Genomic DNA, 110,164 nt, shown 5'->3' with positions numbered 1-110,164 from the left:
ATGCGGCGTTGCTCGCTTAGCAAAGGCTCCAGCCTTTGCGTCAGCTCGCGCCTTGCCTGACGCGCTTTTGACCGGCAACGCAGCGACGTTCTAATGGGTGACAGGCCCTAGCTCCGCCCACACCGGCCGGACTTCGATGGTCGCGACCCGCGCCATCGGATGCTCGGCTACTGCCGCGAGCGCTTCCTCCTGGCTGGCGCAGTCGAGCAGCTCGTAGGCGCACATCTGCTCGCGGCTGTCGCTGAACGGACCCGGAGTGATCTGCAACCGGCCCTCGCGGACACGCACGGTGACTGCCTCCGAAGGCGGCCGCAGTGGCGCGCCGTGGCGGCGGATGCCGCGCGCCTGCATGCGGTCGATCCAGGCCAGGATGTCGGCGACCAGCGCCTCGCTGGACGCGAAGCGGGCGTCGTGGCTGATGATGAGCAGGAATTGCATGGGGCTCCTCCGGTGGCGCTGGCTCAGCTGAACAGCCAGCGTTTGATGAGTTTGGTGTAGCGCGGCATCACCACATAGACCATCAGAAACACCACGGTGGCGGTCACCGCCAGCGTGCTCAGCCAGCGCTGCTCCGGCAGCCCCAGCGCCTGCATCAGCGGCGCGATCAGCAGCGGCACGCCCATCACCAGCGGATAGATCGCCGACCAGGTGACTAGGTATTGCTTCCAGCGCACCGGCACCTTGGCCTGGGCGCCGGCGGGTGTGAACCAGAAATCCAGCCCGCTGCTCACGAAGAAGTCGTCGCCCTTGACGAACAGCGGCAGCACCTTGGCGATCAGTCGGGTGCGCGCCGGCGACTCCATCCACTGCCGCAGGTTGGCGGCGGTATCAAAGCGGATGATCACCGTATAGGTCTCGGTGAGCCCGGCGATGGGGCGGACGATGTGCCAGTCCAGATGACCGGGCGCGGCCTTGCAGAGCGGCGCGATCTCCTGCAGCCAGGCCTCGTACTCGGCATGCTTGTCCGCGCGCACGCGGTGGGTGATGACAACGGTCGCGCCCTGGTCTGCTGCGGGTTCCATGAAAACGGTCCTGTACTGCAACGGGGGTCGGATGGCGCTATCGCCTGTGGCGCGAGTGACCGTAGCGCGTTTTATGGGGGCTTTCCAAGCGGTGTCATCGGGCCAGAAACGACGAAGCCGCCGCGAGTTGCGGCGGCCGTCGTTGCCGCTGTTGCCGCTGGCCAGTGGCTGACTGGCCAGCGGCGAGTCGCGGGTCAGCGCTTGATGCGGCTGATCTTGGTGCCTTCGATGCTGAAGCTCGCCATCAGACCCTGCTGGTCAAAGATGAAGGCATAGGCATCGTCCTTGAGCGTCGAGGTGGAAAGATTCTTCGCCACGCCCTCATTGACCACCACCACGCTGGGGCCTACGCCCAGTTCCCAGCCTTCCGACTTGTCGAGGTAGTTGATGGCCTTGTCGTTCATCAGAAACACCACATAGCCGTAGGACTGAGCGCCCGCCTGCAAGCCCCAGGAGGCCGAGACCGAGTTGTAATAGCCGGCGGGGTTGGCGCCCTTCAAGAGCACGCCTTCACCATACGAGCCGCCAAACACCAGGCCGGCCTTGATGATGTTGGGGAACACCAGGCGCGCCTTCGACTGTTTGGAAACCGCCAGCGCCACCGGGTTGGACTTGTAGAGGCTTTGCAGCGCCTGGTCGGCGTCTTTGTTCAACTCTTCGGCGGTGGCCGCCGCCTGGGCCAGGCCGGTGAACACCGACAGGGCGATGGCCGCCGCAGCGGCAAGGAAAATCCGGGTTCGGCTGGGGTTGTTGTTGTTGGGTTTCATGTGCTGGCACTCCATCTAACTAACTAGGCTCTCGGCATGACCGGGGCTCGGTGAGCCCGGCAACACAGTGAACTTCGCGGCGGCGCTGATCTGTGCGATGGCGCACCCAGTGGCTAATTGGGGTGTTGGGGTTTTTCTACAGCTTCAACGCCTTCTGGTTCAGCCGCGCATTTGTTCCTAGCGAAGCGAAGGCAAATCCTTCGGCAGGAAGTCAGTTAGAGCGCACTACGCCGCCTCTGTGATGAATTTCAGAAAGTCATCTCCGAGACCTGTTGTTCGTTTCTGTGCCAAGCCACTTCCGCTCATGGTCGTATGCATGCCGTCGGTATTGACTAACCCTCGGATATAGAGGTCTTTCCAGAATTGATCATAGAGATCGCGTCTTCCGCGAAGTTGCGGCATGTTGTGCTCCAGTACGGAGCTAAGTCCGCCCATGCTCATGTTCGGAGGAGGCGTAGGTCTTTGAAACAATCGAAGAATTCGTAGGTGAAGCTCTGAAAGGCTGTCTATGAACGAAAGGAACATGTGTTGAACAGCTTCATCCGGCAGCTGTCCCTTCGCAATATTTACAACGGCGTTTTTCAGCGCTTTGAGCTTTTCCTTTTGATGCGTTCGCAATGCGATTTGTGACGCCTGCATGACCGCGGAAATGAAGCTCTCGTCGCCTTGGAGCTTCTCAATCGTAAGTCCGCTGTCCTCGAGTTCTCGTAGCTTCTCTCCTACGTCGGCCATCCACTGAACCCTCCGCTTTTCTAGTGGAGGCTGGACTACATTCTGAAATAGCTCGGCAGCAGGGCCACCAATAACTGGTATGGCAGATAGGCCCGCCTTGGCGATGGCGTGAGCAGCGTCGCCTTTCGATGGTTTAGGTACGTCAAGCTTGTCGTTACTCACTCTTCCCCCTGCGCTAATTAGGCCGACAAATATTGTCCAGATGAGCTTTGTGCCGGTTCCCGCCGGCGGCGCCCTAAATGCCGTGCAACGCGGTCAGCCTGCGAGCCGGCTGTGGGCTTGTCAATCGGCCCTGGTGAGCGCGCACGCGGGATGGCCCGCGCGTCGAAAACGACTGCAAGGACGCTAGCCAAACGGTGGCCTAAATCGCTACCCGGTTTCGCCCCTGCGCCTTGGCTTCGTACATCTTCTGGTCGGCGCGCTTGAGCATGTCGTCGAAGGACTCCTCGCCAGCGCGGTAGATGGCGATGCCGGCGCTCAAGGTCACCTGGAACTCCGCCTTGCGGTGGCTGAAGTGCAGCTTGGCGGTTTCGGCGCGGATGCGCTCCGCTGTCTGCAACACCGCGGCCTCGTTGTCGAAGAAGCCGATGAGGACGAATTCCTCGCCGCCGAAGCGGATGCAGAAATCATCGCCACGGGTCATGCCGGTCAGCACATGGGCGACGCGCTCCAGCACCTGATCGCCGCAGTCGTGGCCGTAGTTGTCGTTGACCGCCTTGAAGTGGTCGACGTCGATGAAGATGGCGGCCAGCAGGCGGTGCCCCTCGCGCCGGTATTTGCTCAAGATGGAGGGGATGACCTCGCGCAGAAAGCGCATGGTGTGCAGATGGGTGAGCGAGTCGCGGACGGCGATGTCTTCCAGCCGACGCAGGAAGTAGTGCGCGGCTGCCACCAGGGCGATGACGAAGCCGCCGAACACGACCAGCAAGATGCCCGAGGCCTGGAACACCGTCTGGGTGACCTGGGCCTGGCTGTCGTCGAGGTAGACGCCGGTGCCCAGCACCCAGTCCCAGGGCGCGAAGTACACCACGTAGGAAACCTTGGGGTATTGCTCCTGCATATGCGGCTTGGGCCAGTAGTAAGACACCCAACCGCCGCCGCCCTTGGCAGTGGCGACGAACTCGCGGACGATGTGCTTGCCCTTGATGTCGGTCCAGCCGCTGAGGTTGGTGCCGACGCGCTCGGGGGTGTAGGGCTGCACCAGGAGCGTCCCTGCGCTGTCGACGATCCAGAAGTAGCCGCTGTCGCTGTAAATGGCCGAGGCCAGCGCGCTCTTTGCCTGTTGCTGCGCCTGCGCGGGCGTCAGCTGGCCGGATTCCGCAAGCTGGTGAAAGTGTTCGAGCAGGTGCAGCCCGACTTCCGACAGATACCGGGTCTGGGTCTCCTTCTCGTGCCGCAGGCTGCTGGAAAACGAGTGGTAGAAGAACAGCAGAAACACCAGGATGCCCGCGCCCATCAGCACCGACAGGGCAATCAGCCGGTTGTGGATGTGCAGCCGGGTGAGCTGGGTTGTTGGGGCTTTGTGCATGGGGCTGGCTGTGGCCCTTGGGGCAGGGAGGTCGGCGGGTGGTCCGCTAGCCTTATGTCCTCAGGTTAGCCTGTGGCCCGGTTCAGGCGTAGCCCCGGCCGATGCGCGGTTTCTGCGGAGGTTTGGGCGTTCTTGCACCACTGCTGGCGCGCAGCGCGGCCGCCGCCTAGGGACTGCCGGGCCGCTGGGGCTTGCCTAGGCGGCAGGCCCTGCGGGAGGCGGTGATAACTACTTCTGCTCGGCCAGAAAGGCCAGCAGGTCGGCGCGCTCCTTGGCGTCGCCGAGGCCATCGAACTTCATCTTGCCTTCCGGCACCACTTTCTTCGGCGCGGTGATGTAGGTGTCGAGCTTGTCGGCGGTCCAGACGATGCCGGAGGCCTTGAGCGCGGGTGAGTAGTCGTAGCCGGCCACTGCGCCGGCCACGCGGCCCCAGGCGCCGTAGAGGCTGGGGCCCTTCTTGTTCTTCAGGGTTTTGGCGACGCTGTGGCACTCGGCGCAGTTGGCGTCGAACGAGTCGGCGCCGCGGCCAGCATCGCCCGCCGCTTGCGCGGCGAGCGGGCCAGTCAGCGCCAGCGCGAGGACGGCGGTGAGGCGGTGGCGGCGCATCAGAAGGCGCTCCACAGATAGACGAACAGGGTGTTGTTGTCGCTGGCCTTGGCGCCGGCGCCGTTGTAGTCGCTGCTCGCGCCTTCGAACTTGCTGAAGGCGGTGTATTGCAAGGCCAGGCGGTAGTTGAGCCAGGATGGACCCTGGTAGCTCTCCTTGCCGGTTGGCGTCCAGTCGAGTTGCAGCACGGTACCGGCGGTATCCGGGCGGTTCAGGCGGCTGTCGGGATAGAGCGTGGCGTCGCCGCTGCCGTGGCTGTTGAAGGCGCCGAGGCTAAGACCATAGGTGTTGCGGTAATAGTAGGCGGCGTTGAGATTGAGGTTGTACTGCGTCTGGCTGCCGTTGTCGGCGCCACCGCCCGCCACCGTGTAGTCCAGCGACTGCTGCTCGCGCAGGAACGACGCATTGACGGTGCCGATGTGCTTGCGGGTGCCGAGAAACTGGTAGCTGGCGTCGATGCCCAGGTCGTGGAAGCGGTCCTTGAGACCGCCGCCGTCGGCCGGACGCACGCTGCCGTCCAGGCCGATCAGGCCCAGGGAATAGGCTTGGTGCTTGTACTGGCCGGTATAGGCCAGGCGCCAGTAGGGGCTGATGCCACTGAGGTCGAGCTGCGAGTCGCGGCCGGCGCCCAGACGGCTGAGGGTGGCGCCTTGCAGTTTCTGATAGCCGCCCACCTCCAGATACAGCGCGTCGGCGAGATAGGCGTAGGCGGTGAGGCCCAGCACGTTCTGGCCCAGGCCATAGAGCTGGTTTTCGCCCGACAGCAGGGCGCTGGACGCCGGGCCGAAGCCGAGGTCGGAGGCGGTGTAGGGAAAGCTCCAGACACCGAAGGTGTTGAACGGGTCCTGCACGGTCGGCGCGTTGTTGAGCGAGACGCCGAGCACCGCGTCGTGTCCGCCGATCTGCAACTCGCGGGCGTAGCGCACGTCGACATTGTCCCAGCCGACGCGCTGCTCGATGCCACTGTAGGTGATCTGCGTGAAGGTACCGACGTGCTCGCCGAGCTTGCCGCCGATGAAGCCGGAGACTTCCTGCAAGGCGAGGTTGTCATTGCTGCGGAAGGATTTGAACTCGTCCGGCAGGTCGGGTTGGTCGGCGCCGGTGTGGGTGGCGCCGGCGATCAGGTGCGCGGAGACCGGGATGCCCCAGTCGGCGAACTTGCCATCGGTGTAGCCGCCGATCTTGAACTTCTGTCCATACGGGGTGAGCTGCGGGCCAAAGGCGCCGACGTGGCAGGCGGCGCATTCCTGGCCAGTCTGGCGGGCATAGCTGGGCAGAGCCTGGGCGCTCAGGCTGCCGAGGGCCAGCGCGGCGCCAACGGCGAGACGCAGCCAGCGGCTGGGTAGCAGTTTCAGCATGGACAACTCCGGTACGGTCAGGGTGTGGTGGGGGATGAGGGTTTGCCTAGGGCGGGCAGCATCGAGCGCAGTACACCGTCGCGGCGACCGTAGTGGTGCCAGAGCGCGGCGGCGGCGTGCAGGCTGACCAGCGCGATCAGCGCCCAGGCCAGGTTGCCGTGCCAGGCCTCCAGGCTTTCGGCGAGGTCGCGATCACGTCCCAGGAGCGCCGGCAGCGGCAGCCAGCCGAACAGGCTCACCGTCTGGCCGCGCGCGCTGCTCAAGGCCCAGCCCAGCATCGGGATGGCGGCGAGGCTGAGGTAGAGCAGCCCGTGGCCCAGCTTGGCGGCCAGGTGCAGCGGCGGCGGCAGACCGGCATTGATGCGGTGCGCCGCCAGCGGCCAGCGGCTGAACAGGCGCAGGCTGGTGACCAGCAGCACCAGTAGCCCGGCATTGCGGTGCAGCTCCAGCAACAGCAAGCGCAGGTCGCGGTCTTCCACCAGCTCGCGCAGCAACACGCAGGTCACGCCGGCGAGCACCAGCAGCAGGGTCAGCCAGTGCAGCGAGATGGTCAGCGGGTGGTGGCGGTCGGACATGGCGGGCAGGCGGTAAACGTGCGCAAGCTAGGGGCGATGGCTTAAGGTTTTCTTAAGTCCCACCCGGTTGTTCTGGTCTTTGCCGCCATGCGTGTGCTGCTCATCGAAGACGATCCCCTGCTCGGTGAGGCGGTGCGCGGCGGTTTGCAGCAGGCGGGTTATGCGGTCGACTGGGTGAGCGACGGCCGCTCCGGCCGCACCGCGCTGCGCAGCCACGACTACCAGGCGCTGCTGCTCGATCTCGGCCTGCCCGATGGCGATGGCACCGCCCTGATCGCCGAGCTGCGCGCGGCCGGCGAGTCGCTGCCGATCCTGGTGCTCTCGGCGCGCGACCGCATCACCGATCGGGTGCGCGGCCTGGATCTCGGTGCCGACGACTACCTGGTCAAACCCTTTGATCTCGACGAGCTGACTGCGCGCCTGCGGGTGGCGGTGCGTCGTCACGCCGGTCGCAGTCAGCCGACCCTGATCATCGGCGAGCTGTGCATCGACCCGGTCGGGCGGCGGGTGCGGCGCGGCGCGGCCGAGCTGACGCTCTCCGCCCGCGAGTACGCGGTGTTGCTGACGCTAGCCGAAAACCGCGGCCGCGTGCAGAGCCGCGAGCGGCTGGAAGAAGCCTTGTACGGCTGGGGTGAGGAGATCGAAAGCAATGCGCTGGAAGTGCATGTGCACCACCTGCGGCGCAAGCTCGGCCCGGGGCTGGTGGAGACGGTGCGGGGCGTCGGCTATGTCATCCGTTGAAGGCCGCGGCTGGTCGCTGCGCCGGCATCTGCTGCTGCGGGTGCTGCTGGCCCTGCTGGGGTTCTGGGTGCTCAGCGCCGCCTTGGTGATCTACGCCGCCCGTACCGAAGTAACCGAGGATCTCGATGACAGCCTGAGCCGCACCGCGACCCTGCTGCTCGGCTTTGCCGAACACGAATACGCGGAGACCGCTGGCAGCAGCCTCGACGGCGTGGCAGCGGCCGAGGAATTGCCGCGTGGCGGCCTGCTATACCAGATCTGGGCCGCCAATGGCCGCCTGCTGCTGCGCTCCGCCGGTGCGCCCCTGCAGCCGCTGGCGCCGGCGCAGCTCGGCTATCAGGACTTGCAGTACCAGGGTGAAAGCTGGCGGCTGCTGACGGTCTGGAACGAGGCGCACAACCTGCGCCTGCAACTGGCCGAGCCGCAGTGGCACCGCCGCGCGATCGCCGGTGATCTGAGTCTGGCGCTGCTCTTGCCGCTGATGCTGGCGGCGCCGGTGCTGGCGATCCTGGTCTGGCTGGCCCTGAGTCGGGGGCTGGCGCCCGCGCGGGATGCCGCCGCCGCAGTGGCGGCGCGCGCGCCGGATGATTTCAGCGCGCTGGCTGATCGCCGGCTGCCCGATGAGCTGCGACCCCTGGTCGGCGCCTTCAATGCGCTGTTGCAGCGGTTGTCGCGCTCGCTGGAGAACGAGCGCCGGGTCACCGAGGACATTGCCCACGAACTGCGCACGCCGCTGGCGGCGATCCGCCTGCAAGCCCAGATCGCCGGCCGCGCCGCCAACCCGGCGGCGGCGCAGACCGCGCTGGACCGCCTGCTGGCCGGGGTTGATCGCGCCACCCGGGTGATCGATCAGCTGCTGACGCTGGCGCGGCTGGACCCGCGCCATGCTGCCGATCTCGACACCGAGAACTTCGCGCTGGCGCGGGTGGTGGAAGAAACCGTCCACGAGTTCGAAGGCGCGGCGCGCGCCCGCGAGCAGAAGTTTGACTGCGTGGTGGGTGACGAACTGGTGCATAGCAGTCCGCAGGCGGTTTATGTGGTGCTACGCAATCTGATCGACAACGCCCTGCGGCACACGCCGCCGGGCGGGCGCGTGCGCCTGCTTGCGGCGGTGGTCGACGAGCGGCTGTGTCTGGAAGTGCAGGACCAGGGGCCGGGCATCCCAGCCGCCGAGCGCGACCGGGTGCTGGAGCGCTTCGTGCACCTGCAGCCGGGCAGCAGTGGCCTGGGCCTGTTCATCGTCCGCCGCATCGCCCTGGCGCTGGGCGGCGAGGTGGAAGTCGGCGATGCCGAGCCGGCGCCGGGCGCGCGCCTGCGGGTATCCTGGCCGCTATCGACTTCGACCCGGACCGGCGGTGGCCGATGAGGCAGGGCTTGGCTAGCTACGACGCACTGATACTCGGCGGCGGCCACAACGGTCTGGTCTGCGCCTGCTATCTCGCCAGGGCCGGCTGGAAGGTGCGGGTGCTGGAGCGGCGCGCGGTGCTGGGCGGGGCGGCGGTGACCGAGGAATTCGCGCCCGGCTTTCGCAACTCCACCGCCAGCTACACGGTGAGCCTGCTCCACCCCAAGATCATCCGCGAGCTGCGGCTGGCCGAGGCGCATGGGTTGAGGATCGTCGAGCGCCCGTACTCCAATTTTTTGCCGTTGGGCGAGGAGCCGGGCGAGTGCATCCGCCTGGGCGGCGGGCTGGCGGCGACCCAGGCCGAGGTGGCGCGCTATTCGCCGCGCGACGCCGAGCGGCTGCCCAACTACTACGCGCTGCTGGAGCGGGTGGCCGAGGTGCTGCGCGCGATGCTGCTGCAAACCCCGCCCAATGTCGGCGGCGGCATCGCCGAGCTGTTCAGCGCCTGGAAGACGGCGCGGGTATTCAAGGAGCTGCCGCTCGCCACCCAGCGCGATGTGCTGGATCTGTTCGCGCTCAGTGCCGGCGAGTTGCTCGACCGCTGGTTCGAATCGACACCGCTCAAGGCCTGCTTCGGCTTTGACAGCATCGTCGGCAACTTTGCCTCGCCCTACGCGCCGGGCAGCGCCTACGTGCTGCTGCATCACGTGTTCGGCGAGGTCAACGGCAAGTCCGGCGTCTGGGGTCATGCCCTGGGCGGTATGGGCGCGATCACCCAGGCCCTGGCGGCGGAGGCGCGGGTTCTGGGGGTGGAGCTTTCCACCGAGGCAGTGGTGCACCGGGTGCAGGCGCTTGGTTGCCGGCAGATCCGGGTCGATCTGGAGAACGGCGAGGTGCTGACCGCGCGGCGGGTGGCAAGCAATCTGCACCCCAAGTTGTTGTTCACCCAGTTGCTGGACGCCAGCCAGCGCGAGCCGGAGCTGACGCGGCGCTTCGCCGATCACCAGAACGAGTCGGCGACCCTGCGCATGAACGTGGCGCTCTCCGAGCTGCCGGATTTTCTATGCGCGCCGGGCACCGTGCTAGCGCCGCATCACCAGAGCGGCATCATCCTCGCGCCCTCGCTGGCCTACATGGAGCGCGCCTATATCGATGCCCGCGAGCAGGGCTGGGCGCGCCAGCCCATCGTCGAAATGCTGATCCCCTCGACGGTGGACCCCTCGCTGGCGCCGCCGGGCCGGCAGGTCGCCAGCCTGTTCTGCCAGCACTTCCGCTACACGCTGCCGGAGGGCCGCCGCTGGGATGACGAACGCGAGGCGGCGGCGGACGCGGTGATCGAGACCGTCAACCGCGCCGCGCCCAACTTCAAGGCCAGCGTCATCGCCCGGCAGATCCACACGCCGCTGGATCTGGAGCGCAAGTTCGGGCTGGTGGGCGGCGACATCTTCCATGGCAAGCTGACGCTCAACCAGCTGTTCAGCGCACGGCCGCTGCTGGGCCTGGGCAATTACCGCACGCCCATCCCCGGCCTCTATCTCTGCGGCTCGGGCGCGCATCCGGGTGGCGGTGTCACCGGCATCCCTGGTCACAACGCTGCGCGGGAGATGCTGCGCGACTGAGGCACCTGCTCACGGCAGCGCTTTTCGGGGCGCGGTTCGGCGGAGGTTCAGCCGGGGCTGGTCAGACTGGGCGACACCCAGCGCAGGAGCAACGCCGATGAGATCCCACCTCAGGCCCAGCCCTTACAACAAGCGCTCGCAGCGCAAGGCGGCAATGGCGAAGCAGCGTCCCGCCGTGCCCACGCGGGACGAACAGCGGCAGGACAGCGACCCCGATCCGGCCCTGGAGGCTACGCCGCTCAAGAACCGCCGCGAATGACTCAGAGGATGGTCGGGTTCGGCGCGTCGCCGTAAACCTCTTTGGGGTCGAACATCTTCTCGCTCTCCTCGAACTTCAGTTCGTGGACTTCACCGTTGCCCGTCGGCACCGAGCGGTAGAAGCAGGAGCGGTAGCCGACGTGGCAGGAAGCGTCGCCGGGAATCTCCACCCGCAGCCAGACCGCGTCCTGGTCGTCGTCGATGCGCATCTCGACCACCTTCTGCACCAGGCCGCTGGTGGCGCCCTTGTGCCAGAGCACCTTGCGGCTGCGCGACCAGTAGTGCGCCTCGCCGGTGAGGATGGTCTGCTTCAGCGCCTCGGCGTTCATGTAGCCGAGCATCAGCACCTCGCCGCTATGGGCGGCGGTGGTCACGCAGGCGATCAGACCGTGTTCGTCGAACTTGGGCGCCAGCTCCTGGCCTTCCTCGACCTGCTCGATGGACACCCGCTGGAAGAAACGCACGTCTTCGCTCATACCGACCTCGCTGCTGCTCTGCCCCCGGAAAAACCCCGGCGGGGGCGGAAAAAGGGGCGCAAGGATACCACTCAGCGCCGGGCCAGCGCGCCCTTCATGACCCCCTCGTAGGCGCGTACTTCCACCCGCCGGCCGGGGTGCTCGGCGGCGACGCGGCCGGCCAGATGCTCGGCGATTTCCTCCACCGTGCTATCGGTGTCCTGCCCGAGCAGGTAGCTGCGGCTGCGCGGCAGTTCCAGCTCGAACAGGCCTTCCGGCGCGGTATAGGCCAGGCCCAGGCGCTCGCCGTCGTCGCGCTGCACATGCCGGCCGGTGAGCAGGTAGATGTCGCGGAAGCGCTCGGCCCAGGCGGCCTCCAGGCCGGCGTCGCGGACGCCGTCGAGGAAGATCGCCAGCCGCGAGCGGTGGCCGTGGGCGATGCGCTGGCAGGCGCCCCGGTGCTTCGACAGCCCGTGGCTGTAGTGGTAGCTGGCGCCGTCGATGTGCTCGTGGCGCAGGCTCAGGCGGATGCCGGCGACATTGGCCGGGACGATACCCGCCAGCTGCGGCGTGAGGTGCGCGACCAGGGCTTCGGCGCTGACTTCCGGCGCCTCCAAGAGGGTCAGCGCGCAGGCCGGGGCGCGGTGCGCATAGCCGCCGGCCTGGGACATGAACAGGGTCTGCAGGCGGCCGTCGGCTAGCGTGGTGGTCTGCTGGCCGGGGTAGTGCAGGGGCACGATCAGCGTGTGGTCGGGGCCGTCGTCGATGGCGCGCTTGAGCTGCTTCTTGACGCTGCCAAAGTCCAGCACCATGGCCTGCTCGTCGAGCGTGCCGTCCAGCTCCAGGTCGACGATCCAGCTCTCGCCGACCAGGCCGCGCCGGGGGCAGAGGTAGCTGGCGTCGATGACGGTGAGCTGTTCGACGAAGAGGGTGGTCATGGGCCGCGGTGCCGCAAAGGGGCGCGCATTTTACTGCCCGGCCCGGGTTGGCCGCCTGTCCGCCGGCCCGGGGACGGCCGCCGGCGCTGGTAAACTGCGCGCCCCTAGCTCGCCGCTTCACCACGCGCATGTCCGTCGTCACCCGCTTCGCCCCTTCGCCGACCGGCTTCCTGCACATCGGCGGCGCCCGCACCGCGCTGTTCTCCTACCTCTACGCCAAGCGCTTCGGGGGCAAGTTCCTGCTGCGCATCGAGGACACCGACCGCGAGCGCAGCACCCAGGCGGCGGTGGATGCGATCTTCGAGGGCATGGCCTGGCTGGGCCTGAAGAGCGACTTCGAGGAGATCTACCAGACCCAGCGGTTCGACCGCTATGCCGAGGTGATTCACCAGATGCTCGCCGCCGGCACGGCCTACCACTGCTACTGCTCCAAGGAGGAGCTGGAGCAGATGCGCGCCGAACAGCAGGCGCGCAAGGAAAAGCCCCGCTATGACGGCCGCTGGCGCCCGGAGCCGGGCAAGGTTCTGCCGGAGCCGCCGGCCGGGGTGAAGCCGGTGGTGCGGTTCAAGAATCCGCAGGACGGCGAAGTGGTGCTCGACGACCTGATCAAGGGCCGTATCGTGTTCGCCAGCGAGGAGCTCGATGACCTCATCATCGCCCGCGGCGACGGCGTGCCCACCTACAACTTCTGCGTGGTGGTGGACGACATGGACATGGGCATCACCCATGTGATCCGCGGCGACGACCACGTCAACAACACCCCGCGCCAGATCCAGATGATCCGCGCCCTGGGCGGCACGCCGCCTCAGTACGCGCATGTATCTATGATCCTCGGTGGCGACGGCGCCAAGCTCAGCAAGCGCCACGGCGCGCTGGGAGTGATGGAGTACCGCGCCATGGGCTTCATGCCCGACGCCATCCTCAACTACCTGGTGCGCCTGGGCTGGAGCCACGGCGACCAGGAGCTGTTCACCCGCGAGGAGATGATCGAGAAATTCGACTTCGACCACGTCAGCTCCGCGCCCGCGCGCTTCGACATGGAGAAGGCCTACTGGGTCAGCCACCAGTACCTCAAGATCACCGACCCGGCGGTCATCGCGCCGGAGTTCGACTGGCACCTGCGTCGCCTCGGCGTCGATCCGGCCAACGGCCCGGCGCTGGCAGACGTGATCCTCCAGCAACGCGAGCGCTGCCGTACCCTGCTGGAGATGGCCGAGAAATCGAAGTTCTTCTACACCGAAGTCGGCAGCTACAACGAGAAGGACGCCGCCAAGCATCTGTCCGCCAAGGCGGCGCCGGTGCTCAATGCCCTCACCGATGGCCTGATCGGCCTCGCCCACTGGCAGCCCGCCGACATCCACGGCGTGGTGCACGCGGTGGCCGAGCAGCTGGGCCTGAAGCTGGGCGATGTCGCCCAGCCGATCCGTGTGGCGGTCTCCGGCGCGGCGGTGTCGCCGCCGATCGACCAGACCTTGTTCCTGCTGGGCCGTACGGCCACTTTGGCGCGGCTTGCCGCCGCCGCTGCCTACGCCGCCAAAGCCGCGCCCGCCGCCTGAGCCGGGCGCTCACCAAGAGCAACAACGAGGTTGGTCACCATGTCCATCGAAATCACCTTTCCCGACGGCGCGAAGAAGTCCTTCGACGCCGGCATCACCGCCCTGGCCATCGCCCAGGGCATTTCCCCCGGCCTCGCCAAGAAGTGCGTGGTCGCCAAGATCAACGGCCAGCTCTGGGATCTGAGCCGGCCGATCACCGCCGACGCGAAGCTCGAACTGGTCACCCGCGACAAGCCGGAAGCGCTGGAAGTCATCCGCCACGACGGCGCCCATGTGCTGGCGCAGGCGGTGCAGGAGCTGTTCCCCGGCACCCAGATCACCTTCGGGCCTTCCACCGACTCGGGCTTCTACTACGACTTCGCGCGCGCCGAGTCCTTCAGCGACGCCGACTTGGAAAAGATCGAGCAGAAGATGCGCGAGATCGTGAAGCGCGACCTGCCGATCACCCGCGAGGTCTGGCCGCACGACAAGGCCATCGCCTACTTCGAATCTACCGGCGAGAAGTTCAAGGCCGAGTGGATCCGTGAGGGCATCGCCGCCGACGCCGAGATCAGCATCTACCGCCAGGGCGAGAGCTGGCTGGACATGTGCGTGGGTCCGCACATGCCCTCCACCGGCAAGCTCGGCACCGCCTTCAAGCTGACCAAGGTGTCCGGCGCCTACTGGCGCGGCGACGCCAACAACGCGCAGTTGCAGCGCATCTACGGGGTCTGCTTCGCCAGCGACGACGACCTCAAGACCTATCTGAAGCAGGTGGAGGAAGCCGAGAAGCGCGACCACCGCAAGCTGGCGCGCCAGCTCGATCTCTTCCATCAGCAGGAAGAGGCGCCGGGCATGGTGTTCTGGCACCCCAAGGGCTGGGCGATCTGGCAGGCGGTGGAGCAGTACGTGCGCGGCGTCTATAGGAAGAGCGGCTACCGCGAGGTGCGCGGCCCGCAGATCATGGACGTCAGCCTGTGGAAGAAGTCCGGCCACTGGGACAACTACAAGGACAACATGTTCTTCACCGAGTCCGAGAAGCGGACCTACGCGGTGAAGCCGATGAACTGCCCCGGCCATGTGCAGATCTTCAACGCCGGCCTGCGCAGCTACCGCGATCTGCCGATCCGCTACGCCGAGTTCGGCGGCTGCCATCGCAACGAGCCCTCGGGCGCGCTGCACGGCATCATGCGGGTGCGTGCCTTCACCCAGGACGACGGCCACATCTTCTGCACGCCCGAGCAGGTCGAGGGCGAGGTCACTGCTTTTCACAGGCAGGCGATGCAGGTCTACACCGACTTCGGCTTTTCCAACATCGACATCAAGCTGGCCCTGCGCCCCGACAAGCGCCTGGGCACCGACGAGGTTTGGGATAAGGCCGAGGACGCGCTGCGCGCGGCGCTGCGTGCCGCCGGGGTGGAGTGGACCGAGTTGCCGGGCGAGGGCGCCTTCTACGGCCCGAAGATCGAGTACCACCTGAAGGATTCCATCGGCCGCGCCTGGCAGGTCGGCACCATGCAGTTCGACCCGATGATGCCGGAGCGGCTGGGTGCAAGCTATGTCGACGAGCACAGCAACCGCGTCATGCCGATCATGCTGCACCGGGCCATCGTCGGCTCGATGGAGCGCTTCATCGGCATCCTCATCGAGCACCATGCCGGCGCCATGCCCTACTGGCTCTCGCCGGTGCAGGTGGTGGTGGCGCCCATCGTCAGCGATGCCGACGGCTACGCGACCGAGGTGCGTGATGCCTTGCGCGAGGCCGGCGTGCGCGCCGAGGCTGATCTCTCCAACGAGAAGATCACCTACAAGATCCGCGAGCACTCGCTGCAGAAGGTGCCGGTGATCGCCGTGGTCGGCCGCAAGGAGGCGGAGCAGCGGACCGTCACCCTGCGCCGTCTGGGCAGCGAGGCGCAGGAAAGCCTGAGCCTGGCCGAGGCGGTCGCCAAGCTCGCCAGCCAGCAGGGCTGATGCGGCGCGGACTCGCGGTCCTGTTGCTGGCGCTGCTCTCGGGCGGCGCCCGCAGCCAGGGAGCGACCCCGCCGCTGAGCCTGCAAGGCGAGTGGCGCCAGGGCAGCCTGCTGTTCGGGCAGACCGCGCCCGAGGCCGTAGTGGCGTTCAACGGCCGCCGCCTGCGGCTGAGCCCCGAGGGCCGCTTCGTGTTTGGCCTGGACCGTGACGAGCCGGCCGAGGCCAGCCTGAGCATCCGCCTGCCCGGCGCGCCGGAGTGGCTGACGCGCTACCCGGTCGCCAAGCGCGAATACCGCATCCAGCGCCTCAATGGCCTGCCCGACAAGCAAGTGAATCCCGAGCCGGCGATGCAGGCGCGCATCGCCGCCGAGGCCGCGCAGAACCGCCATGCCCGCGCCCGCGACAGCGCCCTGGCGGCGGTGTTCGAACGCTTTCTGTGGCCGGCCCGAGGCGCCATCACCGGCGTGTTCGGCAGCCAGCGCATCTTGAACGGTGAGCCCAAGCAGCCGCACTACGGCGTCGACGTCGCCGGCCCGGTCGGCGCGCCAGTGGTCGCTCCCGCCGATGGCGTGGTGAGCCTGGCCAACCCCGACATGTTCTTCTCCGGCGGCACGCTCTATCTCGATCACGGCTACGGCGTGTCCAGTGCCTTCCTGCACCTGTCGAAGATCCTCGTGAAGGAAGGCCAGCGCGTGCGTCAGGGCGAGAAGATCGCCCTGATCGGCAAGACCGGCCGCGTCACCGGCGCCCATCTCGACTGGCGGGTGAACTGGTTCGAGTCGCGGGTGGATGCGCAGCGGCTGGTGCCGGAGCAGCAGGGAAAACCCTGACTCAAAACAGCTCCGGCTGCGGCAGCTCCTCCGGTTCGCGGAAATTGCTCAGGCCCACGCCCACCAGCCGGTAGCGCTGGCCGCGGTCTTCGACACGCTCGCGCAAAGCCAGCGCGGTGGCGGTCAGTTGCTCGCAGGAGGCGGGCGGGGCGGCGCCGGTCTGGCTGCGCGTCAGCAGTTGGAACTGCGCGGTCTTGAGCTTCAAGACCACGGTGCGCGCCACCCGGGTTTCGCGGCGGGAGGCAGCCCAGACTTTTTCCGCCAGGCGGCGGATGGTCTCCTCGGTCTCAGCCAACGTCACGTCGGTGGCATAGGTGTCTTCGGCGGAGATCGACTGCGTCGGCCGGTCCGGCTGCACCGGGTGCTCGTCGATGCCGCGCGCCAGTTCGTACAGGCGCTGGCCGTAGCGGCCGAAACGCTCCAGCAGGGCCGCCGCCGGCCATTGCCGCAGATCGCCGACGGTAGCGATGCCCAGCTCCTGGAGCCGTTGCTCCATCACCTTGCCGACCCCGGGGATGCGCGCCACCGGCAGCGGCTCCAGAAAGCGTTCGACCTGTTCGGGGCGGATCACGAACAGGCCGTCGGGCTTGCGCCAGTCGCTGGCGATCTTGGCCAGAAATTTGTTGGGCGCGACACCGGCGGAGGCGGTGAGCTGCAGCTCCTCGCGGATCGCCGCGCGCATCGTCTGGGCGACTTCGGTGGCGGTGGCCAGGCCGAGCTTGTTGGTGCTGACGTCGACATAGGCCTCGTCCAGCGACAGCGGCTCGATCAGCTCGCTGTGGCGGGCGAGGATTTCCCGCACCGCGCGCGACACAGCGCGGTAACGCACGAAGTCCGGCGGCACGAACACCGCCTCCGGGCACAGCCGCTCGGCGCGCACCGCCGGCATCGCCGAGCGCACGCCATAGCGGCGCGCCTCGTAGGAGGCGGCGCAGACCACCGAGCGCGCGCCGCGCCAGGCCACCACCACCGGTCGGCCGCGCAGCGCCGGGTCGTCGCGCTGCTCGACCGAGGCGTAGTAGGCGTCCATGTCCAGATGGATGATCTTGCGCGGCGGCGACATGCGCGGGTGGCCCGGGGTTCGCTGTTGGTCTTGGGGGACGCGGCCGGCCAGCGGACGGCGGCACGGCCATGGTAGGGCAGGTCGCCGGCCGTCGGGCGGCGCCGGCAGCCAGCCAGCCGGGCTGTGGGCCCAAGTGCCTGGCATGCCAGACTCGACGCCACCACCCGACTTTCCGCCCGCGGCCGCCATGACCGAAGTCGACCCCCAGTGGTATCGCGACCTGCTCGAATCCGCTCCGGACGCGGCCATCCTGATCGACAGTGAGGGCTTGATTCTGCTGGTCAACGCGCAGACCGAGCACCTGTTCGGCTACGAGCGCGCCGAGCTCCTGGGCCAATCCATCGAGATGCTGGTGCCGGAACGCTACCGGGGTCGCCATTCCATGCTGCGCGACGGCTATTTCGCCGAGCCCAAGTTGCGTGGCATGGGTGCCGGCACCGAGCTGGCCGGGCGCCGCAAGGATGGCAGCGAGTTTCCGGTGGAGATCAGCCTGAGTCCGCTGCGCACCGAGCGCGGCCTGTTCGCCACCGCCGCCATCCGCGACGCCAGCGAGCGGCGCAAGGCCAACGAGAAGTTCCGCGCGCTGCTGGAGTCGGCGCCGGACGCGATGGTCATCATCGACCGGCGTGGCGACATCCGGCTGGTCAACGCCCAGGCCGAGCGCCTGTTCGGCTACCAGCGCGCCGCCCTGGTGGGCAAGCCCATCGAAGTGCTGATGCCGGAGCGCTACCGCGCCAAGCATGGCGACCACCGGCGCGGTTATTTCTCCGCACCCAAGCTGCGCGAGATGGGCAGCGGTCTGGAACTCTGGGGGCGTCGCAAGGACGGCAGCGAGTTCCCCATCGAGATCAGCCTGAGCCCGCTGGAGACCGAGGACGGTCTCTGGGGTACCGCCGCGGTGCGCGACATGACCGAGCGCAAGAAGGCCGAGCAGCGCTTCCGGGCGCTGCTGGAAACCGCGCCGGACGCCATGGTCATCATCGACCAGACCGGTCAGATCCGCCTGGTCAACGCCCAGACCGAGCGCATTTTCGGTTGCCGCCGCGAGGAGCTGATCGGCCAGCCGGTGGAGGTGCTGATTCCCGAGCGCCTGCGCGGCCAGCACATCGGTCATCGCTCCGGCTATTTCCACGCGCCCAAGGTGCGCGAGATGGGCGCCGGGCTGGAGCTCTCGGGGCGGCGCTCGGATGGCAGCGAGTTTCCCATCGAGATCAGCCTGAGTCCGCTGGAAACCGAGCAGGGCACCTGGGTGACGGCGGCCATCCGCGACATCACCCAGGCCAAGCGTGAGCGCGACGCGGCGGTACGGCTGGCGGCCATCGTCGAGTCCTCCAACGACTCCATCCTCGGCAAGGACACCCAGGGCCGGATCACCGCCTGGAACAAGGCGGCGGAAGCCAGCTATGGCTACAGCGCCGAGGAGATCATTGGCCGGGACGTGCGCATCCTGTTCCCGCCGGAGAAGCAGCACGAGGAGGAACAATTGCTGGCGCGGGTGCGGCAGGGCGAACAGGTGCAGCACTTCGAGACCCAGCGCCTGGCCAAAGACGGCCGGCGCATCGACATGTCGCTGACCATCTCGCCGATCCGTGACGCCCAGGGCCATGTGGTGGGCGCCTCCACCATCGGCCGCGACATCGGCGAGCGCAAGCGCGCCGAGCAACGCTTCCGCGCCCTGCTGGAAACCGCGCCGGATGCCATGGTCATCATCGATCGCGACGGCCGGATCGCCCTGGTCAATGCCCAGACCGAGCGGCTGTTCGGCTATCCGCGCGAGCAGCTGATCGGCCAGCCGGTGGAGATGCTGATGCCGGCGCCGCTGCGCGAGCGCCATGCCGGCCATCGTCAGGGCTACTTCCACGATCCGCGGGTGCGGCCGATGGGCGTGGGTCTGGAGTTGATGGGGCGGCGCAGCGACGGCAGCGAGTTCGCCATCGAGATCAGCCTGAGTCCGATGGAATCCGGCGGCGGCGAATACGCCACCGCCGCGGTGCGCGACATCAGCGAGCGCAAGGCGGTTGAAAATCGCCTGGCGCAGTACGCCGAGGAACTCTCACGCAGCAACCAGGAGCTGCGCCAGTTTGCCTACGTCGCCTCGCACGACCTGCGCGCGCCATTGCGCGGCGTGGTCGGCTTCGCGCAACTCTTGAAGAAGCGCTATAGCGGCCAGCTCGACGGCGAGGCCGACGAATACCTCGACTATCTGGTCGACAGCTCCATGCACATGCAGGCGCTGATCGACGGCCTGCTGGCGTTCTCGAAAGTCGGGCAGGACAGCGGTTTTACCCGGGTCGATTGCGAGCGCCTGCTCAAGCAGGTCGAGACCCAGCTGCGCGCCGCCATCGAGGAGCGCGGCGCGCTCATCACGCACGATGCACTGCCGGTGGTGCGTGGTTCCGAGCTGGAGCTCAACCAGTTGCTGCAGAACCTGATCGGCAACGGTCTGAAGTTCCAGCCCGGATCACAACCCAAGGTGCATCTCAGCGCCCAGCACACGGCGGAAGGCTGGTGCTTCTCGGTGCGCGACCAGGGCATCGGCATTGCGCCCGAGCACCGCGAGCGCATCTTCGAGATCTTCCAGCGCCTGCACAGCAGCGAGGACTACGAGGGCACCGGCATCGGCCTGGCGCTGTGCCAGAAGATCGTGCGCCACCACGGCGGCCGCATCTGGGTGGAGTCCGAACCCGGGCAGGGTTCGAGCTTTTTCTTCACCTTGAAGGACTAGATAGCGCCGAGCTCCCTCCCCCGCATGCGGGGGAGGGCCGGGGTGGGGGCGGTGCTCGGCAGCCGGCCTAAGCTGGCCTCGGCTTCAGGCCGGCGGCCACTTCAGCGGACGGCCGCCGATCAGATGCAGATGCAGGTGCGACACGCTCATCCCCGCCGCCGCGCCATTGTTGATGACCAGTCGATAGGCCTCGCCCAGGCCTTCCAGCGCCGCCACCTTGGTAGCGGTGAGCAGTAGATGGCCGAGCAGGGCCTGGTCTTCCGGCGTCGCGTGGCTGAGTTGCAGGATCGTCTTCTTCGGCACCAGCAGCACATGCATGGGCGCGCAGGGATGGATGTCCTTGAAGGCCAGGCAGAGTTCGTCTTCGTAGACGATGGTGGCGGGCAGCTCGCGGTCGATGATTTTCTCGAACAGGGTCTTGCTGACGGCGGGCGTGGTCACGGCGGGCTCCGGTGGGGCGACTAGGGCAGGGGCAGATGATAGGCCAGGGCCAGGGAACAGCGGCGCCCCTGATACCATGCGCCCCTTGTTTCCAGCCTGTCGCTCAGTGAACGCACCCGCCACACCCGCCTTTCAATCCTGGCCGGTCTACCGCCGGCTGATGCGCTATGCCGCGCCGCACTGGCGCATGTTCGTGCTGGCGCTGGGCTCGATGCTGCTGTTCGCCGCCTCCGAGGTCTCGGTGGCGCGTCTCATCAAACCGCTCACCGACGGCAGCTTCATCGACCGCGATCCGGTGGTGATCCGCTGGATGCCCTGGGCGATCCTGGGCCTGTTCCTGCTGCGCGGCGTGGTCGGCTTCCTGTCGTCCTACGCCATGGCCTCGGTGGGGCAGGCGGTGGTGTCCAAGCTGCGCCGGCAGGTGTTCGCGCACATGCTCAGCCTGCCGGTGGCGCATCACGACCGCAGCCGCACCGCCGACCTGCAGGCCAAGCTCACCTACCACACCGGCCAGATCGCCGAGACCGCCAGCCAGGTGTTCGCCGACGGCATCCGCGGCTTTCTCACCGCTGTCGGCCTGATCGGACTGATGCTCTACACCAGTTGGAAGCTGACCCTGTTCGTGCTGTTCATCGCGCCGCCGGTGTCGTTCTCGGTGAACTGGGTCAACCGCCGCTTCCGCACTGTTTCCGCGCGCATCCAGACCTCGGTGGGCGGCATCACCCACGCCGCCGACGAGGCGATCTCGGGCCGCCGCGTGCTCAAGGTCTACGGTGGCGAGCGGCTGGCGATGGGCGCCTTCGCCAAGCTCGACGACTACCTGCGCCGCAACAGCCTGAAGATGACCGCCACCGCCGCCGCCAGCAATGGCTCGCTGGAGCTGATCGCGGCGGTCGGCGTCTCCCTGCTGGTCTGGCTGGCGACCCAGCCGGCGATGCTGGAGACGATGACACCCGGCACCTTCGTGTCCTTCATCGGCGCCATGCTGATGCTGCGCCAGCCGCTGTCGGCGATGACCGGCCTGTCGGAGAAGCTGCAGCGCGGCCTGGTCGCCGGCGCCGACCTGTTCGCCTTTCTCGACACCCCGGCGGAGAACGACCAGGGCCGGCGCCCGCTCGCCCACGCCCGTGGCGATCTACGCTTCGAGGACGTGCGCTTCGCCTACAGCGCCGAAGCGCGGCCGGCGCTGAACGGCGTCAGCCTGGACATCCCCGCCGGTCGCACCGTGGCCTTCGTCGGCAAGTCAGGCAGCGGCAAGAGCACCCTGCTGTCGCTGATCCCGCGCTTCTACGATCCGGCCAGCGGCTCGGTGCGGCTCGACGGCCATGACCTGCGCGACTACCCGCTGCTCGACCTGCGCCGGCAGATTGCGCTGGTGGACCAGAACGTGGTGCTGTTCAACGCCACCGTTGGCGAGAACATCGCCTACGGCGCGCCCGAGGTCAGCCGCGAGGCCATCGAGACCGCCGCCCGCCGCGCCTATGCCTGGGACTTCATATCCACCCTGCCGCAGGGTCTGGATACGCCGATCGGCCAGGATGGCGCCATGCTCTCCGGCGGCCAGCGCCAGCGCCTGGCCATCGCCCGCGCCCTGCTCAAGGACGCGCCCATCCTCATCCTCGACGAAGCTACCTCGGCGCTGGACAGCGAGTCCGAGCGCGCCATCCAGCAGGCGCTGGAAGAGCTGGTCAAGGGCCGCACCACCCTGGTGATCGCGCACCGGCTGTCGACCATCCAGAACGCCGACCTGATCGTGGTGATGCACGAGGGACGCATCGTCGAGCAGGGCAGCCATGCCGAGCTGCTGGCGCGTGGCGGCGCCTATGCGGCGCTGCACCGACTGCAGTTCCGCGAGGACGACTCGGCGGCATGAAGGAAGCCTTGCAGGCGCTCTGGTGGCGCCCGCAGGCGCCGCCGCTGGCCCTGCGGCCACTGGCTGCGCTCTACGGCGCGGTCGCCGATGCCCTGGCCAAGCGCCAGCGTGCCCGGGCCGAGCGCCTGCCGGTGCCGGTGATCGTGGTCGGCAACATCGCCGTCGGCGGCACCGGCAAGACCCCGCTGACCCTGGCCCTGGTCGAGCAGTTGCGCGCTCTGGGGTGCAAGCCGGGCGTGATCTCGCGCGGCTATGGCGGGCGCGGTCCGTTTCCGCAGCTGGTCAGCGCCGATAGCGATCCGGCGGCGGTGGGCGACGAACCCCTGCTGATCGTGCTGCGCAGCGGCGTGCCGCTGGCGGTGGCGCCGCGTCGCGCCGAGGCCGGGCGGGCGCTGCTGGCCGCGCATCCGGAAGTCGACGTGCTGGTCTGCGACGACGGCCTGCAGCACTACCGGCTGGCGCGCGACCTGGAGCTGTGCGTGATCGACGGCGCGCGCGGCCACGGCAATGGCTGGCGGCTGCCGGCCGGCCCTCTGCGCGAGCCGCCGGCGCGCGCTGCGCGCTGCGCCCTGCTGCTGGTGAACGGTGGCGCGCCGGCAGCCTTTGGCGCCGATGCGCTGCGTTTCGATCTGCTGCCCGGCGCGGCCTGGCCCCTGGCGGGAGGCGCGTCGCGACCGCTGGCCAGCTTCGCCGGCGCGCCGGTGCATGCGGTGGCCGGCATCGGCAATCCGCAGCGCTACTTCGCGAGCCTGCAACAGCAGGGGCTTAGCCTCATCCCCCATGCCTACCCCGACCACCACGCCTACTGCGCCCAGGACCTCGCCTTCGGCGACGACCGGCCGGTGCTGATGACCGAGAAGGACGCGGTGAAATGCCGCACCTTTGCCGACGCCCGACTGTGGGCGGTGCCGGTGACCGCCGCCTTCGCGCCGGGTGCCGAAGACCGTATGAGACAATCCCTGCGAGCCGCGCTGTCGAAGTCGTGGCCAACCTCCCCGACATGAGCGACCTGCCGATCAAACTCCCGGAGCTGCCTCCGCCCGCGCCCAAGCTGACGTTCTGGCGCCGCGTCTACGTCTGGCTGAACGCGATCTTCTACGATCACGCCTTCTTCCGGGTGTTCTACAACCTGCGCAAGCAGGTGGTGCCGGGTCTGTATCGCTCGGCGCATCCCATGCCCTATCAGTTGCGCGCCGCCGCGCGCGCCGGGGTGAAGACCGTGCTCAACCTGCGTGGCAGCGAGGCGCACATCGGCTCCAATGTGCTGGAGTGGGAAGCCTGCGAGCAGGCTGGCCTGAAGCTGCTGCACTTCCCGCTGCGCTCGCGCGACGCGCCGACCCGCGAGGAGATCCTCGGCCTGGACGCGCTCTTCGCCAGCCAGCCGCAGCCGATCCTGATCCACTGCAAGTCGGGTGCTGACCGCGCCGGCCTCGCCAGCGCGCTCTACCTGCTGCTGCGCCAGAACGCGCCGCTGGAGGTCGCACTCAAGCAGATGGAGTTCTGGCAGCACGGCCATGTGCGCCAAGCCAAGACCGGCGTGCTCGACCACTTCTTCGAGGTCTACCGCGACTACCATGCCGCGCATGGCACGCCGTTCCGCGAGTGGGTGGAAACGGTCTACGACCGTGACGCCGTGAACGCCTCCTTCCACGCCAGCTGGTGGGCCAACCAGGTGGTCGACAAGATTCTGCGCCGAGAATGACGATGGACAAACGCCTGCTGGAAATTCTGGTCTGCCCGGTCACCCAGGCGCCGCTGGTTTACAAGCCCGAGCACAACGAACTCTGGTGCCGCGCCTCGCGGCTGGCTTATCCGGTGCGCGATGGCGTGCCGGTGATGCTGGAAGAAGAGGCCCGCGCCCTGAGCGAGGCCGAAGCGGAGCTGCTGAAGTGACGCCGTTCAAGGTGGTGATCCCGGCGCGGCTGGGCTCCACCCGTCTGCCGCGCAAGGTGCTGCGCGAACTCGGCGGCAAGCCGGTGGTGCGTTGGGTTTGGGAAGCCGCGCTGCAGGCCGGCGCCGAGGAAGTGCTGATCGCCACCGACGCCGAGGAGGTGTACGCGGCCTGTCGTGGCTTCGGCGCCGAGGTGCGGATGACCGACGCCCGCCACCAGTCCGGCACCGACCGCATCAACGAGGTGGCGCGCGCCGCCGGCTGGGCGCAGGAGGTGATCGTGGTCAACGTGCAGGGCGACGAGCCGCTGATGCCGCCGGCCCTGGTGCGCCAGGCCGCGCAGCTCTTGGCCGAGGACCCCGAGGCGCACATCGCCACGCTCGCGCACGGCCTGCACGAGGCCGCCGACTTCGCCAATCCCAATGTCGTGAAGGTGGTCAGCGACCGTCGCGGCTACGCGCTGTATTTCTCGCGCGCGCCGATTCCCTGGCAGCGCGAGGGCTCCGCCGCCGGCGCGCCGCGCCTGCCCGAGGGCCTGGCGTTCCGCCACATCGGCCTCTATGCCTACCGGGTCGGCGCGCTCGCCGAGTTCAGCGGCCTGCCGCCGGCGCCGCTGGAAGAGTGCGAGGCTCTGGAGCAGCTGCGCGCGCTCTACCACGGCTTCCGCATCAAGCTCGGCACCACCGACAAGCCGCCGCCGCGCGGCGTCGACACCGAGGAAGACCTGGCTCTGCTCGCCGCCCAGTTCGCGGTGCGCCGCTGACGGCGCGCTTCAAGGCTGACGGCCCGACGCGCGCGCCGCTACTCTGCGCGTAAACCACGAGGAGGAGCCCGCCTTGGCCTGCTGCCACTACCACGCCCTGATGATTCCGGGCGGCGATACCGCCTTCACCGTCGATGCCTCGCGAGTCACCTTTGGCCGCGGCTGCCTGAAGGAAGTCGGCGACCGCGCCCTGGCCCTGGGCCTGAAGCGGGTCGCGCTGTTCACCGATCCCCGGTTGGCGGCCTTGCCGCACTTCGCCACCGTCAAGGCTGCGCTGCTGGCCGCCGGGCTGGACGTGGTGGTCTACGACCAGTGTCGCGTCGAGCCCACCGACCAGTCGTTCCGCGAAGCGGCGGCGTTCGCCGCCGAGGCCAAGGTCGATGGCTATGTCTCGCTCGGCGGCGGCTCGGTGATGGATACCTGCAAGGGCGCCAACCTCTACGCCACGCATCCGGCCGACTTTCTCGCCTACGTCAACGCGCCGATCGGCGAGGGCCGGGCGGTGCCGGGGCCGCTCAAGCCGCACATCGCCTGCCCGACCACCTGCGGCACCGGCAGCGAGGTGACCGGCATCGCCATCTTCGACCTGCTGGAGCGCGGGGTGAAGACCGGCATCGCCTCCATCGCCCTGCGCCCGACCGAGGCGCTGGTGGACCCGGACTGCACCGACAGCCTGCCCGCCGAGGTGGTCGCGGCCAGCGGCTTCGACGTGCTCAGCCATGCGCTGGAGAGCTACACCGCGCGACCCTATGTGCGCCGGCCGGCGCCAGCACGGCCGACGGCGCGGCCGCTCAGCCAGGGCGCGAATCCCTGGAGCGATCTCGGCTGCCGCGAGGCGCTGCGCCTGATGGGTCTCTACCTGGAGCGGGCGGTGGCCGACGCCAGTGACACCGAGGCGCGCGAGCAGGTGATGTGGGCCGCGACCCTGGCGGGCATCGCCTTCGGCAACGCCGGCGTGCATGCGCCGCATGCGATGAGCTATGCCGTCGCCGGCCTGGTGCGCGACTACCGCGCGCCGGGCTATCCGCAGCTGCCGGGCGAAGAGCCGGAAGCCTTGGTGCCGCATGGCATGTCGGTGATCCTCAATGCGCCGGCGGTGTTCCGGCTCACCTGCAGCGCTTGCCCGGAGCAGCACCTGGAAGCCGCCATCTGCCTGGGCGCCGATACGCGCGGCGCCAGCGCTGCCGATGCTGGTGAGATTCTGGCCGGCAAGCTGCTGCAACTGATGAAGGCGGTACGCATTCCCAACGGCCTGGCCGGCGTTGGTTATGGCGAGGCCGATCTCGACGCCCTCGCCGACGGCGCCTATCCCCAGCAGCGGCTGTTGCAGAACGCGCCGCTGGAGATGAGCAGGCCGGTGCTGCGGGAGTTGTTTCGCGGCGCCCTGCGATATTGGTGAACCCATGAGCGAAACCAAGCCCCGCCCGCCCCTGGCCAGCGACTACCCGTATTTCGTGCCGATCGGCACCCGCTGGATGGACAACGACGTCTACGGCCACGTCAACAACGTCACTTACTACAGCTACTTCGACACCGCCGCCAACCACTACCTGATCTGCGAAGGCGGCCTGGACATCCACCAGGGGCCGGTGATCGGCCTGGTGGTGGAGTCGAACTGCCGCTATTTCGCGCCTCTGGAATATCCCGAGGCCCTGCGGGTGGGCTTGCGGGTGGACCGGCTCGGCAATCGCTCGGTGACCTATGGTCTGGCGATCTTCCGCGAGGGCGAGACGCAGGCGGCCGCGCAGGGTCAGTTCGTGCACGTCTTCGTCGACCGCCAGACCCGGCGGCCGGCGCCGCCGCCGGAGGCGCTGCGCGCCGCGCTGGCGCGCATCGCCGTGCCGGTTACTGCACCGTGATGCTGATCTTCTCGCTCTGCACCGCCGGGTTGTGCGGCTGGTGCTTCCAGTCGGCGAGCAGCAGTTGCAGGGTGTGCTTGCCGGGCTTGAGGCTCAGCTCCATCTCGGTCTGACCGCCGCCGAAGTGCTTGATCTGGTCGGTCATCGGCAGCGAGGTGGTGTAGTCCACCACCGGGCTGTCGATCAGCAGATGGTGATGGCCGGTGTTTTCCTTCTGCAAGCCGGCGGCGGTGACGCCCATGCCCTTGAGGCCGAACTGCACCACGAAGGGGCTCTTCACTGTGTCGCCGTCCTTCAGGTTGATGAAATAGACCTTGGCGCCGGCCGGCGATGGCTGAGGCAGGCCCAGGCTGGTTTCCGCCTGGGTCTGGGCCTGCTGCTTGGCGGCGGCCTTGAGGTCTTCCTTCCAGTCGGCCTGGACGGCGGTGGCGGCGGCGAGGCCGGCGATCAGCAGGGTCAGGGCAATGCGCATGAGGTGCTCCGTAAAGGGTTCTAGTGGGTGGCCACAAGGACCACATCCGGGCGGCCGGCGTTCCCGCCGCCGTGAAAACTTCAATCGCCGCCGAGGCGGCGCACGCCCTGCGGGCCGCCGATCAGCAGCACGTCGGCCTTGCGGCGGGCGAACAGGCCGACGGTGACCACGCCGGGGATCTGGTTGATGGTTGCTTCCAGGCCGACCGGATCGACGATCTGCAGGCCGTGCACGTCGAGGATGACATTGCCGTTGTCGGTGACCACGCCCTCTCGCCAGCGCGGGTCGCCGCCCAGCGCTGCGAGCTTGCGGGCCACCAGGGAGCGCGCCATCGGGATCACTTCCACCGGCAGCGGAAACTTGCCCAGCACCGGCACCAGCTTGGACTCGTCGACGATGCAGACGAAGCTGCGCGCCGCCTCGGCGACGATCTTCTCGCGGGTGAGCGCGGCGCCGCCGCCCTTGATCAGGCGCAGGTGTTGGTCGGCTTCGTCGGCGCCATCGACGTAGATCGACAGCGGGCCGGCACTGTTGGCGTCCAGCACCGGGATGCCGATGGCCTTGAGCCGGGCGCTGCTGGCCTCGGAGGAGGACACCGCCCCGGCGATGTCGGCCTTGCGGCTGGCGAGGGCATCGATGAAGTAGTTGACGGTGGAGCCGGTGCCCACGCCCAGGATCTCGCCCGGGACGAGGTAGGCGAGGGCGGCTTCGGCGACGGCTTTCTTGGCTTGGTTCTGGTCCATGGGGCTAGTTTCCGGTTTTGCTGAGGGTCTTGCCAGCGCGGGCGCCAAACAGGGCACTGCCGATCCGGATCAGGGTCGCTCCCTCGGCGATGGCGGCCTCGAAGTCGTCGGACATGCCCATCGACAGGGTATCCAGCGCCAGGCCGGCGGCGCGTGCCTGCTCAAAGAGCTGGTGCAACTGACGGAACGGCGCGCGCGGGTTGGTATTGGCGGTCGTAGGCGCGGGCAGGGCCATCAGGCCGCGCAGCCGCAGGCCTGGCAGTGCCGCCACCGCCAGGCACAGCGCCAGCGCCTCCTGCGGCTCGCAGCCGGACTTGCTGGCCTCGCCGGAGATGTTCACCTGCACGCAGACCTGCAACGGCGGTCGTCCGGCAGGGCGCTGGTCCGACAGCCGCTGGGCGATCTTCAGCCGATCAACGCCGTGCGCCCAGTCGAAATGGGCGGCGATCTCGGCGGTCTTGTTGGACTGGATGGGGCCGATGTGATGCCACTCCAGCGTCTCGCTGGCGAGTGCGGCGATCTTGTCCAGGGCTTCCTGCACGTAGTTTTCGCCAAACGCGCGCTGGCCTGCGGCGATGGCCTCGCGCAGGCGCTCCACCGGCATGGTCTTGCTCACCGCCAGCAGGCGCACCGACTCCGGCGGCCGGCCGGCGGCCTGGCAGGCGCTGGCGATGCGGGTCCGAAGGCTGGCGAGATTCTCGGCAAATGACATGGGGCTGGCGACGGGTGTTTGCGGCTTGCTTGCTGGCGCTCCGGGAAGTGGCTAACGTCCAAGGGCAACCGCCCACCAGAATACGACCACACGGCTCCGCCATGGCGATGGACATTTCCCAGCTGCTGACCTTCAGCGTGCAGCAGAAGGCTTCCGACCTTCACCTTTCCGCCGGCATCGAGCCGATGATCCGCGTTGATGGCGACGTCAAGCGCATCAATCTGCCGCCGATGGATCACAAGACCGTGCACGACATGGTCTACGACATCATGAACGACAAGCAGCGCAAGGCCTGGGACGAGTTCCTGGAGACCGACTTCTCGTTCGAGATTCCCGGCCTGGCGCGCTTTCGCGTCAATGCCTTCAACCACAGCCGCGGCGCCGGTGCGGTATTCCGCACCATTCCCAGCAAGATTTTGTCGCTGGACGATCTGAAGGCGCCTTCCATCTTCAAGGACATCGCCAACACCCCGCGCGGCATCGTGCTGGTGACCGGGCCTACCGGCTCCGGCAAGTCCACTACGCTGGCCGCCATCGTCAACCACATCAACGAGAACGAGTACGGCCACATCCTCACCATCGAGGATCCGATCGAATTCGTCCACCCGGCGAAGAAGTGCCTGATCAACCAGCGCGAAGTGCACCGCGACACCCTGGGCTTCAACGAGGCGCTGCGCTCGGCGCTGCGTGAAGACCCCGACGTGATCCTGGTCGGCGAAATGCGCGATCTGGAAACCATCCGCCTGGCCTTGTCGGCGGCGGAAACCGGTCACCTGGTGTTCGGCACCTTGCACACCTCCAGCGCCGCCAAGACCATCGACCGCATCGTCGACGTGTTCCCGGCCGCCGAGAAGGACATGGTGCGCACCATGCTCTCGGAGTCGCTGCGGGCGGTGATCTCGCAGAGCCTGCTGAAGAAGAAGGGCGGTGGCCGCGTCGCTGCGCACGAGATCATGATCGGCACGCCTGCGATCCGTAACCTGATCCGCGAGAACAAGGTGGCGCAGATGTATTCGGCGATCCAGACCGGCCAGAAGGACGGCATGCAGACGCTCGATCAGTGCCTGAAGGATCTGGTCAAGCGCGGCACCGTCGAGCTGAACGAGGCGCGCATGAAGTCCGCCGATCCGCGCACCTTCGCCGTCGCCTAAGGGAGTCGCCATGGAACGCGAAGCCGCAGTCAAACTGATCCAGCAGCTGCTTACCCTGATGAAGCAGCGCGGGGGCTCTGACCTTTTTCTGTCCTGCGGCTTTCCGCCGGCGATCAAGCTCGATGGCCAGCTGACGCCGGTGATGGAGAAGCCGCTGTCGCCGGAAAACTCGGCGATGCTGATCCGGGCGCTGATGAACGACCGGCAGGTGAAGGAATTCGAAGCCACCAACGAGTGCAATTTCGCGATCTCGCCGCCCGGCATCGGCCGCTTCCGCGTCAATGCCTTCGTGCAGCAGAGCCGGGTGGGCGGCGTGCTGCGCACCATCGAGACCACCATCCCCGACTTCGACAAGCTCGGCCTGCCGCCGGTGCTCAAGGAAGTGGTGATGACCAAGCGCGGCTTGGTGCTGATGGTGGGCGGCACCGGCTCCGGTAAGAGCACCTCGCTGGCGGCGATGATCGGTTACCGCAACCAGAATTCGAAGGGCCACATCATCACCATCGAAGATCCGGTGGAGTACGTGCATCCGCACATCGGCTGCCTGATCACCCAGCGCGAGGTCGGCTCCGATACCCAGAGCTGGGAGGCGGCGCTGAAGAACACCCTGCGCCAGGCGCCGGACGTGATCCTGATCGGCGAGATTCGCACCCGTGAGTCGATGGAGTACGCGGTCAACTTCGCGGAAACCGGCCACCTCGTGCTCGCCACCCTGCACGCCAACAGCGCCAACCAGGCTCTGGACCGCATCATCAACTTCTTTCCCGAGGAGAAGCGCGAGCAGTTGCTGATGGACCTCTCGCTCAACCTCAAGGCGATCGTCTCCCAGCGTCTGGTGCGCAAGGAGGGTGGTGGCCGCTGCGCCGCCATCGAGATCATGCTCAACTCGCCGCTGGTGGCTGACCTGATCTTCAAGGGCCAGGTGCATGAGCTGAAGAGCGTGATGGCGCGCAGCAACGAAATCGGCATGGTCACCTTCGACCAGGCGCTGTTCAAGCTGTTCGAAGAAGGGCAGATCAGCTTCGACGAGGCGATACGCAATGCCGACAGCCAGAACGAGCTGCGTCTGAGGGTGAAGCTGGAGTCCAAGCGCGCCCGCACCAATCTGCACGACGATGCTGGCGTGAAGAGCCTGGCCATGCAGCAGGAGGACAAGTCGACGCTGCTGCGGCGCTAGGGCCGGTGGTGGATCGTCCCTGCCCGGCGGTGTCGTGGCCCTGCCGGAACCCCTGGTTGCCGATGTATTGCTGATGAACAAGCGAGCCTGCCCATGCTGAAGATCCTGCCCTATCTGAAACTCGCCGTAGAAAAGAACGCCTCCGATCTGTACTTCACCTCGAACGCCCCGGCGATGCTGAGGATCGAAGGCGAGATGCTGGCGGTGGGCAAGACCCTGATGACCACCGAGCTGATCCGCGAACTGGCCACCGCCTTTCTCACCGAAGATCAGCGCAAGTATCTCGACGACCACCTGGAGATCGACCTCGCCACCGACGCCGGCGGTCTGGGGCGCTTTCGCATCAACATCTTCACCCAGCGCAACAGCATCGCCATGGTGCTGCGCTATGTGAAGGCGGAGATTCCGACGCTGGAAAAGCTCGGCGTGCCGGAGGTCTTGAAGGATCTGATCATGCTCAAGCGCGGCATGATCCTGATGGTGGGCGCCACCGGCTCGGGCAAGTCCACCACGCTTGCCGGCATGCTCAATCACCGCAACGAGAACGCCGCCGGGCACATCCTCACCATCGAAGACCCCATCGAGTACGTGCATCCCAACAAGCGCAGCATCGTCAACCAGCGCGAGGTGGGCACCGATACGGTGAGCTACGAGCGGGCGCTGAAGTCCTCGCTGCGCGAGGCGCCGGACGTGATACTGATCGGCGAGGTGCGGGTGCGCGAGACCATGGACGCGGTGATCCAGTTGGCCAATACCGGCCATCTGGCGATCTCCACCCTGCATGCCAACAACGCCAACCAGGCGCTGCAGCGCATCGTCAACCTCTACCCCGACGAACTGCGTGACCAGCTCTACATGGACTTGTCGATGACTCTGCGGGCCATCGTTTCCCAGCGCCTGGTGCGGCGCAAGGATGGCCGCCGTTGCGCTGCGGTAGAGGTGATGGTCAACACACCCTACATCCAGGATCTGATCCTCAACCGGCGCATCGACGAGATCAAGGAGGCGATGGACAGCAGCTCCGACCGCGGCATGCTTACCTTCGATACCTCGCTCTACCGCCTCTACAAGGACGGCCTGATCGACCTCGACGAGGCGCTCAGCAATGCCGATTCGCGGACCAATCTGGAAGCCAAGATCAATTTCGGGGCCTGAGCGCCGGGGTGGGGGGGGCTGGTGCGGCCGCTGTCCGCGTCGCGGGCTTGCAATGCGTGGGTCACGTCGCTATGCTTCGCGACCTTTCGAGGTGGCTTGTGGTTTGGCCACTGAACTAAAACCAGCCCGCAGCCGCATCCAGCAGGGCCTAACGGAGTACCAGAGACCATGTCCACGGTCTTTTTTAACGACCAGACCGCCAAGCGCGACTGGTATCTGATTGACGCCGACGGCAAGACCCTCGGCCGTCTCGCCACCGAAGTGGCCAAGCGCCTGCGTGGCAAGCACAAGGCCGAATTCACCCCGAACATGGACGTGGGCGACTACATCGTCGTCATCAACGCCGCCAAGGTTCACACCACCGGCAACAAGCTGGCGGACAAGATCTATTGGCGCCACAGCGAACACCCGGGCGGCATCAAGTCGACCACCCTGGGCAAGCTGCTCGCCGAGCACCCGGAGCGGGTGATCGAAAAGGCTGTCAAGGGCATGCTGCCCAAGGGTCCGCTGGGCTATGCCCAGTTCCGCAAGCTCAAGGTCTACCCGGGCGCGGAGCATCCGCACACCGCCCAGCAGCCCAAGACGTTCACGCTGTAACGAATCACTGACAGGCGCCCAGACATGGCCACCAGCAAGAAACCCTCTGTTCAGCAGAACTACGGCACCGGCCGCCGCAAGACCGCCTCCGCGCGCGTCTTCCTCAAGCCCGGTTCCGGCGAAATTTCCATCAACGACAAGACCGTCGAGCAGTACTTCGGTCGTGAAACCTCCCGCATGCTGGTCCGCCAGCCGCTGGAAGTGACCGATTCGGTCGGCCGTTTCGACTTCAAGATCACCGTTGCTGGCGGCGGTCCCTCCGGCCAGGCCGGTGCCGTGCGTCACGGCATCACCCGCGCTCTGATGGACTACGACGAGAACCTGCGTCCCGCCCTGCGCGCCGCCGGTCTGGTTACCCGCGATGCCCGTGAGGTCGAGCGCAAGAAGGTCGGCTTCCACAAGGCCCGCCGCGGTACGCAGTACTCCAAGCGTTAATCGTGAGGCACCACCGCGGCTTGAAGTCGCGGTGGTGGCCCTTACAATTGCAGTCATTGGGAGATCGTCTAATGGCAGGACAGCAGACTCTGACTCTGCTTATCTAGGTTCGAGTCCTAGTCTCCCAGCCAAAAACAGGAAGGGCCTGCAGCGATGCAGGCCCTTTTTGTTTGTTGTCGCGCCGACTCTTCTACGCGACCGGGTCAGGAGGTAGTCGGCTCCTGCACACGGAAGCGATGCATCTCGTCCTTGTAGAGACTCAGGAAGTCCTCGATCTCGCTCGGCGCCAGCCGCTGTAGAGGGACGGGCAGGGTGCTGACCTTCAAGGCGCGCAGGTTGCCATTGAGGCCGAGGTTGATGGCGCCCTGGCGGGTGCCACGGTGCAGATAGACCGCGTCGATCTCCAACTCCAGCTGATCGGCGATGGCGCAGGCGGCATCGTAGTAATACATCTCGTTGACGCCGTGGACCCGGTCCTCGTCGAGATGGGGGCGCCCGACCACCGCTTCGATGAAGCTCAGCAACTGGTCGAACGTTTCTAACCGGGCGATGGTTTCCAGTCGCGACACTAGGCGGGCGCAGCATTCCTCCAGGGCGGTTTGGGGGATGCGGCGCAGGTGTTCGTGCTTGCGGCCATCGGAGCGCAGGCCAAGAGCGGCCATGGTCACCGCTGACTTCAAATCCATGCTCCGGAAACCCTCGTGTTCGGAGTCGGCGCGGGTGCGCCGGGTCTCTACGTAGCTGTCTACGAGGTAGTCCAAGGCTTGCCCGATGAGAGGCCCGGCAGTGCCGGCGCCAGCTGTTGTTTGATCCATAAGCTCCTCCAGCGCGGTCTGGGTAGGTTTAGCCTACTCCGATGCGGCCTGCTGCCAAGAGGGTGGCGTGGTTCAGCCGTCTGAGGGCGGCCCAAAAGAAAACGGCCCCTCCGGAGAGGGGCCGTTGATACATCTCAACCGGGGCAACCGAGGGGTTGCAGCCCGGCCTTACCTCAGCCGGGCCTTAGGGGGCGGCGACGAAGGTGCCGTCGGTGCACAGCTCATGCACGCGCATGGCGTCGCCGACGTTCACCGAGAGCAGCTGCGGATTGAGGGTCACCGTCACCTTGTTGTAAGGCTTGGTCACCTTCATGCCGACGAAGCGATACGGATCGGTCAGGCTGACCTGGCCCAGCAGGTCGAGGGTTGTGGCATCGGTGGTGGCGCTTTCCTGCGCGGTGTCGTTCAGGTAGGTGTCGATCTCGATGTTCTGTAGCAGGGAAAGCTCCAGCGTCGCGGTCGGGAAGCTGAGCGCGAACACCGCGTACTTGCCTGCGGGCACCGAACTGTTCGGCTGGATGGCGAAGTCGATGGAACTGATCAGGCCGCCGAGCAGGCCCAGGGTGAGGGAGTAGGTGGCGGCAGTATCCAGGTTGCCGTCCACCGCGAGAGACTGATCCTTCACGCTGTTCAGCAACTGGGTCAGAGTGTCGCCGCCCAGCAGCGCCAGCAACTGGGTGATGGCGCCGCCGACCAAGCCATTGGCAGTGACCGAGGTCACCGGCGAGGGGCCATAGGCCTTGGCGCTAGCGGTGCAGATGAAGTTGCCGCTGATCGCGGTGCCGCCCTCAGTAACCGTGGTGGGCGTGCTGCCGTCATTGGGGACGCCAGTGCCGCCGCCGGAGGTGCCGCCGGAGCTGCTGACGCCACCGCTGGAGCTGCCGCCGATGATGCCGCCGGCTTCGCTGGGGTCGCCTTCGGCTTCACAAGCGGCGAGCTGCACGCTGCCCACCGCCACCATGGCAGCCAGCAGGCTGCGCTTGAAAATAATGTTGCTGTTCTTCATGGGAAATTCCGTTTTCTGGATTTAGGTGATCAGTTGAGGATGCGCAGCTCGACGCGGCGGTTGTGCTCGCGGCCATCTTCGGTGGCGTTGTCTGCCACCGGCTCGGCCTCGCCGTAGCCCTTCGAGGTCAGCTGCGTTTCCGGCACGCCCTTGCTCACGAAGTACTCGCGCACCGCGGCGGCGCGGCCGTCGGAGAGCTTCAGGTTGTAGGCTTCGCTACCCATGCTGTCGGTATGACCGGCGACTTCCACCTGCATGTCGGGATACTTCTTGAGGATCTCGGTGGCGCCGTCGAGGATGGTTTCGGCGTCGGGACGCAGGCGGGTCTTGTCGAACTCGAAAGTCACGCCATTGAGCGCCATCACCTTCGGCAGCGGGCAGCCGTTGCCGTCGACGCGGGTGCCGGCCGGGGTATCCGGGCACTGGTCCTTCTCGTCGATCACGCCGTCGCCATCGGTATCCAGCAGACCGGTGGGGACTTCCACCACCTTCACCTGCTCTTCGGTGGCAGGGGGCGGTGCGGCGGCTTCGGCCGCGGCGGTGAACAGCGGCAGTTCAAAGCCCACGCCCAGGCGGATGTCGCCGTAGCCGTCTTCGAAGTCGTCATAGATGTAGCGCACTTCGCTGCGCAGGCGCAGGCCGCCCAGCGATTCGACACCGCCGGTCACGAAGCCGGCGCCGACATTGGCGAACCAGGTGGTCTTGTCCTCGCCCGGGAAGACGTCGTCGTAATTGCCACCGACGCCGGCCAGCACGAACGGAGTGAAATGGCTGCGATCACCCCAGGAGTAGGTCAGGTCGGCATTCAGGCCGTAGCGATACCAATCGGTGCGGAGCACGTCACCGGTTTCGAAGGTTTCGCCGAAACCCTGGATTTCATAGCCCCACCGGTTGGCGTACTGCTTGCCGAACAGGGCGCTGACGCCCATGGCGTAGTCGATATCTGCGCCGCGGTTGTTGCGGCCGTCGTCCGGGCGGCTGATGGTGCCCAGCACGCCGACGTAGTGAATGGGTTCGGTGACCGCCGGCGTGGCGGCTTCGCCACCGGTGGCCTCATCGACCGGGACCGGCTCCTGCGCGTAAGCCGCGGCAACGCTGAGCGTGGTGGCGAGGCTGCAGATGGCAGCTTTTTTGGTGAGGTTACGCATGCGACTCCCTTCTCATATGCCTAGTGGTAAATAACTACTAATCAGCGGCTCATTTTAAGGTGAGCCTAGCTGGCAGTGTAAGTGGGAAGTCACATTTACTGATGATTTGATCGCGATTTGGGGCTAGTTTATTTGAAGTATTTGCCGAAAATTATGAATTATTGGCAATTGTCGAACATGAATCAGGTATCTTGTTTTAAGTAACTCTTGGAATGCGTCAGCTAGTTGGCAGAATGCGGGCGCCGGCGACGAAGTGGCGACGCCATTGCGGCCTGGAAATGGAAGTTATCTCTACAGCGCGGGCGCTTGGCGAGGCGTGGACTGCCAGGTCATTGCCCAGATAGATCATCACGTGCAGGCTGCTGTGCCGACGACTACCCCAGTCGTACAGCAGCAGGTCGCCGGGATGGGCGTCCTGATAGCTGATGCGTTCGCCAACCCGCAGCATCTCGCGCGCCGTGCGTGGCAGGGGCTGGCCGACCGCCTGATAGGCGGTCTGCACCAGACCGCTGCAGTCGAACTTGCCGTGGCCATTCGCTCCCAGCTGATAGCGGGCGCCAACATGGCTGATCGCTGCCCGCAGCAATTGCGCGCGTAGCGGAGACAGATTTTGTTCAGCCAATTCCCCATCTGCCTTGGCACCCGATGTCAGACCCAGACAGAGTCCGGCGATGGCGGTGACCCTGCGCAGCCTGCGCCATACGGCGCTTGATGAATCAAGCACTTGCGTCCCTCACCTAAAGTTGTAGGTGAGTTATGACAGATCGTTCACATCGGTTGCATCGTAAAAACTGGCGGAGAGCCGATTCTCGGGGACGCGTGGCCTTAGTTAGCTACTGCACTACGGCCGCTTTGCGGCGAAAAACCGAAAGAACATTGCCGATGCTGGAGCTGTTCTCGCCGAGCAGGCCTTTCTCGGTCACCAGCAGATCGGTTTCGGCGAATAACGGCGGCTGGCCGAGGCGCACCTGGGAGGGGCTCTGGAAGCTGCCGAAGTCGGTCCGTGCCAGGAGCTGGCCATCCGGCGCGAATAGGCCGATACGACCGTCGGTGAAGTAGGCGGCGAGCAGCGCCTCGCCGACCAGGCTGAAGTCGTCGGGCAGGCTGACACCCAGGCTGGCCAGGGTTTCCGTTGCGCCGGGCTCGCCATCGCTGGCGATGGCGAGCTTGCGGATGCGACCCAGCGCAGTGGCCGTGCTCTCGCTGAAATACAGCGTGCGACCACGCACCTGGAGTCCGTTCGGGAAGGAAGTCCCCGGCGCGAAAGTCAGCCAGTCGCTCTGTTCCAGCACCTGGAAGGGATCGGCCGGGTCCAGCCGCAGGCGGACGATCTTGGGTGCCAAGGCCGCTGGGCCGTTGACCACATAAAGCTCGCCGTCCGGACCGGCCGCCAATCCGTTGGCGGAGCTCAGGCCGAGGTCATGGATGGCCCGCAGGCTGGGCTGGGCATTCAACTTCGCGGCGTAGAGCGTGCCGGAAAAGCCATTGGCGTAGAGCACGTCGCCGCGCAGGGCGAGGCCGGTGAAGTTGTCGCTGCCGTCGAGCAGGGGGCTGGCCTGGTAGCGGTCCCCGTTCCGGCTGATCTCGTAGACGTTCTGCCCGCCGCTGACGAACAGCCGGCCTCCGGGGGTGAACAGCAGATTCTCGGCATCGGGAACGCTGAGCAGCGCAGTCTTTTCGCCGCAGGTGGAGTCCACGCAGAGGCTGTTCAGGTCAATCGGCGGCGTCGGAGTAGTTGTTCCCTGGTCGCAGGCGGCCAAAAAAAACGCCGCGAGCAGGCTGCTCGCGGCGTTGGTGACCCAGGCCTGGTGGCGAGGCTTCACAGCATCTCCACCGCCAGCGCCACCGCCTCGCCGCCGCCGATGCAGAGCGTCGCGACGCCCTTCTTGCCACCGGTCTTCTTCAGTGCGCCGAGCAGGCTGGCGAGGATGCGCGCGCCGCTGGCGCCGATCGGGTGGCCCAGGGCGCAGGCGCCGCCGTGGATGTTGACCTTGGCGTGATCCAGGCCGTGCTCCTTCATCGCCGCCATGGTCACCACCGCGAAGGCCTCGTTGATCTCCCAAAGGTCGACTTCGTCCTTCTTCCAGCCGGCCTTCTCCAGCACCGAGCTGATCGCCTGCACCGGCGCGATGGTGAACTCCGCCGGCAGGCGGGCGTGAGTGGCGTGGGCGACGATCTTCGCCAGCGGCTTCAGGCCGCGCTTGGCGGCTTCCGAGGCGGTGCTCAGCACCACGGCGGCGGCGCCGTCGTTGATCGAGCTGGCATTGGCGGCGGTGATGGTGCCGTCCTTCTTGAAGGCCGGCTTGAGCGAGGGAATCTTCTCCGGCATCGCCTTGTACGGGCCTTCATCCTTGCTGATCAGCTCGGGGCCCTTGCGACCGGCGACTTCCACCGGCGCCACTTCGAACTCGAAGCTGCCGTCCTCGTTGGCCAGCTTGGCGCGGCGCAGCGATTCCAGCGCGAAGGCATCCTGCTGCTCGCGGGTGAAGCCGTACTTCTCGACGGTGGCTTCGGCGAACACGCCCATCGGCGTGCGCCGCTGGTAGGCGTCCTCCAGGCCGTCCACCGCCATGTGGTCGAGCACCTCGCCGTGGCCGTACTTGATGCCACTGCGCTGCTTCATCAGCAGGTGCGGGGCATTGGTCATGCTCTCCATGCCGCCGGCCACCATCACCGTGTTGGTGCCGGCTTTGAGCAGATCGTTGGCCAGCATCACCGCCTTCAGGCCGGAGCCACACATCTTGTTGATGGTGGTGGCGCCGACGGCATCGGGCAGCCCGGCGCCGCGCAGCGCCTGACGCGCCGGGGCCTGGCCCTGGCCGGCGCCCAGCACGTTGCCGAAAATCACTTCCTGCACGTCGGCCGGCTGCAGGCCGGAGCGCTCCACTGCCGCCTTGATCGCGACCGCGCCGAGCTGGGCGGCGGTCTGGCCAGAGAACATGCCCAGCAGGGCGCCCAGCGGCGTGCGGGTGGCGGAAAGGATGACGACGGGGTCCTGCGACATGGGCTCTGCTCCGGAGGCGCTTTAGAAGGCGCGCATTATCGAAGCCCGGCGCCGGGATTGGAAATACCGGGCCTGGAGCAGGCCGCTTACTTCTCTTTTTCGATGCTCACCACCTTGCCGCCCTCGAAGCTCACCCGCATGCGCTCCTTGGTTTCCTGCACCGGCGCGCCGTAGTAGCCGGCAAAGCAGTAGCTGGGCAGGCCGTAGCGGAAGAAGGCGCCATAGCAGGGGCCGGTGGGGTAGGTGTAAACGTCAACGTACTGCCAGATTTCCGACTCGCCGGCGGCGGTGGTCTTCTGCAGGATGCGGTCCGGCTCGCCCAGTGCCAGCCGGGTCGCGTTGGCGTCGAAGCCGATGGCAATCTGGCCAGCGCGTACTTTCTCCTGCTGCTCCGGCGTCAGTTGGGCGAAGGCGGACGGATTCTTCTCGATACGCGAGGCCGGGGTGCTGGCACAGGCGGCGAGCAGCAGGGCCAGCAGGGCGGCGGTGGCGGGCTTCAGCTTGGGCATGGGGAGTCTCCTGGCGATTGCGCATTGTGACCACAAGGCGGCCCGGCCGGTTCGCGTTGCCCGGCCGCCGATCATGGTCCGCCGATGCCACACTACGCGCCCTCATGAGTCCGACGCCAACCGACGAACCGATGAACGCAGCTGCCAGCGCAGGCTGGCTGTCGAAGCTGGCGGCCGGCCTGGAGCGCCACCCCTGGCTGCTGCCGCTGGCGAGCTTCATCGTCGGCTGGGCCGGCTATTGGCTGATCGAACGCGGCCCGCAGCTGGCGCGCTGGATCGCCGTGCTGGCCCTCCTGAGCTGGCCCTGGCTGCTGCTGGAGAGCCTGTTTGGCCGCTGGCTGCAGGCCTGGTCCAAGGGCCGGCTGTCGCCCAGGCTGACTGCCTTCGTCACCCAGTCGGTGCAGCAAGAGATGCTGTTCTTCGCGCTGCCCTTCGTGTTTGGTGCGCTGCGCCTGAGTCTGGGCCAACTGCTGTTCGGGCTGCTGCTGGCCGCCGCCGCGCTGTTCAGTACCCTCGATCCGCTCTACCACCGCTGGGCCGGGCATGGCGGCAGCGGTTTCGGCCTGGCTTTCCAGGCCTACTGCACCTTCATCACCGCCCTGGTGGTGTTGCCGCTGGCGCTGCACCTGCCGGTGGAGCTTGCAGTGGCGGCGGCGGTGCTGATCGCCCTGCTGGCCATGGTCAGCGGCCTGCCCGGCCTGCTGCGTGGCGGCCGGCCACGGGAGCTGATCGCGGTCGCGGCGATGGCGATGCTGCTGGCGCTGGGCCTGCCGCTGCGTGCCTGGATACCCCCGGCCGGGCTCAAGCTCACCGAGGCCCGCATCAGCCAGTCGATCACGGGCTTGGAGCCGGGGCCGGAAGTGCGCAGGCTGCGCGCCGCAGAGCTGTCGCAGGGCGTGGTCGCCTATGTCGCGGTGCATGCGCCGGCGGGCCTAAGCCAGCCGCTGCGCTTCGACTGGTATCTGGAAGGCCAGCGCCTGGACAGCATCCCGGCGCGCATCGAGGGCGCGCCCGGCCGTGGCTGGCGCACCTACACCCGCAAGCAGCAGTTCCCCGAGCCGGCGCTGGGCCGCTGGCGGGTGGACTTGCGCACGCCCGGCGATCAGCTGATCGGCCGCCTCTACTTCGAGGTGGTTCCCTAGGCTGTGTTCACTGGCGCGGTCGCGCCGCCTGCGTTAGCTTCTGGCCCGGTGAACAAGGAGTGGTAGATGCATTGGAACGGATTGCGCGCGCTGGCCCTGCTGGCGGCATTGCTCGGAGCCCCGGCCTGGGCGCTAGAGCCGGAAGAGGAGCCGCTCAAACCCTGGGACAGCGGCATGTACGCCCCGGCCTTCAGCCTGAAGGCGCCGGACGGCAAGACTCTGAGCTTCCCCGAACTGGCCGCCGGCAAGCCGGTGGTGCTGATGTTCTGGCCGGCCTGGGACCCCTACAGCCGCGCTCTGCAGCCCTATCTGCACAGCATCCGCGAGGACTACCGCGCCGCCGGGGTCGAGGTCTGGATGATCAGCGTGCGGGCGATGGAAGGGGTGGACCCGGTGCAGGTGCTCAAGCAGCGCCGCTACCGCTTTCCTCTGTTGCTGGACGGCGACGCTGCGCTGCCGCTGTATCGGGTCGAGTACACGCCCTGGGTGGTGGTGATCGATGGCAAGCGCAACATCGTCTACACCCGGCCGCCCAAGCCGCCGAGCCCGGCCAGCGTCGCCGAAGACATCCGCAAGACCCTCAACGAGCTGCTGGGCGCCCAGAAGGCGGTGGCCCTGCCGAAGAGCTACCCGCCGCCGCTGCCGCTGCCGGTGGAACTGGGCGGCGAGGGCTACAGCAGCCCGCTACCGCCGCTGCCGCAGGAAGAATGGCAGCCCTGGCTGGAGCAATACCTGGCGGGTGTGCCGGCCAGCGAGTTTGTTGCCGGGGTGCCGCGCCGTGGCGTGGTGGCCAGCGGCAAAGCCGCCATCGCCATCGCCCGCGAACTCTGGACCCAGGCCTATGGCGAGGCCGAGGTGCTGACCCAGGCGCCCTACCGCGCCTACCGGCTCAACAACCAGTGGGTGGTGCTGGGCTCCGCCGCCAGCGGCAAGCTGGGCGACGGGCTGATTCTGGTGATCGAGCAGGACAGCGGCCGCGTGCAGCGCCTGGAGCGCGGCAACTAGCGCCGGCTCCCGCGGACGCGACGGCGATAACCGCCACCCTCGCGCCCGCGACCTGCACTAGAGGCCGATCGGACGCCGCAGGTCCAGGGTCAGCGGGTAGTCGGCGTTGGGCTTTTCCTCCGCCGGCCAGTAGTTGCCCGGCGTATGGCCAAAGGGCGCGAAGCGCGCCAGCCGCCGCGATTCCGCCTCGTAGGAATTGACCGGGAAGTTGTCGTAGTTGCGGCCGGCCGGGTGCATGACGTGGTAGGTGCAGCCCGCCACCGCGCGCTGGCTCCAGCGGTCGTAGAGATCGAACACCAGCGGCGTGTGCACGCCGATGGTCGGGTGCAGGCAGCTGGCCGGCTGCCAGGCGCGGTAGCGCAGGCCGGCAACGTATTCGCCCTGGGTGCCGGTCGGCGTGAGCGGCAGGCGCCGGCCGCCGACGGTGAGGAAGTGCCGGCCCGGCGTCAGTCCGCTGACCTTCACCTGCATGCGCTCCACCGAGCTGTCGACATAGCGCGCGGTGCCGCCGCCACCAGGTTCCTCGCCGAGCGTGTTCCAGCATTCCAGCGCGTGGCGCAGCTCGATCTCGACCTCCTCGTAGCGCACCGTGCCGTGACTGGGGAAGCGGAACTCGAAGTGCGGTTCGAACCAGGCGTCCTGGAAGGCAAAGCCGGCACGGCGCAGGTCGGCGAGCACGCTCTTGAGGTCGGCCCAGAGGAAGTGCGGCAGCAGGAAGCGGTCGTGCAGGCTGGTGCCCCAGCGCACCAGCTCGCCCTCGTAGGGCTGCTCCCAGAAATGCGCGATCAAGGCCCGCAGCAGCAGCTGCTGGGCGAGGTTCATGCGCAGGTGCGGCGGCATCTCGAAGCCGCGGAACTCGACCAGGCCCAGGCGGCCGGTGGCGGAGTCCGGCGAGTACAGCTTGTCGATGCAGATCTCGCTGCGGTGGGTGTTGCCGGTGAGGTCGGTGAGCAAGTGGCGGAGGATGCGGTCGACCATCCACAGCGGCACGTTGGCGCCCTTCTTGGGCAGTTGCGAGAGCGCGATCTCCAGCTCGTAGAGATTGGCGTCGCGCGCCTCGTCGACGCGCGGGTGCTGGGAGGTGGGGCCGATGAACAGGCCGCTGAAGAAGTAGCTGAGCGCCGGATGGTTCTGCCAGTAGCGCACCAGGCTGCCGAGCATGTCCGGCCGGCGCAGGAAGGGTGAATCGGCGGCGGTGGCGCCGCCGACCACGATGTGGGCACCACCGCCGGAGCCGACGCTGCGGCCGTCGACCAGGAACTTCTCCGCAGTGAGCCGCGCCAGTCGCGCTTGTTCGTAGACGGTGTTGACGATGTGGTTCAGCTCGCGCCAGGAGCCGGCCGGCTGCACGTTGACCTCGATCACGCCCGGGTCGGGAGTGATCTTGAGGATCTCCAGGCGCGGGTCGTTGGGCGGCGGATAGCCCTCGATGCGCACCGGCAGCTGCAGCTCGGCGGCGGTGTCTTCGACCACCGCGATCAGCTCCAGATAGTCGTCGGCATTGGCGGTAGGCGGCATGAACACGTAGAGGTGATCGCCGCGCGGCTCCACCGCCATCGCGGTGCGCACCGTGCCTTCCAGGTACTCGCTCTCGCGCTTGGCCGCCAGCAGCTCGTCGGTGAGCAGACGCTGCTTGCTGCGGCGCTGCTCCTGCTCCACCTGCGGCAGTTGCAGGAAGGGCTGGTTGAAGCGGCGCGGCAGCGCGTTGCGGATCGCGAAGGGATCGGCCTCGTGCAGGTAGGGGTAATCCTGGGCCGGAATGTGCGGCAGCGATTCCAGCGGCAGGCGGAAGCCCACCGGCGAGTCGCCGGGCATCAGTTGCAGGCGGCCGGTGCGCGGCTTCCACTGCTCGCTGACCCAGGCGCGCGACTGCCAGCGCTGCACCGGCAGCACATAGCCACGCGGCACTTCCAGGCCGCGCTCGAACACCAGTGCCAGGCGGGCGCGCTCCTCTTCATCCTTGAGCTTGCTGTCGAGCGTGCTGACATTGGGCGGCAGCTGGCGCTCGCGGTGCAGGTAGTAGAAGGCGTCCTCGTAGGCGGGCAGGGCGTTGTCGGGGTTGACGTTGATCCGCGCGGCGATGCCCCGCATCAACAGACCGGCGCTCTTCACCCGGTCGGCGTGGGTCTTGCTGGTGTCGGTGGTCGGCGTCGGCATCTCGTAGGCCTCGACCGTGCCCTCGATCACCCCGGCGCGCAGAATCGGCTCGCCGTCCTTGCGCCAGTACATCGCATAGGCCCAGCGCGGCAGTTGCTCGCCGGGATACCACTTGCCCTGGCCGTGGGTGAGCAGGGCGCCGGGCGCGAACTGGTCGCGCAGCCGCAGCAGCAGGTCATTGGCCAGCTTCTGCTTGGTGGGCCCGACCGCGGCGGTGTTCCATTCCGCGGCCTGGAAGTCGTCGATGCTGATGAAGGTGGGCTCGCCGCCCATGGTCAGGCGCACGTCGCCGGCGTTGAGGCGGGCATCGACCAGGTGGCCGAGCTGCTGGATCTCGCGCCAAGCTTCCTCGGTGTAGGGCTTGGTGATGCGCGGGGTCTCGCGCAGCCGCGACACCTTCATCTCGTGGTGGAACTCGTCCTTGATCTTGCCGACCGCACTCATGGTGCCGGTGATCGGCGCCGCCGAGCTGGGCTCCGGGGTGGCGCAGAGCGGGATGTGGCCCTCGCCGGCGAACAGGCCGGAGGTGGGGTCGAGGCCGATCCAGCCGGCGCCCGGCAGGTAGACCTCGCACCAGGCGTGCAGGTCGGTGAAGTCGACCTCGGTGCCACTGGGGCCGTCCAGCGACTTCACGTCCGGCGTGAGCTGGATCAGATAGCCCGAGACGAAACGCGCCGCATAGCCCAGGTGGCGCAGCAGCTGCACCAGCAGCCAGGCCGAGTCGCGGCAGGAGCCGCTGGCCTTGGTGAGGGTTTCCTCCGGCGTCTGCACGCCCGGTTCCATGCGGATCAGATAGCCGATGTCGTGCTGCAAGCGGCCGTTCAGGGCGACCAGGAAGTCGACCATGCGCATCTTCTCGCACGGGATCGCCGCCAGCAGCGCCGCGAACTTCGGCCCGCCCTCGTCCTTGCGCAGGTAGGGGCGCAGGTCGTCCAGCAGCTCCGGCTTGTAGCTGAACGGATAGTGCTCGGCGTAGTCCTCGATGAAGAAATCGAAGGGGTTGTAGACCGCCAGGTCGGCGACGCAGTCGACCGTCACCTTGAACTCGCGCACCGCCTCTGGGAACACCACCCGCGCCAGCCAGTTGCCGAAGGCGTCCTGCTGCCAGTTGAGGAAGTGCGGATCGGGCTCGATCTTCAGCGCATAGCTCAGCACCGGCGTGCGCGAATGCGGCGCCGGCCGCAGGCGGATCACCTGCGGCGACAGCGTGACCGGCTTGTCGTAGCGGTAGTGGGTGACGTGATGGATCGCGGCGTGGATGGACATGGCGGTCTGGTGGGTGAACGTCTACGGCTCCGGCGCCGATTGTGAGGCAAGAACCGAACCGTGCTACCCCGGTCCGGTCCGGTGTTCCTCGGTTTCCGCCTTTGGCAGGCGCAGGCCGACCTCGGCGATGCGGCCTTCCTCCAGCCGCCGCACGGTCAGCTCGACGCCGGCCAGACGGACCCGGTCGCCCTCCACCGGCTGTGGCAGCAGGCGGCGCAGGGTCTGCTTCAGCGTTTCCTGCTCGACGCCGGCCGGCGGCTGTGCGCCATAGGCCAGCAGCACCTCGGCGGTTGCGGCGTCCGGCGAGAGGTGGAACAGGCCCAGGTAGGCGTCGCGCAGCTTCAGATCGGCACTCTTGGCGCGCTCGAACAGGGCGTCGAGGGCCGGCAGCTCGTCCGGCCGGGCCAGCAGCGAGATGCGGTCGCCCGCGGTCAGCCGCCCCCATTGCGCATAGGGCAGCAGCCGGCCATCACGGATCAGGCAGACCACCCGCGAGGAATCCGGCAGGCCCAGCTGCTTGACCGTGCGGCCGACCGGCTGGCTGCCCTTGGCGACGCGGTAGCTGAGGATCTCCCAGCCGCTCTGGCCGGGCAGGTCGAACTCGGCGCGGTGCACGCGGGTGCGCACCTGCGGCATCAAGAGGTGCAGCCGGCGCGCCGCCCAGCCCACCGTCGAGCCCTGCAGCAGCAGCGACATCAGCACCAGGAAGAAGGCGACATCGAAGATCACCCGCGCCGCCGGCAGTTCCGCCAGCAGCGGGTAGGTGGCGAGCACGATCGGCACGCCGCCACGCAGGCCGACCCAGGCGATGAAGGTCTGCTCGCGCCAGGGGAAGCGCAGCGGCCACAGGCACAGCGCCACCGCTAGCGGCCGGGCGACGAAGATCAGCGCCAGGCCGATGCCCAGCGCCGGCCAGAGCAGGGCCGGCAATTCGTGCGGCGTCGCCAGCAGGCCGAGAATCAGGAACAAGCCCACCTGCGCCATCCAGGCGATACCGTCGTGGAAGCGCAGCACATCACGCATCGCCGGCGGCCGCTGGCGGGCCAGGGTGATGCCGGCCAGGTAGGTGGCGAGAAAGCCGCTGGCCTCGACGCTCGCTGCCAGGCCGAAGATCAGCAGGGCGCCGAAGAAGGCCAGCAGCGGGTACAGCGGGTCGGGCAGACGCAGCCGGCTGAGCGTCCAGTTGAGCAGGCGGCCGCCGCTCCAGCCGATCAGCGCGCCGCCGCCCAGCTGCACCACGAAGAACAGCAGGGCGTGGCCGCCGCTCATGCCGCCCTCGGCGGAGAGCGCCTCGACCAGGCCGATGGTCAGCAGCACCGCCATCGGGTCGTTGGCGCCGGACTCGATCTCCAGCACCGAGCGCAGGCGGTGGTTGAGGCCGATGCGCTGCGAATGCAGGGTGCCGAACACCGCCGCCGCGTCGGTGGAGCTGACCACCGCGCCGAGCAGAAAGGCCTCGGTCCAGCTCAGCGGCAGCAGCCAATGGCCGACCAGGGCGACGATGCTGGCGGTGACCAGCACCCCGACCGTCGCCAGCAGGCCGGCCGGCTTCAGGCCGATCTGGAAGTCGCCGGCATCGGTCTTCAGGCCGCCGTCGAACAGGATCACCGCCAGCGCCATCGAGCCCGCGAAGTTGGCGAACCAGAAGTTGCTGAAATGGATGCCGCCCGGGCCGTCCTCGCCGGCCAGCATGCCCACCGCCAGGAACACGAACAGGATCGGCACCCCCAGGCGCGGCGCGACGATGGTGGCGACGATGCCCAGGGCTCCCAGAAAGCCGATGGCCAGGATCAATGCATTGATGGTTTCCATGCCCCGAGCCTATAGGGGCGCTGGTGGGCAAGGCCAGCGAACGGCGCGGATTTATCGAGATTCCCTGCCTTTCAACCGCGAACAGGCTGCTTGTCGGAGCTCAACCCGGCGCCAGCAAGCGGTAACCGACCCCGGCCTCGGTGAGCAGCCAGTGCGGCGCCTCGGCGGTGTCGCCCAGGCGCTGGCGCAGCTGGCGCACGTAGACCCGCAGATACTGGGCGTCGGCCTCGCCGCCCTCGGGCCAGAGCTGCTCCAGCAGGTAGCGGTGGGTCAGCACCTTGCCGGCGTGGCGGGCCAGGAGTTCCAGCAGCCGGTACTCCTTGGGCGAAAGATGCAGGGCCTCGCCGCGCAGGCTGACCTGCCGGCGCAGCACGTCCACCACCAGGCCGTCGCACTCGTAGCGCGCCGCCTCGCCGCCGCTGCGCAGGCGGTGGCGCAGGGCCACCCGCAGGCGCGCCATCAGCTCGTCCGCGCCGAAGGGCTTGGTCACGTAGTCGTCGGCGCCGATATCGAGTGCGGCGACCTTGGCGGCCTCGCTGTCGCGGGCGGAGAGCACCAGCACCGGCAGCTCGCTCTCGGCGCGCAGCTCGCGCAGCAGCTCCAGGCCGTCGCGGTCGGGCAGGCCGAGATCGAGGATCAGGACATCGGGTTTTTCACTGCGTGCCAGCGTCAGGCCGGCATGGGCGGTGGCCGCCTCCAGCACCTCGTAGCCGTTGGCGGCGAGCGTGGCGCGCAGGAAGCGGCGGATCGCCGGCTCGTCCTCGACGATCAGCGCCAGCCGGGTCGGGGTGGTCATGCCTTGGGGGGGCAGTTCATGGGCCGACCACGTCCTCGGCACTGCGCTCGACGATCAGCTGCGAGGGAAAGTCCACCTCGAACACCGCCCCGCCGTCCTCGCGGTTGCGGGCGCGCACCTCGGCGCCCATGGCCTGCGCGAAGCCGCGCGAGATCGCCAGCCCCAGGCCGGTGCCGGCGCGGTTGCGGTCGCCCTGGCGCACCCGGTGGAACAGGTCGAAGATCTTGCCCAGCTCGTCCTCGGGGATGCCCGGCCCGCGGTCGCGCACCTGCAGGCTGATGCTGAAGCGGTGCCGCTCGGCCACCACCTCGATCTCGCTGCCCTCGGGCGTGTACTTGGCGGCATTGTCGAGCAGGTTGCTGAGCACGTGTTCGAGCAGCGAGGGGTCCAGGCGCAGTGCCGGCAGGCTGTCGGAGACCTTCACCGTCAGCCGGTGCTTGGACAGCGCCGACTGCATCTGCCGCAGCACCTCGCGCACCGCCTCGGCGAGTAGTACCGGCTCGGTGCGTGGCGTCAGCGCGCCGGCGTCCAGGCGAGTGAGGTCAAGCAGATTGCCGACGAAGCGCGACAGCCGCCGGGTTTCGTCCTCGGCGCCGGCCAGCAGGGCCTCGCGCTCGCCGGGCGGCATCTTGTCGCCATAGGCGCGCACGCTGGACAGGGCGCCAAGGATGCCGGCCAGCGGCGTGCGCAGATCGTGGCTGACCGCGGTGAGCATCGCCGAGCGTAGGCGCTCGGTTTCGGCCTGGCTCTTGGCCTGGTCGACGTCCTTGGCCAGGCGCACGCGCTCGACGCCGATGGCGGCGAGATCGCAGATCGACTCCAGCAAGCGCCGCTGCGGTGGCGCCAGCACGAAGTCCGGCTCGTCGCCGCTGACGCCGGCTACCGCCACCACGCCATTGGGCGTGCGCACCGGCACGAACAGCCGGCGCGCACCGGGCAGCGTGTCGGAGCCGCGGCCGGTGACCTGGTTCTTCTCGAAGGCCCATTGGGCGGCGGCGAGATCGGCTTCGTTGAGGCTGGCGCCGCTGGGCGCGGCGGCGCGCAACTGCAGCCGGCTCTGCTCGTCCGGGCTCAGCAGCACCACCTGCACCCGCAGCAGATTGCGCAGCTGCAGGGCGGTATTGCCGAGCAGTTCATCGAGCTTGCGCATGCCGGCCATGCGCCGGGCAAAGGCGAGCAGCGAGGCGGTGGCGTCGGCCTGCTCGCGGGCCAGCAGGGTCTGCTCGCGCAGGCGCACGGTGAGCCGGCTGGCGATCACCGCGATGGCGCCGAAAAAGCCCAGCGCGACCACGTTCTCCGGACTGGCGACGTGGAAGGTGAACACCGGCTCGGTGAAGCTGAAGTTGTAGGCCAGCGTCGACAGCAGGGCGGTAATCAGCGCGGGAGTCAGGCCGTAGCGGGTGGCGGTGAGCAGGATCACCGGCAGATAGACCAGCGAGATATTGGGGATGTCGATCAGCTGGTCGGCGAAGTAGCCGGCCAGAGTCACCAGCAGCAGCGCGCTCAGGCTGTAGGCATAGGCGCGGCTGGGCCCCAGCTCGAAGGGCAGCGAGATCAGCGGCTCCTTGGGTGTCGCGGACTCGCTCTCGGTCATCACCTGCACGGTGAGGCCGCGCGCCTCGCGCACCAGCCGGTCCACCACCGAGCCGTGCCGCCACTCGAAAAAGCGCGAGCGCCGCGACTTGCCGACCATCAGCTGGGTGAAGTTGTGCTCCCGCGCATAGGCCAGCAGGTCGTCGGCGAGGTCGAAGCGCGCCGGCAGCATGCGGGTTTCGGCACCCAGCTCCTCGGCCAGGCGCAGGCTGGCGGCGACCCGGTCGCGGGCTTTCTCGCCGAGCCGGCGGCTGCGCTCGGTTTCCAGATAGAGCACCGTCCAGGGCGCGTTGTAGCGGTCGGCGAGGCGGCGGCCGGCGCGCACCAGCGATTCCGCGAACGGCGACTCGCTGATGCACACCAGCACGTTCTCGCCGGCCGCCCAGATGTCGCGCACGCCCTGGCGCAGGCGGTGCTGCTGGAGCTGGTCCTCGACCCGCTCGGCGGTGCGGCGCAGCGACAGTTCGCGCAGCGCGGTGAGGTTGGCGGGGGTGAAATAACCGGCGAGCGCGCGCTCGCCGGCGTCGCCGGCGTAGACCTTGCCCTCGCGCAAGCGCTCGATCAGTGCCGCCGGAGTGAGGTCCATCAACTCGATCTCGTCGGCGGAGTCGAGCACCGCATCCGGCACCGTCTCGCGCACCCGCACGCGGGTGATCTGCGCGACCACGTCGTTGAGACTCTCGACGTGTTGAACATTGAGCGCGCTGTAGACGTCGATGCCGGCGTTGAGCAGCTCCTCGACGTCCTGCCAGCGCTTGGGGTGGCGCGAGCCCGGCGCATTGCTGTGCGCGAGCTCGTCGATGATGGCGATCTGCGGATGCCGGCGCAGCATGGCGTCGAGATCGAATTCCTCCAGCACCCGGCCCTGGTGCGGCTGCTGGCGGCGGGGCAGCAGCTCCAGCCCGGCGGTCAGTGCCTCGGTCTCCTTGCGGCCGTGGGTTTCCACCACGCCGACCACCACGTCGACCCCATCGGCCTGCTTCTTGCGGCCGGCGCTGAGCATCTCGTAGGTCTTGCCGACGCCGGGCGCCATCCCGAGAAAGATCTTCAACCTGCCGCGCGTCTCCTTCTGCACCTCGGCAAGCAGGGCGTCGGGGTTGGGACGTGCGTCTTCGTTCATGCGGGTGGCCAGGGATACCGGGTTGAATCTTCGCAGAACCGGCCGTATGCCGTAGGCGCTTGCTGGAACCTGGTGATGGTTTCGGTACGGTGCCTGGCCAGCCAGACTTGTCCAAAGCCTGGTTGCCCTGAAAGCCCCGACACAGCGCCCGGCGGCGGTCGGGGCTGCTGAGAGGGGATTACGGCGTGTTGGCGGGGACTGCGGCCGTTGGTGTCGCGGGCAGCGGGGCCTGGGCGTCGAGCGCGTAGTTCAGGGCCAGCACGTTCACGCCCGGCTCGCCGAGCACGCCGAGCAAGCGGTACTGCGTGTACTGAGCGACCAGCTGCTCCAGGGCTTCGGCCGTGAGGCCGCGGGCGGCGGCGACACGCGGAATCTGGAAGCGTGCCGCCTCCGGCGAAATCTGCGGGTCGAGGCCGGAGCCGGAGGCGTAGACCAGATCGGCGGGGATGGCCGCGTTCGGGTTTTCCGCCTTCAGCGTCGCCACCGTCGTGGCGATGCGGTCTTGCAGCGCCTTGCTGGTGGGGCCGAGGTTGGAGCCGGAGGAGGCGCTGGCGTCATAGCCGTTGGCGCCGGCGGCGGACGGCCGGCCGTGGAAGTAGCCGGGCTGACTGAAGCTCTGGCCGACCAGCCAGGAGCCGACCAGTTTGCCGTCCTTGCTGGCGAGGCTACCGGCGGACTGCTTGGGGAAGGCCAGCTGCGCCAGGCCAGTGACCGCCAGCGGATAGACGACACCGCAAAGCAGGCTGAACAGGACGATGAGGCTGAACGCGGGGCGTAGATGTTCGCGCATGGGAGTTTCCTCTAGACCAGACCAACAAGATTGACCAGCAGGTCGATGAGCTTGATGCCGACGAAGGGCGCCACGAGCCCCCCCAGCCCGTAGACCAGCAGGTTGCGGCGCAGCAGGCCGGCGGCCGGGCCGGGGCGGTAGGCGACACCGCGCAGGGCCAGCGGGATCAGGGCGATGATGATGAGCGCGTTGAAGATGATCGCCGAGAGGATCGCCGACTGCGGCGAGGCGAGGCCCATCACATTGAGCGCGTTCAGCTGCGGGTAGATGGCGATGAACAGCGCCGGGATGATCGCGAAATACTTGGCGACGTCGTTGGCGATCGAGAAGGTGGTCAGGGCGCCACGGGTCATCAGCATCTGCTTGCCGATGCCCACCACCTCGATCAGCTTGGTGGGGTCGGAGTCGAGATCGACCATGTTGCCGGCCTCGCGTGCCGCCTGGGTGCCGGTCTGCATGGCGACACCGACATCGGCCTGCGCCAGCGCCGGCGCATCGTTGGTGCCGTCGCCGCACATCGCCACCAGCTTGCCCTTGGCCTGTTCCTCGCGGATCAGCTTGAGCTTGGCCTCGGGCGTGGCCTGGGCGAGAAAGTCATCGACACCGGCCTCGGCGGCGATGGCGGCGGCGGTCATGGCGTTGTCGCCGGTGATCATCACCGTGCGGATGCCCATGGTGCGCAGCTCGGCGAAACGCTCGCGGATGCCGCCCTTGACGATGTCTTTGAGCTGCACCAGGCCCAGCACCCGGCCATCGCGCGCCACCGCCAGCGGCGTGGCGCCGGACTTGGCGATCTTCTCGGTTTCCACCGCCAGCTCGGGCGGGACGTCCTGGCCGCCCTGGCGGACCAGATCGATCACCGCATCCACCGCGCCCTTGCGGATCACATGACCGTCGATATCGACGCCGGACATGCGGGTCTGGGCACTGAAGGCGATGAAGTTGGCGTGAGCACTCGCCATGTCGCGGCCACGCAGGCCGAAACGGGTCTTGGCCAGCACCACGATGCTGCGGCCTTCCGGCGTTTCATCGGACAGCGAGGACAGCTGCGCCGCCTCGGCCAGCTCCTGCTCGCTGACGCCCGGCATCGGGACGAAGGCCACCGCCTGGCGATTGCCCAGGGTGATGGTGCCGGTCTTGTCGAGCAGCAGGGTGTCGACATCGCCGGCCGCCTCCACTGCGCGGCCGGACATCGCCAGCACGTTGAAGCTGACCAGGCGGTTCATGCCGGCAATGCCGATCGCCGAGAGCAGGGCGCCGATGGTGGTCGGAATCAGCGTCACGAACAGCGCCACCAGCACGATCAGCGAGATCGAGCCGCCCGCATACGCCGTAAACGCCGGGATGGTCGCCACCGCCAGCACGAAGATCAGCGACATGCCGGCCAGCAGCACGTTGAGCGCCAGCTCGTTGGGCGTCTTCTGGCGCGAAGCACCTTCGACCAGGGCGATCATGCGGTCGAGAAAGCTGGAGCCAGCGGTGGTGCTGATGCGGATCACCAGGGTGTCGGACAGCACCCGGGTGCCGCCGGTGACCGCACTGCGGTCGCCGCCGGACTCGCGCACCACCGGTGCCGATTCGCCGGTGATCGCCGACTCATCGACGGTGGCGACGCCGGCGACGATGCTGCCGTCGCCGGGGATCACGTCGCCGGCCTCGACTTTCACGTAGTCACCGACCTTGAGCTGGTTGGCCGGCACCTCGGTCACCGTCACCGCGTCGGCGCTGGCCAGACGCTTGGCGACGGTCTGCGAGCGGGTCTTGCGCAGCGAGTCGGCCTGCGCCTTGCCGCGGCCTTCGGCAATCGCCTCGGCGAAGTTGGCGAACAGCACGGTGAACCACAGCCAGGCCACCACCTGGCCGGAAAAGGCCAGGGCCGGCGCGCCGATGCCGATGTCGCGCAGCAGTAGCACGGTGGCGAGCGCGGCGACCAGGGCGGTGATGAAGATCACCGGGTTCTTCGCCAGCGAAGTGGGGTTGAGCTTGCGGAAGGAGTCGACGATGGCCGGGACCATCAGCTTCTTGTCGAACAAGGATTGTTTCTGAGCTTTCATGGAATCTCTCTCGATGTGCCCCTTCCCCCGCTTGCGGGGGAAGGTCGGGATGGGGACGGTGGTCCTCACGCGAGGCCGCAACGCCCCCACCCCGGCCCTCCCCCGTTGCACGGGGGAGGGGGGCTTAATAGGACTGGCCGGCGAGCAGCGACAGCTGCTCGACGATGGGCCCCAGCGCCAGCGCCGGGAAATAGGTGAGGCCGCCGACGATCAGCAGCACACCGATCAGGAGACCCACGAACAGGCCGTTGTTGGTCGGGAAGGTGCCCGCCGAGGGCGCCACCGCCGGCTTGGCGGCCAGGCCGCCAGCCACCGCCAGCAGCGGCACGATCATCGCGAAGCGGCCGACCAGCATGGTGATGCCCAGAAAGCTGTCCCAGAGCGGCGCGTTGGCGGTGAGCCCGGCGAAGGCCGAACCGTTGTTGCCGGAGGCGCTGGTGAAGGCGTAGAGAATCTCGGAGAAGCCATGCGGGCCGGCGTTGGCGAGACCTTTCAGCATGGTCGGCGAGACGCTGGCATAGGCGCTGAAACCGAGCAGCACCAGCGGCAGGCAGAGCACCGCCAGCATGGTCAGCTTCACCTCGCGCGCCTCGATCTTCTTGCCGAGGTACTCGGGCGTGCGGCCAACCATCAGGCCGGCGATGAACACTGCCAGGATGGCGTACACCAGCATGCCGTAGAGACCGGCACCGACACCGCCGAAGATCGCCTCGCCGAGCTGCATGTTGACCATCGCCACCAGCCCGCCGATCGGCGTATAGCTGTCGTGCATGGAGTTCACCGAGCCATTGGAGGCGGCGGTGGTGGCGCTGGACCAGATCACCGACTGGGCGATGCCGAAGCGGGTTTCCTTGCCTTCCAGATTCGGGCCCGCAACGCCCATCGTCGCGACCGCCGGGTTGCCCTGGGATTCCGCCCAGTAGCTGATGCCGATGCCGGCGGCGAGCAGGATGCCCATGGCGCCGAACAGCGCCCAGCCCTGGCGTTCGTCCTTCACCATCCGCCCGAAGGTGTTGGTGAGCGCGGCGGCGATCAGGATCAGGTACAGCGACTCCAGAAAGTTGGAGAGCGCGTTGGGGTTTTCCAGGGGGTGGGCGGAATTGACGTTGAAGAAGCCGCCGCCGTTAGAGCCCAGCTGCTTGATCGCCAGCTGCGAGGCCACCGGCCCCTGGGCGATCAGCTGCTGCGTGCCTTCCAGCGTGGTCGCCTCGGTGTAGTGCGCGAAATTCTGCGGCACGCCCAAGGCCACCAGCGCCAGCGCGCTGATGAGGGCCAGCGGCAGCAGCACGTAGAGCGTGGCGCGGGTGAGGTCCACCCAGAAATTGCCCAGGCTCTTGGAGTTGCGACGTACGAAGCCGCGTACCACCGCCAGCGCTACCGCGATGCCGGTCGCGGCGGAAACGAAGTTCTGGGTGGTCAGGCCGAGCATCTGGCTCAGGTAGGAGAGCGTGCTCTCGCCACCGTAGGACTGCCAGTTGGTATTGGTGACGAAGCTGATCGCGGTGTTGAACGCCAGATGCGGCGAGACCCCGGGCAGGCCCTGCGGGTTGAGCGGCAGCACCCCTTGCAGTCGCAGCAGCCCGTACAGAAAGAGAAAGCCGAGCAGATTGAACAGCAGCATCGCCAGGGTATAGCTGAGCCAGCCCTGTTCGCGGCTGGAATCGACCCCGGTCAGCCGGTAGATGCCACGCTCCACCGGCCCAAGGACGGGCGAGAGCAGGGTCTTCTGGCCCTCGAAGACGCGGTACAGGAAGCCGCCCAGCGGCCGTGTCAGCACCAGCAGCGCCAGGCCGTAGATCAGAATTTGCAGCCAGCCATTGGTAGTCATTTCAGAAGCGCTCCGGCTTGACCAGGGCGTAGGTGAGATAGCCCAGGAGGAAGGCGACGGTCAGGCCGCCGAGGACGAGATCGAGCAGGGACATGGGGCTTAGCTCCGGTCGCAGTAGTGGACGTAGGCGACAAGGGCGGCAAAGCCGGCCAGGCCCAGGCCTAGAAAGAGCACATCGTTCATTGGCAACTCCTGGCCGCGGGGGCGGCGGTGAAGGATGCCGCGTAGTAGGCGCCTATCGGGGATAAGGCTTAAAGAGCGGAGTCGGGGCCGCCGCATAAAGAAGCCATAAAGGGAAAGTCGCGGGCGCGGCGTGGCATTTCGCTATGCGGTGGGTGGGCGCATCGACTAGGCGATGGCACACTCGACGCATGGTTCACCCACAAAAACTTGCGCGCGGCCTCTACGCCGCGCTGGCCGGCCTGTTGCTGCTGGCGCCCTTCGCCTGGATGCTGGTGGGCAGCCTGCGCACGCCGGGCGCGGCGATTCCCCTGTCGCCGCTCTCCTGGCCGCAGGCGCCGAGCCTGGAGGCCTACCAGCGGGTGTTTGAATGGGTGCCGATGGCCAGCGGCCTGGTCAACTCCGCGCTCCTGACCCTGCTGGGCGTGCTGCTGAGCGTCACCAGCGCCTCGTTCACCGGCTTTGCCATGACCCGCCTGAGCGCCGAGCACCAGCTGCGCGCGGTGGCGCTGCTGGTGGTGGCGGCGAGCATTCCGCTGACCGCGATCTGGGTGCCGCGCTTCGTCTTGTTCGAATGGCTGGGCCTGTCGCGCAGCGCCCTGCCGCTGCTGGCGCCGGCGCTCTACGGCGCCAGCCCCTTGTTCGTGCTGCTCTACTTCGTCGCCATGCGCCGGCTCGGCAGCGAGCAGTTCGACGCCGCCCGGCTCGATGGCCTGGGCCTGCCGGCGCAGTGGTGGCGCATCGCCCTGCCGCAGCTGCGGCCGACCACGCTGGCGGTGGCCACGCTCGCCGCCATGCAGTTCTGGGGCGGCTTTCTGGAGCCGCTGCTGTACCTGGAAAGCGAGCACGAACTGACCGCGCCGCTGCTGCTGCACGCGCTGGATCTGCTCGGACCCACCCAATGGGCGGTGCTGATGGCCGGCGCCGCCCTGCTGACCCTGCCGGTGCTGCTGGTGTTCGTCGCCTCGCAGAGTCTGTTCCGCAGCCTCGATCAACGACCGGAGAATTGAAGTGTCCGCCTCCCGCCTTTACCCCGCCGCGCTGCTGCTGGCCTTCGCGCTCGCCGCCTGTGGCGGTGGCGCGCCCGGCGCACCCGAGGTCGCGAAAGGCCGCCCGGTGAAGCTGCAGGTGTTCGGCGACACCGCCGAGCTGAAGAGCTATCGCGAGCTGATCGCCGCCTACCAGGCGGCCAATCCCGGCGAGAAGGTCGAACTGCTGCCGGTGGGCAAGCAGGCCGATCACATGGCCAAGCTGTCCACCGCCTTCGCCGCCGGCAATCCGCCGGATCTGTTCATCCTCAACTTCCGCCGCTTCGGCCAGTTCGCCGCCAAGGATGTGCTGCTGCCGCTGGGTCCGGCGATGAGCGCCAGCGGGCAGTTCAAGGAGGAGGATTTCTACGCCCCGGCGGTAGAGGCCTTCCGCTACCGCGAGCAGCTGATGTGCCTGCCGCAGAACGTCTCCAGCCTGGTGGTCTACTACAACCGGGCGCTGTTCAAGCAGTACGGCGTGCCCGAGCCGCAGGCCGGCTGGAGCTATTTCAAGGACTTCATCCCCGCTGCCCGCCTGCTCACCCGCGATCTCGATGGCGACCAGCGCAAGGACATCTACGGCGTCGGCCTGGACCCGACCCTGATCCGCCTCGCGCCCTTCGTCTGGGGCATGGGCGGCGAGCTGGTCGATGATCTGCAGGCGCCGACCACGCTGACGCTGGACCGAGGTCCGGCGCTGCTCGGCCTCAACGCGGTGAAGCTGTTGATCAGCCGCTACCGGGTCACGCCCAGGCTGATCGAATACCAGGCCGAGGGCAATGACGCCCGCTTCGCCCGCGGTGCCTTGGCCATGCTGTTCCAGAGCCGCCGCTACACCGCGACCCTGCGCGAGCTGGAAGGGCAGGGCAAGGGCCTGGATTGGGACGTCGCCCCCCTGCCGCGTCTGCAGCAGGAAGTCGGCGTGCTGCACGCCGACGCCTACTGCATGGCGCGCGCCTCCGCGCAGCCGCAGGCGGCGCAGCGGTTCGTCGCCTATGCGCTGTCGGAAGATGGCCAGCGCATCCTCGCCAGGAGTGGCCGCACGGTGCCTTCGCGCAAGAGCGTGGCGAACTCGCCGGCCTTTCTCGATCCGGCGCAGAAGCCGGCGCGCGCGCAGGTCTTCCTCGACGCCATCCCCACGCTGCGGCGCACGCCCAACATCGCGGTCTGGCACGAGATCGAGAGCAAGGCCGATGTCCTGCTGGAGGAATGGTTCTACGAGCCGCCGCTGCCCGGCGAGGCCGAGCTGGAGGGCAGCGACAGCGTGCTGGTCACGCGCCAGATCCGCGACGCCGCGCGATCGCTGCTGGCCGAGGACCTGGCGCGCGAGCGGGCGGCCAGGGCGGCTGCCCAAGCGGTGGCCGGGGAGGCGCGCTGATGCTGGAGCTGCAAGAGGTCTGCGTTGAACTCGACCACCGGCCGGTGCTGCGCTCGCTGTCGCTGAGTGTGGCGCCCGGCGAGCGGGTGGTGATCGCCGGGCCGTCCGGCTCCGGCAAGTCCACGCTGCTGCGCGCGGTGGCCGGCCTGGCACCAGTGCGCAGCGGCGAGATCCGCCTCGATGGCCGGCCGGTGCAAGCCCTGCCGCCGGGGCAGCGCGACGTGGCGATGATGTTCCAGAGCTATGCGCTGTTCCCGCACCTGAGCGTGCTGGAGAACCTCTGCTTCGGCCTGCGCGCGCGCGGCATGGCGCGCCGCGACGCCGAGGACCGCGCCCGTGCCGCCGCCCACACCCTAGACCTCACGCCGCTGTTGGCGCGTCGGCCGCGCGAGCTGTCGGGTGGCGAGCGCCAGCGCGTCGCCCTGACCCGCGCCCTGCTGCGCGAGCCCAAGGCGCTGCTGCTCGACGAGCCGATGTCCAGCCTCGATACCCAGCTGCGGGTGCGTGCCCGCGCGGAGATCCTCAAGGCCCATGCCGGCAGCCGCGCGGCGCTGCTGCTGGTCACCCACGACCAGTCCGAGGCGATGGCCCTGGCCGACCGTCTGGGCGTGCTGCACGAGGGCCGGCTGCTGCAGCTGGCGCCGCCGCGCACGATCTACGCCGAGCCGGCCAACCTGTTCGTGGCGCGCTTTCTCGGGCAGCCGGCGATGAACACCCTGGAGGTGCAGCTGGCGCTGGACGGCGGGCTCTGGTGGGGCGAGACTCTGCTCAGCCGCCGCCTGCCGACTCCGCCCGCCGCGCCGGGCCGGCGCCTGGTGCTGGGCCTGCGGCCCGAGCATCTGAGCCTGCCCGGCTCGCGCTGGGGCCTGGGCGACGCGCCGGGTGCCGAATTGCAGGCGACGGTGGAACTGGTCGAGCCCCTGGGCGAGCAGCAGATCGTCTGGCTCAATGCCGGCGGCCAGCGTCTGGCGGCGCGCGCCGAGCCGGAGCTGAGGGTCGGGCGCGGCGTCAGCCTGCCGCTGCGGCTGGCGCTGGAGCGGGCCTGCTGGTTCGACCCCGAGACCGGCGACGCGCTACCGCCGCCGGCTGGCGCTGCTGCTGCGATGCGCGCATGAACCGTCTGCGCGCCTTCCTGCGCGACTGGCACTGGACGCTGCCTGGCTTCGCGATGCTGGTCCTCTTGCTGGGGCTGCCGGCGCTGATGGCGCTGCCGCTGGCCTTCAGCGATTTCGACGGCCTGCATCCGCCGCGCGCGGTGGGCTTTGGCAATCTCGCCAAGGCCTGGAACGACCCGCTGTTCTGGACCGCGCTCGGCAACTCGCTGACGGTCGCCGCCTACTCGGTGCCGCTGCGGCTCTTGCTGGCCCTGGGCCTGGCGCTGCTGCTGCACCGTCCGCGGCGCGGCGTTGGTCTGTTGCGCGCCGCCGCGCTGGCGCCGAGCCTGACGCCGGACATCGCCTGGGCGCTGCTCTGGCTGTGGATACTGAACCCGCTCTATGGCCCCTGCGCCTGGCTGCTGCAGGCCTTGGGGATCGCGCCGGATATCTGGCTCACCGACGCCGCCGCGGCCCGGCGGGTGCTGGCGCTGATCGGGCTCTGGCTCTTGGGCGAACTGGTGGTGGTGCTGATCGCCGCCCGCAAGGAGATTCCGCAGGAGCTCTACGATTTGAGCGCGGTGGAAGGCGCCGGCGCCTGGACGGTATTCCGCCGGCTGACTCTGCCCACTCTGCTGCCGGTGCTGCTGCTGCTGGCCTGTCGCGACGCGGCGCTGTCGTTCCAGACCAGCTTCACCCCGGCGCTGCTCATCACCAAGGGCGGGCCGCAGTACGGCACCCTGCTGCTGCCGCTGTACGTCTACCAGAACGGTTTCGAGTACCTGCGCTTCGGCTATGCGGCGGCGCTGACCTTGGCGATGTTCGCGGTGACGCTGTTGATGATCGGGGTGCAGCTGTTTTGGTTGCGGCGCTGGACGCGGGTTGGGGTTTGAGGCGGGGTGCTGGGTTGCCTTGGCTTGCGTTGCGGTAGGTGGTTCGCGCGTTCGCGCTCTGCTGACATCGCAGGGCTTGATAGCTTTTTTTCGCCTCTTGGCGACTCACTTTTCTTTGCTCCTGCAAAGAAAAGTAAGCAAAAGAAAGCAGGCCCCTGCGTAGCGGTCCGCTATGCGGACTGCCCTGCGATGCTCGGTCCAAAGGGGCCGCTCGCGAACTCGGCGCCCTATAGGCGCCTCGAACATGCGCTCGCTGTTATCCCCCTTTGGCCCTGCGCTTCTCGGCGCTACGAAGGGGGAGGGAAAATCAAAAGCAGACAGGCTCGTCGGCTTCGCCGACCTCGCGCGAGCGAAGCTAGCGCCTGCGGTTGATGTTGCGGCGGGCGAAGACCGCCGTGCGGTGGACGTACCGGTCCCCTTCGTAGCGCCGAGAAGCGGAGGTCTCCGGGGGTATGGAAGCCGGCGCCTGTCTGAGGCGCCTATAGGGCGCCGAGTTCGCCGGCGTCCCCCGGAGACCGAGCATCGCAGGTTTACCCCCGTAGGGGGCGCTACGCAGGGGGGTGCTTTCTTTTGCTTACTTTTCTTTGCACAAGCAAAGAAAAGTGAGTCGCCAGGCGGCGAAAAAAAGCTATCAGGCCCTGCGAAGTCAGTAGAGCGCGAACGCGCGAACCACCCACACGCAGACCAACACGAAGGCCAAGCGCTCCGCCACGGCTTTCCCCCTCCCCTAACCTGGCCGGCCATCGGCCCATGCATGGCCGATGGCGTTCGGCGGGGCGAAGTCATGCTTCGCCCATTTCCGCCTCACCCCCGCAAGGGGGAGGGGAACTTGGGATTGTGCATGGGCAATGCGCTAGGCCGCGCGCCATGCGGCCCATCGGCGCCACCGGCCTCGCGGCGGCAGCGCCGCTGGCACTAGGATGCCGGCATCGCCGGTCCCCCCGCCCCAAGAAGACCGGCCACCAGGAGACCCGATGACCATCGCCCGCCGATTCGCCATCCCGCTGGTGGCTCTGATCGCCCTTGCCAACCTTGAGGCCCACGCCGCCCAACCCGCGCCCATGACCACGAAAACCCTGAGCTGGTCCGAACTCGACGCCATGCCCTATCCGGGCAAGCCGGGTCAGCGCATCCCCTATGGCGCTGCCGCCGCCAAGTTCGGCGAGCTGCGGCTGCCGGACGCCAAGCGCCACGGCAAGGGGCCGTATCCGGTGCTGGTGATGATCCACGGCGGCTGCTGGTTGGCCGATTACGACTACGCCTACTTCACCCGCCTCGCGGCCTGGGTCACCGAGCAGGGCTGGGCGACCTGGAACATCGAGTACCGCCGGCTCGGCGACCCCGGTGGCGGCTGGCCCAACACCTTCATGGATGTCGGCGAGGCGGCGGATGCGCTCTATGTCATCGCCAAGACCGATCCCATCGACCTGAAGCGCGTCTACGCCGCAGGGCATTCCGCCGGCGGCCAGCTGGCGCTGTGGCTGGCTTCGCGCGGCAAGCTGGCCAACGACAGCGAGCTGGCGCGCAGCGAGCCGCTGAAGATCCGTGGCGTGCTGGGCCTGGCGGCGATCACCGATCTCGCCAGCTACCGCGTTGGCCCCGCCGATAGCTGCAATGCCTCGGTCGACAAGCTGCTCGGCGGCACGCCGCAGGAGCAGCCGCGCCGCTATGCCGAAACCTCGCCGCTGGCGCGCCTGCCGCTGGGCGTGCCGCAGGTGCTGGTGCAGGGTGCGCTGGATGCCATCGTGCCGCCGGCCGGCGTGCAGGCCTATGTCGAGGCGGCGGTCCGGGCCGGCGACGCGGCGAGCCTGGTTTCCCTGCCCAATGCCGGCCACTTCGAGCCGGCGGTGCCGCATCCGGCCAGCGAGGCGGCGCTCAAGCAGGCCTTGCAGCGTCTGCTGCAATGACCATATAGCCTGCTCGGCAATTCACGGAGTCGTCCCATGTTCGGTTCCCGATTTGGTGGCAGCAGCTTGCGGGTGAGTCCCAAGGACGTCCCGGCCCCGGACTACGATCCGCCGCAGCCGTCCGGCCGCGCCGAGGCGGTGCTGGCCGGTGGCTGCTTCTGGTGCACCGAGGCGGTGTACCGCGAACTCGACGGGGTGATCGCGGTGGTCTCCGGCTATTCCGGCGGCAGTGCCGAGACTGCCGACTACGGCACCGTCTGCACCGGCCGCAGCGAGCACGCCGAGGTGATCCAGATCGCTTACGACCCGGCCAAGGTCAGCTACGGCGAGCTGCTGCGCATCTTCTTCGCGGTGGCGCACGACCCGACCCAGCTCAACCGCCAGGGCAATGACGTGGGCAGCCAGTACCGTTCGGCGATCTTCTACGCCGACGCGCAGCAGAAGGAGGTGGCCGAGCGCTACATCGCCCAGCTCGGCGCCGCCGGCATCTACAGCGCGCCCATCGTCACCCGGCTGGAGCCGCTGGCGGCCTTCTTCGAGGCCGAGGCCTATCACCAGAACTACGCCGCCCTGCATCCGGGCCAGCCCTACATCCAGGCGGTATCGACGCCCAAGGTCGAGAAGCTGCGCGCCTACTTCGGCGAGGCGCTGAAGTAGCGCCTCATCCGCGCGGCGGCGTCTCGTCGCTGTCGCTGGGCCGCGACAGCCCGGCGGTGATGACGAAGCGCATCGCCGCTTCAAAGCCCATGTCCAGCGGCGTGAGGTAGCGGCGCGGCAGCAGCAGGGTATAGCCGCCGATCTGATAGCTCATCGGCAGGTAGACCGCCACCTCGTCCTCGCCGCCGGCGAGGCCGACGCTGGCGAGATCCTCGATGGTCACGAAGCCGACCAGGCGCAGCGGCAGGTTGGGCAGCTGCACCATCACCACCTGGCTGAACTTGCGGCCGTTCTTGTTGCTCATCAGGCCGGTCAGGTCGCGCACGGCGCCGTAGACGGTCTTGATCAGCGGGATGCGGTTGATGGCGTCTTCCACCCAGCCCAGGAACTGGCGCACGAACAGGCCCTGCATGCCGGCGCCGATCAGGAAGATCAGCACGATGGCCAGCAGCAGGCCCATGCCCGGCAGGTAGAGGCTGTTGGGCAGCAGCACGCCGAGCAGGCCGCCGAGCACCGATTCCGCGGTCTGGAACAGCCACATCACCACCGCCATGGTGATCAGGATCGGCAGCACCGCCAACAGGCCGGTGAAGAAGATGCCGGTCAGCTTGCGCAGATTGGCGGCGAGGCTGGCTTTGGTTTTTGGGTTGAGCGGCATGAGTTTGTGGAGCTCGGGTTTCAGGCGGCTTTCAGGCTCGCCAGATCAATCACGAAGCGGTATTTCACATCGCTGCGGATCATCCGCTCGTAGGCGGTGTTGATGTCCTGGATGGCGATGCGTTCGATGTCGGCGACGATGCCGTGGCTGGCGCAGAAGTCGAGCATCTCCTGGGTTTCGGCGATGCCGCCGATCAGCGAGCCGGCGAGGCTACGGCGCTTGCCGATCAGGGCGAACATCTGCACCGCCGGCGGCTGGTCGGGCACGCCGACCAGGGTCATGGTGCCCTCGCGCTTGAGGCAGGCGAGGTAGGCGTTGAGATCGTGCGGGGCGGAGACGCAGTCGAGGATGAAGTCGAGCTTGTTGGCCTGCGCCTTCATCTGCTTCTTGTCGCTGGAGATCACCACCTCGTGGGCGCCCAGGCGCAGCGCGTCCTCGCGCTTCTTCTCCGAGGTGGTGAACAGCACCACATGGGCGCCGAAGGCCTGCGCGAACTTCACCGCCATGTGGCCCAGGCCGCCGAGGCCGACGATGCCGACCTTGTCGCCGGCCTTCACGCCCCAGTGGCGCAGCGGCGAGTAGGTGGTGATGCCGGCGCAGAGCAGGGGCGCGACCGCGTCCAGTGGCAGGGTCTCCGACACCTTCAGCACAAAGGACTCATCGACCACGATGTTGTTGCTGTAGCCGCCCTGGCGCAGCGAGCCGTCGATGCGGTCCTTGCTGTTGTAGGTGCCGGTGAAGCCGTTCTCGCAGTACTGCTCCAGGCCCTCGCCGCAGGCGCTGCAGCTGCGGCAGGAGTCGACGATGCAGCCCACGCCCACCGCCTCGCCGACCTTGAAGCGGGTCACCGCGCTGCCTACCGCGCGCACGCGGCCGACGATCTCGTGGCCGGGCACCATCGGGAACAGCGAGCCGCCCCATTCGTCGCGCGCCTGGTGGATGTCGGAATGGCAGACGCCGCAGTAGAGGATGTCGATCAGCACATCGCTGGGCAGGGGATCGCGGCGCTCGAAGGAAAACGGAGCCAGCGGAGCCTTGGCTTGCTGGGCGGCATAGGCGAGGGAGCCGATCATGGTTCACTCCTGGGTGCGAGGAAGGTGGCCGAGGATACTGCCCGGTCACATGCCGCGGCCAGCCCGTTGCGCATAATGAGGGGCCGTTCCACCCCGAGAGCCGCTCATGCCGCATCCCTTGCAGCCGCACCGCCGCTACCTGCTGGTCCTGGTGCTGATCTACGCCCTGCTCTGGATCGCGCTGGCGATAGACCCGGTGGACCGCCACGACTGGGCGCTGGAGAACGCGCTGGTGGTGGCCTTTGGCCTGGCGATGGCGGCGAGCGCCAAGCATTTCGTGTTCTCGCGGGTGTCCTACACGCTGATCTTCCTGTTTCTCTGCCTGCATGCGGTGGGCGCGCACTACACCTATGCGCTGGTGCCCTACGACCAGGCCTGGCAGGCGCTGACCGGGCACACGCTCAATTCCCAGCTGGGTTTCGAGCGCAATCACTACGACCGCCTGGTGCACTTCTGCTACGGCCTGCTCCTGGCCTATCCGCTGCGCGAGCTGTTTCTGCGCATCGCCGAGGTGAAAGGCTTCTGGGGCTATTTCCTGCCGCTGGACTTCACCCTCGCCAGCTCGGCGCTGTTCGAGCTGTTTGAATGGGCGGCGGCGGAATTCTTCGGCGGCGATCTCGGTGTCGCCTACCTCGGCACCCAGGGCGATGTCTGGGACGCCCACCAGGACATGGCCCTGGCCGCTGGCGGTGCCTTGGTGGCGATGCTCCTCACCGCCGCGCTCAACGCCTGGCTGCAACGCGACTTCGCCCGCGAATGGTCCGACAGCCTGAGGATCAAGGACGCCCGCCCGGCCGGCGAGGACGAGATCCGTCGTTTGCTCGGGCAGCAGGGCAGCGGGAGCGGCGCATGAACCGCCGGCGGGCCTGGCGGCTGTTGCCCGCGCTGCTGCTACTGCTGACCGCCTGTGGCCGCGCGCCGGAACCGCTCACCGCCACGCCGGTGGTGGCCGCTCCGGCGGTCGATCCCCTGGTCGGCAAGGTCTGGCTGCGCAGCGATGTCGGCGCCCCGCCCGGCGAGCTGCGCATCTTCCTGCCCGACGGCAGCCTGCTGATGAGCTCCTGCGTGGAGACCTATCGCATCGTCCGCTGGCAGCGCATCGCGCCCGACACGATTCGCTGGGACGAGGACGGAGTGAGCGTCGAGGCCGGCCTCAACGCGCTTGGCGCCGCCGAGCTGCAACTGGAACTGCGCCTCCGTGGCGGCGAGCGCCAGCTCCAGCACTATCGGGCGCTGACCGCCGCGCGGGTCTGCCCGGACCTGCCGCGCTGAGGCTCAGCGCCTTCGGCGCTCAGCTCGCGAAGGGATTCTGCTTGGCCATCGCCGAGGTCGGCAGCCAGCGCAGGACCTTCATCGCCAGCCCCCAGGGGAAGCCGGGCACCGCGGCTTCCTGCACGCGCCGCTCGATCAGGTCGGCGATCAGGGCCGCGCCCTTCTCCACCGTCACCAGGAACGGCCGGCTGCGCATGCGCTGGTTGATCGGGGTGTCGATGTAGCCGGGGTAGAGCGTGGTCACCCGCACGCCGCTGCGGTGCAGCTCGCTGCGGGCGGCGTCGGCGTAGACCGCGATCGCCGCCTTGGAGGCACTGTAGGAGCCGGCGCCGGGCAGGCCGCGCGCCGCCGCCACCGAGGCGATGGCGACGATCTGCCCCTTTCGGCGCGGCCTAAACAGCGCGGCGGCGGCGTCAATGGTGGCCATCGCGCCCAGCACATTGGTCTGGATCAGCTTGGCATCGCGGGCAAAGCCGCCGCTGCCGATCAGCCCGCCGCCATCACCGATGCCGGCATTGGCGACGACGATGTCCAGGCCGCCCAGGGCCAGGTCGATGTCGTTGACCGCCGGCGCGACGGTTTCCAGCGCGCAGACATCCAGTTCCCGCAGCACCAGCTGGCATTGTGGATGGCGGCTGCCGATTTCCCGCGCCAGTTCTTGCAGGCTGTCGAGCCGGCGCGCGGCCAGGCCCAGATGGTGACCGCGGGCGGCGAATTCCAGGGCGAGCTGGCGGCCGATGCCGGAGCTGGCGCCGGTGATCAGGATGCGGGAGGGCATGGTCGTGGCAGTGGCTGCGGAACAGGGTCGGGCCGGCAGCTTAGCCGCAGCGGCGACCGGCAGGGATGCATTTACCTCGCGGCCGGCGCCCATCGGCGGGGCTGTTGCGGCAAGATCGGCAGGTCATCGGGGCCGGCCGAGGTCCGTTTAGGAGCGAGTGCGCATGAATGAAAAGCAATGGTTTGCCTGGCTCCTGGCGCTGACCGTCGCCGCGGGTGCGGCGGTCTATTACTTTCTGCTGCGTGAGCCCGAGCCGCTGCCGGTGGCGAGCGCGCCACCGGTCGAGTCGCCCGCGGCTGAGCCGGCTCCCGCGCCGGTCGCCACCGAGCCGCAGTACCCGCTGCCACCCGCCGCCGACGTGGAGGCCGAGGCGCCGCTGCCGGGGCTGGGCGACAGCGATGGCGAATTCATCGACGCCCTCAGCGCCCTCCTGGGTAGCGCCAACGCCCAGCGCCTGCTGGTGCCCGAGCATCTGATCCGCCGCCTGGTGGTGGCGGTGGACAATCTGCCGCGCGAGCGGGTCGGTCTGCGCGAATGGCCGGTCAAGCCCACGCCCGGCAGCCTGGTGGTGCAGGACGCGGGTGGCGACACCGTGCTCGCCGACGACAACGGCGCCCGCTACACCCTGGCGGTGACCGTGCTCAAGGCGGTGGAGGTCGATGCCCTGGTGCGGCTGTACCGCCACTATTACCCGCTGTTCCAGGCCGCCTACCGCGAGCAGGGCTATCCGCAGGGGCATTTCAACGACCGGCTGGTAGTAGTGATCGACCACCTGCTGGCCGCCCCGACTCCGGCCGCGCCGATCCGCCTGCAAAGGCCCAAGTATTTCTACGAATTTGCCGAACCCGCGCTGGAGGCGCTGTCCTTCGGGCAGAAGCTGATGATCCGCCTGGGGCCGGAGAATCGCGCGGTGGTCGAAGACTGGCTACGCGCGCTGCGCCGCCGGGTGACCGGAGCCGACGCCCCCTGAGACGCCGCCGGCGCGCCGGCCGGTCATGCCAGCGTCACCGGCTGGCACTAGTTATGAATGTCGTTTGCCTGTTTGCCGCCCTGGTACTGCTGAACCGCCATGATTGAGTCCCACTCGGACAAGGACGTCCTTCGCGATCCTCTCACCGCCATGCGCCGCCTGGGCGTGGTGTCTCCCGAGAAGTTGAATCAGGCCCTGGCCGTGGCGCTGGCGGCGCCGGCGGGCGATGCCCGTGGTATCGCGGTCATCGATCTGCTGGAGGCCGCCTATCGTCAGCCGGAGGGTCTGGCCACGCCGCTGCGGGTGCAGGCGCTCAAACAGTTGCAGAGCCAGCGGCCGAGCCTGGTGCAAGGACTGCGCGAGCGCCTGCGCAATCAGGTGGTGCTGCTGCAGCTCTACGCCGACGCGCTGGGCAGTTGGGACGAAACCGCGCTCGGCGAGGTGGCGGATGGTTTGCTGCAATGCCCGCCGAGCGCGCACCGGCGCCCCTGCGTACGCGCCCTGATGGTGCGTCTGCACCGTGCCGGCCGGCATCAGGAGTTGGCGGCCTTGCTGCCGCGGGTCGATCTGCTGGAGTACCTCGACCTCTGCAACAGCGAGTCCTACTGGCGCGGCGCCTTCGGCAAGGCGGTGCCGGCTCCGGGCGAGGTGCTGAAAGTGCTGGCCAACCGGATGAACTGGCTGTCCAGCGCCGAGGAGCGCCGCGCCGCGCTGGATTTCTGCCGGCAGTTGCCGCAGCGCTTGAGCGAGGCCGATCAGGCCGCCATCGCCGATACCGTGCGCAGTGTTTCCCTGCGCGTGGACGACCCGGACATCCGCAGCTTCCTCACCGCCCTCGGGGCCCGGCTGCCCAACAACCGCCGCTGGTAGCCGAGGCGGCGCGCTCAGCCGCCCGCGAGCTGGCGCCGGTACTCGCCCGGCGTCCGGCCGGTCCAGCGCTTGTAGGCGCGCTGAAAGGCGCTCTGCTCCGAATAGCCGAGCAGGAAGGCGAGGTCGGTGAGATCCAGCCCCGGCTCGGCGAGATAGCGCTCGGCCAGTTCGCGGCGCACCGCCTCCACCAGCTGGCTGTAGCTGAGCCCCTGTTCCTGCAACAGTCTTTGCAGACTGCGTGGCGAGAGCTGCAAGCGCGCGGCGACCCCTCCCAGTTCCGGCACCCCCTCGCTGAGCTGACGGGCGATCTGCGCCCGCGCCCGCGCCACCGGGTCGTCGGCCTGCGCCAGCTGCTGGAGCTGACGCTCGGCGAGGCGGTCCATCAGGGCGCGCATGGTCGGGTCGGGCTGGATCAGCGGCAGGCCCGCCCAGGTCGTGGGAATCAGCAGCCGGTACTCGCTCTGGTTGAAGCGCAGCGGGCAGCCGAACAGGCGGCGCTGCTCGCGGGTGTCGGCTGGCTCCGGGTAGATCAGGTCCAGACGCAGCGGCATCAGCGGCCGACCGGTGATCCAGCGTACGAAGCTGAGCAGGGCCGAGAGGTTGAACTCGGCCAACTGGCGGTAGCTGGCGTCCGGCACCGACTGCCAGCACAGCAGCAGGCCTTCGCCTTCCGGGCTCATGCGCATCGGCGGCAGGCTCAGCACCAGGGCCTGGTAGCGCTGCTGGCAGGCCAGGGCTTCGCCCAGGGTGTCGCAGGCCATCGCCACATAGCCGAGCACGCCGTAATGGCCGGGGCGGATCTGCTCGCCGACGTGCAGGCCCAGATCGGCGTCGCCAAGCAGGCTGGCGGCGCGATTGAACAAGGCGGCTGCTTCCGGCTCGGGGATGCGTGCTTCGCGGTCGTCGAAGTCGAGCCTTCGCCCATCCAGCACCGCCTCGGCCTCGAGGTTGTTGAGACGCAGGTAGTCGAACAGCGCGCGCAGGTAGCCGAGGGCGACGGTGGGAGCGATGGCGTCTGCGGTCATTCCGGTTGACGGCTGCGGTCAAGATGGCGCGCGCACGCTCCCCCAGAATGCCGCCAGCGTCAACTTGAGGAGGAGCCCCGAGATGCAATCGCTGCTGCAACCAGCCCTGGCCGCCGTGCAGGCCGTTGGCCTGGAGAAAATCTTTCTGCTGCTGCTGGCGCCGGTGTTCGCGCTCTGCATGGCCGCCGAAGCCTGGTACCTGGCGCGGCGCGGTCGGCAGACCTACTCGCTGGGGCAGGTCTCCACCAACATCCTGCTGGCGCTCAGCCACGCGGTGGCCGACGGTATTGCCTGGGCGCTGGTGATCGGCTTGTTCTACGGGCTCTACCGGCACCGGCTGTTCGAGATTCCGGCGACCTGGTGGTCGGCCGTGCTGCTCCTGGTCTTGCAGGACTTTCTCTACTACTGGTTCCACCGCGCCAGCCACCGGGTGCGCTGGATGTGGGCCAGCCACGTCACCCACCATTCCTCCGAGACCATGAACCTGGCCACCGCCCTGCGCCAGAGCCTGACCTATCCCTTGTCCGGCATGTGGGTGTTCTGGTTGCCGCTGGCCTGGCTGGGCTTCAAGCCGGAGACGGTGATCCTGGCGGTGGCGATCAGCCTGGGCTACCAGTTTTTCGTGCACACCGAGAGCCTGCGCAAGCTGCCGCGCTGGATCGAGGCGGTGTTCAACACGCCCTCGCACCACCGCGTGCACCATGCCCGCAACGCCCAGTACATCGACCGCAACTACGCCGGCGTGCTGATCGTCTGGGATCGCCTGTTCGGCACCTACGTGCCCGAGGTCGAGGCACCGGAGTACGGCATCGTCCGCCAGATTCGCAGCAGCAACCCGCTGGTGATGATGTTTCACGAGTGGCGGGACATGTTCCGCGACGCCGCCCGTCCCGGCCCGCTCTGGCAGCGCCTGAAACACCTCTGGGCGCCACCGGAGTGGGTGAGGCCGGGCGCTTAGCGAAGGCCAGTGGCCTTCGCTGCCCGGCCGAACGCCCGGCCATGGATGACCGGGCAGGGGATAGATCGGAGTATGCAGTCGCGCCAGGGATGGCGAGGAGAGGCTGCCTACGGAGTGCGGGCGCTTAGCGAAGGCTAGCCAGTCCCCACACCGCTGGCCGTTGACGCCCCTTCCCCCGCCTGCGGGGGAAGGTCGGGATGGGGGCGTTTCGCTCGTGAGTGCTGACCAGGCGAGGACGCGGCAACCGCCCCCACCCCAGCCCTCCCCCGCAAGCGGGGGAGGGGGCTAAAGCAAACAGCCCTTAGCCCAAAAACCAGCCCACCTCTGGTCTGATACAGCCCCACCCCCAAGCTGGCATACCACCCGGTAGGTCGCGCATCATGCGCCACCCAAATTTCCCTACCGCCCCACGAGGTACTCATGGCCCTGCCCGCCGCGCTTAAGAACAAGCTCCGCCTGCCCGTCATCGGTTCACCGCTGTTCATCGTCAGCAATCCCGATCTGGTCATCGCCCAGTGCAAGGCGGGCATCGTCGGCAGCTTTCCGGCGCTCAATGCGCGGCCGGCGGCGCAGTTGGAGGAATGGCTGATCCGCATCACCAGCGAGCTGGCCGAGCACGACGCCAAGCACCCGGAAGCGCCCAGCGCGCCGTTCGCCATCAACCAGATCGTGCACAAGTCCAACGACCGGCTGATGCACGATCTGGAGCTGACCGTGAAGTACAAGGTGCCGGTGGTGATCACCTCGCTGGGCGCGCGCGAGGATGTCAACGCCGCCGTGCACGGCTACGGCGGCATCGTTTTCCACGACATCATCAACAACAAGTTCGCCAAGAAGGCGGTGGAGAAGGGCGCCGACGGCCTGATTGCGGTCGCCGCCGGCGCCGGCGGCCATGCCGGCACCACCTCGCCGTTCGCGCTGATCCAGGAGATCCGCGAGTGGTTCCAGGGGCCGCTGGCGCTGTCCGGCAGCATCGCCACCGGTGACGCCATCCTCGCCGCGCAGGCGATGGGCGCCGATCTCGCCTACATCGGCTCGGCCTTCATCGCCACCGAGGAAGCGCGCGCCAGCGCCGCCTACAAGCAGGCCATCGTCGACGCCAGCTCGGCCGACATCCTCTACACGCCCTCGTTCACCGGCGTGCCCGGCAACTATCTGATCCCCTCCATCATCGCCGCCGGTTTGGACCCCGCGAATCTGCCCGGCTCCGACCCCAGCAAGATGGACTTCGGCGCCGCCAGCGGCGACGCCAAGGCCTGGAAAGACATCTGGGGCTGCGGCCAGGGCGTCGGTGCGGTGCGCGAGGTGCTGCCGGCGGCGCAGTTGGTGCAGCGGCTGGCGCGGGAATACGCCGCCGCACGCGCCCGCCTGCTGGCGGTCTGAGGTTTAGGCGTCCGGCTCGGACGGGTCCAGCCGCAGGCTGTCGAGCTTGCGGCGCATTGCCTCGGACTCGGCGGCATCCTGCTGCTTCTGCGCCTTGCTGCGACCGAAGCGCACGCGGTTTTCCGCCGCCTGTTTCTCGGCGGTGACGCGGGCCTTGGCCTTGCGCGCCTTGTTGAGGTTGATGATCTCGGCCACGGGCAGCTCAACTCGATTGCGGATTGCGAGGTGCGCAGTGTTTCAGCTGGCTGGAGCTACCGCCAGCGCCCGCGGGATGCGCCAGGCCTAGCGGCCGGCGGTGTGCAGCGGCACTCCGCAGGCGGAGGCCAGACGGTAGCGGGCGAGGTTCAGCTGCTGGCTGGCCTCGGCGAGATCCTGGTGGTTGAGCGAGTCGCCGGCGGCAAAGGGCGCCATGGCCATGCGCAGGCCGAATTCCAGGCGGCGGATGTACTCCAGCTCGTCGGCACCCATGCTGTCCATGCGCGCATCCACCCGGGCGGCGCAGGCGCTCATCAGGCGGTCGTCCACGCCGCCGGCAGGCATGGCAAGAGTCAGGCTGCTGGCCAGCCAGAGTGCGGCAAAGCTGAATAGGCGCAGGCTGGGCATCGGAGGCTCGGTCTCGGGGCTGGGGAAGGCCACCCCGTTTTAAATGCAAGAACTGATTCAGGGCTGAACAAGCAGTCAGGAAGCGGTTCTGGCGTCGCCGCAGAGCATAACCTGAAGCCCGGTTCGGCCGGCCCGGCTATTCCGCCAATGGTTCCAGGTGGATGTTGATCGAGGCCTCGCCCAGTTCGACCAGCAGGGCCTCCTCGATGCGGTCGCAGTGCGCGTGCGCCTCGGCGACCGACCAACGGCTGGGCACCTGCAGGGTGAAGTCGATGAAGGTCAGGCGCCCGGCCTGGCGGGTGCGCAGGCCCAGCACCACCGCGTCGGCGCCTTTTTCGGCGTCGATCAGGGCGACCAGCCGCTCCAGCTCCGAGGCCGGCATGGCGGCGTCCATCAGGCCGCCCAGGCTGTCGCGCATCAGGGTCCAGCCGGTCCAGAGGATGTGCAGGGCCACCACGCCGGCCAGCGTGGAGTCCAGCCAGGACCAGCCCGTGAGTGCCACCACCGCCACGCCCAGCAGCACGCCGGCGGAGGTGTAGACATCGCTCATCAGGTGGTGGCCGTCGGCCTCCAACGCCGGCGAGCGCGCGGTGCGGCCGCGGCGGATCAGCAGCAGGCCCCAGCCCAGGTTCAGCGCGGTGGCCAGGCCGCTGACCATCAGGCCCAGCAGCGGCGCATCCAGTGGCTGCGGGTGTAGCAGGCCGTAGGCCGCTTCGCGCAGGATCGCCAGCGCCGCCACCAGAATCAGCACGCCCTCGACCACCGCGGAAAAATATTCCGCCTTGCTGTGGCCATAGGGATGGCCGGCATCGGCCGGCTGGGCGCTGACCCGGATCGCCGCATAGGCGGCGACCGAGGTGACGACATTGATGATGCTCTCCAGCGCGTCCGAGTACAGCGCGACGCTGCCGGTGAGCTTCCAGGCGGCGAATTTCAGCGCCAGCACCACCAGGCCGAGCAGGATGCTGCCCGCGGCCAGCGACTGCAGCCGGGTGTTGGGCGGGGTGCCGGCGGTACGGACAGTCATGCGTAAGGTCAGGGGCAGCGCGAGTCGGGCCGCCAGTGTAGTGGGCGGCCTGGCGCAGATCGAATCCGCCGCGTTGCCGGCGGCGGATTGACCGGCATCAATGTCGGCTTGGCGGCGGGCTGTTTCACTGGCGGCATCGGTCGCAATGCCGACCCGCTTAAGGAGTCTTTAGATGAAAGCCAATGTCGGAACCCTGGATCGCGGCCTGCGTGGCGCCGTCGGTGTGGCGCTGATCGTTTGGGCGCTGCTCGGCGGTCCGGTCTGGGCCTGGATCGGCCTGGTGCCGCTGGCGACCGCCATCCTGCGCGTCTGCCCGGCCTACAGCCTGCTGGGCTTGAGCAGCTGCCCGCTGGAAAAGCGCTGAGCCCCCGACGCCGGCGCCTACAGGCCGGCGAGAAAGGCCTCGATCAGCGGCGTCACCTGCTCGGGGTGGGTGAGGTTGCTGGCATGGCCGGCGCCGGCGATCACCTTAAGCTGCGCCTGCGGTAGCGCCTGCGCCATCTCCTGGGCATGCGCCAGCGGGATGGCGGCATCGGCGTCGCCGTGGATCACCAGCGCCGGCACCGTGATGCGTCCCAGCTCGCCACTGATGTCGTCGCGGCTGGCCAGGGTGTGGAAGATCTGCGCCAGATTGGCCGGGCGCTGCGCCTTCCATTTGTCCTTCCAGGCCGCCGCGCGGGCATAGCCGGCGCCGAGGATGATGTGCTCGATGGTGGTCGCCATCTCCTCGCTCAGACCCTGCGCTACCCAGGCCGCGATCAGCTGCTGATACATCGGCAGCGTCTCCGCCGCCTCTGGCCGCGCCTGGGTGTCGATCAGGATCAGCGCCCGCACCCGCTGCGGATAACGCAGCGCCGCGCGCAGCGACAGATAGCCGCCCTGCGACATGCCGGCGAACACCGCCTGCGCCACCCCGAGATGATCGAGCAGGCCGATCAGGTCGGCCGCCGAGTCGTAATAGCTGAACGGCGCGCCGGCATCGTTGGTGAGGCCGTGGCCTCGCTCGTCCCAGGCGATCACCCGGTAGCGGTCGCGCAGCGCCTTGATCTGTGGCGCGAACATCGCGTGATCCATCAATAGGCCGTGCGAGAACACCACGGCGGGGCCGTCGCCGCCGGTGTCGAGGTAATGCAACTGCTGACCATTGATGGCGGCGTAGGGCATGGCGCGACTCCTCGGGCACGGGTTTTTGTAGTGGCGCCAAGGTAGTCCCGCCGGGCGGCACTCACAAGCACTAGCATCAAAGATGTCCGTCGCCGCCTGGAGCATCCGCGATGTCCACGATCCGGCCCTGTCCGCTGCCCGATGACGCCTTGCTGCGCCGCTACGCCGGCGAGGGTGGCTATGCCGACTGCTATGCCGTCGAGTTCGAGGGCACCGTCTCGCTGCCGCAGTACCTGCTGGCCTTCTACACCGGCCGCCTGTTCCGGCTGGAGCGGGCGATTCTGCGCCTGGTGGTGGGCAAGCCATCGAGCGACGCCCAGGTACTGCAGCTCGCCGCCGGCGCCATCAACACCTTCGCCGCCTGGACGGTCGAGGCGCGCGACGACCAGCAATTGCTGCTGAGCGACTACCGCGGCCGCACCCGCTCCTGGCTGATGGCGGTGCCGGTGGCTGGTGCGCCAGCAACGCGCACCCGGCTGTACTTCGGCTCGGCGGTGGTGCCGCTGCGCGCCGCCGACGGCGTGTCGCGCATGGGTTGGCTGTTCCGCGCCCTGCTTGGTTTCCACCGGCTCTACTCGCGGCTATTGCTGCGCGGCGCCCTGGCGCGCCTGCACCGGCCGGCGTTGATCTAGGGCGTGCGCTGCGCCTGCCGCAGGCGGTCGCGGTCGGCTTGGTAGTCGCGCACATAGGTGCCGAACACGCGGTCCCAGATCGGCAGAAAGCCGCCGAAGTTGCCGCGCACGCGCGCGTGGTGAAAGTCGTGGTGCAGGGCGCCGTCGGAGAGCGGCAGGAAGCGCGTCGGCGAAAACGGCAGGTCGTAGCCGCAATGGCCCTCGGCGGCCTCCCACTGGCGGATCACCACCCAGAGATAGACGACGAACACATGGGCGCCGACCAGCACCGGGCCGAGCGTGGCGATCAGGCCGGTGGCGACGTACTCGAAGGGGTGCATGTTGTGGCCGGTGATCGCCCAGGGCGTGTGCACGCGGTGATGCACGCCGTGCACGCGCTTGAACCACCAGGGGCGGTGCATGGTCCGGTGAAAAGCGTAGTAGATGGCGTCGTCGAGGTAGACGAAGAACAGCAGTTGCAGCGCCACCAGCCACCAGGCCGGCAGCGGCCCGGTGTGTACGCCGGTCAGCCGCACCAGCGGCCACACCAGCACCACGGTGGCGAGCATCCACAGGTTGTTGCGCAGCCAGGCCCAGACCGAGGGCCAGAACAGCCCCGGCTTCTCGCGGCGGTTCTGGATGCGGTAGCGCCGTAGCCAGGCGACATCCTTTTGCGCCGCCCAGGTCATCGGCAGTGCAAAGGCCATGAAGGCGATCATGCCGATCACGATGGTGGCGATCGGAAACAACCAGAACAGCGGTTCGCGATAGAGCGCGAGCAGGGCGGCGACGGTATCCATGCCCGGATGCTAGGGGCGGAGCGCTATGACGTTCCAGCGCTGCCGCGTCAGTCCTCGACGGTGCGTAGCGCGCTGGCCAGGCGGTGAAAGGCCTTGTGCAGCGGTTCGCGCAGCGGCACCGGCGCGCCGATCTCCTCCAGCGCGGTGTCCATGCACAGCATCCACTGATCGCGCTCGGCGCTGCCGATCTCGTAGGGCTCGTGGGCATGGCCCAGACACATCGGCCCGAAGCGCTCGACGTAAACCAGCGGCCCGCCCAGCCAGCCACTGAGGTAGGCCGCCAGCTTGGCCTTGATGAGATCCAGCGAGGCGCCGTGCATGCGGCGGATGTCCTGCGCTTCCGGCAGGCGGTCCATGGCGTTGTAGAACGCCGTCGCCAACGCCTGCACGCCGGCCTCGCCGCCCAGGGCTTCGTAGGGACTGAGTTGGTTCTGCATCGCGAGTCTGGCGCCGGCCGGTGGCTGGGATCAGCGCGCAGTCTGGGCCGCCGTTTGCGGCGCGATATTGATCCGCGTCAGTTTGCGAAAGCCCTCGTTGCCTAGGCAGGTCTGGATCGCCCCGCGCCTGTAGGGCGCTCAGCGATCCAGCAGCCCGTTTGTGCGGGCTTTAGACGCCCAGCAGCTCCACCTCGAACAGCAGCGTCGCGTTGGGCGGAATCACGCCACCGGCGCCGCGCGCGCCGTAGCCCAGCGCGGCGGGGATGATCAGGCGGCGGGTGCCACCCACCTTTATGCCCTGCACGCCCTCGTCCCAGCCGCGGATCACCTGGCCGGCGCCGAGCGCGAACGAGAACGGCTGGCCGCGATCCTTGCTGCTGTCGAACTTGCCGCCCTGCTTGCCATCGTTGTACAGCCAGCCGGTGTAGTGCACCCGCACCTGCTGGCCGGCCTTGGCTTCGGCGCCGGAGCCGACGGTGGTGTCTTCGTACTGCAGGCCGGAGGCGGTGGTCACGGTCATGGCGGTCTCGGTTCTCATGGATGCGATGGGGCGGGCAGGGTAGCGAGCCGGCCCCGGGCTCCACAAGCGGCGCGCCGTTCTCCCTTTGGCGGCTCGCGCGGGCACACTGGGCATCCGCGCCCCTCGCCGCTGCCCAGACCGAGCCCCGCCATGGCCCTCCAGCTCTACGCCCATCCGTTCTCGTCCTACTGCCAGAAGGTGCTGATCGCCCTCTACGAAAACGGCCTCGCCTTCGATTATCAGACCCTCGGCGCGCCCGACTCGCCGGCCAATCTCGAACTCGCCCGGCGCTGGCCGATCAAGCGCTTCCCGCTGCTGGTGGATGGCGAGGCTTCGGTGATGGAGGCCTCGATCATCATCGAGCACCTTGATGTGAACTACCCCGGCCGCACCCGCTGGCTGCCCGCCGACCCCGCCACTGCCTTGCAGGTGCGCTTTCTCGACCGCTTCTTCGACAACTACGTGCAGAGCCATCAGCAAAAGGTGGTCTTCGACGCCCTGCGCCCGGCCGAGCAGCGCGATGCGCGCGGCGTGGCCGATGCGCTGGCCGCGCTGGAAACCAGCTACGCCTGGCTGGAGCAATACCTGCCCGGCCGAACCTGGGCCGTCGGCGACGCCCCCAGCCTGGCCGACTGCTCGGCCGCCCCGGCGCTGTTCTATGCCGACTGGACGCAGCGCATCGACGGCACGCGCTACCCGAACCTCACCGCCTACCGCGAACGGCTCAAGGCCTGGGCGCCGTTTGCGCGGGCGGTGGAGGAGGCCCGGCCGTTCCGGCCGTACTTTCCGTTGGGGACACCGGAGCGGGATTGAGTTTGCGCTGCGAGGCCCTGCCTCCCCTTCGAGCAGTTATGTGGCCCCGATGCAATCCGGGTTTTGCCCTGACCGCAGAAACAACCCGGATTTCACCCAGGCTACGCTGGCTGGCTTCGAGAGCTACCAACGTGTGCCGGCGCCTCGCGGCTACTGTAGATACTTGACGAACCAGCGGACCATGAAGCGTGGCGTGAAACGTACTGAAAGCGCGCTCAACCAGTTCTTCATGCCGGCGATGTTGACCGCTTTGTTCTTGTCCAGGCCCTGGATGCCAATTGCGGCCACTTTCCTCGATGACATGGTTCCGAGCCGAAAGAGCAGGGAATCTTTCATGTCCGCCACCTGCGCGAATTCGGTCGCGGTGGCGCCCGGGCATAAGCAGCTCACCCGCACACCGGTGCCGCGACACTCTTCATGCAGGGCTTCCGAGAACATCAGCACATAGGCCTTGCTGGCGTAGTAAACAGCCATGTGCGGTCCCGGTTGGAAGCCCGCGGTCGAACCCACATTCAGGATGCCGCCCTGCCCGCGGCTGATCATGCCGGGCAGCAACAGGCGGCTCAGTTCCGTGAGCGCGGTGCAATTCAGATTGAGCATCTCGGTCTGCCGTTGGCAGTCCAGGTCCACCACGTTCCCGCGCAAGCCGAAGCCTGCGTTATTGACCAGAACATCGATCTGCAGGCCCGATGCGCTCAACTGGTCCGTCAGCGCGATGGCCGCACCCGGTAGCGACAGGTCCTGGCTCAGCACCGTGACCTTGATGCCGTGACCGTTCCGAAGTTCCTGCGCGAGCTGTTCAAGTTTGTCCCGGCGCCGGGCCACGAGGACCAGATTGTTTTTCCGGCCCGCATAGAGGTGGGCGAAATCGACACCCAACCCTGCCGATGCGCCGGTGATCAAGACGGTCTGTGTGCTCATTCGTCCTCCTCCCTCAATGTGTCATGAATCTCGAGCCGAAAAGAAGAAAGAGCCATCGATCGACGGCCCTTTCGCTTGCTGCTGTCTTCGCGAGACCCTACGTGTCCCTACGGTGTGACTCACAATCAATCCCAGCTCAAAGCCCCACCCGTCTGGTACTCAGTAACCCGAGTCTCAAAGAAGTTCTTCTCCTTCTTGAGATCGATCACCTCGCTCATCCACGGGAAGGGGTTTTCGGTGGCGCCGGGGTAGAGGGCCTTGAGGCCGATCTGGGCGCAGCGGCGGTTGGCGATGAACTTCATGTAGTCGTTGAACATGCTGGCGTTCAGGCCCAGCACGCCGCGCGGCATGGTGTCGTGCGCGTACTTGATCTCCAGCTCGGTCGCCTCCTTGATCATCTCCAGCACTTCCTGCTGGAACTCGGCGCTCCACAGGTGCGGGTTTTCGACCTTGATCTGGTTGATGACGTCGATGCCGAAGTTCATGTGCATGGCTTCGTCACGCATGATGTACTGGATCTGCTCGCTCACGCCGATCATCTTGTTGCGGCGGCCAAAGCTGAGCAGTTGCACGAAGCCGACGTAGAAGAAGATGCCTTCAAACACCACGTAGAAGGCGATCATGTCGCGCAGGAAGCGGCGGTCGGTTTCCGGTGTGCCGGTGTGGAAGTCGGGGTCGGCCAGGCTCTGGGTGAAGGGCAGGCTCCAGGCCGCCTTGTCGTGGATCGACGGGATCTCCCGATACATGTTGAACACTTCGGCCTCGTCCAGGCCCAGGCTCTCGATGCAGTACTGATAAGCGTGGGTGTGGATGGCCTCCTCGAAGGCCTGGCGCAGCAGGTACTGGCGGCACTCGGGGTTGGTCAGGTGCTTGTAGACGGCGAGCACGAGGTTGTTGGCCACCAGCGAGTCGGCGGTGGAGAAGAAGCCCAGGCTGCGCTTGATGATGGTGCGCTCGTCCTCGGTGAGGCCGTGCGGGTCCTGCCAGAGGGCGATGTCGGCCGTCATCTGGATTTCCTGCGGCATCCAGTGGTTGTTGCAGGCGGCGAGGTACTTCTCCCAGGCCCACTTGTACTTGAAGGGCACCAGCTGGTTGAGGTCGGCGCGGCAGTTGATGATCTTCTTCTCGTCCACGCGGATGCGTGCGGCGCCCATCTTGATCTCTTCGAGACCGGTGGCGCCGCCTTCGGCGAACAGTCCGTCCTGCTTGGGCGAGGCCGCCGGAGCGGCGCTCATCACCACCGCCGGATGCGGGGTGTAGCCGCCGGTGGTGGCGGGCTTGGCGGCGGTGGGAGCCGGGGTGGTGGGTTCGTCGTCCCAGTTCAGCATGGTGTTGGTCCTCTCAGCTACTTGTTCGTTGTCGTCCGCGCCGGGGGGGCGGGCTTGCAGGTGTCTCTAGGTGCAACGACCCGCGCGGGGCGGGTCGTTGCGGTGCTTCATGGCGACCTCGCGCCGGTTTACTGGCAGGCCTCGCAGGTGGGGTCTTCCAGCGAGCAGAGCTTCGGCCCGGTGGCAATGCCCTGTTCCTCGGCGGTCAGCGGCTTGGCGACGATGGGCGCGCTGGCGGCCACGCCACCGCCGCTGGCGGCGCTGCCATTGCCCACCATGTTCAGACGGCCATCGGTGATGGTGGTCTTCTCGGTGTGGGTGGCACCCAGGCTGCGCAGGTAGTAGGTGGTCTTCAGGCCCGAGACCCAGGCGTGCTTGTACAGCTCGTCCAGCTTGCGGCCGCTGGGCTGCGCCATGTACAGGTTGAGGCTCTGGGCCTGGTCCAGCCACTTCTGGCGGCGGCTGCCGGCATCCACCAGGCGCTTACTGTCGATCTCGAAGGCGCACTTGTAGATGGCCTTGAGCTCGGCCGGCACGCGGTCGATGCGCTGCACACTGCCGTCGAAGTACTTGAGGTCGTGGGCCATCACCTCGTCCCACAGGCCCAGCTTCTTCAGGTCGTTGACCAGGTACTCGTTCACCACCGTGAAGTCGCCCGACAGGTTCGATTTCACGTACAGGTTCTGGTACGTGGGGTCGATGCTCTGGCTGACGCCGACGATGTTGCTGATGGTCGCGGTGGGAGCGATGGCCATGCAGTTGCTGTTGCGCATGCCGCTCACCTTGATCTCGGCGCGCAGGCCGGCCCAGTCAAACTGGCCGGACTGGCTGCGGTCCTGCACCAGATGGCCGCCGCGCTGCTGCGCGAGGATCTCGATGGAGTCGATGGGCAGAATGCCCTGGTCCCACAGCGAGCCCTTGAAGCTGGAGTAGGCGCCGCGCTCCTGCGCCAGCTGGTTGCTGGCCTTGATCGCGTAGTAGCTCACCGCCTCCATGCTGGTGTCGGCGAACTGGATGGCGGCATCGCTCTCGTAGGGCAGACGCAGCTTGTAGAGCGAGTCGTGGAAGCCCATCAGGCCCAGGCCCACCGGACGGTGGCGCAGGTTGCTGTTACGCGCGGTCGGCACCGAGTAGTAGTTGTAGTCGATCACGTTATCCAGCATGCGCATGGCGGTGCTGACGGTCTTCTCCAGCTTCACCAGGTCGAGCGTGCCGTCGGCCTTGATGTGCGCCGGCAGGTTGACCGAACCCAGGTTGCAGACCGCGATCTCGGAGCCGGCCTTGGTGTTGAGCGTGATCTCGGTGCAAAGGTTGGAGCTGTGCACCACGCCGACATGCTGCTGCGGGCTGCGCAGGTTGCAGGGGTCTTTGAAGGTGAACCAGGGGTGGCCGGTTTCAAACAGCATGGCCAGCATCTTCCGCCACAGGGTGACGGCGGGCATGCGCTTGTAGTTCTTGATGCGGCCGTCGTCGGCCAGCTTCTCGTACTCGTTGTAGCGCTTCTCGAAGGCGGCGCCGGTGAGGTCGTGCAGGTCCGGCACTTCCTCGGGGCTGAACAGCGTCCACTGGCCTTCTTCCATCACCCGCTTCATGAACAGGTCGGGGATCCAGTTGGCGGTGTCCATGTCGTGCGCGCGGCGGCGCTCGTCACCGGTGTTCTTGCGCAGGTCGAGGAATTCCTCGACGTCGCGGTGCCAGGTTTCGAGATACGCGCAGAGCGCGCCCTTGCGCTTGCCGCCCTGATTGACCGCCACGCAGGTGTCGTTGGCGACCTTCAGGAACGGCACCACGCCGTTGCTCTTGCCATTGGTGCCCTTGATGTAGCCGCCCATGCCGCGCACCGGCGTCCAGTCGTTGCCCAGGCCGCCGGCAAACTTCGAGAGCATGGCGTTGTCGTGCACCGCGCTGAAGATGCCGTGCAGATCGTCCGGCACCTGGGTGAGGTAGCAGGAGGACAGCTGCGGGCGCGGCGTGGCGCTGTTGAACAGGGTCGGCGTGCTCGACATGAAGTCGAAGCTGCTGAGCAGGTTGTAGAACTCGATGGCCTTGGTCTCGCGGTCCACCTCGTTGATGGCGAGGCCCATGGCGACGCGCATGAAGAAGGCCTGCGGCAGCTCGAAGCGCTTCTTGTTGCGGTGGATGAAGTAGCGGTCGTAGAGGGTCTGCAGGCCGAGGTAGTCGAACTTGCCGTCGCGCTCAGGCATCAGGGCATTGCCCAGGCGCTCGAGGTCGTACTCCATGCAGCGGGCATCGAGCAGCTCTTCCTTCACGCCGCGCTCGATGTAGGCGCGGAAGTATTCGGGGTAGAGCGCGGCCATCTCGCTGGCGGTCGGGCGGGTCTGGGCCTGGTCGAGGAACTTCAGCGCCTCGTGGTACAGGGCCACGGTCAGCAGGCGGGCCGAAACGTAGGTGTAGTTCGGCTCCTTCTCGATGCGCGCGCGGGCAGCGAGGGTGAGCGCCTGCGAGAGCTCGGTTTCCGGAATGCCGTCGTAGAGGTCGCGCACCGCGGCCTGCACCACTTCCTGCACGTCCACGCCGGAAAGGCCGGCGCAGGCCTCGCGCACCAGCACGGTCAGACGATCCTGGTCCAGCGGCACGCTGCGGCCGTCGTCGAGCTTGACGGTGAGGCCCGGGCGAGCGGCTTCGCTCGGCGCCTTGGCCGCGGCTTCGGCGGCGCGGGCCTGCGAGCGCTCCTCGCGGTAGATCACGTAGCTGCGGGCGATCTTGTGCTCGCCGGCGCGCATCAGGCCGAGTTCCACCTGGTCCTGGATGTCTTCGATGTGCACGGTGCCGCCGCCGCTCATGTTGCGGGTCAGCGCGGCGACCACGCTGCGGGTGATGGCATCGACCTTCTCGCGCACCGCGGCGCTGGCGGCGGCGGCGCCGCCTTCCACGGCCAGAAAGGCCTTGGTGACGGCGATGCTGATCTTGCTGGCGTCAAACGCGGTCACCTTGCCGTTGCGGCGGATGACGCGCAGACCGCCCGGGGCGGTGGCGCTGACCTCGGCGAGGCCGGCGGGAGCGGCCGGCGTCGGGAGATGGTCCGGACGGCTGGGGGTGGTGAGGCTGGAACTCTGCATGGAACGGTCTCCCTGGACGGCGTACGGCTTCTTGCCGTGTGTTGGTATTGGAACAAAACGAAATGAAGTGCCTGTCGAGGCCGGGTTTACGTGGTGTGCACGCGTGGCGGACGACGAAAGGGGTGCAGCGGATAGTGGGCCGACGATACCGCCGCAGGGGGGTAGCGTCAACGCGTTTTCTCACAAAATGTTGTGGCCTGATGACGGCCTAGCCACTAGATGCTGTGTTACAGCCTGAACAAGCCCGCGTCTAAGCCGTCGATAAGCGGTGGATAACTTGGGGAGGTTTTTGGCAAAAACCTGCGTCGACAGCTACTTAGCCCCAGGACTGCAAACCGCGGCGAAAATCGCGGCTAGTGCCGTCCACGCAGCCGCCACCGGCGCCGGATTGGCGCCGGTGGAGCTGATTTTTTCGGTAAGGGCGGGGCGGTGCTGGGCTTGCGCAGCCCTGGCCAACTTGCTCAGCAGGCCGGGCCGCTGGCCTTGGTGGCGGCGGCGTCGAAGATCTTCTCGGCGTTGGCGGCCAGGAAGTGCTTGTAGATCAGCGGCCGGCCATCGTCCTGCCAGAGCAGGGCGCCGTCTTCGGCCTGCGCCTGGGCGCGCTCGATGATCTCCACGAACTGCTTTTCGGTCGGCGCGCTGCCCAGGCTGCCATCGGCCTCCATCACGGGCGTGGCCATGGTCGCGGCCATGGTGGCGGTCTGCCGCAGCTTGCTGCCGGGCGCGCCCTGGATCGCCGGCAGTAGCCGGAAGCCACGCGCCGGCATCGCCGCCGCCATCGCTTCGATGCCTTCAAAGCCGGCGGCCAGCACGTCGATGGTGACGTGGTTGAAGTCGGGGCCCAGCGCCAGGGCGCTGGCGGCCTCCGGCGATACCGCCGCCACCGCCTCCAGCGTGCTGCGCCGCATCGGCGCGCCGTTGCGGCTCATCAGGCGGGTGACGAAGTGCTCGATGAAAGCCTCGGCATCGGCCTCGCTCAGAGCCCCCTGCTGTTCGGCACGTTCGATCTGGGCCATGAAGGCGCGGTGGTCCACCGCCGCCGCCTGCTGGGCGCAGTCCTCGCGCAGCAGGCTGGCGACCGCCGGCGGAAAGGCGGCGAGATCGACCTGGGAGACAAAGATCTTGAACTGGCTGGCGTCCTGGCCGTCGGCCTGCAGATCGAAGCTGACCAGCTTCTTGGCCGGGAACAGATAGTCGCGGTCGCGGTGCAGGCCCAGCACCCGCGCGGCGCGCACGATCAGTGCGCGCACCGCCGGGTCGGCGGTGCGGATCGCGCCGTGATCGTTGCGGAACACGCCGCCTTGTTCGTTCACCAGCTGCCGCAGGGCGACGAAGTCCGGCACATTGCCGGCGAACTTGGCGGTGGCGCGCTCGACGAAGCGGGCACGGAGCACGGCGGCGGGGAGCAGACTCATGGCGGGGCTCTTCAAGGGGGGATGCGCACAGTGTCGCCCGGCTCGGGCGGCTCGCCCAGTTCCAACTTCGAGGGCCGGCAGGAGTAGCGGACGATGTCGCCGGTCTGCTGGGCCAGCGGCAGGCCGGGGCTGATCGCGCCTTCGCCGGCCAGGATCAGGCTCTCGCCGCGCTTGAGCAGCAGCTCGGCGCCGGCACCGGTGAGCACATAGCTGCCGTTCTTGCTGTCGTCGATGTAGACGAACTTCTGGTGCTTGAACTCGATGCGGCCATGCACCCGCGAGACCTTGTCGCCGGCCAGCACCAGCGTGCACTGGGCGTCGCGCCCCAGGCGCAAGGGGCAGTCGACGGGGACGAATTCCCGGGTTTCGCCGCGCAGCTTCAGGCTCAGGTTCATGAACAGGCCGGAGCCGACCAGGCTGGGCTCGTTGACCAGGCGGGTTTCCGACTCGCCGAGCGGAGCGCTGAGCAGCAGCAGATCTTCTTCCAGCCGCTCGCTTGGCGTGGGCGGGTTGCCCTCGGCGCGCAGGCGGCCGAATAGCGCGTCGGTACAGGCGATGGCATGGCCGGGCAGGCGCCGCAGCCGGCTGGGCAGGTAATCCAGCCCCTCGGCGCGCAGCTGCTGGCCCTCACGGTGATAGCGGCCCCAGTCCAGCAGCACCTGCACCGCCAGCTGCCGCCGCAGCGGATTGGCGACCCGGATGGTTTCCACCGCCCGCAGCAGGGCTTGCGCCGCCTGCCAGGCTTCGGCGGCGCTGCCGAACAGCGCGCCGACGCGGATCGGCGTCATTTCCAGCGGCAGGCCGGCGGAGTGCTCGATGATGCGGCTGCACAGGCGGCGGTCTTCATAGTCGAGCACCACGTCGGCCAGCTGCCGGCCGCGGGCGTCGGAATACACCGCCAGCAGGATGGCGCCTTCAAAAATGCCGTTGCCAGGCTGTAGTGGCATCGTGGCGCTCCTAGCGGCCCGGATCGAACGCCAGGCAGGCGTAGCGGATCACGTCGCCGGTCTGTTCGATCAGCGGCGAGCCGGGGCTGATGACGCCCTCGGCCACCAGCGGGTAGCGCTCGGCATGCACGAACACCTCGGTGCCGCCGCTGGTCAGGTAACTGCCGTTGCGGGAGTCGTCGCGGTAGTGGAACTTGCCGGCCTCGTAGAGCACCGCGCCATGCAGGCGCGAGACATTGGGGCCGCCGATGCCGAGCGCGCAGGCGGCATCGCGGCCGACCGTGAACGGGCAGTCCTCCGGCCGCACCAGCACGCTGGCGCCGCGCCGAGTCAGGCGCAGCGCCTGGTGCTGCTCCGGCTGCGCGCGGCTGGAGACGAACAGCGTCGCCTCGCGGTAGGTGGCGGCGGTCTCGCGCCAGGGCAGCTCCATCACACCTTGCAGGGCGGGGTTGCTCTGGCGGCTGCCCAGGGGTTGCAGCTCGGAGCGCAGCCTGGCGGGCAGGTGGGGGATGCAGCTGGCGGTGAGCAGCAGGCCGTGTTCCTGCGCCAGCGCCAGCACCTGGCGGATGTGCTCCACCGGCAGCTCGCTGTCTTCCGGCCAGACTTCCAGCGCTACCCGGCCGGCATAGGCGCCGGCCAGACCCTGCTCGTTGATTGCCTCGGCGGCATGCAGAAAGGCGAGGGCGGCGTCGAGCGCCAGCTCGGTGCGATCGAACATGCCCAGATACTCGCCGCCGCCGGTGACCGCGATGGCCGCGCCCGGACGCTCCAGGGCGGCCTTCAGCAGTGCCTGCTGGTCCGGCCGTAGACTGCCGCCGCGCAGCGAGACCACCGAGGCCAGCATCACGGTGGAGAGACGGGGCGAGGCGGACGGGGCTGGACTCATGCTTTGGCCGGTCGGGATGGGACGCTGGCGGGAGCGGCTTGCGTTGCCGGACCATACGTGGCGGCGAGGGCCGGCGCAGCTCTGGCAGGTCGCGTCGTCAGCATTGGCGATTATACAATCAGGTTATGACCTCGATTGATTCCGCAGCGAGCGCTGCGCGCTATCAAAAGCACTGCCCGGGCTGCTTCCAACTAAAGGGCGGTGTGGCGGCCTGCCCTTACTGCGGCTACGACGAGGCGGCACCGCGCAGCCCGCTGTTTCTGCCGCACGGCATGATCCTCGGTGGTCAGTACCGGGTCGGCCGGGTGCTGGGACGGCCAGGTGGCTTCGGCATCACCTACCTGGGCTGGGACGTCAACTTGCAGCAGCGGGTGGCGATCAAGGAATACCTGCCGCGCGAACTCGCCGGTCGCACCCAGGAAAATCTCGAGGTGCTGGCGCACACGCCGGAAGACCGCCGCGGCTTCGAGTTTGGCAAGGAGCAGTTCCTGCGCGAGGCGCGCATCGTCGCCAAGCTCGACCACCCCAACATCGTGCGGGTGCGCAACTTCTTCAACGCCAACTCCACCGCCTATCTGGTGATGGATTACTACGAGGGCATGACGCTGGGCGACTACCTGACCAGCGTCCGCACCCGGCTGGAGCCGGCGCTGGCGATCCCGCTGATCAAGCCGGTGCTCGACGGCCTGCAGTACGTGCACGAGCGCGGTCTGGTGCACCGGGATCTGAAGCCACACAACATTTATCTCGCGGCGGTGGGCCGGCCGATCGTGCTCGACTTCGGTGCCGCCCGGCAGGCGGCGGGCGACCGCGTGCAGAGCCTGTCGGTGGTGCTCACCGAGGGCTATGCGCCGCTGGAGCAATACCAGCGGCGCGCGGTGCAGGGCCCCTGGACCGACGTCTACGGCACTGCCGCCACGCTGTTTCGCATGCTCACCGGCCATGCGCCGCCGATTGCCCTGGACCGCATCGGCCAGGACCCGATGGAAAGCGGTGGCTGGGCGGGGATTCCGGATTCGCTGATCCCGGCCATGCGCAAGGCGCTGGCGGTGCGCCCCAATGATCGCTACCAGAGTGCGGCGGAATTCCGCACCGCCCTGGAGCAGTACCAAGGCCTGGGCGAGGCGCCGCTGCCACCGCCCCGGCCCGGGGTCGAGGCCGACTCGGCGAGCCGGCCACGCTCCCGCACGCTGCCGCCGATGACGCCGGAGCCGAAGTCGACGCCGCCCGCGACCGCGCCGAGCACGCCCACCGGACCGCCCTCCGCGCAGCGCTTGCCGGGGTCGACGCTGCCGCCCGATCCGCCGCCGGCGGTGGTGCTGCGCGCGGTGCCGCCGCCGGTGCCGGCCGTTGCTGCCGGCACCGGGCTGGAGCGGCCGCGATCCGCCAGCGAGGCCCTGGCCGCGGAGCTGGGCCCCAACGACGCGCTGCGGCCCCCGGGTGGCTATCCCCTGCTGGGCGCGCGTGGCGAGGTGGCGGCGTCCCTGCCCGTGCCAGCGGTCAAGACCGCCCCCAGGGCGGTGCTGGGCGAGTTGCCGCCACTGGATGCCGGCTCGGCCTCCACCCATCGCCGGCCGCCGGAGCCGGCGCCCTCGCTGCTCGCCAGCCCGGCGTCACCGCCATCGCGGCGGGCCGAAGACCGTCGCGGCAGCCGGCTGCCCAACCGCCTGTTGCTGATCGCGCTGGGGCTGACCGCCGCCCTGGCGGTGGTGTACGTGTTGCTGCACCCGCCCGGCAGCGACCACCCCGCTCCCGAGGTCGTGCCAGCCGCGTCGGTAGCCAGCGCCGCGGTGCCGGCGGCCGATGCGCCCGAACCGCGGACCGCGGCCGCCGAGACCGCCCTGAGTCCGGTGCGCCTGCCCGAGCTGGTGGCCCTGCCGGCCGGCGAGCTGCCGCAGCCCAGCGGCGGCGCGCCCCTGTCACTGCGGCCGTTCCGCATCGGCGCCAGCGAGGTGACGGTGGGGCAGTTCACCGATTTCGTGCGCCGCAGTGGCTACCGCAATCCGCGCTGGCCCAACTACCCCTGCGAGAGCGCCGGTAGCCGGCTGCCGGAATGGAACGCCCCCGGCTATGCGCAGACCGACGATTTTCCGGTGGTCTGCACCAGCCTCGCCGACGCCCAGGCCTATAGCGACTGGCTGAGCCGGGAAACCGGTCAGCGCTTCCGCCTGCCCACCGAGGCCGAGTGGGAATTCGCCGCCCGCGCCGGCACCCGCGGCCGCTACTGGTGGGGCAATGAATATGTCGAGGGCATGGCCAGCTGCCAGAGCTGCCCGCCGCTGGTGCCGACCCAGCCGATGGCGGTGCGCAGCTTCGCCGCCAACCCGTTCGGATTGTTCGAGATGCTCGGCAATGTCCGCGAGTGGACCTGTTCCAGCTACACCGCCGGCCCCGGCATCAGCAACCGCTGTGCCACTCCGGGCGAGCCGGGCCGCATGACCGTGCGCGGCGGCTCCTGGCGGGAGGGCCTGGAGACCCTGGATGCGGGCGCGCGCGAGGGCTTTGAGTCCTACCGCCGCAATGTCTGGACCGGCTTTCGCGTGGTCCAGGAATAGGCTGAGTACCTGCGCGGTGAGGGCGGCGGCCGCTGGCCGCCTGTGAGGGCGCGGGTTCGCTGCGCTTCCCGCTGTGAGGGCGGGCCGCTGCGCGGCCCTGTCAGGGATAAGCAACAGCAAGCAGTGCTGAGCTTGGCGCCGCCCGCTGTTCGTTTCGGCTTTTCCCTCACAGCGATGCGTAGCATCGCGACCTCACAGCGAGCCCGCGCAGCGGGCAGCGCCCTCACAGGCGGCCAGCGGCCGCCGCCCTCACCGAGCTGTGCTAGCCGCTGCGCAGGGCCTCGACCACCGGCATGCGCACTGCCTTGACCGCCGGCGGCAGACCGCCGATCAGGCCGATCACCAGCGCCCAGCTCAGGCCCTTCTGCACCAGCTCGGGGGTGACCGCGAAGTTGAACGCGACCTGGGTGAAGTTGGCGCCCAGGGTCGAGACGGTCATGCCGTTGAACAGCAGATAGGCCACGGTCGCGCCGAGCACGCCGCCGCTGAGTGCCAGCAGCATGGCCTCGGTGAGCACCGAGAGCACCACCGGCAGGCCGGAGAAACCGATCGCGCGCAGGGTGGCGATCTCCACCTGCCGGGTCGAGACCGCCGAGTACATGCTGTTGAGTGCGCCGAACAGCGCACCCACCGCCATGATGGTGGCGACCACGCCGGTCAGCATGCCGATCTGGTCGCTGAACTGCTGCGACTGGCTGGAGTAGTAGGCGAGCTCGGTGCTGACATCCACCTGCAGGCGCGGGTCGGCCTTGAGCGCCGCCTTCAGCGGCTCCAGGCTGTCCGGCGATTCCAGCTGCGCCAGCAGCGAGGAGGCCGAGCTGCCGCGGCCGAAGGCCGAACGGGCGGTGTTGGCGTCGGTCCACAGCTCCGACTCGTGGGCGTCGCCGCCGGAGGCGAAGACCCCGACCACGGTCCACTCCGAGCCACGAAACCTCAGCACCGAGCCGACGCTGACGCCCTGGAACTGCCGCGCCGCGCCCTGGCCGACCACCACCTCGCGCAGGCCGGGCGTGAACCAGCGGCCCTCGACCAGCTTCACCTCGGGGCGGATGCTCAGGCCCATGGGCTCGACGCCGCGCAGCGAGACATTGACGTCGGCGCGCTGCGCGCCTTCGCCACGGCGCAGCTCGGTGATCACCACCAGTTCGGCGGAGGCCAGCGGCCGGCCTTGGGCGTCCTTGCGGATGCCGGGCAGCTCGCGCAAGAGCGGCAGCACATCGCCCAGCAGCGTCGAGGACAGCTCGGCGGTGACGCCACCGGCCAGGAACAGCGCGCGGTCGGTCTTGCCGGTGGCCTTGAGGGTGGCGCCGAAGCCTTGCGACATCGACAGCAGCGCCACCAGCACGCCGACCACGCCGGCGATGCCGATGACGATCACCAGCGACGAACCCAGCCGCTGCGGGATGGCGCGCAGGTTCATCCAGGTGATGGCGAGGATTTGCTTCATGTGGATGGGCTCCTTATCGACCGCTCAGGCCGTCGACGATGGACAGGCGCATGGCCTTGAGCGCCGGCGGCAGGCCGACCAGCAGGCCGACGCCGAACATGCTGGCGAGCGCGATCATCCAGACCTGGGTATCGGCCTTGAGCGGTGGCATCTGCACCGGCGCATGCGCCAGCACGCCCATCACCACATTGGCCAGGCCCATGCCCACCAGGCCACCGATCACGCAGAGCAGCAGCGACTCGGCGATCACCAGCGCCAGCACACTGCCATTGGTGAAGCCCAGCGTCTTGAGCACTGCCAGCTCCGGGATGCGCTCGCGCACCGCCTGGCTCATGGTGTTGCCAGTGAGCAGCAGGATGGTGAAGAACACCGCGCCGAGGATGGAATTGAGGATCAGGCTCAGATTGCCGATCTGACGCACGAAGTTGAGCGAGAACTCCTTTTCGGTCTGGGTCTTGGTCTCGTCCGGCGAGTTCTCGAACATCTGGTCGATCTGCCGGCCGATGGCTTCGGCGCGGTCGGGGTCGGCGATGCGCAGCACGTAGATGCCGGCGCCGCCCTGGCCGAACAGCCGCGCCTCGTCGAAGTAGTCGTAACGGATGTACATATTGCCCATGCGCGGGCAGGAGTCGGTGCTGGTGTTGTCGAAGATGCCGACCAGATCGAATTCCCAGGCGCGCGAGCCGTCCTTCTTGGGAAAGATCTGGCTCACCAGGGGAATGCGGTCGCCGACTTTCCAGCCGAAGCGCTCGGCGAGCTGCCTGCCGGCGATGGCGGCAGTGCGTGAGCTCTTCCAGGCCGCCGCCTGCTCGGCCGGCAGCGTGCATTCGGTGAAGGTCTTCAGCCAGCGCTCCGGCTGTACCGCGAACTGCGGGAAGAAATTCTTCGGGTCCTTGTAGACGCCGCCGAAGAACTGCGAGAACGACACCGACTCGATGCCCGGCACTGCCTCGATCTGCGGCAGCAGGCGCAGCGGCAGCGGTGAGGTGAAGGAAACCCGCGCCTGGGTGATCAGCAGATTGGCGCCGAGATTCAGGCCGCCGGTGTTGAACACCGAGTTGGCCGCCTGCAACAGGCCCAGCAGCAGGAAGGCGGCGACCAGCGAGAACAGCGTCAGCCAGGTGCGGGTCTTCTTGCGCCAGAGCGTGGCCCAGAGCAGCGGGAAGTATTTCATCGCGGCCTCCCGCCTTAGTGCGCCGGCTCGATCGCCAGCGCGCCCTTATCCATATGCACCTGGTGCGTCGCAAACTCCGCCGCCTTGGGGTCGTGGGTCACCATCACGATGGTCTTGCCGTGCTCGCGGTTGAGTGTCTGCAAGAGGCCCAGGATCTCGTCGGCGGTCTTGCGGTCGAGATCGCCGGTGGGTTCGTCGCAGATCAGCAGGGTGGGGTCGGCGACCAATGCGCGGGCGATGGCGACACGCTGCGCCTGGCCGCCGGAAAGTTCGTTGGGCTTGTGGCTGGCGCGGTCGGCGAGGCCGACCACGGTGAGCGCGATCTGCGCGCGCCGGGCGCGCTCGCTGGCCGAGAGCTTGGTCAGCAGCAGCGGCAGCTCGACGTTCTTCTGCGCGCTGAGCATCGGCATCAGGTTGTAGAACTGGAACACGAAGCCGACGTGGCGGGCGCGCCAGGCGGCAAGCGCCGAGGACTTGAGCTTCTCGATGCGCTCGCCGGCCACGACCACCTCGCCCCGGGTGGGCTGGTCGAGGCCACCGATCAGGTTGAGCAGGGTGGTCTTGCCCGAGCCGGAGGGGCCCATGAGCGCCAGGAAGTCGCCCTTGGCCACTTCTAGGTCCAGGGCCTTCAGCACCTCGACGCTCTGCTTGCCGCGCGTGTAGGTCTTGCTGACGCCGCGCAATTGCACGATGGCTTCACTCATCACTGGGCTCCTTGCACCTTGATCCGGCTTCCTTCCGCGAGTTTGCCGAAATCGCCGACTGCCAGCGACTCGCCGCCGTTGAGGCCGTCCAACACCTGCAGATAGCCGTTCTCGGCCGGCACGGTCTTCACCGGCTGACGGCGCACCGTCTCGCCGCCGATCACGAATACCGCGTCGCCTGCCAGCGCCTCGGCGGGAATCAGCACCCGTCGCGGCAGCGCGGCGGTCGGCTCCGGTGCATCGTCGGCGAGAAAGCTCACCCGCGCGCCCATGTCCGGCAGGATGCGCGGGTCCAACGCCTCACCACTCTTGCGCACCAGGCCCACCCGCACCTTCACCGTCGCCTTGCTGCGGTCGGCGGTGGGGATGATGGCGATCAGCTCGGAGGGAATCTCCCAGTCCGGATAGGCATTGAGCTTGGTGCTGGCGCGTTGCCCGGCCTTCACCTTGGTGAGGAAGTTTTCGTTGACGTCGACCTCGACTTCCAGCGAGTTCATGTCCACCAGGGTGCCCAGCCCGGTGCGGGTGCCGGCGCCGCCGGCGGAGAGCGGCGAGATCATCTCGCCCGGCTGCGCGTTCTTCACGGTGATGACGCCGGAGAACGGCGCGCGCACCACGGTGTCCTCGTTCTGCTGGCGGCTCACCGCCAGCTGCTGCTGCGCCACCCGCACGCCCTGCTCGCTGCTCGCGAGCCTGGCCTTGAGCTGCGCCACGGTGGTGTCGGCGTTGTCGACCGCGGCCTGCGAGACCAGCTTCTTGTCGAGCAGCTCGCGGTTGCGGCGGGCGTCACGCTCGGCATTGGCGAGCGACACCCGCAGTTCGGTCAGCTGGGCACGGGCCTGTTCGACCTGGGCCTCGGCGAGCCCGAGCTGGGCGCGGCTGTTGCTGGCGTCCAGGCGCGCCAGCACCTCGCCTTCCTCGACGCGCTGGCCCTCCTCGAAGTTGATCGCCACCACCTTGCCGGTGATCTTCGAAGACACCGTCGCCTGCCGGCGCGCCACCACGTAGCCGGAGGCGTCGAGCACCGAGCCGCCGCCAGCCGCCGCCGCGCCGCCCTTCACCTGCACGCTGACCGCACGCACCGGCTGGGCTCCGCCGCCGCGCAGGGCCAGGTAGGCGCCGCCGGCCAGCAGCAGCAACAAGGCCGCCAGTACCCAGGGCCAGCGCGGACGCGCGGGCTCCAGGCTGCTGGCACTGCCACGGTCAATGGAAAGCTGGCGCAGGAGTTCGGCTTGGGAGGACATACGGGCGGTCGCTGAAATGCTTAGGCGTGCAGCATGCCGTAGCCCATGTCCTGGCGGTAGCGATTTCTTGTAACCGCCAGAAACCTCCGGCGGTCCACCCGGTTCAGCAGTTGACGCCTTCGCGGTTGCGGCGCTGCCTTTCCTTGGGATTGGCGGCGGCTTCTTCGCCAGCGGCGGCGACCAGTGCATCGTCGAGTCGGTACTCGCCGTCGGCGCCCAGCACCGAGCCGGCATAGTGGTACTTGCCGTCCTGGCCGCGGAAGCAGCCGCGCGGGTGGTATTGGCCGTCCATGCCCAGGAAGGAACCTGGCGGATGGTAGCGACCGTCTTCACCGAGAAAGAAATTGCGGCCGTAGTACTGGCCGTCATGACCCAGGAAGGAGCCGGCGGCGCGGTATTCGCCATCGCCACAGAGCAGCTCGCCATTGCGATGGTATTTGCCGTCGGTGCCCATAAAGGAACCGGGCGGGTGGTACTTGCCGTCGCTACCCAGGAAATGCTCCTTGGGGTAGTACTTGCCGTCGATGCCGAGTTGGTACCCGGTGGGGTGATACTGGCCGTCGACACCGCGGAATCGGGTGGCTGGTTTCATGCGCGCTCCATACAGCTTGCCGGCAAGGAACGGGCGGCCGCCGGCAAGTCGGAATCTCGGCGCGTCCGCAGTCGCGGCGGCGGGGAATTGCAGGCCGGGGCGTGGCGCACGGTAGCACGCCTGGCTCTGAGGGGTCGCCGCAGGCGGCGCAAGGGGCCTTGCCGCGACGGCCTTGGTGCCCGCTGCAGCGGCAAAGAAACCCGCCGTTTCGGCGGCGGGCCTGAGAGATGCGTGGCGAGAGTACTAGGCGACCAGTTTGTGTTCCGGGGCGCCGAAGTAGATGCCCTGGCTGCCCTTGCTCTCGACGAAATACTGCTCGGGCTTGAACACATCGACCTCGATGGCTTCCAGCCGGGCGCTGACTGCCGTGGCCACCTGGTTGGCCTCCTCGCGGCTGATCAGCCCCAGATGCGCGGCCTCGCCGGCCAGATCTTCGAGAGGACCACGCGGCAGCTTGCGGGCCTTCTGTGCCTCGTGGATCTTCGCCAGGATGGTCTGCACCTCGGTGCCCAGGCGGAAGGCGCGCAGCAGGCGGCCCAGGCCGCCGGCAGTTTCCGGCGGCGCGTACACGTACTCGGTGAGCCGACGGAACTGCGCGTTGTGGCTCTGGAGGGTAAGCGCGGCGGCGTGGCTGAGCGCGTCCTTGGGCAGGCTGCCGAGCGGATTCAGACGTAGCACCGGGGTGACGAAGACGCGCATCAGCTTGCCGAGCACGCCGTCGAAGTTGGCAACGATGCCCTCGAAGGCCTCCTGCACCTGCGCCAGCGAATAGTTGAGCGCGTAGTGCACCAGCGGCAGATCTTCTTGGCGACGGCCCTCGGCCTCGAAGCGGCGCAGCGCCGAGAAGCCCAGCAGCTGCCAGGCCAGCGCATCGGCATAGCGGCCGGTGAGCTTGCCGCGCGCCTTCAGCTTGCCGCCGATGGCGAACATCGCCAGGTCGGTATACAGGCCATAGCGTGCCGCCGCCCAGCCGAGCCGGCGGTAATAGGTCTTGGTTTCCGGCGCGACCTCGGGCACCGCTACCGTGTAGCCGCGGGTGAGTCCTCGCACGATGGTGCGGCCGAAGCCGGCGACGACATGGCCGAACCAGCCGAGCAGGTTCTTGCGGAACTTGGCGACATCGCCTTCCTCGGCGCCGTGCACCACTTCCAGCGCGTAGGGGTGGCAGCGGGTGGCGCCCTGGCCGAACACGATCAGGGTGCGGGTCATGATGTTGGCGCCTTCCACCGTCACGCCCACCGGTGCGGTCGAGTAGCCGATGCCGAGGATGTTGTTGGGCCCCTGCATGACGCCGGCGCCGCTGAACACGTCCATGCCTTCGGTGATGAGCTGTCGGCTGATCTCGGTGGTGTAGGCCTTGAGGACGGCGGAAGTCACCGGCGGCTCGTGGCCGGCGTCCAGCGCCGAGCAGACGAACACCCTTGAGGCTTCGAGCAGGTAGGAGAGGCCGGCGATCTTGCCGACCTTGTCCTCCACGCCTTCCATGCGGCCGATGGCAATACCGAACTGCTGACGCACCATCGAATAGGCGCCGGTGGCTGCCGCCACCGCCTTGGCGCCGCCGACCGCGCCGGCCGGCAGTGACACCGCGCGACCGCCGGCGAGCTGCTCCATCAGCATCTTCCAGCCCTGGCCGGCGCGCGCTACGCCGCCGATGATGTTGCCGACCGGCACCACCACGTCCTTGCCGTAGAGCGGGCCGTTGTCGAAGGCGTCACCGATCGGCATGTGGTGATCGCCGCTGGAAAAGCCCGGCGTGCCCTTGTGGATCAGCACGCAGCTGATGCCGATGTCGGCGCCTTTGCCAAGCAGGTTCTGTGGATCAAGCAGCTTGCAGGCCAGGGTCACCAGATTGGCGACCGGCGCCAGCGTGATGTAGCGCTTGCGGAAGTTGAGGCGGATCTTGATCTCGCCGTCGGCGTCGCGGAACACCTCGCCCTCGGCCTTGATGCTGGCGGCGTCGGAGCCGGCGGTGGGCTCGGTGAGGCCGAAGCAGGGGATGTATTCGCCGCGCGCCAGCTTGGGCAGGTAGTGGTCCTTCTGCGCCTCGGTGCCGTAATGGATGATCAGCTCGGCAGCGCCCAGCGTATTCGGAATCACCACATAGGTTCCGACGCCGGCGTTGTAGCTGGTGACCTTGGCCATGATCGTGGAGATGGCCAGCTTGGAGAATTTGAGGCCGCCGTACTTCTTGTCGATGAGGAAGGACATGAAGCCCTTGCTCTTGAGGAAGTCGAGGATTTCCGGTGGCACCCGCTTGCTGCGGTTGATCTCGTAGCGGTCGATCATCCGCAGCAGCTCTTCCACCGGTCCGTCGAGGAAGGCCTGCTCTTCCGGCGAGACCCGCGCATAGGCCTCGGCGAGCATCTTCCTGAAGTCGGGGTTGCCGCCGAAGAACTCGCCGTCGATCCACACCGAGCCGGCTTCCAGGGCCTGGCGCTCGGTATCGGAAATCTGCGGCAGCAGCTTGTTGGACTTCATCCAGCTCATCAGTAGAGCGAACATGGCAGCACTCCTTGGCGTAGGTCGAAAGGGGAAACTCAGTTTCTGGGCAGATCGCGCTCAGGGCCGACCTGCCGGAGATCAAAGGCGCCGCCGTAGTCCTGACCGAAGGCGCCGATCAGATCGCGCTCTCCGGGGTCTGGCAGCCAGCGGCTGAAAGCCCGCAGGTAGCTCCAGGTGCCGGCGCCGACCAGGCCGCGCAGCAGCGGCGAGGGTGTGGGCACCGCATGCACACGCCGCAGCGGCGCGTCGAAGGTCGAATAGAAAATATGCTCGCCCACTGAACCCAGGCTGGCCGGCATCAGCAGGGCGCCGACATCCTTCGCCAGGGCCCGCACCACACCGATGCCGTCGGGCGTGCTGGCGTAGTGCCCGGCCTCGTAGGCCTCCATCCAGCGCCGCAGCGCGAACTCGTCCGTCGGGATATCGGTGATGCCCAGCAGTTCGCCGATGCGGCGCCAGAACACGTACATCGCCCGCGTCTCGTTGCGGCTGAAGATGTCCCGCCCGGCCATGCGCTCGGCCACCCGCTGCGGCTCGCAGCAGAGAGTGGCCAGCGTGTAGAGGTTGAGGTCGTTGTGGATGGTGAAGCGCGCGTGCATGCGGCGCAGCTGCTCGGCGGCGCGCTGGCCCTGTTCGTCGTCCCAATGCCGGAAGAACTGCCCGAAGAACAGCAGGGTGTCCTGGTTGCGCTTGCGGGTCTGGGTGACGATGTCGCCGCGCCCACCACGCCAGAGCACACGGGCGATGTCGGGTATCGCCACCTGGCGCGCGAAGGCGAGGGAGAACAGCAGGTAGACGAACAGCGGCGGGCCGTAACGCACCTCGAAGGACAGATGCACGATGCGGCGCGCATCGCGTTCCGGATCGAGGCGCTCGATCTCGCGTCTTGCCCAATAGGGGTGGCGCATGTTCAATGCCCGGCCGCCGCACTTGCGCCCGGCTTGAAGCGGAACACCGGGTAGGGCGCGTGCTCGGCAACGCTGGAAGCCGGCAGACCGATGACCTGGTGGAGCGAGGAGCCGGTGACGTAGAGCCAGCCCTCCGGGCCAAAGGAAAAGCCATCCGGCCAGCGCAGCGTCTCGGTCTTGATCAGCGTCTCCAGCGCGCCGGTGTCGGGTGCGTAGCGGACGATGGCCGAGTGTTCGAGATCGGAGAGGTAGATGCGGCCCTGGTCGTCGCTGCTGATGCCATCCGACATGGTCTTTGGCGCGAGCGTCTCGACCTGTCCGGCGAGTTGCTCCGGGCCCAGAGCCTGGTTGCGCAGATCGGCGGTGCGGATGCGGTAGAGGTGCGTGCCGGTGATCGGCGCGTAGTACAGCCACTGGTCGTCGCGGGAGAGCGCGATGGAATCGACGCCGGGCCGGATCGCCACCAGGCCGAAGGCTTCCATGCGACGACCCTGGACCACCGGGATGTAGTTCTCGGGCGTGACCGAGACATGCCGCTCCAGCAGGCGGCGTGCCTTGCCGCTGCCCACATCGACCACCACCAGCGCCGGCTTCAGGCCGAAGAAGCTGGCATCGGCGATGTAGACGCTGCCGCCGTCGCTGGAGATTTGCAGGTCGTTGTAGTGCGAGCCGAGGCCGGCGATGGCGCGCTCGAAGACGATCTCGCGCAATCGCTCGCCGCTGGCGACATCGAAGGCGGTCAGCTTCACCGGCTTCACGCCATGACCGCCGTTGTCGAGCGTCCATAGGCGGTTCTGGCGGTCGATGCGGATGCCCAGCACGTCGGTGAATTGCGCCTGCGCTTCGGCGCTGGGCCAGGGGCGTGCTTGGCCGTTCACCAGTTCCACCAGGGTCTGGCTGGGGCGGGCCTCCGGGTGCAGCGAGACGAACACGCGACCCTCCGCCGATACCGCGATGTTGCCGGGCGGAGTGGGCAGCTCGGCAACCACTTCCAGTGCCGAGGCGGGCAGGGTCGGAGCCCCGCTGCGGTCCGGAAAGTCGCTGCGCCCACCGCCGTAGCGCAGCTTTACCACCAGCAGCAACACGGCGATGAGTGCGATCAGGGCCAGCAGCATCCGCACTAGCCACTTCATCGCCGTGCGCATGGCGCTACTCGAAACGCTTGCCTTCAGACGCCATCTTCTTCAGCAGCGCCGCCGGCCGGAAGCGCTCGCCGTACTTGCCGGCCAGCTCCTCGCTACGCGCGACGAATTTCGCCAGGCCCACCGCGTTGATGAACTGCAGCGCGCCACCCTGATGCGGGGCAAAGCCCCAGCCGAAGATCGAGCCGATGTTGGTGTCGGCCACCGTCATCACCACGTTTTCCTCGAAGCACTTGGCGGCCTCGTTGGCCTGCACATACATCATCCGGTCGATCATCTCGGACTGATCGAGCTGGGTCTTGGCGAGCGGGAACTGCTCGGCCAGGCCCGGCCAGAGGTGCTTTTCAGCACCGACCGGATAGTCGTAGAAGCCCTTGCCGGCCTTCTTGCCCGGGCGGTCCAGCGTCCTGACCATCTTCTCGATCAGGGCATTGGCGGGATGTTCCGGAAAGGCCTTGCCCTCGGCCGCGTAGTCCTTGCGGGTCTGCTCGAGGATATGGTGGCTGAGCGAGAGCGAGACCTCGTCGTGCAGCGCCAGCGGGCCTACCGGCATGCCGGCCTTCAAGCCCGCCATCTCGATGGCGCGCGGGTGCTGTCCTTCGAGCAGCAGGCTGGCGCCTTCCATGATGTAGGTGGCGAACACGCGGCTGGTGTAGAAGCCGCGCGAGTCGTTGACCACGATCGGCGTCTTCTTGATCTGCTGCACATAGTCGAAGCCCTTCGCCAGGGTTTCCGGTGAGGTCTCCGCACCCATGATGATCTCGACCAGTGGCATCTTGTCGACCGGCGAGAAGAAGTGCAGGCCGATGAAATTCTTCGGCCGCGCACTGGCCTTGGCGAGACCGGTGATCGGCAGGGTGGAGGTGTTCGACGCGAACACAGAAGACGCGGCGAGCACGGCCTCGGTCTTCTTCGTTACCTCGGCCTTGATGCCGCGATCCTCGAACACCGCCTCGATCACCAGATCGCAGCCGGCCATCTGGGCGAAGTCGGTGGTGGCGATGATGCGGGCGAGGAATTCATCGCGGGCCTGCGCGGTCATGCGGCCGCGCTTGACCTGCTTGTCGAGCAGGTTGGCGGAATAGGCCTTGCCCTTGTCGGCGGCCTCCTGCGTGGTGTCGAGCAGCACCACCGTCATGCCGACCTTGGCGGAAACGTAGGCGATGCCGGCGCCCATCATGCCGGCGCCGAGCACGCCCAGCTTCTTCACGCTGGACTTGGCGTAGCCATCCGGCCGCGACTTGCCCTTGTTGATGGCATTGAGCTGGAACCACAGCGTGCCGATCATGTTCTTCGACACCTGCGAGACCACGCAGTCGGCGAAGTAGCGGGACTCGATGCGGCAGCCGGTGTCGAAATCGACCATGCCGCCTTCGTAGACGCAGGACAGGATGTTGTCGGCGGCGGGGTAGTTCTCCTGGGTCTTGGCATGCGCCATCGAGGGCGCGATGGCGAACAGCTGCACCAGTGCCGGGTTCTTGGAGTCACCGCCCGGGAACTTGAACTTCTTGTCGTCCCAGGGCTGCACCGCCTTGGGATTGGCCAGTGCCCAGGCCTTGGCCTTGGCGAGCATGTCGTCACGGTCCTTCGCCAGTTCGTTGATGAAGCCGGCCGCCTTGGCTTCGCCGGGCTTGAACTCCTTGCCTTCGAGCATCGGTTGCAGCGCCGCCTGGATGCCGATCAGGCGCGGCAGGCGCTGGGTGCCGCCGCCGCCCGGCAGCAGGCCCAGCTTAACTTCCGGCAAGCCGAACTTGGCCTTGGCGTCGTCGATGGCGACGCGGTAATGGCAGGCCAGCGCCAGTTCCAGGCCGCCGCCGAGCGCGGTGCCGTTGAGCGCCGCGACCACCGGCCGGCCGCATTTTTCCAGGCGACGCAGAAAGGCCTTGTAGGCCTCGGCCATCGCGTAGGCCTGTTTCGGGTCGATCATTGCGTAGACCTTCTCGATGTCGGCGCCGGCGAGGAATTCCTTCTTGCCGCTGGTGATGATCACGCCCTTGATGCCGACGTCGCCCTCGATCCTGCTGATCGCTTCGCCGAACGGCGTGGTCAGCTCGTCGTTGAGCACATTCATCGAACGGCCCGGCATGTCGAGGACGAGGGTGGCGATGCCGTCGGCATCGACGTTGAATTGGACTGCGCTCATGGCTTGCTCCGTGAGGGGTGAGGGGGGAGGCGTGAGGCGCGGGGGGCGGCGTTGTTCACGCCTCACTCCTCACGCCTGTCGCCTCACGAGAGCGCGTCACACGCGCTCGATGATGGTGGCGATGCCCATGCCGCCGCCGACGCAGAGCGAGGCGAGGCCGGTCTGCTTGCCGCTGCGCTCCAGCTCATCGAGCAGGGCGCCGAGGATCAGACAGCCGGTGGCTCCGAGCGGATGGCCCATGGCGATCGAGCCGCCGTTGACATTGATCTTGTCGAGCGGGATGTCGAGATCACGGGCGGCGCGCAGCACCACGGCGGCGAAGGCCTCGTTGATCTCGTAAAGATCAATGTCCTTCGCGCTCATGCCGGCTTGCTTGAGCGCCTTCTTCGAGGCTGGGCCGATGCCGGTGAGCATGATGGTCGGCTCGCTGCCGGTGACCGCGCAGGCCTTGATGCGCGCGCGTGGCTTCAGGCCCAGCCTGGCGCCCATCTCCAGGTTGCCGATCAGCATCAACGAGGCGCCATCGACGATGCCGGAGCTGTTGCCGGCGTGGTGGACGTGCTCGATCTTCTCGACCGTCGTGTACTTGCGCAGCGCGGTGGCGTCGAAGCCCATCGCGCCCATGTCGGCGAAGCTGGGCTTCAAGCCCGCCAGGGTTTCCAGCGTGGTGCCGGCGCGGATGGTCTCGTCGTGATCGAGCACGGTGAGGCCGTTCAAGTCCTTCACCGGGATGCGGGTCTTGTCGAAGTAGCCGGCCGCCTGCGCCGCCGCCGCACGCTGGTGCGAGCGCACTGCGAAGCTGTCGACATCGGCGCGGCTGAAGCCTTCGAGGCTGGCGATCAGATCGGCGCCGATGCCCTGCGGCGCAAAGCCGATGCCGCCGTTGACGCGCGGGTCCATGACCATCGCGCCGCCGTCGCTGCCCATGGGCCAGCGCGACATGCTTTCGACGCCGCCGGCCACCACCAGGCGCTCCTGGCCGCTCATCACCTTCATGGCGGCGAGGTTCACCGCTTCCAGGCCGGAGGCGCAGAAGCGGTTGAGGGTGACGCCCGCCACCGACTCGTGCCAGCCGGCGTAGAGCGCGGCGATACGGGCGATGTCCGCGCCCTGCTCCCCCACCGGGGTGACGCAGCCGAGCACCACATCGTCGACCTTGGAGGTGTCGAGGGCATTGCGCTCGCGCAGGGCGTCAAAAAGAGTCTTCAACAGATGGATCGGCGTCACCTCGTGGAGGCTGCCGTCCTTCTTGCCCTTGCCGCGCGGCGTGCGCACGGCGTCAAAGATGTAGGCGTCTGTCATGGTCTTGTTCGGGTTGGTAATCTGAATTACGATCACTGTCGTCGGGGCGACGATAAATTCTCGTCGACAAGGGCCGTGCATACCGGCCGGCATCTTGCGAACCGAGCATAGGTAGCAGGTAATCCGGCGTCAATGCAGCGCCGACAGTCAGCCGCTGTCGGCGCCGTCAATGCAAGAGTAAGGAAAGTTACGGAATGAACAAGAAGAAGACCGCCAGCAAGCCCCAGGCGATGGCCGCCGAGGGCAAGCCGGGGCAGATCGACCCGGCCACCCGCGCACGCATCGAGCAGGCGGTGCTGGACATCTTCGCGGAGCGGGAATTCCACCGCGTCGGCCTGATCGAGATCGCCCGCGGCGCCAATGTCAGCCTGCAGACGCTCTACAAGTACTACGGCAGCAAGGAGGCGCTGCTGTTCTCCGGCCTGGATTCCTGGCTGGGTCTGTTGGCGGCGCGGATGATCGACCACCTGCAGGGCATCGAGGACTACAAGGAGCGCCTGCGCAAGGTGTTCTGGGTGACGCTCGACTTCTTCGAGAAAAACCCCAAGGTGGCGCAGATGCTGATGAGCAGCGTCTACGTCAACACCTGGCGCAAGCAGGAGAACTACGAGAATCCGGCGCTGTTCGGCACCTTCATCAAAGTGCTGCACGAGGGCCGCGAGAAAGGCATCCTCACCGACGAGGTGAGCGAAAAGGTGCTGCTCGACTATTTCTTCGGCGTGCTCGGCCGGCTGGTGCAGATGCACATCCATCGCGGCCAGCGCGAGCCGCTCACCGCCCAGGCCAATGTGCTGTTCGAGATGCTCTGGCGCTCCATCGCCAAGCAGCCCTGAGCGGCCTGAAGCCAGCCTAGACCGGTGCCAGCGGCGCCAGCAGCATGGCCAGCCCCAGCAGCACCAGCACCGCGCCCATGGCGCGGTCGATCAGCCAGGCGTGGGCGGCGAGCCGCGCCCGCGCCCGGGGCTGGCCCAGCAGCAGGGCCACCAGGCTGAACCAGACTCCGGTGGTGAGCACGATCCAGGCGGCGAGCGCCAGTTTCTGGCCGATCGGGGTCGGCGTGGTCACCAGGGCCGAGCAGAGGGCGACGAAGAACAAGGTCGCCTTGGGGTTGAGCAGGTTGGTGCCGAGCCCGATCAGAAAGTCGTGGCGGGCCGCTGGCGCCGGAGTCGACGCGGCCGTACCGCCGGCCGGTGGGGCGGAACTGCGCAGGGCGCTGGTGCCCATCCAGATCAGAAAGCCGGCGCCGGCGTAGCGCAGCAGCTCCAGCAGCAGCGGATAGGCCTGCAGCAGCCAGCCCAGGCCGAACAGGGCATAGCCGACGTGGAAGACGATGCCGGCGGCGATCCCCCAGGCGGTACGCAGTCCGGCGGCGCGGCCATGGGCCAGGGTCTGGCGGCTGACCATCGCGAAGTCGGGGCCGGGGCTCATCACCGCCAGCAGGTGGGCGCCGGCGGCGGTGACCAGCAGGCTGGCGCTATTCATCGTGGCTGCTCATGGCCGGGCTGTGCGAGGATGCGGCGTCAATGCCGGCGATCATAGCGGGCCGTAGGTTCAGGGCCTTTAAGTCGGGAGGGCGGATGCCATTCAAACCCCAGGACCCCGAGTCGCATCGAAGCGACATGGATCTCAGTTCCGCCACCTTCGACATGTCTTTGACGATGCCTGACGCGGCCAATGAGCCGCTGGTGGTCACCGGCCCGGCGCGCGCCCAGGCTCTGCCCGACGACAGCCAGGACGTACGCGCTGCCGCCGGTGGCGACGCCCGGGCCTTCGAGCGCCTGTACCGCCGCCACATCGGCAAGGTCTACGGCCTGTGCTGGCGGCTCTGCGACGGCGATTCCGCCAAGGCCGACCAGGCCGCGCAAGATGCCTTCGTGCGCGCCTGGGAAAAGCTCGACAGCTTCCGTGGCGAATCGGCGTTTTCCACCTGGCTGCACCGGCTGACCGTCAACGTCGTGCTGGGCGAGCACCGGTTGCTGAAACGCTGGACCAGCTTCGATCAGGCCCAGGAAGACGGTGTGGCCGAGCCCGGCCACAACCCCAGCGCCGGTCTCGGTGACCGCATCGATGTCGAACGCGCGCTGGCACGTCTGCCAAAAGGCGCCCGCGCCGTTCTGGTGCTCCACGATCTCGAAGGTTGGCAGCACGACGAGATCGCCGCCGCCACCGGCATCGCGGTTGGCACTTCCAAGGCGCAGCTGCACCGCGCCCGCAAACTGATGAAGGAGTGGTTGTCATGAATACCCGCCCGCAGCGTCCTGGCGAGGGCGAGCCTGGCCTGGAGATCGGGCCTGTCCCGGGCCTGGAGCAGTTGGCGCGCGAGCGCCTGCCCGAGCGCGATCTCTGGGCCGGCATCGAGGCACGGCTGCCGCCACGGCGGCGGCGCAACCCGGTCTGGGCCTATGGCCTGGCCGCCAGTCTCTGCGTCGCCAGTCTGGTGGGGCTGATCCTGCGCAGCCCCAGCCCGGTGCCGGAGAACCCGCAACTCGCCGCGGCGTCGACGACTGCCCCGGAGGCCGGTCCCGGCATGGCGGCGAGCACCGGGCGCGGCGCGGTCTGGCAGCCGCCGCAGGGCGAGCTGGTGGCCAGCCTGCCGCGGCAGATGCGCAGCCTGCGCACTGAGAGTTGGGAAGGCCTGCCGGGCAACGACGCGGCGGAACCGGACAACGGTCTGGTGAGCGTCGGCTACCGCGCCGGCGGTCGCTTCGCCGCCCGCAGCTACAAGGCCGGCGGCCACCACCGTGGCCTGCTGCGCGCCAATTTGAAGATGGTCAGCCAGGCCGAGCGCGAACTGAAGCGCGCTCTGCGGGTGGACCCGGAATCGGAATCCCTGCAGGACCTGCTGGCCGCCGCCGAGGCGCAGCGCCGCTCCCTGCAGGGGCTCTACGACAGCGAACACGATTGAAGGAGTAGCCCATGAGTCGCATCACTTTTCCCGCGCTGGCACTGGCCATGGCGGCCAGTCTGGCCCAGGCCGCGCCGCGCGAGTTTGCCGAGCAGCGGCCGTTGAATCCCGAGGCGCGCCTGAGCGTGCGCAATGTCTCCGGTGTGATCCAGGTCGAGGCCTGGGACAAGGCGACCCTGGATATCGCCGCCCAGCTCGCCGACAACGTCGAGAACCTCGACATCAGCGGCAGCGCCAATGACCTCAAGCTGGAGGTCAGGACCAAGAAATCCGACCGCTACGGCCCCTACGACGAAACCCAGCTGCACCTGCGGGTGCCGGCCGGTGTTGCCCTGACCCTGGACGGCACCAGTGCCGATCTGGTGGTGCGCGGCCTCAAGGGCGCGCTGGTGGCGCGGACGGTGAGCGGCGACGTGCAGATCGAGGTCAATTCCAAGCAGCTCAGCGCCCAGACCGTCAGCGGCGATCTCACCGTGCGGGCGCCCTACGCGGTGGACACCAAGGTCAGCACAGTCAGCGGCGACGCCGACATCGAGGGGGCTTCCGGGGCGCTCAGCGCCGAGTCGGTGTCCGGCGATGTGCGCGTCGATGGCGGTACGTTCAGCCGCCTGGAACTGAAGTCGGTGTCCGGCGATGTCAACTTCCATGCGGCGGCGGCGGTCAACGCGGTGGTGAAGGCCGAGTCCCTGTCCGGCGATGTCCGCTTCGATGCGCCAGCGGCGCTGTCGGCGGAAGTGACGCTGAAGACCTTCAGTGGCGAGAGGCGCTGCGACTTCGAGGGCGTCAGCCCGAGCAGCGATGGCAAGCGCACCGTGCTGCGCCTGGGCGAGGGTCGCGGCAATGTGGTGCTGACCAGCTTCTCCGGCGACGTCAGCCTCGACAAACACTAAAGCCCACAGACGGCGGCGCGGCGCTTGGTCGGCGCCAATGCGCCGCCCATCGTCCCCGGCGCTACCGGTGAAGGGTCTCGGGCGACAGTGTCGTCAGACCCGACTCGGACGCCACCCATGCTGCGAATCTACGACGAGGCCGACTGGCGCCGCCGCCGCCGCTGGCTGCTGCTGAGCACCTTCTGCGCGGGCTCGCTGTTCGGCGGCCTGGCGCTCAATTCCACGCTCGCCGGCTCGGAGTCGGTGCCGCTGCCGCGCCAGGTCCAGGGCTGCGAGGCCGACGTCAGTGGCCTGAAGCTGGCCTGCAAGCTGCAACTGGAAACCCGTCTCAGCCCGCGCTGAGGCGCACTCCCATTCCCCGCCCGGCGCTCAGGCGCTGGCCGCCAGCAGGCGGGCATTGCCGCCCACCGCCGAGGTATTCACCGACAGCGTGCGCTCGGTGACGAAGCGCAGCAGGTAATGCGGGCCGCCGGCCTTGGGGCCGGTGCCCGACAAACCCTCGCCACCAAACGGCTGCACACCCACCACCGCGCCGGTCATGCCGCGGTTGATATAGCTGTTGCCGACCAGCGCGCGCGCCTGCACCCGGCGCCAGGTGCGCTCGATGCGCGAGTGCACGCCCAAGGTCAGGCCATAGCCCAGGCTATTGATCTGGTCGATGAGGGCATCGAGCTGGTCGGCCCGGTAGCGCACCAGATGCAGGATCGGCCCGAACTGCTCCTCGCGCAGCGCCGCCAGGCTGTCCAGCTCCACCGCCAGGGGCGCGACGAAGCTGCCGTGCGCGCAGTCCGCCGGGATTGGCAGTTCGCCGATCACACGGCCTTCGGCGCGCATGCGGCTCGCGTGGGCCAGCAGCTTGTCGCGCGCCTCCTCGTCGATCACCGGGCCGATGTCGGTGGTCAGCAGCGCCGGGTCGCCGAGCGACAGCTCCTGCATGGCGCCGGCCAGCAGCTGCGCCACCTTGTCGGCGATTTCTTCCTGCACACAGAGCACGCGCAGCGCACTGCAGCGCTGGCCGGCGGAGTAGTAGGCACTGTGGATGGCGTCCTTCACCACCTGCTCGGGCAGCGCCGAGCTGTCGACGATCATCGCGTTCTGGCCGCCGGTCTCGGCGATCAGGGTGGCGATCGGTCCCGGCCGCGCGGCCAGGCTGCGATTGATCTTCTGCGCCACCTCCACCGAGCCGGTGAAGGCGACGCCGGTCACGCCCTCGGCGCCGACCAGGGCGCCGCCGACCAGGCCATCGCCCAGGGCCAGTTGCAGCACCGCGCGCGGCACGCCGGCCTCGTGCAGCAGGCCGGTGAAGGCGTAGGCGATCAGGTTGGTCTGCTCGGCGGGCTTGGCGATTACCGCGTTGCCGGCGGCCAGCGCCGCCGCGATCTGGCCGGCGAAGATCGCCAGCGGGAAATTCCATGGCGAGATGCAGACGAACAGGCCCTTGCCGTGCAATTGCAGTTCGTTGTGCTCGCCGGTGGGGCCGGGCAGGGTGGTTGGCCGGCTCATGAGCTTGCGCGCCTGCGCGGCGTAATAGCGCAGAAAGTCGACGGTCTCGCGCACCTCGGCGTTGGCGTCCGCCAGGGTCTTGCCGGCCTCGCGCAACAGCAGCTGGAGGTAGAGCGCGGGCTCGGCCTCCAGACGGTCGGCGGCGCGTTCCAGCACCAGGGCGCGAGCGTCGGCGGAGAGTGCGTTCCAGCCCGGCTGGGCACGGCGGGCATCGGCGACCAGCGTCGGGATCGCGGTGAGCTGCAGCGCGGTCCATTCGCCGAGCGTCCGGCGGCGGTCGGCGGGGTCGCTGATCGGATGGGTTTCGCCGGGCATGGTGGCGCTGGCGGTGATCGAGCTGGCGCGGACGGGCGCCTGCGCGGCGGCGAGCTGGGCGGCGAGCGCGGCGAGCTCAGGCTCCGAAGTCAGGAACAGCCCGGCGGAATTGCGCCGCTCCGCGCCATAGAGCTCCGAGGGCAGCGGCAGATGCGGATTGGGCTTCACCGCCAGTGCGCGCACCGCCTCCACCGGATCGGCGACCAGGGCTTCGGGCGGAGTGTTGTCGTCGAAGATGCGGTTGACGAAGGAGGTGTTGGCGCCGTTCTCCAGCAGGCGCCGCACCAGATAGGGCAGCAGATCCTCGTGCGAGCCCACCGGCGAATAGACGCGGCAGGGCAGGGGCAGGTCTTCCCGCACCACTTGGTAGAGCGCCTCGCCCATGCCGTGCAGGCGCTGGAACTCGTAGCCTGTTTCGTCGCCGGCGTAGGCGCGCACCGCCGCGACGGTGTGGGCGTTGTGGGTGGCGAGCATGGGGTAGAAGACCTCGCGCGCGGACAACAGGCGGCGCGCACAGGCGAGGTAGGCGACATCGGTGTTGGCCTTGCGGGTGTACACCGGGTAGCCGGCCAGGCCCTGCTCCTGCGAACGCTTGACCTCGGTGTCCCAGTAGGCGCCCTTGACCAGCCTCACCGCCAGTTTTCTTCCGACCCGACGCGCCAGCTGTTCCAGCCAGTCGATCACCGCCAGGCCGCGTTTCTGGAAGGCCTGCACGGCCAGACCAAAGCCCTCGTAGCCTTCCAGCGAGGCATCGGCGTAAACCGCCTCGATCAAGTCCAGCGACAGCTCCAGCCGGTCCGCCTCCTCGGCATCGACGGTCAGACCGATGCCCTCGGCCTTGGCCTGCTGGGCCAGCGCCAGCAGCTTCGGTGTCAGCTCGCGCAGCACGCGTTCGCGCTGGGCGAGTTCGTAGCGCGGATGCAGCGCCGAGAGCTTCACCGAGATGTTGGGGCGACCGTAGATCGGCGCGCTGGCGAATACCGCGTCCTCGCGCGCCGCCTTGCCGATGGCGGCGATGGCGTCCTGGTAGGCCTTGAAGTAGCGCTCGGCATCGGCGCCGGTGAGCGCCGCCTCGCCGAGCATGTCGTAGCTGTGCAGATAGGTTCGCTGCGCCTTGCCGCGGGCGTTCTTCAGTGCCTCGCTGATGGTCCTGCCCATCACGAATTGCGAGCCCATCAGGCGCATCGCCTGGCGCACGGCGAGCTGGATCACCGGCTCGGTGGACTTGGCCACCAGCTTGTTGAGCGCGCGGCGGAAGTCGGAGGTGGTGTCGGGCGCGAGCTTGACGATCTTGCCGGTGAGCATCAGGCCCCAGGTGCCGGCATTCACGAACAGCGAGTCGCTCTTGCCGAAGTGCGACTCCCAGTCGGCATCGCCGAGCTTGTCGGCGATCAGCTTGTCGGCGGTGGCGTCGTCCGGGATGCGCAGCAAGGCTTCGGCTAGGCACATCAGCAGCACGCCCTCCTCGCTGGAGAGGTCGTACTGCTGCATGAAGGCATCCAGCGGCGACTGCTCGTTCTTCAGCCGCCGCACCCGCTCCACCCAGTCGGCGGCCTGACGCGCCACCAGACTGGCGTGCTCGGGCGGCAGGGCGGCGAGGCCGAGCAGCTTGTTGACCAGCGCGGTCTCGTCGGCGAGATAGGCGGCGGAGATGGCGCGGCGCGGGGCGTCGCGCTCGGGCGCGGGTTGGGCGTAGACGTAGGAGCTGGTCATGGCGGTGGCCGGCGTCGCCGGCGGGAAGACGGAGTTGCCGCCAGTTTAGGGCCTGTCACCCATTGGAACGTCGCTGCGGCGGAAGGCGCACTCGGCTTAACGCGGCTGGCCGCAGGCAAGCCGCGCCGAGGCCAAGTGCTTGGGGCAGTGCAAGGAAGCAAGAGTGCGCAATAGCGGGCCTATTGAAACTCTTGCTGACGCCGCAATGCCCCAAAACCGTCCGGCGCCGACGCGGTGTTTGCGCAGCAAGGGGTGCGGGAGGCGCCGGCAGGGCTCGCTCCCGCACCCACCTCGCTACGCTCGGGCACCGTGTCGCGAGCCCGCCCCTAGGGGTTGCTGGCCAAAAGCGCGTCATCCCGCCTTGCCCGCCCAGCGAAGGCAACCAGCCTTCGCGTCGGCAGGCGCCTTGCCCGACGCCATTTTGACCGGCAACGCAGCGACGTTCTAATGGGTGACAGGCCCTAAGTTGCCGCCTGTGCCGCGAGTGTGGTCAGGGCGTCGCCGCTCACCCGGTAGATGGTCCACTCGCTCTGGGCCTGGGCGCCCAGGCTCTCGTAGAAGCGGATCGCCGGGCTGTTCCAGTCCAGCACGCTCCACTCGAAGCGGCCGCAGCCGCGCTCCAGCGCGAGTGCGGCCAAACGCGCCAGCAGCGCCTTGCCGATGCCGAGTTTGCGGGCGGTCGGGCGCACATAGAGGTCTTCGAGATAGAGACCGGGCTTGGCGAGAAAGGTGGAGTAGTTGTGGAAGTACAGGGCAAAGCCGACGCCTTGGCCCTGCTGCTCGGCGATCAGGCATTCCGCCCAGGGCCGCGCGCCGAACAGGGCCTCCCGCAGGGCTTCTGGAGTGGCCTGGCACTGATCGAGCAACTTCTCGTACTCGGCGAGTTCGCGGATCAGGGCGACGATCAGCGGGCAGTCGTCTGGGCGGGCGGGGCGGATCTGGATGGGCATGGCGGGTCTCGGTAGGTCGAGGCATTGTGCCGCTATGCTTCGCCGCAATCCGCAATCCGCAATCCGCAATCCGCAATCCGCAATCCGCAATCCGCAATCCGCAATCCGCAATCC

103 protein-coding genes and 1 tRNA gene are annotated in these 110,164 nt (G+C 68.0%); 44 read left to right on the top strand and 60 right to left on the bottom strand.

The window, feature by feature from the left end:
* Nucleotides 1–90: 90 nt before the first annotated feature.
* From AC3WT6_RS16025 to AC3WT6_RS15990, 8 genes are all read right to left on the bottom strand, one after another.
* A complete protein-coding gene (locus AC3WT6_RS16025; RefSeq protein WP_492654609.1) occupies nt 91–438 on the bottom strand; it encodes a YciI family protein in 348 nt (115 codons plus the stop codon).
* A 23-nt stretch (nt 439–461) separates the two neighbouring features.
* Nucleotides 462–1,022: an antibiotic biosynthesis monooxygenase gene (locus AC3WT6_RS16020; protein WP_492654608.1), complete on the bottom strand. Its 561-nt coding sequence runs from the start codon at nt 1,020–1,022 to the stop codon at nt 462–464.
* 194 nt (nt 1,023–1,216) lie between these two features.
* Nucleotides 1,217–1,789, bottom strand: coding sequence for a lipid-binding SYLF domain-containing protein (locus tag AC3WT6_RS16015; protein WP_492654607.1), 573 nt, complete (start codon nt 1,787–1,789; stop codon nt 1,217–1,219).
* Nucleotides 1,790–2,014: 225 nt separating this feature from the next.
* Entirely contained in the window at nt 2,015–2,683 is a 669-nt protein-coding gene (locus AC3WT6_RS16010) for a hypothetical protein (RefSeq protein WP_492654606.1), read from the bottom strand.
* Nucleotides 2,684–2,882: 199 nt separating this feature from the next.
* Entirely contained in the window at nt 2,883–4,049 is a 1,167-nt protein-coding gene (locus AC3WT6_RS16005) for a diguanylate cyclase (RefSeq protein WP_492654605.1), read from the bottom strand.
* 228 nt (nt 4,050–4,277) lie between these two features.
* Entirely contained in the window at nt 4,278–4,655 is a 378-nt protein-coding gene (locus AC3WT6_RS16000; RefSeq protein WP_492654604.1) for a c-type cytochrome, read from the bottom strand.
* Nucleotides 4,655–6,013, bottom strand: coding sequence for a cytochrome C (locus tag AC3WT6_RS15995; protein WP_492654603.1), 1,359 nt, complete (start codon nt 6,011–6,013; stop codon nt 4,655–4,657). The genes AC3WT6_RS16000 and AC3WT6_RS15995 overlap by 1 nt, the downstream gene beginning before the upstream one ends.
* Before the next feature lie 17 nt (nt 6,014–6,030).
* Complete coding sequence (locus AC3WT6_RS15990) at nt 6,031–6,588, bottom strand: cytochrome b (RefSeq protein WP_492654602.1); 558 nt, start codon at nt 6,586–6,588, stop codon at nt 6,031–6,033.
* A gap of 87 nt (nt 6,589–6,675) precedes the next feature.
* Between AC3WT6_RS15990 and AC3WT6_RS15985 the strand changes: the two genes are divergently transcribed.
* From AC3WT6_RS15985 to AC3WT6_RS15970, 4 genes are all read left to right on the top strand, one after another.
* A complete protein-coding gene (locus tag AC3WT6_RS15985) occupies nt 6,676–7,329 on the top strand; it encodes a response regulator (protein WP_492654601.1) in 654 nt (217 codons plus the stop codon).
* Nucleotides 7,316–8,695 carry a sensor histidine kinase gene (locus AC3WT6_RS15980; protein ID WP_492654600.1) on the top strand — a complete coding sequence of 460 codons (1,380 nt, stop codon included), beginning with the start codon at nt 7,316–7,318 and terminating at the stop codon, nt 8,693–8,695. The genes AC3WT6_RS15985 and AC3WT6_RS15980 overlap by 14 nt, the downstream gene beginning before the upstream one ends.
* 8 nt (nt 8,696–8,703) lie before the next feature.
* A complete protein-coding gene (locus AC3WT6_RS15975; protein WP_492654599.1) occupies nt 8,704–10,293 on the top strand; it encodes a phytoene desaturase family protein in 1,590 nt (529 codons plus the stop codon).
* 97 nt (nt 10,294–10,390) lie between these two features.
* Complete coding sequence (locus tag AC3WT6_RS15970) at nt 10,391–10,552, top strand: hypothetical protein (protein ID WP_492654598.1); 162 nt, start codon at nt 10,391–10,393, stop codon at nt 10,550–10,552.
* Between the two features lies 1 nt (nt 10,553).
* Here AC3WT6_RS15970 and hisI read toward each other — a convergent pair whose 3' ends face one another.
* Both hisI and AC3WT6_RS15960 read right to left on the bottom strand, forming a co-directional pair.
* Nucleotides 10,554–11,027, bottom strand: coding sequence for a phosphoribosyl-AMP cyclohydrolase (gene hisI / locus AC3WT6_RS15965; protein ID WP_492654597.1), 474 nt, complete (start codon nt 11,025–11,027; stop codon nt 10,554–10,556).
* Nucleotides 11,028–11,098: 71 nt separating this feature from the next.
* Complete coding sequence (locus AC3WT6_RS15960) at nt 11,099–11,944, bottom strand: 6-carboxytetrahydropterin synthase (protein WP_492654596.1); 846 nt, start codon at nt 11,942–11,944, stop codon at nt 11,099–11,101.
* A gap of 128 nt (nt 11,945–12,072) precedes the next feature.
* On the opposite strand from AC3WT6_RS15960, the gene gltX reads away from it, so the two are divergent.
* From gltX to AC3WT6_RS15945, 3 genes are read left to right on the top strand one after another with little or no spacing between them, the layout of a single operon-like run.
* Nucleotides 12,073–13,500 (top strand): glutamate--tRNA ligase, encoded by a 1,428-nt coding sequence (gltX, locus tag AC3WT6_RS15955; RefSeq protein WP_492654595.1) that lies wholly within the window; start codon nt 12,073–12,075, stop codon nt 13,498–13,500.
* Between the two features lie 39 nt (nt 13,501–13,539).
* Nucleotides 13,540–15,450 (top strand): threonine--tRNA ligase, encoded by a 1,911-nt coding sequence (gene thrS / locus AC3WT6_RS15950; protein WP_492654594.1) that lies wholly within the window; start codon nt 13,540–13,542, stop codon nt 15,448–15,450.
* Nucleotides 15,450–16,280 carry a M23 family metallopeptidase gene (locus tag AC3WT6_RS15945; protein ID WP_492654593.1) on the top strand — a complete coding sequence of 277 codons (831 nt, stop codon included), beginning with the start codon at nt 15,450–15,452 and terminating at the stop codon, nt 16,278–16,280. The genes thrS and AC3WT6_RS15945 overlap by 1 nt, the downstream gene beginning before the upstream one ends.
* 1 nt (nt 16,281) lies before the next feature.
* On the opposite strand, the gene dinB is transcribed toward AC3WT6_RS15945, so the two are convergent.
* Nucleotides 16,282–17,343, bottom strand: coding sequence for a DNA polymerase IV (gene dinB / locus AC3WT6_RS15940; RefSeq protein ID WP_492654592.1), 1,062 nt, complete (start codon nt 17,341–17,343; stop codon nt 16,282–16,284).
* Nucleotides 17,344–17,530: 187 nt separating this feature from the next.
* Here dinB and AC3WT6_RS15935 point away from each other — a divergent pair, with 187 nt between their 5' ends.
* Nucleotides 17,531–20,068: a PAS domain S-box protein gene (locus AC3WT6_RS15935; protein WP_492654591.1), complete on the top strand. Its 2,538-nt coding sequence runs from the start codon at nt 17,531–17,533 to the stop codon at nt 20,066–20,068.
* Between the two features lie 84 nt (nt 20,069–20,152).
* On the opposite strand, the gene AC3WT6_RS15930 is transcribed toward AC3WT6_RS15935, so the two are convergent.
* Complete coding sequence (locus tag AC3WT6_RS15930; RefSeq protein WP_492654590.1) at nt 20,153–20,509, bottom strand: histidine triad nucleotide-binding protein; 357 nt, start codon at nt 20,507–20,509, stop codon at nt 20,153–20,155.
* A 106-nt stretch (nt 20,510–20,615) separates the two neighbouring features.
* On the opposite strand from AC3WT6_RS15930, the gene msbA reads away from it, so the two are divergent.
* The 7 genes from msbA (at nt 20,616) to AC3WT6_RS15895 (ending at nt 26,895) form a co-directional block, all read left to right on the top strand.
* Complete coding sequence (gene msbA / locus AC3WT6_RS15925; protein WP_492654589.1) at nt 20,616–22,382, top strand: lipid A export permease/ATP-binding protein MsbA; 1,767 nt, start codon at nt 20,616–20,618, stop codon at nt 22,380–22,382.
* Nucleotides 22,379–23,386, top strand: a complete 1,008-nt coding sequence (gene lpxK, locus AC3WT6_RS15920) for a tetraacyldisaccharide 4'-kinase (RefSeq protein ID WP_492654588.1) — start codon at nt 22,379–22,381, stop codon at nt 23,384–23,386. The genes msbA and lpxK overlap by 4 nt, the downstream gene beginning before the upstream one ends.
* Nucleotides 23,383–24,084 carry a protein tyrosine phosphatase family protein gene (locus AC3WT6_RS15915; RefSeq protein WP_492654587.1) on the top strand — a complete coding sequence of 234 codons (702 nt, stop codon included), beginning with the start codon at nt 23,383–23,385 and terminating at the stop codon, nt 24,082–24,084. The genes lpxK and AC3WT6_RS15915 overlap by 4 nt, the downstream gene beginning before the upstream one ends.
* Before the next feature lie 2 nt (nt 24,085–24,086).
* Nucleotides 24,087–24,275 (top strand): Trm112 family protein, encoded by a 189-nt coding sequence (locus tag AC3WT6_RS15910; RefSeq protein WP_492654586.1) that lies wholly within the window; start codon nt 24,087–24,089, stop codon nt 24,273–24,275.
* The gene (gene kdsB / locus AC3WT6_RS15905) at nt 24,272–25,036 is read left to right on the top strand and encodes a 3-deoxy-manno-octulosonate cytidylyltransferase (RefSeq protein WP_492654585.1); all 765 of its coding nucleotides are present in this window, start codon (nt 24,272–24,274) and stop codon (nt 25,034–25,036) included. Before AC3WT6_RS15910 ends, kdsB begins: the two co-directional genes overlap by 4 nt.
* Nucleotides 25,037–25,109: 73 nt before the next feature.
* Nucleotides 25,110–26,435, top strand: coding sequence for a hydroxyacid-oxoacid transhydrogenase (locus AC3WT6_RS15900; RefSeq protein WP_492654584.1), 1,326 nt, complete (start codon nt 25,110–25,112; stop codon nt 26,433–26,435).
* A 4-nt stretch (nt 26,436–26,439) separates the two neighbouring features.
* Complete coding sequence (locus AC3WT6_RS15895; RefSeq protein WP_492654583.1) at nt 26,440–26,895, top strand: acyl-CoA thioesterase; 456 nt, start codon at nt 26,440–26,442, stop codon at nt 26,893–26,895.
* On the opposite strand, the gene AC3WT6_RS15890 is transcribed toward AC3WT6_RS15895, so the two are convergent.
* From AC3WT6_RS15890 to AC3WT6_RS15880, 3 genes are all read right to left on the bottom strand, one after another.
* Nucleotides 26,882–27,367: a DUF4399 domain-containing protein gene (locus tag AC3WT6_RS15890; RefSeq protein WP_492654582.1), complete on the bottom strand. Its 486-nt coding sequence runs from the start codon at nt 27,365–27,367 to the stop codon at nt 26,882–26,884. The two genes, AC3WT6_RS15895 and AC3WT6_RS15890, sit on opposite strands and share 14 nt — an antisense overlap.
* A gap of 80 nt (nt 27,368–27,447) precedes the next feature.
* The gene (rpiA, locus tag AC3WT6_RS15885; RefSeq protein WP_492654581.1) at nt 27,448–28,110 is read right to left on the bottom strand and encodes a ribose-5-phosphate isomerase RpiA; all 663 of its coding nucleotides are present in this window, start codon (nt 28,108–28,110) and stop codon (nt 27,448–27,450) included.
* A 4-nt stretch (nt 28,111–28,114) separates the two neighbouring features.
* Nucleotides 28,115–28,822: a YggS family pyridoxal phosphate-dependent enzyme gene (locus tag AC3WT6_RS15880; RefSeq protein ID WP_492654580.1), complete on the bottom strand. Its 708-nt coding sequence runs from the start codon at nt 28,820–28,822 to the stop codon at nt 28,115–28,117.
* A gap of 107 nt (nt 28,823–28,929) precedes the next feature.
* On the opposite strand from AC3WT6_RS15880, the gene AC3WT6_RS15875 reads away from it, so the two are divergent.
* The 6 genes from AC3WT6_RS15875 (at nt 28,930) to AC3WT6_RS15850 (ending at nt 33,468) form a co-directional block, all read left to right on the top strand.
* Nucleotides 28,930–29,973, top strand: coding sequence for a type IV pilus twitching motility protein PilT (locus tag AC3WT6_RS15875; protein WP_492654579.1), 1,044 nt, complete (start codon nt 28,930–28,932; stop codon nt 29,971–29,973).
* A 10-nt stretch (nt 29,974–29,983) separates the two neighbouring features.
* Nucleotides 29,984–31,150: a PilT/PilU family type 4a pilus ATPase gene (locus AC3WT6_RS15870; RefSeq protein ID WP_492654578.1), complete on the top strand. Its 1,167-nt coding sequence runs from the start codon at nt 29,984–29,986 to the stop codon at nt 31,148–31,150.
* Nucleotides 31,151–31,243: 93 nt separating this feature from the next.
* Nucleotides 31,244–32,305: a PilT/PilU family type 4a pilus ATPase gene (locus tag AC3WT6_RS15865; protein WP_492654577.1), complete on the top strand. Its 1,062-nt coding sequence runs from the start codon at nt 31,244–31,246 to the stop codon at nt 32,303–32,305.
* Between the two features lie 168 nt (nt 32,306–32,473).
* A complete protein-coding gene (gene rplM / locus AC3WT6_RS15860) occupies nt 32,474–32,902 on the top strand; it encodes a 50S ribosomal protein L13 (RefSeq protein ID WP_492654576.1) in 429 nt (142 codons plus the stop codon).
* 24 nt (nt 32,903–32,926) lie between these two features.
* Entirely contained in the window at nt 32,927–33,337 is a 411-nt protein-coding gene (rpsI, locus tag AC3WT6_RS15855; protein WP_492654575.1) for a 30S ribosomal protein S9, read from the top strand.
* Nucleotides 33,338–33,394: 57 nt separating this feature from the next.
* Nucleotides 33,395–33,468, top strand: a tRNA-Gln gene (locus tag AC3WT6_RS15850).
* Between the two features lie 72 nt (nt 33,469–33,540).
* Here AC3WT6_RS15850 and AC3WT6_RS15845 read toward each other — a convergent pair.
* The 7 genes from AC3WT6_RS15845 to AC3WT6_RS15815 all read right to left on the bottom strand — a co-directional run bounded on the left by AC3WT6_RS15845 (nt 33,541) and on the right by AC3WT6_RS15815 (nt 39,819).
* Nucleotides 33,541–34,098, bottom strand: coding sequence for a hypothetical protein (locus AC3WT6_RS15845; protein ID WP_492654574.1), 558 nt, complete (start codon nt 34,096–34,098; stop codon nt 33,541–33,543).
* A gap of 238 nt (nt 34,099–34,336) precedes the next feature.
* Nucleotides 34,337–35,158: a hypothetical protein gene (locus AC3WT6_RS15840; RefSeq protein ID WP_492654573.1), complete on the bottom strand. Its 822-nt coding sequence runs from the start codon at nt 35,156–35,158 to the stop codon at nt 34,337–34,339.
* 29 nt (nt 35,159–35,187) lie between these two features.
* On the bottom strand, nt 35,188–36,306 hold the full coding sequence (locus AC3WT6_RS15835) for an OmpA family protein (RefSeq protein WP_492654572.1): 1,119 nt from the start codon (nt 36,304–36,306) through the stop codon (nt 35,188–35,190).
* Nucleotides 36,307–36,523: 217 nt separating this feature from the next.
* On the bottom strand, nt 36,524–36,928 hold the full coding sequence (locus AC3WT6_RS15830) for a C40 family peptidase (RefSeq protein WP_492654571.1): 405 nt from the start codon (nt 36,926–36,928) through the stop codon (nt 36,524–36,526).
* A gap of 211 nt (nt 36,929–37,139) precedes the next feature.
* On the bottom strand, nt 37,140–38,129 hold the full coding sequence (locus AC3WT6_RS15825) for an SMP-30/gluconolactonase/LRE family protein (RefSeq protein ID WP_492654570.1): 990 nt from the start codon (nt 38,127–38,129) through the stop codon (nt 37,140–37,142).
* Nucleotides 38,126–39,310 carry an acetyl-CoA C-acyltransferase gene (locus AC3WT6_RS15820; RefSeq protein WP_492654569.1) on the bottom strand — a complete coding sequence of 395 codons (1,185 nt, stop codon included), beginning with the start codon at nt 39,308–39,310 and terminating at the stop codon, nt 38,126–38,128. The genes AC3WT6_RS15825 and AC3WT6_RS15820 overlap by 4 nt, the downstream gene beginning before the upstream one ends.
* Before the next feature lie 86 nt (nt 39,311–39,396).
* Complete coding sequence (locus AC3WT6_RS15815) at nt 39,397–39,819, bottom strand: hypothetical protein (protein WP_492654568.1); 423 nt, start codon at nt 39,817–39,819, stop codon at nt 39,397–39,399.
* A 104-nt stretch (nt 39,820–39,923) separates the two neighbouring features.
* Between AC3WT6_RS15815 and AC3WT6_RS15810 the strand changes: the two genes are divergently transcribed.
* Nucleotides 39,924–40,961, top strand: a complete 1,038-nt coding sequence (locus AC3WT6_RS15810) for a DUF5924 family protein (protein ID WP_492654567.1) — start codon at nt 39,924–39,926, stop codon at nt 40,959–40,961.
* A 66-nt stretch (nt 40,962–41,027) separates the two neighbouring features.
* Nucleotides 41,028–41,966: an NTF2 fold immunity protein gene (locus AC3WT6_RS15805; protein ID WP_492654566.1), complete on the top strand. Its 939-nt coding sequence runs from the start codon at nt 41,028–41,030 to the stop codon at nt 41,964–41,966.
* A gap of 57 nt (nt 41,967–42,023) precedes the next feature.
* Here the strand turns inward: AC3WT6_RS15805 and AC3WT6_RS15800 are convergent, their stop codons facing one another.
* From AC3WT6_RS15800 to kdpF, 8 genes are all read right to left on the bottom strand, one after another.
* Nucleotides 42,024–45,389, bottom strand: a complete 3,366-nt coding sequence (locus AC3WT6_RS15800) for a transglutaminase family protein (protein ID WP_492654565.1) — start codon at nt 45,387–45,389, stop codon at nt 42,024–42,026.
* 63 nt (nt 45,390–45,452) lie between these two features.
* Nucleotides 45,453–47,201, bottom strand: a complete 1,749-nt coding sequence (locus AC3WT6_RS15795) for a potassium/proton antiporter (protein ID WP_492654564.1) — start codon at nt 47,199–47,201, stop codon at nt 45,453–45,455.
* A gap of 100 nt (nt 47,202–47,301) precedes the next feature.
* Complete coding sequence (locus tag AC3WT6_RS15790; protein ID WP_492654563.1) at nt 47,302–47,997, bottom strand: response regulator; 696 nt, start codon at nt 47,995–47,997, stop codon at nt 47,302–47,304.
* A 16-nt stretch (nt 47,998–48,013) separates the two neighbouring features.
* A complete protein-coding gene (locus AC3WT6_RS15785; RefSeq protein ID WP_492654562.1) occupies nt 48,014–50,710 on the bottom strand; it encodes an ATP-binding protein in 2,697 nt (898 codons plus the stop codon).
* Nucleotides 50,711–50,888: 178 nt separating this feature from the next.
* Nucleotides 50,889–51,500 carry a potassium-transporting ATPase subunit KdpC gene (gene kdpC, locus AC3WT6_RS15780; protein ID WP_492654561.1) on the bottom strand — a complete coding sequence of 204 codons (612 nt, stop codon included), beginning with the start codon at nt 51,498–51,500 and terminating at the stop codon, nt 50,889–50,891.
* 11 nt (nt 51,501–51,511) lie between these two features.
* Nucleotides 51,512–53,554, bottom strand: a complete 2,043-nt coding sequence (gene kdpB, locus AC3WT6_RS15775; protein WP_492654560.1) for a potassium-transporting ATPase subunit KdpB — start codon at nt 53,552–53,554, stop codon at nt 51,512–51,514.
* A 124-nt stretch (nt 53,555–53,678) separates the two neighbouring features.
* Nucleotides 53,679–55,382, bottom strand: a complete 1,704-nt coding sequence (gene kdpA / locus AC3WT6_RS15770) for a potassium-transporting ATPase subunit KdpA (RefSeq protein WP_492654559.1) — start codon at nt 55,380–55,382, stop codon at nt 53,679–53,681.
* Between the two features lies 1 nt (nt 55,383).
* Nucleotides 55,384–55,476 (bottom strand): K(+)-transporting ATPase subunit F, encoded by a 93-nt coding sequence (gene kdpF / locus AC3WT6_RS15765; protein WP_492654558.1) that lies wholly within the window; start codon nt 55,474–55,476, stop codon nt 55,384–55,386.
* 277 nt (nt 55,477–55,753) lie between these two features.
* Between kdpF and AC3WT6_RS15760 the strand changes: the two genes are divergently transcribed.
* The 6 genes from AC3WT6_RS15760 (at nt 55,754) to msrA (ending at nt 62,519) form a co-directional block, all read left to right on the top strand.
* Complete coding sequence (locus tag AC3WT6_RS15760) at nt 55,754–56,572, top strand: carbohydrate ABC transporter permease (RefSeq protein WP_492654557.1); 819 nt, start codon at nt 55,754–55,756, stop codon at nt 56,570–56,572.
* A gap of 1 nt (nt 56,573) precedes the next feature.
* Nucleotides 56,574–57,968: an ABC transporter substrate-binding protein gene (locus AC3WT6_RS15755; RefSeq protein WP_492654556.1), complete on the top strand. Its 1,395-nt coding sequence runs from the start codon at nt 56,574–56,576 to the stop codon at nt 57,966–57,968.
* Nucleotides 57,968–59,083 (top strand): ABC transporter ATP-binding protein, encoded by a 1,116-nt coding sequence (locus AC3WT6_RS15750; protein ID WP_492654555.1) that lies wholly within the window; start codon nt 57,968–57,970, stop codon nt 59,081–59,083. Before AC3WT6_RS15755 ends, AC3WT6_RS15750 begins: the two co-directional genes overlap by 1 nt.
* Nucleotides 59,080–59,955: a carbohydrate ABC transporter permease gene (locus tag AC3WT6_RS15745; RefSeq protein WP_492654554.1), complete on the top strand. Its 876-nt coding sequence runs from the start codon at nt 59,080–59,082 to the stop codon at nt 59,953–59,955. Before AC3WT6_RS15750 ends, AC3WT6_RS15745 begins: the two co-directional genes overlap by 4 nt.
* Nucleotides 59,956–60,929: 974 nt before the next feature.
* On the top strand, nt 60,930–61,862 hold the full coding sequence (locus tag AC3WT6_RS15740) for an alpha/beta hydrolase family protein (protein ID WP_492654553.1): 933 nt from the start codon (nt 60,930–60,932) through the stop codon (nt 61,860–61,862).
* Nucleotides 61,863–61,898: 36 nt separating this feature from the next.
* The gene (msrA, locus tag AC3WT6_RS15735) at nt 61,899–62,519 is read left to right on the top strand and encodes a peptide-methionine (S)-S-oxide reductase MsrA (RefSeq protein WP_492654552.1); all 621 of its coding nucleotides are present in this window, start codon (nt 61,899–61,901) and stop codon (nt 62,517–62,519) included.
* 4 nt (nt 62,520–62,523) lie between these two features.
* On the opposite strand, the gene AC3WT6_RS15730 is transcribed toward msrA, so the two are convergent.
* On the bottom strand, nt 62,524–63,135 hold the full coding sequence (locus AC3WT6_RS15730) for a DUF502 domain-containing protein (RefSeq protein WP_492654632.1): 612 nt from the start codon (nt 63,133–63,135) through the stop codon (nt 62,524–62,526).
* Between the two features lie 62 nt (nt 63,136–63,197).
* Nucleotides 63,198–64,250 (bottom strand): NAD(P)-dependent alcohol dehydrogenase, encoded by a 1,053-nt coding sequence (locus AC3WT6_RS15725; RefSeq protein WP_492654551.1) that lies wholly within the window; start codon nt 64,248–64,250, stop codon nt 63,198–63,200.
* Nucleotides 64,251–64,356: 106 nt separating this feature from the next.
* Here AC3WT6_RS15725 and AC3WT6_RS15720 point away from each other — a divergent pair, with 106 nt between their 5' ends.
* A complete protein-coding gene (locus AC3WT6_RS15720; RefSeq protein ID WP_492654550.1) occupies nt 64,357–65,103 on the top strand; it encodes a DUF2238 domain-containing protein in 747 nt (248 codons plus the stop codon).
* Nucleotides 65,100–65,522, top strand: a complete 423-nt coding sequence (locus AC3WT6_RS15715) for a hypothetical protein (protein WP_492654549.1) — start codon at nt 65,100–65,102, stop codon at nt 65,520–65,522. Before AC3WT6_RS15720 ends, AC3WT6_RS15715 begins: the two co-directional genes overlap by 4 nt.
* A 19-nt stretch (nt 65,523–65,541) precedes the next feature.
* Here the strand turns inward: AC3WT6_RS15715 and AC3WT6_RS15710 are convergent, their stop codons facing one another.
* Nucleotides 65,542–66,300 (bottom strand): SDR family NAD(P)-dependent oxidoreductase, encoded by a 759-nt coding sequence (locus AC3WT6_RS15710; protein ID WP_492654548.1) that lies wholly within the window; start codon nt 66,298–66,300, stop codon nt 65,542–65,544.
* 163 nt (nt 66,301–66,463) lie between these two features.
* On the opposite strand from AC3WT6_RS15710, the gene AC3WT6_RS15705 reads away from it, so the two are divergent.
* Nucleotides 66,464–67,270, top strand: coding sequence for a DUF3014 domain-containing protein (locus AC3WT6_RS15705; protein WP_492654547.1), 807 nt, complete (start codon nt 66,464–66,466; stop codon nt 67,268–67,270).
* Nucleotides 67,271–67,369: 99 nt separating this feature from the next.
* On the top strand, nt 67,370–68,140 hold the full coding sequence (locus AC3WT6_RS15700; RefSeq protein WP_492654546.1) for a hypothetical protein: 771 nt from the start codon (nt 67,370–67,372) through the stop codon (nt 68,138–68,140).
* 14 nt (nt 68,141–68,154) lie between these two features.
* Here the strand turns inward: AC3WT6_RS15700 and AC3WT6_RS15695 are convergent, their stop codons facing one another.
* Entirely contained in the window at nt 68,155–69,165 is a 1,011-nt protein-coding gene (locus tag AC3WT6_RS15695; RefSeq protein ID WP_492654545.1) for an AraC family transcriptional regulator, read from the bottom strand.
* A gap of 82 nt (nt 69,166–69,247) precedes the next feature.
* Here AC3WT6_RS15695 and AC3WT6_RS15690 point away from each other — a divergent pair, with 82 nt between their 5' ends.
* The gene (locus AC3WT6_RS15690) at nt 69,248–70,123 is read left to right on the top strand and encodes a sterol desaturase family protein (protein ID WP_492654544.1); all 876 of its coding nucleotides are present in this window, start codon (nt 69,248–69,250) and stop codon (nt 70,121–70,123) included.
* A 420-nt stretch (nt 70,124–70,543) separates the two neighbouring features.
* Nucleotides 70,544–71,506, top strand: coding sequence for an NAD(P)H-dependent flavin oxidoreductase (locus AC3WT6_RS15685; protein ID WP_492654543.1), 963 nt, complete (start codon nt 70,544–70,546; stop codon nt 71,504–71,506).
* A 3-nt stretch (nt 71,507–71,509) separates the two neighbouring features.
* Here the strand turns inward: AC3WT6_RS15685 and AC3WT6_RS15680 are convergent, their stop codons facing one another.
* The 3 genes from AC3WT6_RS15680 to AC3WT6_RS15670 form a co-directional block, all read right to left on the bottom strand.
* Nucleotides 71,510–71,701 (bottom strand): DUF4169 family protein, encoded by a 192-nt coding sequence (locus AC3WT6_RS15680; protein WP_492654542.1) that lies wholly within the window; start codon nt 71,699–71,701, stop codon nt 71,510–71,512.
* A gap of 87 nt (nt 71,702–71,788) precedes the next feature.
* Nucleotides 71,789–72,109, bottom strand: a complete 321-nt coding sequence (locus AC3WT6_RS15675; protein WP_492654541.1) for a hypothetical protein — start codon at nt 72,107–72,109, stop codon at nt 71,789–71,791.
* A 136-nt stretch (nt 72,110–72,245) separates the two neighbouring features.
* Nucleotides 72,246–73,136, bottom strand: a complete 891-nt coding sequence (locus AC3WT6_RS15670; RefSeq protein WP_492654540.1) for a cation diffusion facilitator family transporter — start codon at nt 73,134–73,136, stop codon at nt 72,246–72,248.
* Nucleotides 73,137–73,308: 172 nt separating this feature from the next.
* Here AC3WT6_RS15670 and AC3WT6_RS15665 point away from each other — a divergent pair, with 172 nt between their 5' ends.
* Entirely contained in the window at nt 73,309–73,500 is a 192-nt protein-coding gene (locus AC3WT6_RS15665; protein ID WP_492654539.1) for a YgaP family membrane protein, read from the top strand.
* A 17-nt stretch (nt 73,501–73,517) separates the two neighbouring features.
* On the opposite strand, the gene AC3WT6_RS15660 is transcribed toward AC3WT6_RS15665, so the two are convergent.
* Nucleotides 73,518–74,300 (bottom strand): alpha/beta fold hydrolase, encoded by a 783-nt coding sequence (locus AC3WT6_RS15660; protein WP_492654538.1) that lies wholly within the window; start codon nt 74,298–74,300, stop codon nt 73,518–73,520.
* Between the two features lie 110 nt (nt 74,301–74,410).
* Between AC3WT6_RS15660 and AC3WT6_RS15655 the strand changes: the two genes are divergently transcribed.
* A complete protein-coding gene (locus AC3WT6_RS15655; protein WP_492654537.1) occupies nt 74,411–74,932 on the top strand; it encodes a hypothetical protein in 522 nt (173 codons plus the stop codon).
* Here AC3WT6_RS15655 and AC3WT6_RS15650 read toward each other — a convergent pair.
* The 3 genes from AC3WT6_RS15650 to AC3WT6_RS15640 form a co-directional block, all read right to left on the bottom strand.
* Nucleotides 74,929–75,711: a sterol desaturase family protein gene (locus tag AC3WT6_RS15650; protein ID WP_492654536.1), complete on the bottom strand. Its 783-nt coding sequence runs from the start codon at nt 75,709–75,711 to the stop codon at nt 74,929–74,931. The two genes, AC3WT6_RS15655 and AC3WT6_RS15650, sit on opposite strands and share 4 nt — an antisense overlap.
* 47 nt (nt 75,712–75,758) lie before the next feature.
* Nucleotides 75,759–76,148, bottom strand: a complete 390-nt coding sequence (locus AC3WT6_RS15645; protein ID WP_492654535.1) for a group II truncated hemoglobin — start codon at nt 76,146–76,148, stop codon at nt 75,759–75,761.
* A 169-nt stretch (nt 76,149–76,317) separates the two neighbouring features.
* Nucleotides 76,318–76,668, bottom strand: a complete 351-nt coding sequence (locus tag AC3WT6_RS15640) for an FKBP-type peptidyl-prolyl cis-trans isomerase (RefSeq protein WP_492654534.1) — start codon at nt 76,666–76,668, stop codon at nt 76,318–76,320.
* Between the two features lie 150 nt (nt 76,669–76,818).
* On the opposite strand from AC3WT6_RS15640, the gene AC3WT6_RS15635 reads away from it, so the two are divergent.
* On the top strand, nt 76,819–77,481 hold the full coding sequence (locus AC3WT6_RS15635; RefSeq protein WP_492654533.1) for a glutathione S-transferase family protein: 663 nt from the start codon (nt 76,819–76,821) through the stop codon (nt 77,479–77,481).
* A gap of 150 nt (nt 77,482–77,631) precedes the next feature.
* Here AC3WT6_RS15635 and AC3WT6_RS15630 read toward each other — a convergent pair whose 3' ends face one another.
* The 6 genes from AC3WT6_RS15630 to AC3WT6_RS15605 all read right to left on the bottom strand — a co-directional run bounded on the left by AC3WT6_RS15630 (nt 77,632) and on the right by AC3WT6_RS15605 (nt 86,058).
* Nucleotides 77,632–78,402, bottom strand: coding sequence for an SDR family NAD(P)-dependent oxidoreductase (locus AC3WT6_RS15630; protein ID WP_492654532.1), 771 nt, complete (start codon nt 78,400–78,402; stop codon nt 77,632–77,634).
* 125 nt (nt 78,403–78,527) lie between these two features.
* Nucleotides 78,528–79,730 (bottom strand): ribonucleotide-diphosphate reductase subunit beta, encoded by a 1,203-nt coding sequence (locus AC3WT6_RS15625; RefSeq protein ID WP_492654531.1) that lies wholly within the window; start codon nt 79,728–79,730, stop codon nt 78,528–78,530.
* 128 nt (nt 79,731–79,858) lie between these two features.
* Nucleotides 79,859–82,810, bottom strand: a complete 2,952-nt coding sequence (locus tag AC3WT6_RS15620) for a ribonucleoside-diphosphate reductase subunit alpha (protein WP_492654530.1) — start codon at nt 82,808–82,810, stop codon at nt 79,859–79,861.
* Between the two features lie 461 nt (nt 82,811–83,271).
* The gene (locus AC3WT6_RS15615; protein ID WP_492654529.1) at nt 83,272–84,225 is read right to left on the bottom strand and encodes a 2-oxoadipate dioxygenase/decarboxylase family protein; all 954 of its coding nucleotides are present in this window, start codon (nt 84,223–84,225) and stop codon (nt 83,272–83,274) included.
* An 11-nt stretch (nt 84,226–84,236) separates the two neighbouring features.
* Entirely contained in the window at nt 84,237–85,172 is a 936-nt protein-coding gene (locus tag AC3WT6_RS15610; protein WP_492654528.1) for an FHA domain-containing protein, read from the bottom strand.
* 10 nt (nt 85,173–85,182) lie between these two features.
* Nucleotides 85,183–86,058, bottom strand: a complete 876-nt coding sequence (locus AC3WT6_RS15605) for an FHA domain-containing protein (RefSeq protein WP_492654527.1) — start codon at nt 86,056–86,058, stop codon at nt 85,183–85,185.
* 125 nt (nt 86,059–86,183) lie between these two features.
* Between AC3WT6_RS15605 and AC3WT6_RS15600 the strand changes: the two genes are divergently transcribed.
* Nucleotides 86,184–88,613 carry an SUMF1/EgtB/PvdO family nonheme iron enzyme gene (locus AC3WT6_RS15600; RefSeq protein ID WP_492654526.1) on the top strand — a complete coding sequence of 810 codons (2,430 nt, stop codon included), beginning with the start codon at nt 86,184–86,186 and terminating at the stop codon, nt 88,611–88,613.
* Nucleotides 88,614–88,875: 262 nt separating this feature from the next.
* Here AC3WT6_RS15600 and AC3WT6_RS15595 read toward each other — a convergent pair whose 3' ends face one another.
* From AC3WT6_RS15595 to AC3WT6_RS15550, 10 genes are all read right to left on the bottom strand, one after another.
* Nucleotides 88,876–90,060 carry an ABC transporter permease gene (locus tag AC3WT6_RS15595; protein WP_492654525.1) on the bottom strand — a complete coding sequence of 395 codons (1,185 nt, stop codon included), beginning with the start codon at nt 90,058–90,060 and terminating at the stop codon, nt 88,876–88,878.
* 13 nt (nt 90,061–90,073) lie between these two features.
* The gene (locus AC3WT6_RS15590) at nt 90,074–91,234 is read right to left on the bottom strand and encodes an ABC transporter permease (protein WP_492654524.1); all 1,161 of its coding nucleotides are present in this window, start codon (nt 91,232–91,234) and stop codon (nt 90,074–90,076) included.
* 14 nt (nt 91,235–91,248) lie between these two features.
* Entirely contained in the window at nt 91,249–91,938 is a 690-nt protein-coding gene (locus AC3WT6_RS15585) for an ABC transporter ATP-binding protein (protein ID WP_492654523.1), read from the bottom strand.
* Complete coding sequence (locus tag AC3WT6_RS15580; RefSeq protein WP_492654522.1) at nt 91,938–93,182, bottom strand: efflux RND transporter periplasmic adaptor subunit; 1,245 nt, start codon at nt 93,180–93,182, stop codon at nt 91,938–91,940. Before AC3WT6_RS15580 ends, AC3WT6_RS15585 begins: the two co-directional genes overlap by 1 nt.
* Nucleotides 93,183–93,285: 103 nt before the next feature.
* The gene (locus AC3WT6_RS15575; RefSeq protein WP_492654521.1) at nt 93,286–93,774 is read right to left on the bottom strand and encodes a hypothetical protein; all 489 of its coding nucleotides are present in this window, start codon (nt 93,772–93,774) and stop codon (nt 93,286–93,288) included.
* A gap of 243 nt (nt 93,775–94,017) precedes the next feature.
* The gene (locus AC3WT6_RS15570; protein WP_492654520.1) at nt 94,018–96,279 is read right to left on the bottom strand and encodes an acyl-CoA dehydrogenase; all 2,262 of its coding nucleotides are present in this window, start codon (nt 96,277–96,279) and stop codon (nt 94,018–94,020) included.
* A gap of 35 nt (nt 96,280–96,314) precedes the next feature.
* The gene (locus tag AC3WT6_RS15565) at nt 96,315–97,187 is read right to left on the bottom strand and encodes an oxygenase MpaB family protein (RefSeq protein WP_492654519.1); all 873 of its coding nucleotides are present in this window, start codon (nt 97,185–97,187) and stop codon (nt 96,315–96,317) included.
* A gap of 2 nt (nt 97,188–97,189) precedes the next feature.
* Nucleotides 97,190–98,332 carry an SMP-30/gluconolactonase/LRE family protein gene (locus AC3WT6_RS15560; protein WP_492654518.1) on the bottom strand — a complete coding sequence of 381 codons (1,143 nt, stop codon included), beginning with the start codon at nt 98,330–98,332 and terminating at the stop codon, nt 97,190–97,192.
* Between the two features lie 4 nt (nt 98,333–98,336).
* Nucleotides 98,337–100,472: a 3-hydroxyacyl-CoA dehydrogenase NAD-binding domain-containing protein gene (locus tag AC3WT6_RS15555; protein ID WP_492654517.1), complete on the bottom strand. Its 2,136-nt coding sequence runs from the start codon at nt 100,470–100,472 to the stop codon at nt 98,337–98,339.
* Between the two features lie 96 nt (nt 100,473–100,568).
* Nucleotides 100,569–101,774, bottom strand: coding sequence for an acetyl-CoA C-acetyltransferase (locus AC3WT6_RS15550; protein WP_492654516.1), 1,206 nt, complete (start codon nt 101,772–101,774; stop codon nt 100,569–100,571).
* A 194-nt stretch (nt 101,775–101,968) separates the two neighbouring features.
* Here AC3WT6_RS15550 and AC3WT6_RS15545 point away from each other — a divergent pair, with 194 nt between their 5' ends.
* Nucleotides 101,969–102,607, top strand: a complete 639-nt coding sequence (locus AC3WT6_RS15545; protein ID WP_492654515.1) for a TetR/AcrR family transcriptional regulator — start codon at nt 101,969–101,971, stop codon at nt 102,605–102,607.
* Between the two features lie 16 nt (nt 102,608–102,623).
* Here AC3WT6_RS15545 and AC3WT6_RS15540 read toward each other — a convergent pair whose 3' ends face one another.
* Entirely contained in the window at nt 102,624–103,256 is a 633-nt protein-coding gene (locus AC3WT6_RS15540) for a LysE family translocator (RefSeq protein WP_492654514.1), read from the bottom strand.
* Nucleotides 103,257–103,420: 164 nt separating this feature from the next.
* Here AC3WT6_RS15540 and AC3WT6_RS15535 point away from each other — a divergent pair, with 164 nt between their 5' ends.
* From AC3WT6_RS15535 to AC3WT6_RS15520, 4 genes are all read left to right on the top strand, one after another.
* A complete protein-coding gene (locus tag AC3WT6_RS15535; protein WP_492654631.1) occupies nt 103,421–104,014 on the top strand; it encodes an RNA polymerase sigma factor in 594 nt (197 codons plus the stop codon).
* The gene (locus AC3WT6_RS15530; protein ID WP_492654513.1) at nt 104,011–104,679 is read left to right on the top strand and encodes a hypothetical protein; all 669 of its coding nucleotides are present in this window, start codon (nt 104,011–104,013) and stop codon (nt 104,677–104,679) included. The genes AC3WT6_RS15535 and AC3WT6_RS15530 overlap by 4 nt, the downstream gene beginning before the upstream one ends.
* 11 nt (nt 104,680–104,690) lie before the next feature.
* Entirely contained in the window at nt 104,691–105,569 is an 879-nt protein-coding gene (locus tag AC3WT6_RS15525) for a DUF4097 family beta strand repeat-containing protein (protein WP_492654512.1), read from the top strand.
* 117 nt (nt 105,570–105,686) lie between these two features.
* A complete protein-coding gene (locus AC3WT6_RS15520; protein ID WP_492654511.1) occupies nt 105,687–105,911 on the top strand; it encodes a hypothetical protein in 225 nt (74 codons plus the stop codon).
* Between the two features lie 27 nt (nt 105,912–105,938).
* Here AC3WT6_RS15520 and putA read toward each other — a convergent pair whose 3' ends face one another.
* Nucleotides 105,939–109,100, bottom strand: coding sequence for a bifunctional proline dehydrogenase/L-glutamate gamma-semialdehyde dehydrogenase PutA (putA, locus tag AC3WT6_RS15515; protein ID WP_492654510.1), 3,162 nt, complete (start codon nt 109,098–109,100; stop codon nt 105,939–105,941).
* Between the two features lie 461 nt (nt 109,101–109,561).
* On the bottom strand, nt 109,562–110,050 hold the full coding sequence (locus AC3WT6_RS15510; RefSeq protein ID WP_492654509.1) for a GNAT family N-acetyltransferase: 489 nt from the start codon (nt 110,048–110,050) through the stop codon (nt 109,562–109,564).
* Between the last annotated feature and the right edge of the window lie 114 nt (nt 110,051–110,164).

It is taken from the genome of Stagnimonas sp. FW305-C-60 (genome assembly GCF_058782965.1).
This window is presented reverse-complemented; position numbering and strand designations above follow the sequence as displayed.

Excerpts from the sequence above, each read along its gene's own strand:
- AC3WT6_RS16025 (WP_492654609.1), bottom strand. The coding sequence starts at position 438 with ATGCAATTCCTGCTCATCATCAGCCACGACGCCCGCTTCGCGTCCAGC.
- AC3WT6_RS16020 (WP_492654608.1), bottom strand. The coding sequence starts at position 1,022 with ATGGAACCCGCAGCAGACCAGGGCGCGACCGTTGTCATCACCCACCGC.
- AC3WT6_RS16015 (WP_492654607.1), bottom strand. The coding sequence starts at position 1,789 with ATGAAACCCAACAACAACAACCCCAGCCGAACCCGGATTTTCCTTGCC.
- AC3WT6_RS16005 (WP_492654605.1), bottom strand. The coding sequence starts at position 4,049 with ATGCACAAAGCCCCAACAACCCAGCTCACCCGGCTGCACATCCACAAC.
- AC3WT6_RS16000 (WP_492654604.1), bottom strand. The coding sequence starts at position 4,655 with ATGCGCCGCCACCGCCTCACCGCCGTCCTCGCGCTGGCGCTGACTGGC.
- AC3WT6_RS15995 (WP_492654603.1), bottom strand. The coding sequence starts at position 6,013 with ATGCTGAAACTGCTACCCAGCCGCTGGCTGCGTCTCGCCGTTGGCGCC.
- AC3WT6_RS15990 (WP_492654602.1), bottom strand. The coding sequence starts at position 6,588 with ATGTCCGACCGCCACCACCCGCTGACCATCTCGCTGCACTGGCTGACC.
- AC3WT6_RS15985 (WP_492654601.1), top strand. The coding sequence starts at position 6,676 with ATGCGTGTGCTGCTCATCGAAGACGATCCCCTGCTCGGTGAGGCGGTG.
- AC3WT6_RS15980 (WP_492654600.1), top strand. The coding sequence starts at position 7,316 with ATGTCATCCGTTGAAGGCCGCGGCTGGTCGCTGCGCCGGCATCTGCTG.
- AC3WT6_RS15970 (WP_492654598.1), top strand. The coding sequence starts at position 10,391 with ATGAGATCCCACCTCAGGCCCAGCCCTTACAACAAGCGCTCGCAGCGC.
- hisI (WP_492654597.1), bottom strand. The coding sequence starts at position 11,027 with ATGAGCGAAGACGTGCGTTTCTTCCAGCGGGTGTCCATCGAGCAGGTC.
- AC3WT6_RS15960 (WP_492654596.1), bottom strand. The coding sequence starts at position 11,944 with ATGACCACCCTCTTCGTCGAACAGCTCACCGTCATCGACGCCAGCTAC.
- gltX (WP_492654595.1), top strand. The coding sequence starts at position 12,073 with ATGTCCGTCGTCACCCGCTTCGCCCCTTCGCCGACCGGCTTCCTGCAC.
- thrS (WP_492654594.1), top strand. The coding sequence starts at position 13,540 with ATGTCCATCGAAATCACCTTTCCCGACGGCGCGAAGAAGTCCTTCGAC.
- AC3WT6_RS15945 (WP_492654593.1), top strand. The coding sequence starts at position 15,450 with ATGCGGCGCGGACTCGCGGTCCTGTTGCTGGCGCTGCTCTCGGGCGGC.
- dinB (WP_492654592.1), bottom strand. The coding sequence starts at position 17,343 with ATGTCGCCGCCGCGCAAGATCATCCATCTGGACATGGACGCCTACTAC.
- AC3WT6_RS15935 (WP_492654591.1), top strand. The coding sequence starts at position 17,531 with ATGACCGAAGTCGACCCCCAGTGGTATCGCGACCTGCTCGAATCCGCT.
- lpxK (WP_492654588.1), top strand. The coding sequence starts at position 22,379 with ATGAAGGAAGCCTTGCAGGCGCTCTGGTGGCGCCCGCAGGCGCCGCCG.
- AC3WT6_RS15915 (WP_492654587.1), top strand. The coding sequence starts at position 23,383 with ATGAGCGACCTGCCGATCAAACTCCCGGAGCTGCCTCCGCCCGCGCCC.
- AC3WT6_RS15910 (WP_492654586.1), top strand. The coding sequence starts at position 24,087 with ATGGACAAACGCCTGCTGGAAATTCTGGTCTGCCCGGTCACCCAGGCG.
- AC3WT6_RS15895 (WP_492654583.1), top strand. The coding sequence starts at position 26,440 with ATGAGCGAAACCAAGCCCCGCCCGCCCCTGGCCAGCGACTACCCGTAT.
- AC3WT6_RS15890 (WP_492654582.1), bottom strand. The coding sequence starts at position 27,367 with ATGCGCATTGCCCTGACCCTGCTGATCGCCGGCCTCGCCGCCGCCACC.
- rpiA (WP_492654581.1), bottom strand. The coding sequence starts at position 28,110 with ATGGACCAGAACCAAGCCAAGAAAGCCGTCGCCGAAGCCGCCCTCGCC.
- AC3WT6_RS15880 (WP_492654580.1), bottom strand. The coding sequence starts at position 28,822 with ATGTCATTTGCCGAGAATCTCGCCAGCCTTCGGACCCGCATCGCCAGC.
- AC3WT6_RS15875 (WP_492654579.1), top strand. The coding sequence starts at position 28,930 with ATGGACATTTCCCAGCTGCTGACCTTCAGCGTGCAGCAGAAGGCTTCC.
- AC3WT6_RS15870 (WP_492654578.1), top strand. The coding sequence starts at position 29,984 with ATGGAACGCGAAGCCGCAGTCAAACTGATCCAGCAGCTGCTTACCCTG.
- AC3WT6_RS15865 (WP_492654577.1), top strand. The coding sequence starts at position 31,244 with ATGCTGAAGATCCTGCCCTATCTGAAACTCGCCGTAGAAAAGAACGCC.
- rplM (WP_492654576.1), top strand. The coding sequence starts at position 32,474 with ATGTCCACGGTCTTTTTTAACGACCAGACCGCCAAGCGCGACTGGTAT.
- rpsI (WP_492654575.1), top strand. The coding sequence starts at position 32,927 with ATGGCCACCAGCAAGAAACCCTCTGTTCAGCAGAACTACGGCACCGGC.
- AC3WT6_RS15840 (WP_492654573.1), bottom strand. The coding sequence starts at position 35,158 with ATGAAGAACAGCAACATTATTTTCAAGCGCAGCCTGCTGGCTGCCATG.
- AC3WT6_RS15835 (WP_492654572.1), bottom strand. The coding sequence starts at position 36,306 with ATGCGTAACCTCACCAAAAAAGCTGCCATCTGCAGCCTCGCCACCACG.
- AC3WT6_RS15820 (WP_492654569.1), bottom strand. The coding sequence starts at position 39,310 with ATGTCGCAGGACCCCGTCGTCATCCTTTCCGCCACCCGCACGCCGCTG.
- AC3WT6_RS15815 (WP_492654568.1), bottom strand. The coding sequence starts at position 39,819 with ATGCCCAAGCTGAAGCCCGCCACCGCCGCCCTGCTGGCCCTGCTGCTC.
- AC3WT6_RS15810 (WP_492654567.1), top strand. The coding sequence starts at position 39,924 with ATGAGTCCGACGCCAACCGACGAACCGATGAACGCAGCTGCCAGCGCA.
- AC3WT6_RS15805 (WP_492654566.1), top strand. The coding sequence starts at position 41,028 with ATGCATTGGAACGGATTGCGCGCGCTGGCCCTGCTGGCGGCATTGCTC.
- AC3WT6_RS15800 (WP_492654565.1), bottom strand. The coding sequence starts at position 45,389 with ATGTCCATCCACGCCGCGATCCATCACGTCACCCACTACCGCTACGAC.
- AC3WT6_RS15795 (WP_492654564.1), bottom strand. The coding sequence starts at position 47,201 with ATGGAAACCATCAATGCATTGATCCTGGCCATCGGCTTTCTGGGAGCC.
- AC3WT6_RS15790 (WP_492654563.1), bottom strand. The coding sequence starts at position 47,997 with ATGACCACCCCGACCCGGCTGGCGCTGATCGTCGAGGACGAGCCGGCG.
- AC3WT6_RS15785 (WP_492654562.1), bottom strand. The coding sequence starts at position 50,710 with ATGAACGAAGACGCACGTCCCAACCCCGACGCCCTGCTTGCCGAGGTG.
- kdpC (WP_492654561.1), bottom strand. The coding sequence starts at position 51,500 with ATGCGCGAACATCTACGCCCCGCGTTCAGCCTCATCGTCCTGTTCAGC.
- kdpB (WP_492654560.1), bottom strand. The coding sequence starts at position 53,554 with ATGAAAGCTCAGAAACAATCCTTGTTCGACAAGAAGCTGATGGTCCCG.
- kdpA (WP_492654559.1), bottom strand. The coding sequence starts at position 55,382 with ATGACTACCAATGGCTGGCTGCAAATTCTGATCTACGGCCTGGCGCTG.
- kdpF (WP_492654558.1), bottom strand. The coding sequence starts at position 55,476 with ATGTCCCTGCTCGATCTCGTCCTCGGCGGCCTGACCGTCGCCTTCCTC.
- AC3WT6_RS15760 (WP_492654557.1), top strand. The coding sequence starts at position 55,754 with ATGGTTCACCCACAAAAACTTGCGCGCGGCCTCTACGCCGCGCTGGCC.
- AC3WT6_RS15750 (WP_492654555.1), top strand. The coding sequence starts at position 57,968 with ATGCTGGAGCTGCAAGAGGTCTGCGTTGAACTCGACCACCGGCCGGTG.
- AC3WT6_RS15745 (WP_492654554.1), top strand. The coding sequence starts at position 59,080 with ATGAACCGTCTGCGCGCCTTCCTGCGCGACTGGCACTGGACGCTGCCT.
- AC3WT6_RS15740 (WP_492654553.1), top strand. The coding sequence starts at position 60,930 with ATGACCATCGCCCGCCGATTCGCCATCCCGCTGGTGGCTCTGATCGCC.
- msrA (WP_492654552.1), top strand. The coding sequence starts at position 61,899 with ATGTTCGGTTCCCGATTTGGTGGCAGCAGCTTGCGGGTGAGTCCCAAG.
- AC3WT6_RS15725 (WP_492654551.1), bottom strand. The coding sequence starts at position 64,250 with ATGATCGGCTCCCTCGCCTATGCCGCCCAGCAAGCCAAGGCTCCGCTG.
- AC3WT6_RS15720 (WP_492654550.1), top strand. The coding sequence starts at position 64,357 with ATGCCGCATCCCTTGCAGCCGCACCGCCGCTACCTGCTGGTCCTGGTG.
- AC3WT6_RS15715 (WP_492654549.1), top strand. The coding sequence starts at position 65,100 with ATGAACCGCCGGCGGGCCTGGCGGCTGTTGCCCGCGCTGCTGCTACTG.
- AC3WT6_RS15710 (WP_492654548.1), bottom strand. The coding sequence starts at position 66,300 with ATGCCCTCCCGCATCCTGATCACCGGCGCCAGCTCCGGCATCGGCCGC.
- AC3WT6_RS15705 (WP_492654547.1), top strand. The coding sequence starts at position 66,464 with ATGAATGAAAAGCAATGGTTTGCCTGGCTCCTGGCGCTGACCGTCGCC.
- AC3WT6_RS15700 (WP_492654546.1), top strand. The coding sequence starts at position 67,370 with ATGATTGAGTCCCACTCGGACAAGGACGTCCTTCGCGATCCTCTCACC.
- AC3WT6_RS15695 (WP_492654545.1), bottom strand. The coding sequence starts at position 69,165 with ATGACCGCAGACGCCATCGCTCCCACCGTCGCCCTCGGCTACCTGCGC.
- AC3WT6_RS15690 (WP_492654544.1), top strand. The coding sequence starts at position 69,248 with ATGCAATCGCTGCTGCAACCAGCCCTGGCCGCCGTGCAGGCCGTTGGC.
- AC3WT6_RS15685 (WP_492654543.1), top strand. The coding sequence starts at position 70,544 with ATGGCCCTGCCCGCCGCGCTTAAGAACAAGCTCCGCCTGCCCGTCATC.
- AC3WT6_RS15675 (WP_492654541.1), bottom strand. The coding sequence starts at position 72,109 with ATGCCCAGCCTGCGCCTATTCAGCTTTGCCGCACTCTGGCTGGCCAGC.
- AC3WT6_RS15670 (WP_492654540.1), bottom strand. The coding sequence starts at position 73,136 with ATGACTGTCCGTACCGCCGGCACCCCGCCCAACACCCGGCTGCAGTCG.
- AC3WT6_RS15665 (WP_492654539.1), top strand. The coding sequence starts at position 73,309 with ATGAAAGCCAATGTCGGAACCCTGGATCGCGGCCTGCGTGGCGCCGTC.
- AC3WT6_RS15660 (WP_492654538.1), bottom strand. The coding sequence starts at position 74,300 with ATGCCCTACGCCGCCATCAATGGTCAGCAGTTGCATTACCTCGACACC.
- AC3WT6_RS15655 (WP_492654537.1), top strand. The coding sequence starts at position 74,411 with ATGTCCACGATCCGGCCCTGTCCGCTGCCCGATGACGCCTTGCTGCGC.
- AC3WT6_RS15650 (WP_492654536.1), bottom strand. The coding sequence starts at position 75,711 with ATGGATACCGTCGCCGCCCTGCTCGCGCTCTATCGCGAACCGCTGTTC.
- AC3WT6_RS15645 (WP_492654535.1), bottom strand. The coding sequence starts at position 76,148 with ATGCAGAACCAACTCAGTCCCTACGAAGCCCTGGGCGGCGAGGCCGGC.
- AC3WT6_RS15640 (WP_492654534.1), bottom strand. The coding sequence starts at position 76,668 with ATGACCGTGACCACCGCCTCCGGCCTGCAGTACGAAGACACCACCGTC.
- AC3WT6_RS15635 (WP_492654533.1), top strand. The coding sequence starts at position 76,819 with ATGGCCCTCCAGCTCTACGCCCATCCGTTCTCGTCCTACTGCCAGAAG.
- AC3WT6_RS15630 (WP_492654532.1), bottom strand. The coding sequence starts at position 78,402 with ATGAGCACACAGACCGTCTTGATCACCGGCGCATCGGCAGGGTTGGGT.
- AC3WT6_RS15625 (WP_492654531.1), bottom strand. The coding sequence starts at position 79,730 with ATGCTGAACTGGGACGACGAACCCACCACCCCGGCTCCCACCGCCGCC.
- AC3WT6_RS15620 (WP_492654530.1), bottom strand. The coding sequence starts at position 82,810 with ATGCAGAGTTCCAGCCTCACCACCCCCAGCCGTCCGGACCATCTCCCG.
- AC3WT6_RS15615 (WP_492654529.1), bottom strand. The coding sequence starts at position 84,225 with ATGAGTCTGCTCCCCGCCGCCGTGCTCCGTGCCCGCTTCGTCGAGCGC.
- AC3WT6_RS15610 (WP_492654528.1), bottom strand. The coding sequence starts at position 85,172 with ATGCCACTACAGCCTGGCAACGGCATTTTTGAAGGCGCCATCCTGCTG.
- AC3WT6_RS15605 (WP_492654527.1), bottom strand. The coding sequence starts at position 86,058 with ATGAGTCCAGCCCCGTCCGCCTCGCCCCGTCTCTCCACCGTGATGCTG.
- AC3WT6_RS15600 (WP_492654526.1), top strand. The coding sequence starts at position 86,184 with ATGACCTCGATTGATTCCGCAGCGAGCGCTGCGCGCTATCAAAAGCAC.
- AC3WT6_RS15595 (WP_492654525.1), bottom strand. The coding sequence starts at position 90,060 with ATGAAGCAAATCCTCGCCATCACCTGGATGAACCTGCGCGCCATCCCG.
- AC3WT6_RS15590 (WP_492654524.1), bottom strand. The coding sequence starts at position 91,234 with ATGAAATACTTCCCGCTGCTCTGGGCCACGCTCTGGCGCAAGAAGACC.
- AC3WT6_RS15585 (WP_492654523.1), bottom strand. The coding sequence starts at position 91,938 with ATGAGTGAAGCCATCGTGCAATTGCGCGGCGTCAGCAAGACCTACACG.
- AC3WT6_RS15580 (WP_492654522.1), bottom strand. The coding sequence starts at position 93,182 with ATGTCCTCCCAAGCCGAACTCCTGCGCCAGCTTTCCATTGACCGTGGC.
- AC3WT6_RS15575 (WP_492654521.1), bottom strand. The coding sequence starts at position 93,774 with ATGAAACCAGCCACCCGATTCCGCGGTGTCGACGGCCAGTATCACCCC.
- AC3WT6_RS15570 (WP_492654520.1), bottom strand. The coding sequence starts at position 96,279 with ATGTTCGCTCTACTGATGAGCTGGATGAAGTCCAACAAGCTGCTGCCG.
- AC3WT6_RS15565 (WP_492654519.1), bottom strand. The coding sequence starts at position 97,187 with ATGCGCCACCCCTATTGGGCAAGACGCGAGATCGAGCGCCTCGATCCG.
- AC3WT6_RS15560 (WP_492654518.1), bottom strand. The coding sequence starts at position 98,332 with ATGCGCACGGCGATGAAGTGGCTAGTGCGGATGCTGCTGGCCCTGATC.
- AC3WT6_RS15555 (WP_492654517.1), bottom strand. The coding sequence starts at position 100,472 with ATGAGCGCAGTCCAATTCAACGTCGATGCCGACGGCATCGCCACCCTC.
- AC3WT6_RS15550 (WP_492654516.1), bottom strand. The coding sequence starts at position 101,774 with ATGACAGACGCCTACATCTTTGACGCCGTGCGCACGCCGCGCGGCAAG.
- AC3WT6_RS15545 (WP_492654515.1), top strand. The coding sequence starts at position 101,969 with ATGAACAAGAAGAAGACCGCCAGCAAGCCCCAGGCGATGGCCGCCGAG.
- AC3WT6_RS15540 (WP_492654514.1), bottom strand. The coding sequence starts at position 103,256 with ATGAATAGCGCCAGCCTGCTGGTCACCGCCGCCGGCGCCCACCTGCTG.
- AC3WT6_RS15535 (WP_492654631.1), top strand. The coding sequence starts at position 103,421 with ATGTCTTTGACGATGCCTGACGCGGCCAATGAGCCGCTGGTGGTCACC.
- AC3WT6_RS15530 (WP_492654513.1), top strand. The coding sequence starts at position 104,011 with ATGAATACCCGCCCGCAGCGTCCTGGCGAGGGCGAGCCTGGCCTGGAG.
- AC3WT6_RS15525 (WP_492654512.1), top strand. The coding sequence starts at position 104,691 with ATGAGTCGCATCACTTTTCCCGCGCTGGCACTGGCCATGGCGGCCAGT.
- AC3WT6_RS15520 (WP_492654511.1), top strand. The coding sequence starts at position 105,687 with ATGCTGCGAATCTACGACGAGGCCGACTGGCGCCGCCGCCGCCGCTGG.
- putA (WP_492654510.1), bottom strand. The coding sequence starts at position 109,100 with ATGACCAGCTCCTACGTCTACGCCCAACCCGCGCCCGAGCGCGACGCC.
- AC3WT6_RS15510 (WP_492654509.1), bottom strand. The coding sequence starts at position 110,050 with ATGCCCATCCAGATCCGCCCCGCCCGCCCAGACGACTGCCCGCTGATC.